General features: G+C 73.0%; 98 protein-coding genes, 1 tRNA gene and 3 pseudogenes (2 of these 102 only partly in view). 39 read left to right on the top strand and 63 right to left on the bottom strand.

Going from position 1 to position 112,505, the window contains the following annotated elements:
• The 3 genes in view from ACF1DX_RS29520 to ACF1DX_RS29510 are tightly spaced (at most 10 nt apart) and all read right to left on the bottom strand, a layout consistent with a single transcriptional unit that may run on beyond the window.
• Positions 1-540, bottom strand: the 5' portion of a protein-coding gene (locus ACF1DX_RS29520; RefSeq protein ID WP_391794174.1) for a carbohydrate ABC transporter permease. 288 nt of this gene lie to the left of the window's left edge; the window shows 540 of its 828 coding nt (coding positions 1-540); its start codon is at positions 538-540; its stop codon lies off the left edge, out of view.
• 5 nt (positions 541-545) lie between these two features.
• Entirely contained in the window at positions 546-1,499 is a 954-nt protein-coding gene (locus ACF1DX_RS29515) for a carbohydrate ABC transporter permease (RefSeq protein ID WP_391794173.1), read from the bottom strand.
• 10 nt (positions 1,500-1,509) lie between these two features.
• Positions 1,510-2,769, bottom strand: a complete 1,260-nt coding sequence (locus tag ACF1DX_RS29510) for an ABC transporter substrate-binding protein (protein ID WP_391794172.1) — start codon at positions 2,767-2,769, stop codon at positions 1,510-1,512.
• A gap of 294 nt (positions 2,770-3,063) precedes the next feature.
• Between ACF1DX_RS29510 and yicI the strand changes: the two genes are divergently transcribed.
• Positions 3,064-5,334, top strand: a complete 2,271-nt coding sequence (gene yicI, locus ACF1DX_RS29505; RefSeq protein ID WP_391794171.1) for an alpha-xylosidase — start codon at positions 3,064-3,066, stop codon at positions 5,332-5,334.
• 4 nt (positions 5,335-5,338) lie between these two features.
• Here yicI and ppk2 read toward each other — a convergent pair whose 3' ends face one another.
• Positions 5,339-6,331: a polyphosphate kinase 2 gene (ppk2, locus tag ACF1DX_RS29500; RefSeq protein ID WP_391794170.1), complete on the bottom strand. Its 993-nt coding sequence runs from the start codon at positions 6,329-6,331 to the stop codon at positions 5,339-5,341.
• Between the two features lie 185 nt (positions 6,332-6,516).
• Here ppk2 and ACF1DX_RS29495 point away from each other — a divergent pair, with 185 nt between their 5' ends.
• Positions 6,517-7,311, top strand: coding sequence for an SDR family NAD(P)-dependent oxidoreductase (locus ACF1DX_RS29495; protein WP_391794169.1), 795 nt, complete (start codon positions 6,517-6,519; stop codon positions 7,309-7,311).
• Between the two features lie 13 nt (positions 7,312-7,324).
• Here the strand turns inward: ACF1DX_RS29495 and ACF1DX_RS29490 are convergent, their stop codons facing one another.
• The 3 genes from ACF1DX_RS29490 to ACF1DX_RS29480 all read right to left on the bottom strand — a co-directional run bounded on the left by ACF1DX_RS29490 (position 7,325) and on the right by ACF1DX_RS29480 (position 10,186).
• On the bottom strand, positions 7,325-8,086 hold the full coding sequence (locus tag ACF1DX_RS29490) for a sulfite exporter TauE/SafE family protein (RefSeq protein ID WP_391794168.1): 762 nt from the start codon (positions 8,084-8,086) through the stop codon (positions 7,325-7,327).
• A 114-nt stretch (positions 8,087-8,200) separates the two neighbouring features.
• Positions 8,201-8,992: an SAM-dependent methyltransferase gene (locus tag ACF1DX_RS29485; RefSeq protein ID WP_391794167.1), complete on the bottom strand. Its 792-nt coding sequence runs from the start codon at positions 8,990-8,992 to the stop codon at positions 8,201-8,203.
• A gap of 75 nt (positions 8,993-9,067) precedes the next feature.
• Positions 9,068-10,186 carry a LacI family DNA-binding transcriptional regulator gene (locus ACF1DX_RS29480; protein ID WP_391794166.1) on the bottom strand — a complete coding sequence of 373 codons (1,119 nt, stop codon included), beginning with the start codon at positions 10,184-10,186 and terminating at the stop codon, positions 9,068-9,070.
• Between the two features lie 233 nt (positions 10,187-10,419).
• On the opposite strand from ACF1DX_RS29480, the gene ACF1DX_RS29475 reads away from it, so the two are divergent.
• The 5 genes from ACF1DX_RS29475 to ACF1DX_RS29455 all read left to right on the top strand — a co-directional run bounded on the left by ACF1DX_RS29475 (position 10,420) and on the right by ACF1DX_RS29455 (position 18,006).
• Positions 10,420-11,346, top strand: a complete 927-nt coding sequence (locus tag ACF1DX_RS29475) for a carbohydrate ABC transporter permease (RefSeq protein ID WP_030863488.1) — start codon at positions 10,420-10,422, stop codon at positions 11,344-11,346.
• A gap of 4 nt (positions 11,347-11,350) precedes the next feature.
• A complete protein-coding gene (locus tag ACF1DX_RS29470) occupies positions 11,351-12,298 on the top strand; it encodes a carbohydrate ABC transporter permease (protein ID WP_391794165.1) in 948 nt (315 codons plus the stop codon).
• An 84-nt stretch (positions 12,299-12,382) separates the two neighbouring features.
• Complete coding sequence (locus ACF1DX_RS29465) at positions 12,383-13,720, top strand: ABC transporter substrate-binding protein (RefSeq protein ID WP_391794164.1); 1,338 nt, start codon at positions 12,383-12,385, stop codon at positions 13,718-13,720.
• Between the two features lie 74 nt (positions 13,721-13,794).
• Positions 13,795-15,837 carry a beta-galactosidase gene (locus tag ACF1DX_RS29460; protein ID WP_391794163.1) on the top strand — a complete coding sequence of 681 codons (2,043 nt, stop codon included), beginning with the start codon at positions 13,795-13,797 and terminating at the stop codon, positions 15,835-15,837.
• A gap of 129 nt (positions 15,838-15,966) precedes the next feature.
• Positions 15,967-18,006, top strand: coding sequence for an RICIN domain-containing protein (locus ACF1DX_RS29455; protein ID WP_391794162.1), 2,040 nt, complete (start codon positions 15,967-15,969; stop codon positions 18,004-18,006).
• Between the two features lie 128 nt (positions 18,007-18,134).
• Here the strand turns inward: ACF1DX_RS29455 and ACF1DX_RS29450 are convergent.
• Positions 18,135-18,492, bottom strand: a pseudogene (locus ACF1DX_RS29450) (hypothetical protein); the annotation flags it as partial.
• A 231-nt stretch (positions 18,493-18,723) separates the two neighbouring features.
• On the opposite strand from ACF1DX_RS29450, the gene ACF1DX_RS29445 reads away from it, so the two are divergent.
• The gene (locus tag ACF1DX_RS29445; RefSeq protein ID WP_391794161.1) at positions 18,724-19,176 is read left to right on the top strand and encodes a phospholipase; all 453 of its coding nucleotides are present in this window, start codon (positions 18,724-18,726) and stop codon (positions 19,174-19,176) included.
• 80 nt (positions 19,177-19,256) lie between these two features.
• On the opposite strand, the gene ACF1DX_RS29440 is transcribed toward ACF1DX_RS29445, so the two are convergent.
• The 5 genes from ACF1DX_RS29440 to ACF1DX_RS29420 form a co-directional block, all read right to left on the bottom strand.
• Positions 19,257-21,323, bottom strand: coding sequence for an iron ABC transporter permease (locus ACF1DX_RS29440; RefSeq protein WP_391794160.1), 2,067 nt, complete (start codon positions 21,321-21,323; stop codon positions 19,257-19,259).
• A 4-nt stretch (positions 21,324-21,327) separates the two neighbouring features.
• The gene (locus tag ACF1DX_RS29435; RefSeq protein WP_391794159.1) at positions 21,328-22,314 is read right to left on the bottom strand and encodes an iron-siderophore ABC transporter substrate-binding protein; all 987 of its coding nucleotides are present in this window, start codon (positions 22,312-22,314) and stop codon (positions 21,328-21,330) included.
• Positions 22,311-23,165, bottom strand: coding sequence for an ABC transporter ATP-binding protein (locus tag ACF1DX_RS29430; protein ID WP_391794158.1), 855 nt, complete (start codon positions 23,163-23,165; stop codon positions 22,311-22,313). The genes ACF1DX_RS29435 and ACF1DX_RS29430 overlap by 4 nt, the downstream gene beginning before the upstream one ends.
• 79 nt (positions 23,166-23,244) lie before the next feature.
• On the bottom strand, positions 23,245-24,426 hold the full coding sequence (locus tag ACF1DX_RS29425) for a spore photoproduct lyase family protein (RefSeq protein WP_391794157.1): 1,182 nt from the start codon (positions 24,424-24,426) through the stop codon (positions 23,245-23,247).
• Between the two features lie 407 nt (positions 24,427-24,833).
• Complete coding sequence (locus ACF1DX_RS29420; protein ID WP_391794156.1) at positions 24,834-27,113, bottom strand: catalase; 2,280 nt, start codon at positions 27,111-27,113, stop codon at positions 24,834-24,836.
• 563 nt (positions 27,114-27,676) lie between these two features.
• Between ACF1DX_RS29420 and ACF1DX_RS29415 the strand changes: the two genes are divergently transcribed.
• Complete coding sequence (locus tag ACF1DX_RS29415) at positions 27,677-30,259, top strand: discoidin domain-containing protein (protein WP_391794155.1); 2,583 nt, start codon at positions 27,677-27,679, stop codon at positions 30,257-30,259.
• 24 nt (positions 30,260-30,283) lie between these two features.
• On the opposite strand, the gene ACF1DX_RS29410 is transcribed toward ACF1DX_RS29415, so the two are convergent.
• On the bottom strand, positions 30,284-30,508 hold the full coding sequence (locus ACF1DX_RS29410; RefSeq protein ID WP_030863527.1) for a hypothetical protein: 225 nt from the start codon (positions 30,506-30,508) through the stop codon (positions 30,284-30,286).
• Positions 30,509-30,673: 165 nt separating this feature from the next.
• Between ACF1DX_RS29410 and ACF1DX_RS29405 the strand changes: the two are divergent.
• A pseudogene (locus ACF1DX_RS29405) lies at positions 30,674-30,796 on the top strand (carboxymuconolactone decarboxylase family protein); the annotation flags it as partial.
• Positions 30,797-30,868: 72 nt separating this feature from the next.
• On the opposite strand, the gene msrA reads toward ACF1DX_RS29405, so the two are convergent.
• From msrA to ACF1DX_RS29390, 3 genes are all read right to left on the bottom strand, one after another.
• A complete protein-coding gene (gene msrA / locus ACF1DX_RS29400; protein ID WP_391794154.1) occupies positions 30,869-31,381 on the bottom strand; it encodes a peptide-methionine (S)-S-oxide reductase MsrA in 513 nt (170 codons plus the stop codon).
• Positions 31,382-31,619: 238 nt separating this feature from the next.
• The gene (locus ACF1DX_RS29395) at positions 31,620-32,063 is read right to left on the bottom strand and encodes an ATP-binding protein (RefSeq protein WP_391794153.1); all 444 of its coding nucleotides are present in this window, start codon (positions 32,061-32,063) and stop codon (positions 31,620-31,622) included.
• Positions 32,064-32,448: 385 nt separating this feature from the next.
• Positions 32,449-33,333 (bottom strand): NAD(P)-dependent oxidoreductase, encoded by an 885-nt coding sequence (locus ACF1DX_RS29390; RefSeq protein WP_391794152.1) that lies wholly within the window; start codon positions 33,331-33,333, stop codon positions 32,449-32,451.
• A 119-nt stretch (positions 33,334-33,452) separates the two neighbouring features.
• On the opposite strand from ACF1DX_RS29390, the gene ACF1DX_RS29385 reads away from it, so the two are divergent.
• Together ACF1DX_RS29385 and htpG are read left to right on the top strand one after the other, a co-directional pair.
• The gene (locus ACF1DX_RS29385) at positions 33,453-34,049 is read left to right on the top strand and encodes a TetR/AcrR family transcriptional regulator (protein ID WP_391794151.1); all 597 of its coding nucleotides are present in this window, start codon (positions 33,453-33,455) and stop codon (positions 34,047-34,049) included.
• Between the two features lie 69 nt (positions 34,050-34,118).
• Positions 34,119-36,017: a molecular chaperone HtpG gene (htpG, locus tag ACF1DX_RS29380; RefSeq protein ID WP_391794150.1), complete on the top strand. Its 1,899-nt coding sequence runs from the start codon at positions 34,119-34,121 to the stop codon at positions 36,015-36,017.
• A 12-nt stretch (positions 36,018-36,029) separates the two neighbouring features.
• On the opposite strand, the gene ACF1DX_RS29375 is transcribed toward htpG, so the two are convergent.
• The 3 genes from ACF1DX_RS29375 to ACF1DX_RS29365 all read right to left on the bottom strand — a co-directional run bounded on the left by ACF1DX_RS29375 (position 36,030) and on the right by ACF1DX_RS29365 (position 38,250).
• Positions 36,030-36,596, bottom strand: a complete 567-nt coding sequence (locus ACF1DX_RS29375; protein ID WP_391794149.1) for a DUF2269 family protein — start codon at positions 36,594-36,596, stop codon at positions 36,030-36,032.
• A 51-nt stretch (positions 36,597-36,647) separates the two neighbouring features.
• Positions 36,648-37,733 (bottom strand): GNAT family N-acetyltransferase, encoded by a 1,086-nt coding sequence (locus ACF1DX_RS29370; RefSeq protein WP_391794148.1) that lies wholly within the window; start codon positions 37,731-37,733, stop codon positions 36,648-36,650.
• Positions 37,734-37,863: 130 nt separating this feature from the next.
• Positions 37,864-38,250 (bottom strand): hypothetical protein, encoded by a 387-nt coding sequence (locus tag ACF1DX_RS29365; RefSeq protein ID WP_391794147.1) that lies wholly within the window; start codon positions 38,248-38,250, stop codon positions 37,864-37,866.
• Positions 38,251-38,575: 325 nt separating this feature from the next.
• Here ACF1DX_RS29365 and ACF1DX_RS29360 point away from each other — a divergent pair, with 325 nt between their 5' ends.
• From ACF1DX_RS29360 to ACF1DX_RS29350, 3 genes are all read left to right on the top strand, one after another.
• On the top strand, positions 38,576-39,883 hold the full coding sequence (locus tag ACF1DX_RS29360) for a cation:proton antiporter (RefSeq protein WP_391794146.1): 1,308 nt from the start codon (positions 38,576-38,578) through the stop codon (positions 39,881-39,883).
• A gap of 289 nt (positions 39,884-40,172) precedes the next feature.
• Complete coding sequence (locus tag ACF1DX_RS29355) at positions 40,173-41,348, top strand: S1 family peptidase (protein WP_391794145.1); 1,176 nt, start codon at positions 40,173-40,175, stop codon at positions 41,346-41,348.
• Positions 41,349-41,520: 172 nt separating this feature from the next.
• Positions 41,521-42,843 carry a lipase family protein gene (locus tag ACF1DX_RS29350; RefSeq protein ID WP_391794144.1) on the top strand — a complete coding sequence of 441 codons (1,323 nt, stop codon included), beginning with the start codon at positions 41,521-41,523 and terminating at the stop codon, positions 42,841-42,843.
• A gap of 52 nt (positions 42,844-42,895) precedes the next feature.
• On the opposite strand, the gene ACF1DX_RS29345 is transcribed toward ACF1DX_RS29350, so the two are convergent.
• Together ACF1DX_RS29345 and ACF1DX_RS29340 are read right to left on the bottom strand one after the other, a co-directional pair.
• A tRNA-Gly gene (locus ACF1DX_RS29345) sits at positions 42,896-42,968 on the bottom strand.
• 68 nt (positions 42,969-43,036) lie between these two features.
• Positions 43,037-43,585 carry a snapalysin family zinc-dependent metalloprotease gene (locus tag ACF1DX_RS29340; protein ID WP_391794143.1) on the bottom strand — a complete coding sequence of 183 codons (549 nt, stop codon included), beginning with the start codon at positions 43,583-43,585 and terminating at the stop codon, positions 43,037-43,039.
• Positions 43,586-43,812: 227 nt separating this feature from the next.
• Here ACF1DX_RS29340 and mgrA point away from each other — a divergent pair, with 227 nt between their 5' ends.
• Positions 43,813-44,856 carry an L-glyceraldehyde 3-phosphate reductase gene (gene mgrA, locus ACF1DX_RS29335; protein ID WP_391794142.1) on the top strand — a complete coding sequence of 348 codons (1,044 nt, stop codon included), beginning with the start codon at positions 43,813-43,815 and terminating at the stop codon, positions 44,854-44,856.
• A 90-nt stretch (positions 44,857-44,946) separates the two neighbouring features.
• Positions 44,947-45,429, top strand: coding sequence for an MSMEG_6728 family protein (locus ACF1DX_RS29330; RefSeq protein WP_391794141.1), 483 nt, complete (start codon positions 44,947-44,949; stop codon positions 45,427-45,429).
• Positions 45,430-45,609: 180 nt separating this feature from the next.
• Here the strand turns inward: ACF1DX_RS29330 and ACF1DX_RS29325 are convergent, their stop codons facing one another.
• From ACF1DX_RS29325 to ACF1DX_RS29280, 10 genes are all read right to left on the bottom strand, one after another.
• A complete protein-coding gene (locus tag ACF1DX_RS29325) occupies positions 45,610-46,896 on the bottom strand; it encodes an ABC transporter substrate-binding protein (protein ID WP_391794140.1) in 1,287 nt (428 codons plus the stop codon).
• The gene (locus tag ACF1DX_RS29320; RefSeq protein WP_391794139.1) at positions 46,893-48,032 is read right to left on the bottom strand and encodes a branched-chain amino acid ABC transporter permease; all 1,140 of its coding nucleotides are present in this window, start codon (positions 48,030-48,032) and stop codon (positions 46,893-46,895) included. Before ACF1DX_RS29320 ends, ACF1DX_RS29325 begins: the two co-directional genes overlap by 4 nt.
• A complete protein-coding gene (locus tag ACF1DX_RS29315) occupies positions 48,025-48,921 on the bottom strand; it encodes a branched-chain amino acid ABC transporter permease (protein ID WP_391794138.1) in 897 nt (298 codons plus the stop codon). The genes ACF1DX_RS29320 and ACF1DX_RS29315 overlap by 8 nt, the downstream gene beginning before the upstream one ends.
• On the bottom strand, positions 48,918-49,721 hold the full coding sequence (locus ACF1DX_RS29310) for an ABC transporter ATP-binding protein (RefSeq protein ID WP_391794137.1): 804 nt from the start codon (positions 49,719-49,721) through the stop codon (positions 48,918-48,920). The genes ACF1DX_RS29315 and ACF1DX_RS29310 overlap by 4 nt, the downstream gene beginning before the upstream one ends.
• Positions 49,718-50,500, bottom strand: a complete 783-nt coding sequence (locus tag ACF1DX_RS29305) for an ABC transporter ATP-binding protein (protein WP_391794136.1) — start codon at positions 50,498-50,500, stop codon at positions 49,718-49,720. Before ACF1DX_RS29305 ends, ACF1DX_RS29310 begins: the two co-directional genes overlap by 4 nt.
• Before the next feature lie 362 nt (positions 50,501-50,862).
• Positions 50,863-52,119 (bottom strand): helix-turn-helix domain-containing protein, encoded by a 1,257-nt coding sequence (locus tag ACF1DX_RS29300; RefSeq protein WP_391794135.1) that lies wholly within the window; start codon positions 52,117-52,119, stop codon positions 50,863-50,865.
• A 147-nt stretch (positions 52,120-52,266) separates the two neighbouring features.
• On the bottom strand, positions 52,267-55,284 hold the full coding sequence (locus ACF1DX_RS29295; protein ID WP_391794134.1) for a LuxR C-terminal-related transcriptional regulator: 3,018 nt from the start codon (positions 55,282-55,284) through the stop codon (positions 52,267-52,269).
• Positions 55,285-55,431: 147 nt separating this feature from the next.
• Complete coding sequence (locus ACF1DX_RS29290; RefSeq protein ID WP_391794133.1) at positions 55,432-56,334, bottom strand: alpha/beta hydrolase family protein; 903 nt, start codon at positions 56,332-56,334, stop codon at positions 55,432-55,434.
• Between the two features lie 951 nt (positions 56,335-57,285).
• Positions 57,286-58,947, bottom strand: coding sequence for a hypothetical protein (locus tag ACF1DX_RS29285; RefSeq protein ID WP_391794132.1), 1,662 nt, complete (start codon positions 58,945-58,947; stop codon positions 57,286-57,288).
• A 101-nt stretch (positions 58,948-59,048) separates the two neighbouring features.
• Positions 59,049-59,228, bottom strand: a complete 180-nt coding sequence (locus ACF1DX_RS29280) for a hypothetical protein (RefSeq protein ID WP_391794184.1) — start codon at positions 59,226-59,228, stop codon at positions 59,049-59,051.
• A gap of 193 nt (positions 59,229-59,421) precedes the next feature.
• On the opposite strand from ACF1DX_RS29280, the gene ACF1DX_RS29275 reads away from it, so the two are divergent.
• On the top strand, positions 59,422-60,243 hold the full coding sequence (locus ACF1DX_RS29275; RefSeq protein WP_391794131.1) for an SAM-dependent methyltransferase: 822 nt from the start codon (positions 59,422-59,424) through the stop codon (positions 60,241-60,243).
• Between the two features lie 71 nt (positions 60,244-60,314).
• Here ACF1DX_RS29275 and ACF1DX_RS29270 read toward each other — a convergent pair whose 3' ends face one another.
• Positions 60,315-61,235, bottom strand: a complete 921-nt coding sequence (locus ACF1DX_RS29270) for a helix-turn-helix domain-containing protein (protein WP_391794130.1) — start codon at positions 61,233-61,235, stop codon at positions 60,315-60,317.
• Positions 61,236-61,390: 155 nt separating this feature from the next.
• Positions 61,391-61,621 carry a DUF397 domain-containing protein gene (locus tag ACF1DX_RS29265; protein WP_030863603.1) on the bottom strand — a complete coding sequence of 77 codons (231 nt, stop codon included), beginning with the start codon at positions 61,619-61,621 and terminating at the stop codon, positions 61,391-61,393.
• 847 nt (positions 61,622-62,468) lie between these two features.
• Here ACF1DX_RS29265 and ACF1DX_RS29260 point away from each other — a divergent pair.
• The 3 genes from ACF1DX_RS29260 (at position 62,469) to ACF1DX_RS29250 (ending at position 67,450) form a co-directional block, all read left to right on the top strand.
• Positions 62,469-63,014 carry a hypothetical protein gene (locus ACF1DX_RS29260; protein ID WP_391794129.1) on the top strand — a complete coding sequence of 182 codons (546 nt, stop codon included), beginning with the start codon at positions 62,469-62,471 and terminating at the stop codon, positions 63,012-63,014.
• 198 nt (positions 63,015-63,212) lie between these two features.
• Positions 63,213-65,951 carry a SpoIIE family protein phosphatase gene (locus ACF1DX_RS29255; protein ID WP_391794128.1) on the top strand — a complete coding sequence of 913 codons (2,739 nt, stop codon included), beginning with the start codon at positions 63,213-63,215 and terminating at the stop codon, positions 65,949-65,951.
• A 134-nt stretch (positions 65,952-66,085) separates the two neighbouring features.
• The gene (locus tag ACF1DX_RS29250) at positions 66,086-67,450 is read left to right on the top strand and encodes an FAD-dependent oxidoreductase (RefSeq protein WP_391794127.1); all 1,365 of its coding nucleotides are present in this window, start codon (positions 66,086-66,088) and stop codon (positions 67,448-67,450) included.
• Positions 67,451-67,524: 74 nt separating this feature from the next.
• Here ACF1DX_RS29250 and ACF1DX_RS29245 read toward each other — a convergent pair whose 3' ends face one another.
• The gene (locus ACF1DX_RS29245) at positions 67,525-69,894 is read right to left on the bottom strand and encodes a glycoside hydrolase family 65 protein (RefSeq protein ID WP_391794126.1); all 2,370 of its coding nucleotides are present in this window, start codon (positions 69,892-69,894) and stop codon (positions 67,525-67,527) included.
• A 252-nt stretch (positions 69,895-70,146) separates the two neighbouring features.
• Positions 70,147-71,877, bottom strand: a complete 1,731-nt coding sequence (locus ACF1DX_RS29240) for a GAF domain-containing protein (RefSeq protein ID WP_391794125.1) — start codon at positions 71,875-71,877, stop codon at positions 70,147-70,149.
• Positions 71,878-72,219: 342 nt separating this feature from the next.
• Between ACF1DX_RS29240 and ACF1DX_RS29235 the strand changes: the two genes are divergently transcribed.
• Positions 72,220-73,422 (top strand): globin domain-containing protein, encoded by a 1,203-nt coding sequence (locus ACF1DX_RS29235; RefSeq protein WP_391794124.1) that lies wholly within the window; start codon positions 72,220-72,222, stop codon positions 73,420-73,422.
• Positions 73,423-73,475: 53 nt separating this feature from the next.
• On the opposite strand, the gene ACF1DX_RS29230 is transcribed toward ACF1DX_RS29235, so the two are convergent.
• The 4 genes from ACF1DX_RS29230 to ACF1DX_RS29215 all read right to left on the bottom strand — a co-directional run bounded on the left by ACF1DX_RS29230 (position 73,476) and on the right by ACF1DX_RS29215 (position 75,655).
• A complete protein-coding gene (locus tag ACF1DX_RS29230) occupies positions 73,476-73,850 on the bottom strand; it encodes a hypothetical protein (RefSeq protein ID WP_391794123.1) in 375 nt (124 codons plus the stop codon).
• Positions 73,851-73,935: 85 nt separating this feature from the next.
• Positions 73,936-74,454 (bottom strand): roadblock/LC7 domain-containing protein, encoded by a 519-nt coding sequence (locus ACF1DX_RS29225; protein WP_391794122.1) that lies wholly within the window; start codon positions 74,452-74,454, stop codon positions 73,936-73,938.
• 38 nt (positions 74,455-74,492) lie between these two features.
• Positions 74,493-75,269, bottom strand: a complete 777-nt coding sequence (locus ACF1DX_RS29220; protein ID WP_391794121.1) for a hypothetical protein — start codon at positions 75,267-75,269, stop codon at positions 74,493-74,495.
• Positions 75,266-75,655 carry a hypothetical protein gene (locus ACF1DX_RS29215; protein WP_391794120.1) on the bottom strand — a complete coding sequence of 130 codons (390 nt, stop codon included), beginning with the start codon at positions 75,653-75,655 and terminating at the stop codon, positions 75,266-75,268. The genes ACF1DX_RS29220 and ACF1DX_RS29215 overlap by 4 nt, the downstream gene beginning before the upstream one ends.
• 393 nt (positions 75,656-76,048) lie before the next feature.
• Between ACF1DX_RS29215 and ACF1DX_RS29210 the strand changes: the two genes are divergently transcribed.
• From ACF1DX_RS29210 to tgmB, 4 genes are all read left to right on the top strand, one after another.
• The gene (locus ACF1DX_RS29210) at positions 76,049-77,176 is read left to right on the top strand and encodes a hypothetical protein (RefSeq protein ID WP_391794119.1); all 1,128 of its coding nucleotides are present in this window, start codon (positions 76,049-76,051) and stop codon (positions 77,174-77,176) included.
• Between the two features lie 410 nt (positions 77,177-77,586).
• Positions 77,587-77,913: a hypothetical protein gene (locus tag ACF1DX_RS29205; RefSeq protein ID WP_391794118.1), complete on the top strand. Its 327-nt coding sequence runs from the start codon at positions 77,587-77,589 to the stop codon at positions 77,911-77,913.
• Between the two features lie 120 nt (positions 77,914-78,033).
• Positions 78,034-78,225, top strand: coding sequence for a putative ATP-grasp-modified RiPP (gene tgmA, locus ACF1DX_RS29200; protein ID WP_004935783.1), 192 nt, complete (start codon positions 78,034-78,036; stop codon positions 78,223-78,225).
• 16 nt (positions 78,226-78,241) lie between these two features.
• The gene (gene tgmB / locus ACF1DX_RS29195; protein WP_391794117.1) at positions 78,242-79,225 is read left to right on the top strand and encodes an ATP-grasp ribosomal peptide maturase; all 984 of its coding nucleotides are present in this window, start codon (positions 78,242-78,244) and stop codon (positions 79,223-79,225) included.
• A 22-nt stretch (positions 79,226-79,247) separates the two neighbouring features.
• On the opposite strand, the gene ACF1DX_RS29190 is transcribed toward tgmB, so the two are convergent.
• Both ACF1DX_RS29190 and ACF1DX_RS29185 read right to left on the bottom strand, forming a co-directional pair.
• Positions 79,248-79,463 (bottom strand): hypothetical protein, encoded by a 216-nt coding sequence (locus ACF1DX_RS29190; RefSeq protein ID WP_085573724.1) that lies wholly within the window; start codon positions 79,461-79,463, stop codon positions 79,248-79,250.
• Between the two features lie 151 nt (positions 79,464-79,614).
• The gene (locus tag ACF1DX_RS29185) at positions 79,615-80,088 is read right to left on the bottom strand and encodes a hypothetical protein (protein ID WP_391794116.1); all 474 of its coding nucleotides are present in this window, start codon (positions 80,086-80,088) and stop codon (positions 79,615-79,617) included.
• Between the two features lie 188 nt (positions 80,089-80,276).
• On the opposite strand from ACF1DX_RS29185, the gene ACF1DX_RS29180 reads away from it, so the two are divergent.
• The gene (locus ACF1DX_RS29180; protein ID WP_391794115.1) at positions 80,277-81,236 is read left to right on the top strand and encodes a GlxA family transcriptional regulator; all 960 of its coding nucleotides are present in this window, start codon (positions 80,277-80,279) and stop codon (positions 81,234-81,236) included.
• Positions 81,237-81,257: 21 nt separating this feature from the next.
• On the opposite strand, the gene ACF1DX_RS29175 is transcribed toward ACF1DX_RS29180, so the two are convergent.
• The 3 genes from ACF1DX_RS29175 to ACF1DX_RS29165 all read right to left on the bottom strand — a co-directional run bounded on the left by ACF1DX_RS29175 (position 81,258) and on the right by ACF1DX_RS29165 (position 84,603).
• On the bottom strand, positions 81,258-81,515 hold the full coding sequence (locus ACF1DX_RS29175; protein ID WP_391794114.1) for a DUF5133 domain-containing protein: 258 nt from the start codon (positions 81,513-81,515) through the stop codon (positions 81,258-81,260).
• Between the two features lie 335 nt (positions 81,516-81,850).
• Complete coding sequence (locus ACF1DX_RS29170) at positions 81,851-83,620, bottom strand: ABC transporter ATP-binding protein (RefSeq protein WP_391794113.1); 1,770 nt, start codon at positions 83,618-83,620, stop codon at positions 81,851-81,853.
• Positions 83,621-83,745: 125 nt separating this feature from the next.
• On the bottom strand, positions 83,746-84,603 hold the full coding sequence (locus ACF1DX_RS29165) for an aldo/keto reductase (RefSeq protein ID WP_391794112.1): 858 nt from the start codon (positions 84,601-84,603) through the stop codon (positions 83,746-83,748).
• 212 nt (positions 84,604-84,815) lie between these two features.
• Between ACF1DX_RS29165 and ACF1DX_RS29160 the strand changes: the two genes are divergently transcribed.
• The 4 genes from ACF1DX_RS29160 to ACF1DX_RS29145 all read left to right on the top strand — a co-directional run bounded on the left by ACF1DX_RS29160 (position 84,816) and on the right by ACF1DX_RS29145 (position 88,173).
• Entirely contained in the window at positions 84,816-85,229 is a 414-nt protein-coding gene (locus ACF1DX_RS29160) for a VOC family protein (RefSeq protein WP_391794111.1), read from the top strand.
• Between the two features lie 132 nt (positions 85,230-85,361).
• The gene (locus tag ACF1DX_RS29155) at positions 85,362-86,252 is read left to right on the top strand and encodes a Gfo/Idh/MocA family protein (RefSeq protein WP_391794110.1); all 891 of its coding nucleotides are present in this window, start codon (positions 85,362-85,364) and stop codon (positions 86,250-86,252) included.
• Between the two features lie 308 nt (positions 86,253-86,560).
• Entirely contained in the window at positions 86,561-87,766 is a 1,206-nt protein-coding gene (locus tag ACF1DX_RS29150) for a glycoside hydrolase family 64 protein (protein WP_391794109.1), read from the top strand.
• A gap of 185 nt (positions 87,767-87,951) precedes the next feature.
• Entirely contained in the window at positions 87,952-88,173 is a 222-nt protein-coding gene (locus ACF1DX_RS29145; protein WP_085575146.1) for a hypothetical protein, read from the top strand.
• Positions 88,174-88,252: 79 nt separating this feature from the next.
• Here the strand turns inward: ACF1DX_RS29145 and ACF1DX_RS29140 are convergent, their stop codons facing one another.
• From ACF1DX_RS29140 to ACF1DX_RS29120, 5 genes are all read right to left on the bottom strand, one after another.
• The gene (locus tag ACF1DX_RS29140; RefSeq protein WP_391794108.1) at positions 88,253-88,741 is read right to left on the bottom strand and encodes a DUF5709 domain-containing protein; all 489 of its coding nucleotides are present in this window, start codon (positions 88,739-88,741) and stop codon (positions 88,253-88,255) included.
• Positions 88,742-88,857: 116 nt separating this feature from the next.
• A complete protein-coding gene (prcB, locus tag ACF1DX_RS29135; protein ID WP_391794107.1) occupies positions 88,858-89,703 on the bottom strand; it encodes a proteasome subunit beta in 846 nt (281 codons plus the stop codon).
• Between the two features lie 79 nt (positions 89,704-89,782).
• Entirely contained in the window at positions 89,783-91,276 is a 1,494-nt protein-coding gene (locus ACF1DX_RS29130; RefSeq protein WP_391794106.1) for a hypothetical protein, read from the bottom strand.
• 167 nt (positions 91,277-91,443) lie between these two features.
• Positions 91,444-93,798 (bottom strand): glycoside hydrolase family 65 protein, encoded by a 2,355-nt coding sequence (locus ACF1DX_RS29125; protein ID WP_391794105.1) that lies wholly within the window; start codon positions 93,796-93,798, stop codon positions 91,444-91,446.
• Complete coding sequence (locus ACF1DX_RS29120) at positions 93,795-94,532, bottom strand: HAD family hydrolase (RefSeq protein WP_391794104.1); 738 nt, start codon at positions 94,530-94,532, stop codon at positions 93,795-93,797. Before ACF1DX_RS29120 ends, ACF1DX_RS29125 begins: the two co-directional genes overlap by 4 nt.
• A gap of 94 nt (positions 94,533-94,626) precedes the next feature.
• Here ACF1DX_RS29120 and ACF1DX_RS29115 point away from each other — a divergent pair, with 94 nt between their 5' ends.
• Both ACF1DX_RS29115 and ACF1DX_RS29110 read left to right on the top strand, forming a co-directional pair.
• A complete protein-coding gene (locus ACF1DX_RS29115; protein WP_391794103.1) occupies positions 94,627-95,289 on the top strand; it encodes a nucleoside/nucleotide kinase family protein in 663 nt (220 codons plus the stop codon).
• A 93-nt stretch (positions 95,290-95,382) separates the two neighbouring features.
• Positions 95,383-95,886: a GNAT family N-acetyltransferase gene (locus ACF1DX_RS29110; protein ID WP_391794102.1), complete on the top strand. Its 504-nt coding sequence runs from the start codon at positions 95,383-95,385 to the stop codon at positions 95,884-95,886.
• Between the two features lie 94 nt (positions 95,887-95,980).
• On the opposite strand, the gene ACF1DX_RS29105 is transcribed toward ACF1DX_RS29110, so the two are convergent.
• Positions 95,981-96,382, bottom strand: a complete 402-nt coding sequence (locus tag ACF1DX_RS29105; protein ID WP_391794101.1) for a DUF3662 domain-containing protein — start codon at positions 96,380-96,382, stop codon at positions 95,981-95,983.
• 49 nt (positions 96,383-96,431) lie between these two features.
• Positions 96,432-96,593 carry a hypothetical protein gene (locus ACF1DX_RS29100; RefSeq protein WP_391794100.1) on the bottom strand — a complete coding sequence of 54 codons (162 nt, stop codon included), beginning with the start codon at positions 96,591-96,593 and terminating at the stop codon, positions 96,432-96,434.
• A gap of 170 nt (positions 96,594-96,763) precedes the next feature.
• On the opposite strand from ACF1DX_RS29100, the gene ACF1DX_RS29095 reads away from it, so the two are divergent.
• The 3 genes from ACF1DX_RS29095 to ACF1DX_RS29085 all read left to right on the top strand — a co-directional run bounded on the left by ACF1DX_RS29095 (position 96,764) and on the right by ACF1DX_RS29085 (position 100,870).
• On the top strand, positions 96,764-97,681 hold the full coding sequence (locus ACF1DX_RS29095; protein ID WP_391794099.1) for a MurR/RpiR family transcriptional regulator: 918 nt from the start codon (positions 96,764-96,766) through the stop codon (positions 97,679-97,681).
• Between the two features lie 292 nt (positions 97,682-97,973).
• Positions 97,974-98,348, top strand: coding sequence for a hypothetical protein (locus ACF1DX_RS29090; protein ID WP_391794098.1), 375 nt, complete (start codon positions 97,974-97,976; stop codon positions 98,346-98,348).
• Positions 98,349-98,461: 113 nt separating this feature from the next.
• On the top strand, positions 98,462-100,870 hold the full coding sequence (locus ACF1DX_RS29085; protein ID WP_391794097.1) for a SpoIIE family protein phosphatase: 2,409 nt from the start codon (positions 98,462-98,464) through the stop codon (positions 100,868-100,870).
• Between the two features lie 8 nt (positions 100,871-100,878).
• Here the strand turns inward: ACF1DX_RS29085 and ACF1DX_RS29080 are convergent, their stop codons facing one another.
• Positions 100,879-101,484: a peptidoglycan-binding protein gene (locus ACF1DX_RS29080; RefSeq protein WP_391794096.1), complete on the bottom strand. Its 606-nt coding sequence runs from the start codon at positions 101,482-101,484 to the stop codon at positions 100,879-100,881.
• A 74-nt stretch (positions 101,485-101,558) separates the two neighbouring features.
• On the bottom strand, positions 101,559-102,389 hold the full coding sequence (locus ACF1DX_RS29075; RefSeq protein ID WP_391794095.1) for a hypothetical protein: 831 nt from the start codon (positions 102,387-102,389) through the stop codon (positions 101,559-101,561).
• Between the two features lie 99 nt (positions 102,390-102,488).
• Between ACF1DX_RS29075 and ACF1DX_RS29070 the strand changes: the two are divergent.
• Positions 102,489-102,978: pseudogene (locus ACF1DX_RS29070) on the top strand (TetR family transcriptional regulator); the annotation flags it as partial.
• 103 nt (positions 102,979-103,081) lie between these two features.
• Positions 103,082-103,498, top strand: a complete 417-nt coding sequence (locus ACF1DX_RS29065) for a Zn-ribbon domain-containing OB-fold protein (protein WP_391794094.1) — start codon at positions 103,082-103,084, stop codon at positions 103,496-103,498.
• Positions 103,499-103,517: 19 nt separating this feature from the next.
• On the opposite strand, the gene ACF1DX_RS29060 is transcribed toward ACF1DX_RS29065, so the two are convergent.
• The 3 genes from ACF1DX_RS29060 to ACF1DX_RS29050 form a co-directional block, all read right to left on the bottom strand.
• Positions 103,518-103,898 (bottom strand): PPOX class F420-dependent oxidoreductase, encoded by a 381-nt coding sequence (locus ACF1DX_RS29060; protein WP_391794093.1) that lies wholly within the window; start codon positions 103,896-103,898, stop codon positions 103,518-103,520.
• A gap of 162 nt (positions 103,899-104,060) precedes the next feature.
• A complete protein-coding gene (locus tag ACF1DX_RS29055) occupies positions 104,061-104,792 on the bottom strand; it encodes a class I SAM-dependent methyltransferase (protein ID WP_391794092.1) in 732 nt (243 codons plus the stop codon).
• Positions 104,785-105,984: a MalY/PatB family protein gene (locus ACF1DX_RS29050; protein ID WP_391794091.1), complete on the bottom strand. Its 1,200-nt coding sequence runs from the start codon at positions 105,982-105,984 to the stop codon at positions 104,785-104,787. The genes ACF1DX_RS29055 and ACF1DX_RS29050 overlap by 8 nt, the downstream gene beginning before the upstream one ends.
• Before the next feature lie 161 nt (positions 105,985-106,145).
• Here ACF1DX_RS29050 and ACF1DX_RS29045 point away from each other — a divergent pair, with 161 nt between their 5' ends.
• A complete protein-coding gene (locus tag ACF1DX_RS29045; RefSeq protein WP_391794090.1) occupies positions 106,146-107,522 on the top strand; it encodes a S1 family peptidase in 1,377 nt (458 codons plus the stop codon).
• A gap of 285 nt (positions 107,523-107,807) precedes the next feature.
• Here the strand turns inward: ACF1DX_RS29045 and ACF1DX_RS29040 are convergent, their stop codons facing one another.
• From ACF1DX_RS29040 to ACF1DX_RS29015, 6 genes are all read right to left on the bottom strand, one after another.
• Complete coding sequence (locus ACF1DX_RS29040) at positions 107,808-107,993, bottom strand: hypothetical protein (protein ID WP_030863721.1); 186 nt, start codon at positions 107,991-107,993, stop codon at positions 107,808-107,810.
• 166 nt (positions 107,994-108,159) lie between these two features.
• Positions 108,160-108,855, bottom strand: a complete 696-nt coding sequence (locus tag ACF1DX_RS29035) for a L,D-transpeptidase family protein (RefSeq protein WP_391794089.1) — start codon at positions 108,853-108,855, stop codon at positions 108,160-108,162.
• 143 nt (positions 108,856-108,998) lie between these two features.
• Positions 108,999-109,799, bottom strand: a complete 801-nt coding sequence (locus ACF1DX_RS29030; protein WP_391794088.1) for an SDR family NAD(P)-dependent oxidoreductase — start codon at positions 109,797-109,799, stop codon at positions 108,999-109,001.
• Between the two features lie 50 nt (positions 109,800-109,849).
• Positions 109,850-110,764: an SDR family oxidoreductase gene (locus ACF1DX_RS29025; RefSeq protein WP_391794087.1), complete on the bottom strand. Its 915-nt coding sequence runs from the start codon at positions 110,762-110,764 to the stop codon at positions 109,850-109,852.
• 102 nt (positions 110,765-110,866) lie between these two features.
• On the bottom strand, positions 110,867-111,496 hold the full coding sequence (locus tag ACF1DX_RS29020) for an MBL fold metallo-hydrolase (RefSeq protein WP_391794086.1): 630 nt from the start codon (positions 111,494-111,496) through the stop codon (positions 110,867-110,869).
• Positions 111,496-112,505, bottom strand: partial view of an S-(hydroxymethyl)mycothiol dehydrogenase gene (locus ACF1DX_RS29015; protein WP_391794085.1) — the 3' portion only. The gene runs 76 nt beyond the window's last position; 1,010 of the gene's 1,086 nt are visible here — the last part of the coding sequence; its start codon lies beyond the right edge, outside the window — the gene reads right to left on this strand; the stop codon is at positions 111,496-111,498. Before ACF1DX_RS29015 ends, ACF1DX_RS29020 begins: the two co-directional genes overlap by 1 nt.

The raw sequence follows: 112,505 nt of genomic DNA, 5'->3' as shown, positions 1-112,505 counted from the left end.
TACCGGTCCTGCGCCGTCGATCTCGGCGGCCTCGATGACCTCGCCCGGGATGGACACCATGAAGGAGCGCATGAGGACGATGGAGAACGGGATGCCGAGCGAGGCGTCCGCGAGCATCAGGCCGAAGTAGGAGTTCACCAGGCCCAGGTCGACGTACGAGTTGTAGAGGGCGTTGGCGATGACGATGCCCGGCACCATCTGGGTGATCAGGGTGCCGAACACGATGGTGCGCGAGCCGCGCAGGCCGAACCGGGCCAGGCCGTAGGCCGCCGGGGCGGAGACGACCAGGCAGATGGCGACGGCGCCGAACGAGACCAGCAGCGAGGTCAGCAGATGTCCGCCCTGGTCGGTGACGGCCTTGGAGAACCCGGAGAGGTCCAGGCTGCCCGGCACCGGGTCGACCTGGAGCAGGCCGGACTCGGGCTGGAGCGCCGTGTTGAGCATCCAGTACAGCGGGAAGAGCATCACGCCCAGGATCAGCACACCGGCGACGGTGGAGCCCCAGCGGCGCCGGGACGCGGCGGGAGTGTGAGCGGCCATGTCGGTCACTTCCCCTCGGTGCGGTTGGCCCGCAGGTAGAACACCGCGAACACCGCGGAGACGAGAATGAGGACGTTGCCGACGACCGCGCCGGCGCCGAAGTCCAGCTCCACGAAGGAGTTCTGGTAGGTGAGCGTGCCCAGGGTCTGGGTGGCGTCGGCGGGCCCGCCGTCGGTGAGGGCGAGGATCAGGTCGAGGATCTTGACCGTCGACATGAAGCCCAGCACCAGGACGACCGTGATCACCGGCTTGAGCATGGGCAGGGTGATGGAGCGGAAGGTCCGCCAGGCCGAGGCGCCGTCCAGGGCGGACGCCTCGTACAGCTCCTTGGGGATCTCCTGGAGGCCGCCGTAGAGGATGACCATGTTGAACGGGATGCCGATCCAGATGTTGACCAGGATCACCGAGAGCAGCGCCATGTCGGGGCTGGTCAGCCACGGGGTGCTGCCGCCCAGGCCCAGGGTGTCCAGGAAGGTGTTCAGTACGCCGGTGTCCTGGTCGAGGATGCGGCGCCACACGATGCCGGACACCACCATGGGCACCAGCCAGGGCAGCAGGATCAGCGACCGCAGGACACCGTTCAGGGGGAACCTGCGGTTGAAGAAGACGGCGAGGGCGAGGCCGATGCAGAACTGGCCGAGCAGGGAGCCGGCGGTGAAGACGAGGGTGTGCCACAGGGCCTTGCCGAACAGGACGTCCTGGAAGACGGACGACCAGTTGTCGGTGCCGTTGAAGGGGGCCTCGCCGGTGAAGAACGTCTTCGGCGTGTAGTGCTGGAAGCTCATCACGATGTTGCGGACGAGCGGGTAGCCGAAGAACAGCAGCATGAAGACGACGGCGGGGGCGACGAAGCCCCACTGGGCGAGTCTGCGGCGCAGGCGCTGCCGGGCCGGGTCCGGCGCGGCGGACTTCCCGGAGGTCTTCGCGGACACCGGGGCGGTGACGGTGGACGTGGTCATGGCGCGTACCTCAGTTCCCGCTCGTGGCGCGCTGCTGGGCGCGCTGCAGGGCGGTTTCGCTGGACTGGCCGGTCAGGGCGGACTGGAAGGCGCTCTGCAGGGCGAGCGAGACGCCCGACCAGCCGGCGCCGAGCTTGGCGGTGCGGGACCGGGCGGCGGCGACCTGGTCGGCCAGCGCGTCCAGCTCGGGCACCTCCTCGCGCCACTTCGCGGCGGCCTTCTCGTTGGCGGGGACCATCCAGCTGTTCAGGGCGTAGGTGAGCTGTTCCTTCTCGCTCGCCAGACAGTCGACGATCCGGCCGGCCGTCCTCTCACGCTCGGTGTCGCCGGTGTGGGGCACGGTGAGCACGGCGCCGCCGAGCGGTCCCACCGAGTCGGCGCCCGCCTCGGGGACGGGGATCTGCGCGATCTCCCAGTGCAGCGACTTCTTGGTGTTGAGGGTCTCGACCTGCCAGGGGCCGTTGATCATCATGGCGGCGTTGCCGGCCATGAACTGGTCGTTCACATCGGCCTGCGTCCAGTTGACCGTGGACTTGGACAGCGACCCGTCCTGGAGCAGCGCCTTCCAGTAGTCGAGCGCCTCGACGACCTGGGGGCTGTCGAGGTCCGTCTCGTCGCCGCCGTTGGACCACATGAAGGGCGTGAACTGGAAGACGCCGTCCTCGGCGCCGCCCGCGCTGAGCGCCACGCCGTACCGGTTGCCCCCGGTGAGCTTCTTCGCCGCCTGGCGCAGCTCGTCCCAGGTGGTGGGCACCCGCACGCCCGCCTCGTCCAGGATGTCCTTGTTGTAGAAGAGCGCGAGGGTGTTCACGGAGCGTGCCGCCCCGTAGTACGTGCCCTTGTACGAGCCGAAGTCGACGATGCCCTCGGGGACGTCGTCGGTGGCGAGGCCCAGGGTGCGCAGGTCGACGAGGCCGCCGGCGTCGGCGAAGGTCGGCATCTCGGAGGCGTCGAACTGCACGATGTCCGGCAGTGACTTCGACGAGGCCATGCGCAGGGCCTTCGTCATCACCTGCGCGGCGGGGACGCTCTGCTGCTCGATGCGCACGCCCAGCTGCTTGCCGCAGCGGGCCATCGCCTCGGCGTCCCAGCGGTGGTAGGTCTCGTCGGTCGAGGAGTTCATCACGGTGTACACGTCGCTGTCGCGCTGCTGTGCGCAGCCGGTCAGCGCCGCTCCGGCGATGAGGACGGAGACGGCGGCGATCGACGTGACGGCTCCGCGTGAACGTCCGCGCGCGCGGTGTGCGGCAACCGGAGGATGTGCTGTCACGGTGGGTGCCCTTGCGTGGGGACCGGCTCAGCCTGCGCTGAGCTGGTGACTCTTTCGGGAGGCTGGTGAAGCGCTTCGACTGGTGGCGGCTCTTGCCTGGGTGTTGCCTGGCGCTGCACCGGGTGTAATTTGTTTTGCCTGATTACTAATACGCCAGCGGAAGCCGGTCGCGCTAGACCCCCAGCGCTACGATCTGCTTGCGCCAAGGCGTGACAGGTCCTGCGTCTCCTGTCATAGTTCCTGGTCAGAAGCTTCCTTCCGAGCCTCTGCCGCCCTCCCCCTCCGAGGAAGACCATGAAATTCACCGACGGCTTCTGGCGCATCCGCGACGGCGTCCAGATCTCGTACGCCACCGAAGTGCGCGATGTGCGCCCGGAATCGAAGCGCTTCACCGGCTATGCCGCCGTGAAGAAAGTGACCCGCAGGGGCGACACCCTGAACGCGCCGCTGATCACGGTCGAGTGCTTCTCCCCCGCCGAGGGCGTGATCGGCGTCCGGGTCACCCATCACGCGGGCAAGTACCGGCCGGGCCCCGACTTCGCCCTCACCGGGGACGCGGACGGCGCGGGGACGGTACACCGGGACGGCACCGTCACCGAGCTGACCAGCGGGCCCCTGACCCTGCGCCTGGACGGGGACGGCCCCTTCGCGCTCACCTTCCACGACGCGGACGGACGCGAGCTGACCCGCGCCGGCGCCAAGAGCACCGCCTTCGCCACCACCGGCGAGGGAGCCCACCACGTGCTGAGCCGGCTCTCGCTCGGCGTCGGCGAGCAGGTCTACGGCCTGGGCGAGCGCTTCACCCCGTTCGTCAAGAACGGCCAGACCGTCGACGTCTGGCAGGCCGACGGCGGCACCAGCAGCGAGCAGGCCTACAAGAACATCCCGTTCTACCTCTCCTCCCGCGGCTACGGCGTCTTCGTCAACCACCCCGGCGCCGTCTCCTTCGAGATCGGCTCCGAGTCCGTCGGGCAGGTCCAGTTCAGCGTCGAGGACCAGGCGCTGGAGTACTACGTCGTCGCGGGACCCACCCCGAAGGAGGTCCTCGGCCGCTACACGGCCCTCACCGGACGCCCGGCCCTGCCCCCGGCCTGGTCGTTCGGCCTGTGGCTCAGCACCTCCTTCACCACGTCGTACGACGAGGCGACGGTGACCTCGTTCGTCGACGGCATGGCCGAGCGCGGCATCCCGCTGTCGGTGTTCCACTTCGACTGCTTCTGGATGCGCGAGTACCAGTGGTGCGACTTCCAGTGGGACCCGGACGTCTTCCCCGACCCGGAGGGCATGCTGGCCCGGCTCAAGGAGAAGGGCCTGCGGATCAGCGCCTGGATCAACCCGTACATCGCGCAGAAGTCCCCGCTCTTCGACGAGGCCGCGGCCCTCGGGCACCTGGTGCGCCGCCCGAACGGCGACGTGTGGCAGTGGGACCTGTGGCAGGCCGGCATGGGCCTGGTCGACTTCACCAGTCCCGAGGCCCGCGCCTGGTTCCAGTCGAAGCTCAAGCCGCTGCTCGACCAGGGGGTGGACAGCTTCAAGACGGACTTCGGCGAGCGCATCCCCACCGATGTCGTCTGGCACGACGGCTCCGCCCCCGAGCGGATGCACAACTACTACACGCACCTGTACAACCGGACGGTGTTCGAGCTCCTGGAGAAGGAGCGCGGGCAGGGTGAGGCGGTGGTCTTCGCCCGGTCCGCGACCGCCGGCGGGCAGCAGTACCCGGTGCACTGGGGCGGCGACTGCTGGTCGTCCTTCGAGGCGATGGCCGAGTCGCTGCGGGGCGGTCTGTCCCTGTCGCTGAGCGGGTTCGGCTTCTGGAGCCACGACATCGGCGGCTTCGAGGGCACGCCCGTCCCGGAGGTGTTCAAGCGCTGGCTCGCCTTCGGTCTGCTCTCCTCGCACAGCCGGCTGCACGGCTCCACGTCGTACCGGGTGCCGTGGGAGTTCGGCGACGAGGCGGTCGACGTCGCCCGGCGGTTCACCCTGCTCAAGCACCGCCTGATGCCGTACCTGTACGGCGCCGCCGCCGAGGCCCACCACACGGGCGTCCCGGTGATGCGGCCCATGCTGCTGGAGTTCCCGCGGGATCCGGCGTGCCGCCCGCTCGACCGCCAGTACATGCTGGGCCCCGACCTGCTGGTCGCGCCGGTGTTCAGCGAGGACGGCGAGGTGGAGGTCTATCTGCCCGAGGGCACCTGGACGCATCTGCTGAGCGGCGAGCGGGTCACCGGCCCGTGCTGGCGCACCGAACGGCACGGCTACGACAGCCTCCCGCTGTACGTCCGTGAGGGCGCCGTGCTGCCGCTGTCCGGCGACGACTCCCGGCCCGACGGCGACTGGCTGGACGCTCCGGTCCTGCTCGTGCACCCGTCGGCCGCGGCCGGCTACGCGGCCGAGGTCACCGTGCCGGACACGGCGGGGCTGCCGACCGCGACGTTCCGGGTCCGGCGGGACGGCGACGTCCTGCGGGTCACGGCGTCCGGGACCGACCGGCCGTTCACGGTGCGCGTGCCCGGTGGGCCGGAGGCACAGGGCTCGGGCGAGGTGACGCTGCCGCTGGGATGACCGGTCACGTGTCCGGGTGGCTGCCCGGGCCGACCCCGGGGCCCGCGAGGGGGGTCGGTGAGAGGGCCGCGGGTTCCTCACCGGCCTCCAGCAGGGTGTCCGCCGAGCCCACGATCAGCGGGTCCGGCTTGCCCAGGGCCCCGTGGTCCTTCGCCGGGTAGTCGCAGCGGTCGAGGAGGCTGCGCATGGCCTCCAGCCGGCCCCGGCGCTTGTCGTTGTTCTTCACGACCGTCCACGGCGCGTGGGGCGTGTCCGTCGCCCGGAACATCTCGATCTTGGCTTCGGTGTAGTCGTCCCAGCGGTCGAGCGAGGCGAGGTCCATCGGCGACAGCTTCCAGCGGCGCACCGGGTCGACCTGGCGGATCGCGAACCGGGTCCGCTGCTCGGCCCGGGACACGGAGAACCAGAACTTCACCAGCATGATGCCGTCGTCGGTGAGCAGCCGCTCGAACAGAGGAGCCTGCTCGAGGAACTGGCGGTACTCGGCGTCCGTGCAGAACCCCATGACCCGCTCGACGCCCGCGCGGTTGTACCAGGAGCGGTCGAAGAAGACGATCTCGCCGCGGGCCGGCAGGTGGGCCACGTAGCGCTGGAAGTACCACTGCCCCGCCTCCCGCTCGGTCGGCTTCTCCAGGGCGACCACGCGGGCTCCCCGGGGGTTGAGGCGTTCCATGAACCGCTGGATGGTGCCGCCCTTGCCGGCCGCGTCCCGCCCCTCGCAGAGCACCACGATCCGCTGGCCGGTGTCCTTGACCCACCGCTGCATCTTCAGCAGCTCGATCTGCAGGATGCGCTTGGTGCGGTCGTACTCCGCCCGGCGGATCCTGCGGTCGTAGGGGTGGTTCTCCCGCCAGGTCTCGATCGGGGTGCCGTCGGCGTCGAGCAGCACGGGCCGCTCCGGGCGCCGGTCGTCCACCTCCAGCCCGTGGAGCAGGTCGTCACCGTCGGCGCCGGCTTCCGTCCGGCCGTCCGTCGCGTTCGTGTGTTCGGCCGTCACGTCGCCTCCCGCGTCCGTACGAGTGCGTCACAAGAAGCGTATGCCCACCGGGCGTTTCGCGGTGATTCGGGCGCGGGTCCGGGGAAGGAGCAGGATCGGGCGGAGCACGTGCGCGAGCGGCGTCTTCCGTCCGTGTTCGGGCATCTCATGCGGGCACTGGTACCCAGGCGAAGGGAACGCACGACGTGCAGATCGATCTGAAGGGCCGTACGGCGCTGGTCACCGGCTCCACCCAGGGCATCGGCGCGGCGATCGCCACCGGGCTGGCGCGGGCGGGCGCCCGGGTCGCGGTCAACGGACGCTCCGCCGAGCGCGTACGGGACAGCGCCGCCGCCCTCGCACGGGAGGTGCCCGGCGCCGACGTCGTACCGGTCGCGGCGGACGTGACCACCGAGGCGGGCGCCGAACAGGTCGCCGAGGCCCTGCCGCAGGTGGACGTCCTCGTCAACAACCTCGGCGTCTTCGGCTCCGCGGACCCGCTGGAGATCACCGACGACGAGTGGCGGCGTTACTTCGAGGTGAACGTCCTGGCCGCCGTGCGGCTGACCCGGCTCTTCCTGCCGGGCATGACCGGGCGCGGCTGGGGGCGCGTCCAGTACATCGCCAGCGACTCGGCGATCGTCACCCCCGCCGAGATGATCCACTACGGCATGTCCAAGACGGCGCTGCTCGCGGTGAGCCGCGGCTTCGCCAAGAAGGCGGCGGGCACGGGCGTCACGGTGAACTCGGTCATCGCCGGGCCCACCCACACCGGCGGGGTGGAGGACTTCGTGTACGAGCTGGTGGACCGCGACCTTCCGTGGGACGAGGCGCAGCGCGCCTTCATGCGCGAGCACCGGCCGCAGTCTCTGTTGCAACGGCTGATCGAGCCGGAGGAGATCGCCCACATGGTCGTCTACCTCAGCTCGGAGCAGGCCTCCGCGACGACCGGCGGGGCGCTGCGTGTCGACGGCGGCTACGTCGACGCGATCCTGCCCTGAGAGCGGGCGGTGGTCAGCGCAGCAACTGGACGAGGGCGAGGGTGCCGATCGTGACGATGAGGGCGCGCAGCACCGCGGGGCTGAACCTGCGGCCGGTCCTGGCGCCGAGCTGGCCACCGAGGGCGGATCCGGCCGCGATGAGCGCGACGGCCGTCCAGTCGAAGTCGGCGACGAAGACGAAGAAGGCCGCCGCGACCGTGTTGACGATCGCGGCGAGCACGTTCTTGACGGCGTTGAGGCGTTGCAGCGGCTCGTCGATGAGCAGGCCCATCAGGGAGATGTAGATGATGCCCTGCGCGGCGGAGAAGTAGCCGCCGTAGACGCTGGCCAGGGCCAGGCCGGCGGAGAGCGGCCATCCGCCGTCGCGGCGGGAGGGGTGTCCCTTCGCGCGGCGGCCGCGCACCTTCTTGGCGATCAGGGGCTGGAACGCGACGAGGACGAGGGCGAGCCCCACCAGGGTCGGCACGATGGTCTCGAACGCCTCGGCGGGCAGGGCCAGCAGGAGCGCCGCGCCGCAGAGCCCGCCCAGCGCGGCGCCGACGCCGAATTTCCGCACGCGCCGGCCCTGTCCCGCGAGTTCCCTGCGGTAGCCGATGGCGCCGCTGACGGAGCCGGGGATCAGTCCGAGCGCGTTGGAGACCGTGGCGGTGACGGGGGACAGCCCGGTGGCGAGCAGTACGGGAAAGGTCACCAGCGTTCCCGAGCCGACGACCGCGTTCATGGCGCCGGCGCCGACGCCCGCCGCGAAGACGCCGGCCATCTCCAGCGGCGTCACGCCGTGGCTCCGGTCGCGTCGTCGCCGTCCGAGGGTGCCCGGTGCCGGCCCAGGTCCGAGGAAACGTTCATGTGAGGACGCTAGCCCGCGGACTCTTCGGTGATCACCGAAGGGTCAGGAGAGCCTCGCCACACCCGCGTAGATGCCGCTGTCCTCGGGAGGCGGCGGCGGGGTCGTCCGGAACCACTCCGGTGCGGTCACCAGACCGGGATCGACCAGCTCCAGGCCGTCGAAGAAGCGGGCGACCTCGGCGCGGGTGCGGAAGCCCAGGCGGATGCCGGCGCGGGCGTACTCGGCCGTGACCTGCTCGGCCAGCTCGGAGTGGAGGTCGGAGGCGGCGTGCGACAGCACGAGGTAGCTGCCCGGCGGCAGCGCGGCCCGCAGCTCGCCGACGATGCCGAGGGGGTCCTGGTCGTCGGGGAGGAAGTGCAGGAGGGCGATCAGGGACAGCGCGATCGGACGCTCGAAGTCGAGCACGCCGCGGGCGTGCCGGAGGATGCCGCCCGGGTCGCGCACATCGGCCTGGATGTAGTCCGTGGTGCCCTCGGGGCTGCTGATCAGCAGGGCTTCGGCGTGCCGCAGCACGATCGGGTCGTTGTCGGTGTAGACGACCTTCGCGGCCGGGACCACGCCCTGCACGATCTGGTGCAGGTTCGGCTCCGTGGGGATGCCGGTGCCTATGTCGAGGAACTGGTCGACGCCCTGCCCGGCGAGCCAGGCGGCCGCCCGGTGCATGAACCGGCGGTTCTGCCGGGCGGCGTCGCGCGCCTGGGGCGGCAGCTTCTCCCCCACGGCCTCGTCGACCGGGTAGTTGTCCTTGCCGCCGAGGAGCCAGTCGTAGACCCGAGCGGGGTGCGCCCTGCCGGTGTCGATCCGCGGAGGGGTGGGGGATGTGCCCGTCGACATGGCGGAGTCCGTCCCTGAAGTGGCTCGGGAGTGCCTGACGATCACCAAGTCTCGCACACAACTGGTGGGTGAAGGTCAGGAGTTCGATCGTCGGGCGGGCTCCGGCGGCGGTGCTGTGCTGGCCCTCGGCACCAGCCGGGTCGGGACGAGCGTGGTGCCCCGTTCCGGGCCGCCCTGCCGCATCTTGCTCAGCACCGCCTGGACGCAGAGCCGGCCCACCTCGGCGAAGTCCTGGTGGACGGTGGTCAGCGGGGGCAGGAAGGAGGACGCCTCGGGGATGTCGTCGAAGCCGATGACGCTGACGTCCTCGGGGACGCGCCGGCCGTGTTCGTGCAGGGCGCGCAGCAGGCCCAGCGCCATCTGGTCGTTGGCGGCGAAGACGGCCGTGCACTCGTCCCGGGCCGCGAGTTCGAGGCCGGCCCGGTAGCCCGAGTCCGCCGACCAGTCGCCCCGGACGAGGGGCGGCGGCACCCGTCCGGCCTCGGTGAGGGCGGCGCGCCAGGCGTCCGTGCGGCGCTGTGCGGCGAACGAGTCCTCGGGTCCGCCCAGGTGCCACACCGTGCGGTGGCCGAGGCCGAGCAGGTGCTGGACGGCGGCGCGGGTGCCGCCCGCCTGGTCGGTGTCGACGACCGTGTAGTGGTCGCCGGCGTCGGAGTCGACCACCACGACCTGGACGTGCGGGGGCAGGGTGACCGTCGCCGCGTCCAGGAGGTGGACCTCCATGATGACGATCACGGCGTCGACGGCGAGTTCCTCCAGCCGGGAGAACGCCCCGCGCACCTCGTCCTGGGTGGGCACGGCGACCGGCAGCAGCGTCACCGCGTAGCCCTCGTGCGCGGCGGAGGTGGCGATCGCCTCCAGGGTGCGGACGTTGCCGGTGGTGGAGAGCGTGAAGGTGATGACGCCGATGGTGCGGAACTCGCCGCGTTTGAGGGCGCGGGCCGCGCTGTTGGGCCGGTAGCCGAGTTCCTTCATCGCGGCCAGCACCTGACGGCGGGTCTCCTCGGTGACCCCGGCGTAGCCGTTGGAGACGCGGGAGACGGTCTGGGACGAGACCCCCGCCAGGCGGGCCACGTCGGCCATGGAGGCCGTGGTCCGGGCGCCGTCCCGGGTACGGCGCGCGCCGCCGGCCGCGGTGGCCGCCCCGGTGCCGGGGCCGGGTGCGTTCGCCGGCGTTCTCTCGGCCGTGTCCACTCGCCGTCAGCCGCCTTCCTGTCACTGCTCGCGTCACGGTTTCCCAAGGGACCCTTGACCGTCCTCAGGAGGGCAGTGTAAACATGCCGCCATCCGATGTTTACGTAAACATAACAGCTCGCCGGCACTTCGCGGCAGCCGATGTTTACGCAAACATCACGTGCAGGGGGCATGCCGTCCGGCTCACGCGCCGGGCGGCCGCCGGTCCGGAACGGTGACGAGCGAGGAACGACATGACGACGCTGCAACCGCCGGTGGACGCCGAGCCGAGGCCGGCGCCTCCCCCGGCGAGACGGGACCGCCGTTCCTGGACGGGATGGGGCTTCATCGGTCCCTTCGTGGCCGTGTTCGCCCTGGTCTTCCTGGCACCGATCGCGTACTCGGTCCATCTGAGCCTCTTCCGCGACCGGCTCATCGGCGGGACCACCTTCGTCGGCCTCGACAACTACCAGCAGGCGCTCCAGGACGACCGGTTCTGGGCGGCCCTCGGCCGGGTCTCGCTCTTCCTGTGCGTCCAGGTGCCGATCATGCTCGGGATCGCGCTGCTGGTGGCACTGGCCCTGGACAGCGGCCGGCTCTACGGCAAGAGCTTCTTCCGCATCACGATCTTCCTGCCGTACGCGGTGCCCGCCGTGGTCGCCACCCTCATGTGGGGCTTCATGTACGGCACGAAGTACGGCCTGGTCGGTGACATCAACGGGGCGTTCGGCGTCACGCTGCCCGACCCGCTCTCCCCCGACCTGGTGCTGGCCTCCATCGGCAACATCGTCACCTGGGAGTTCGTCGGCTACAACATGCTGATCTTCTACTCGGCGCTGCGCGTCATCCCGAACTCCCTGTACGAGGCGGCGGAGATCGACGGCGCCGGACAGATCCGCGTGATCACCGCGATCAAGCTGCCCGCGATCCGGGGCGCCCTGGTCATCGCGACGATCTTCTCCATCATCGGCAGCTTCCAGCTGTTCAACGAGCCGAACATCCTGCGTCCGCTCGCCCGCAACGCCCTCACCACCGACTACACGCCGAACTTCTACACGTACTCGCTGTCCTTCAACGGCCAGCAGCACAACTACTCCGCGACGGTGGCCATCATCATGGGCCTGATCACGATGGTGATCGCCTACGTCGTGCAGCTGCGCGGCATGCGCAAGGGAGCGTGACCCGATGAGCAGCCCTCTCACCACCGCCGCCCCGGCCGCACCCGCCAAGGCCTCCGGCTCCGGCCGCGGCGCGCCACGGCTGCGCGGGACGCGCGGGCACTCCGCCGACAAGCCCAGGCGCAGCGTGCTGCTGACCGTGCTGACCTCCCTGGTTGTCGTCTACACCCTCGTGCCGCTGATCTGGCTGGTCGTCAACGCCACCAAGACGCAGGCGGGTCTGGCCGACTCGTCCGGGATGTGGTTCGCCGACGACTTCGCGCTGTGGGACAACCTCCGCGACACGTTCACCTACCACGACGGCGTGTTCACGCGCTGGCTGCTGAACACCCTGCTGTACGTGGTGCTGGGCGCCGGCGGGGCCACCCTCCTCGCGGTCCTCGGCGGCTACGCGCTGGCGAAGTTCGACTTCCCCGGCAAGCGCGGCGTCTTCGCCACGGTCATCGGCGCGGTGGCGGTCCCCGGCACCGCCCTCGCGGTGCCCACCTTCCTGATGTTCAGCGAGATGGGCCTGACCGACACCCCGTGGGCGGTGATCATCCCCTCGCTGGTCTCGCCGTTCGGCCTGTACCTGATGTGGGTGTTCGCCACCGAGGCCATCCCCACCGAACTCCTCGAGGCCGCCCGCATCGACGGGGCCGGCGAGGCGCGCACCTTCTTCACCGTCGCCCTCCCGCTGCTCGCCCCCGGCATCGTGACGGTGCTGCTGTTCACCACGGTCGCCACCTGGAACAACTACTTCCTGCCGCTGATCATGCTCAAGGACCCGGACTGGTACCCGCTGACGCTCGGCCTGAGCGCGTGGAACTCCCAGGCCGAGACCGTCGGCGGCGAGGTCGTCTTCAACCTGGTGATCACCGGTTCGCTGATCACCATCCTGCCGCTCATCGCCGCGTTCCTGCTGCTCCAGAAGTACTGGCAGTCGGGTCTCGCCGCGGGCAGCGTCAAGGAGTGACCGCGCGGCTCCCGGCCGCCCCTCAGCCCCGCCCCCCGCACCACCCCCGCCACGTCCCGCCCACGAAGAAGTGGAAGCACCCTCATGCGCAGAAACACCGGCCGCCTGCTGCGCGGCATCGCCCTGCTGTCCGCCGTGGCCCTGGGCGCCACCGCCTGCGGCGGCTCCGACGACGGCTCCACCGACGAGGCGGTCTCCGCCTCGGACGTCCAGGCGGCCCTGAAGAAGGGCGGCACGGTGACGGTGTGGGCCTGGGAGCCCACGCTGAAGACGGTCGCCGCCGACTTCGAGAAGAAGTATCCGAAGGTCAAGATCAACCTCGTCGGCGAGCGGTCGGGCGACAAGCACTACACCGCGCTGTCGAACGCGATATCGGCCGAGAAGGGCGTCCCGGACGTCGCGCAGGTCGAGTACTTCGCGGTGAACCAGTACGCCCTCGGCAAGGGCCTCACCGACCTGGCCCCCTTCGGCGCCGGCAAGCTGGCGTCCCGGTACACGCCCGGTCCGTGGAACGCCGTGAGCGAGGACGAGGCGGTCTATGGCCTGCCGATGGACTCCGGCCCGATGGCGATGTTCTACAACAAGAAGGTCTTCGACAAGTACGAGATCGCCGTCCCGGCCACCTGGGACGAGTACGTCGACGCCGCGCGCAAGCTGCACAAGGCCGACCCCAAGGTCTACATCGCCAACGACGCCGGCGACGCCGGCTTCACCACCAGCATGCTGTGGCAGGCCGGTGCCCGTCCCTACAAGGTCGACGGCACCGATGTGAAGATCGACTTCGGTGGCGCGGAGGCCAAGAGGTACACGGACACCTGGCAGCAGCTCATCGACGAGAAGCTCCTCGCCCCGGTCAACGGCTGGACCGACGAGTGGTACAAGGGCCTGGGCGACGGCACCATCGCCACCCTGACCACCGGCGCCTGGATGCCCGCCAACTTCGTCAGCGGCGTGCCGAACGCGGCCGGCGACTGGCGCGCGGCCCCGATGCCGGCCTGGACCGAGGGCGACAAGGCCAGCGCGGAGAACGGCGGCAGCTCGCTGACCCTGCCCTCGCTCGGCAGGAACAAGGAACTCGCCTACGCCTTCGTGGAGTACGCGAACTCCGGTGACGGCGTCCAAACCCGCGTCGAGCAGGGCGCCTTCCCCGCCACCAAGGCGGAACTGCAGTCCGCCGACTTCCAGAGCACCAAGTTCGACTACCTCGGCGGTCAGGAGGCGAACAAGATCTTCGCCGAGTCCGCCGCGAACGTCGCCAGCGACTGGTCGTACCTGCCGTTCCAGCAGTACGCCAACTCGGTCTTCCACGACACGGTCGGCAAGGCCTACGTCTCGGGCACCACGCTCGCGGACGGCCTGAAGGCCTGGCAGGACGCCTCGGTGAAGTACGCCGAGGAACAGGGCTTCACCGTCGAGAAGTAGGACGGCACCAGGCACAGGGCGGCGCGGGCGGACTCCGCGCCGCCCCCGCGCACCACACCCCCGGAAGGACCGCCATGATCTCCACCCTCCTGTCCCGCACCGGCGGGGCGGACGGTGACCCCGCCCCCCGTCTCGTCTACGGCGCCGACTACAACCCCGAGCAGTGGCCCCGCACCGTGTGGGAGGAGGACGTCCGGCTGATGCGCGAGGCCGGCGTGAACCTCGTGTCCGTGGGGATCTTCTCCTGGGCCCGGCTGCAACCGGCCGAGGACACCTGGGACTTCGCCTGGCTCGACGAGGTGATGGACCTGCTGCACGCCGGCGGCGTCGGCGTCGACCTCGCCACCGCCACCGCCTCCCCGCCGCCCTGGCTCACCACCGCCCACCCGGAGATCCTCCCGGTCACGGCCACCGGCGAGACCCTCTGGCCGGGGGCGCGCCAGCACTGGCGCCCCACCTCGCCCGTCTTCCGCCGGTACGCGCTGCGCCTGGTCCGGGAGCTGGCCGCCCGGTACGCCGGTCATCCGGCGCTCGTCGCCTGGCACGTCAACAACGAGCTGGGCTGCCACAACGTCTACGACTACTCCGACGACGCGGCCCGTGCCTTCCGCGACTGGCTGCGCGCCCGCTACACCACGCTGGACGCGCTCAACACCGCCTGGGGCACGGCCTTCTGGTCACAGCGGTACACCGACTGGGAGCAGATCCTGCCGCCGCGGCTGGCCGCCTCCCACCCCAACCCCACACAGCAGCTCGACTTCAAGCGGTTCTCCTCGGACGCCCTGAAGGACCATCTGCGCGCCGAGCGGGAGATTCTGCGGGAGCTCACCCCGGACGTCCCCGTCACCACCAACTTCATGGTGACGGGCGGCACCAAGGGCATGAACTACCCCGACTGGGCCGACGAGATCGACTTCGTCTCCAACGACCACTACGTCCACCCCGGCCCGCAGGACCGCGACGAGCTGTCCTTCTCCGCCAACCTCACCAGCGGCATCTCCGGCGGGCGGCCCTGGTTCCTGATGGAGCACTCCACCAGCGCCGTCAACTGGCAGCCCGTCAACGTGGCCAAGCGCCCCGGTGACCTGGCCCGCGACTCGCTGCTGCACGTCGCCCACGGCGCCGACGCGGTCTGCTTCTTCCAGTGGCGGCAGTCGGCGGCGGGCGCCGAGAAGTACCACTCGGCGATGGTCCCGCACGCCGGCGCGGACAGCGAGCTGTTCCGCGCGGTGGCCGCGCTCGGCGCCACCCTCAAGACCCTCGCCCCGGTCACCGGGTCCGAGCGGGAGCCCGCCCGGGTCGGCATCCTCTACGACTGGGAGTCGTGGTGGGCGAGCGAACAGGACTCCCACCCCACCTCCCTGCTCGACTACCGGCAGGAGGCGCTCGACTGGTACTCGGCGCTCCTCGCCCTCGGCGTCCGCGCCGACCTCGTCACCACCCGGGCCGACCTGCACCGCCACCAGGTGCTGATCGCCCCCGTGCTGCACATGGTCCCCGCCGGCCTGGCGAAGACCCTCACCCGGTACGCCGAACAGGGCGGCCATCTGATCACCACGTACTTCTCCGGTGTCGTCGACGAGCACGACCACGTCTGGCTCGGCGGCTATCCCGGCGCCCTGCGGGACCTGCTCGGCATCCGCATCGAGGAGTTCGGCCCGCTGCTCGCCGGTGACCGTGTGGAGCTCGACGACGGCACGACCGGCACCCTGTGGACCGACCGGATCACCGTGACCGGTGCCGGGACCGAGGTCCTGGCCCGCTACCGCACCGGCGAGCAGTCGGGCAGGCCCGCCGTCACCCGGCGGCCGGCGGGCGGGGGTTCCGCCGCGTACGTGTCCACCCGGCTCGGTGTCGAGGGGCTCACCGCGCTGCTGCCCCGGCTGCTGGAGCCGGCCGGCGTGGAGAGCGAACTGCCCGCCGAGGTACGGGGGCTGGTCGAGCCGGTCGTACGCCGGGGCGACGGGGGCCGGTTCCTGTTCCTGGTGAACCGCACCGACGGCACCGTCCCGGTGCGCGGTCTCGACGGGGAGGTGCTCGTCGGCACCACCGGCGCCGACGGCGTCCTCACGCTCGGGCCCCGCGCGGTCGCCGTACTGCGGCAGCCGGCCGCCTGACACCCGCCCCCGCCACTCCCCCGGAACGGCACGCACCCGTTCCGGGGGCCGTCCCCTCCCGCCGCGGCAGCCGGTGCGGCGGGAGGGCCCGCCGAAGCACGACCACACCTCCATGTCGGGAGCACACCGATGGCACGCCGCACCCGCAACAGACGGCTCCTCACGGCGGCCGGGCTCACCGCCGCCCTGGCCACCGGGGCCGCCCTGGTCCCCGGACCGACGTCCGCCGCCCAGGCCGCGGACCTCCCCTCCGTCACCGTCCGGCCCGACCCCTCCTACCAGCAGGAGGAGTTCGAGGGCTGGGGCACCAGCCTCGTCTGGTTCGCCAACGCCACCGGCGACTACCCACCGGAGATCCGCGAGAAGCTCGCACGGCTCCTGTTCGGCGACGACGGCCTCGCCCTGAACATCGCCCGGTACAACGTCGGCGGCGGCAACGCCCCCGACGTGAAGGACTACCTGCGGGCCGGCGGCGCGGTCGAGGGCTGGTGGAAGGCGCCCGCGGGCACCACCCGCGAGGACACCGACTGGTGGGACGCCGAGGACCCCGCCGACTGGAACGAGAACGCCGACGCCACCCAGCGGTGGTGGGTGGACCGCGTCAAGAAGGACATCACCCACTGGGAGACCTTCAGCAACTCCCCGCCCTGGTTCATGACCGTCAGCGGCTACGTGTCCGGCGGGTTCGACGCCACCGCCGACCAGTTGAAGACCGAGTCGGTCGACGACTTCGCCGCCTACCTGGCGGGCGCCACCAAGCGGCTGGAGAAGGCGCACGGCATCGAGGTCGACACCGTCGACCCCTTCAACGAACCCAACACCGATTACTGGAGCACCCGCCTCGGTGCGGACGGCGAACCCGTCGGCGGACGCCAGGAGGGCGCCCACATCGGTCCCGGACTCCAGGAGAAGGTGCTCCACGCGCTCGCCCCGGCGCTGAAGAAGGCGAAGACCATGGCGGAGATCTCCGCCATGGACGAGACCAACCCGTCCCTCTTCGCCCAGAACTGGAACTCCTACTCGCCAGGGGCGCGTGACCTCGTCGGCCAGATGAACGTCCACACCTACGGCACCGGTCAGCGCACCACCGTGCGCGACATCGCCAAGGCCGAGGACAAACGGCTGTGGATGAGCGAGGTCGAGGGCGACTGGGGCGACGGACAGAACTTCACGGACATGCGTCCCGGTCTCGGCCTCGCCCAGCGCATCGTCGACGACCTGCGCGAACTGGAGCCGCGTGCCTGGGTGTTCTGGCAGCCCGTCGAGGACCACGACAACATGAGGCCCGGCGGCGAGTCCGCCGAGGGCGGCAACTGGGGCGAGATCCAGCTCCCCTTCAGCTGCACCTCGAAGGACACCCTCGAAACCTGCCCCATATACACGAACACCAAGTTCGACACCGCCCGCAACTTCACCCACTACATCAAGCCCGGTGACCGGCTGATCAAGGTGGACGACACCTCCAGCGCGGCGGCGGTGACGAAGAACGGCAAGGGCGCCTCGCTCGTCCACGTCAACGGCACCACCGGGGCGCGCGACGTCACCCTCGACCTGTCCAAGTTCCGCACCGTCAGCCGGAACGCGACCGTCACGCCCGTGGTGACCAGCGCCGACGGCAAGCTGGAGCGACACCGGGCGATCAAGGTCACCGACCGCGCGGCCACCTTCACCGTGCCCGCCCAGTCGGTGACGTCCTTCGTCGTCCAGGGCGTCTCCGGGGTCGCGAAGGACGCCCCGCTGCTGCGCGAGGGCCACACGTACACCCTGACCGGCGTGCAGAGCGGCAAGGCGGTCACCGTGGCCGACGACGGCACGAAGCTCGTCATCGGTACCGGCGACGGCTCCGCCTCCCAGCAGTGGCGGCTGAGCGCGGTGCGCCCCGACGACGGCGTGCGTGAGCGCTACGAGTTCACCAGCCCGGTGGACGGCGAGCGGCTGGCCGTGCGCGACGACGTCCCGGTGACCGAACCGCACACCGGCGAGCGGGACCCGGCCGCCGAATGGATCATGTCCACGACGGGTGACGGCACCTGGACCCTGGTCAACGCGGCCACCGGCCGCCTCCTGGAGGTCGGCGGGCAGGCCGCGCACGAGGGTGCCGCGGTCACGACGTGGCAGCCCAACTCCGGTTCCAACCAGCGCTGGACGGTCACGGACGTCACGGACTGACCGATCCGCCCGCGTCCGGCCGCACCACCGCCCGGCGGTGCGGCCGGACCGCTTCCGCGATCCCCGTGGACCGGTGCCGGCGCGGTGGTCCTGCCCGGGGTGACCGGCGGGCGGGGCTCGGTCGTCGGCGCGGGCGGTGCGGTGACCGCCGAGCGGAGCGCCGCGCCCAGCAGCTCCCGCCAGGGCTGCGGCGGATGGAACGCCTCCTCCGCCCACCGCCGCCAGCCCTTCGGCGCGTCGCCCGGCCGGGCGTTGATGCCCTGCGCCACGCGGAAGCGCACGGCGTTCGCGTTCCTGCTCGCTGAGCCCGTGGGCGCCGTCCGGGCCGAGGTCCCAGTCCCGTTCGAGTCCGTCGGCGCCGCTGCCGCAGTCCAGCCGGACCAGGCCCTGGGTGTACGGGCCGAGCGTGAACTGGCGCAGGTAGTCCTCCATCAGTTCTCCGGAGGTGAGCCCCAGGGTGCTCGGCAGCACCACGTCCTCGGGGCGTGCCGATCGTCACCACCTGCGTACGCGTCCTTTCACCGTGTGCGGCTCTCACCCTGTCCTGCCGCTGAAAAGGATTTCATCCCTCAATTCCGCGACCTCCGAGCGGGGTCCCGCAACCGGTTGTTCATCATGCGTCGGCCGACGCGCGCATGACAGGACAGACACCATGGGCATCGTCTTGGCATGAACCTGCGGTCCGATGGCCGGACCGCAGTCTCATGGAGGTGTGGGATGCACCGAAGGCTCGCCACCGCACTCGCCGCCCCGGCCCTGGCCCTGGCCGGTGTCCTCGGCACCGCCACCGGCGCCGAGGCCGTACCCGCCGACAAGCCCCAGGTTCTCGCGAGCTGGACGCAGACCAGCGCGTCGAGCTACAGCTCCTGGACCGCCGCCCGCGCGAACCAATCCGCCTGGTCCGCCTACCAGTTCGACTGGTCCACCGACTACTGCTCCTCCTCCCCGGACAACCCCTTCGGCTTCCCGTTCTCGACCGCCTGCGCCCGCCACGACTTCGGCTACCGCAACTACAAGGCCGCGGGCACGTTCAGCGCCAACAAGACGCGGCTCGACAGCGCCTTCTACGAGGACCTCAAGCGCGTCTGCAACGGCTACGGCGGTGCCACGAAGACCGCGTGCGACAGCACCGCGTGGACGTACTACCAGGCCGTCAAGGCATTCGGCTGAGCCGGGCGTTCCGCCGGCCCGGGACCGCCGCCGCCGGCCGCCTGACGGGCCGGCGGCGGTGCGCCGCCGGCCCGCGCGGACTACCGGCGGCCGCGCACCAGCACGTACAGGAAGTACGGCGTTCCGATCACGGCCGTCATCAGGCCGGCGCCCAGCTGGGCGGGGGCGATCACGGTGCGGCCCAGCAGGTCGGCCGTGCACACCAGTACGGCGCCGAGCAGCAGCGCGACCGGCAGGACACGGGTGTGCCGCCGCCCGACGAGGGCGCGTGCCGCGTGCGGGGCGACCAGGCCGACGAAGCCGATGGTGCCCGCGGCGGCGACGGCGGCGGCGCTGAGCAGCACGCTCAGCACGAGGAAGCCGAGCCTCCCGCGCCCCAGGTCGAGTCCGAGCAGCCGGGGGGTGTCCTCGTCGAGGGAGACCAGGTCGAGTTCCCTGTGCCGTACGCAGGCCACCGCGACGCCGACGGCGAGGACGGCCGCGAGGGGGAGGACGTCGGGCATGGTCCGGCCGTACGTGGAGCCCGACAGCCAGGTGAGGGCCTTGGTCGCGTTGAACGGGTCGGTGAGCACGATCAACAGGCTGATCAGGGCCGTCGTCGCGGTCGCGGTACCGATGCCGACGAGCACCAGCCGGTTCTGCTGGTAACCCCCGCGCGCGGCGAGGCCGAACACGACGACCGCGGCGACCGCGGATCCCGCGAAGGCCGCCCCGGCGACGTCCCACCCCCCGACGACGGGGACCGTCGTCACCAGGATCACCGCGCCGAGCGCGCCACCGCCGGAGACGCCCAGGACGGCGGGTTCCGCCAGCGGGTTGCGGGTGACGGCCTGCACCAGGGTTCCGGCCAGCGCGAGCGCCGCCCCGGCGAGGAGCGCGGCGGTCACCCGGGGCATACGGGTGTCCAGCACGAAGGAGACGGTCCTGCCCGCCCTGCCCTGCGCCCAGTTGACCACGTCGCCCAGCAGCAGCTTGCTGTCGCCCAGCAGGACGGCGGCGATCGTGACGCCGGCCAGGACGACCGTCAGCACGGTGAGCGTGGTGAGGAAGACGGCGCGGCTGCGGATGCGCAGTGTGTCCGGCGCGGCGGCGCCGGCGGTGTCGCGGAGCCGGGCCGCCATCACCACCAGGAAGGCCGCGCCGACGAGGCTGGTGACCACGCCGGTGGGCACGGCGACCGCGGTGTCCGCGTCGACGAACGTGCGCAGCAGTACGTCCGCCCCGAGCACCAGGGCGGCGCCGACGAGGCCCGCGACCGGCACGCCCGCACGCAGCAGCCGCAGCCCCCGGACGCGGCGGGCGAGCGGGCGGGCGAGGGCCGGGGCGCACAGGCCGACGAAGCCGATCGGGCCGGCCAGGGTGACGGCCGCCGCGGAGAGCAGGGTCGCCAGGACGACCGCCGTGACGCGGGTGGCCCGCACCGGGACGCCGAGTCCGCGGGCCGCGTCGTCGCCGAGGGCCAGGGCGTCGACCCGGCGGGCGATGAGCAGCAGACCGGCGAGGCCGACGACGGCGACGGGCAGCATCTGCAGGACACCGTCGAAGCCGTTCTGGCCGATGTTGCCCTGGTTCCACTGGTAGAGGCCCTCGGTCTGCTGCGGGAACAGCAGGAGCAGCCCCTCGGTGACGGCGGTGAGCCCGAGGGCGAGCGCGGTACCGGCGAGCACCAGCCGTACGGTGCCGGCGCCGAGCCCCGACAGTCCGAGGACGACGGCCGCCGCCGCGAGCCCGCCGGCGAAGGCGATGCCCGAGGAGGCGAGCAGCGGCAGGGAGACGCCGGTGACGGCGGCGATGCCGAGGGCGAAGTAGGAGCCCGCGTTGACGGCGAGGGTGTCCGGGGAGGCCAGGACGTTGCGGCTGACGGCCTGCAGGGCGACGCCGGCCATGCCGAGGGCCGCGCCCACGAGGAGCCCGGCGGTCATGCGGGGCAGCCGTGAGGCGATGACGACGGACGCGTCGGCCGGGTCGGCCCGTCCGGTGAGGGCCTTGAGGACCTCGGCCGGGCCGACCGCGGCGGTGCCCTGGGTGATGTCGACGACGGCGAGGGCCGCGACCAGGAGCACGAGCGCGGTCGTCACCGCGGCCGCGCCCGTCCGGGACGACACCGTCGCCGGACGGGCGGTGGGAGTGGTGGCGGTGACGGCCATCGCGCTACTTCGTCAGCGCCGCGACGACGGAGTCGGTGTACGCCTCCATCGAGCCGGTGCCGCCGAACATCCAGATGCCGTCGTCGATGCGGTGGACGTCACCGGACTTCACGAACGGCAGCGACTTCCAGGCGGAGTTGTCCGCGAGCTCCTTGCCGTAGGGGTCGCTGCTGGGGTCCTGGTCGTTGCCGATGTAGACGAACTGGACCTTCCCCAGGTCGGTCAGTCCCTCGACGTCGGTGGCGGCCAGGCCGTACGCCTCGTCGCCCTTCTGCTTCCAGGCGTTCTTCAGGCCGAGCCGCTCGTTGACGGCGCCGATGAGCGAACCGGAGGTGTAGGGGCGCACGGAGACCTGGTTGGAGGCGACGTAGCCGTCGGCGAAGGCGATCTCCGCGCCGCCCAGGCCGGCGTCGGCGAGGGCCTTCTGTCCTTCGGCGAGCTTGGTGTCGAAGTCCTTCTTCAGCGTGGCGGCGCGCTCGGTGGTGCCGGTGGCCTCGGCGATGAGGTCGACGTTCTTCAGCATCTGCCCGATCGGGTCGGCGGCGTCGGCGGACTTCACCTCCAGGACCGGGGCGACCTTGCGCAACTGCTTGACCGCGTCGGGCTTCAGGTCGGTGGTGGCGACGATGAGGTCGGGCTTGAGCGAGGCGATGGTGTCCATGCTGGGCTCGCCGCGGGTGCCGATGTCCTTGGGCTCGTTCTTGAGCGGGACGGCGGTGTCCCAGGTCCTGTAGCCCTTGACGTCGGCGACGCCCACCGGGTCGACGCCGAGGGAGACCAGGTGCTCGACGACGTTCCACTCGGTGCCGACGACCTTCTTGGCGGGGCCGTCGAGTTCCACCTTCGCGCCGGTGGCGTCGGTGAGGGTGATGGCCTGCGCGGACTCCTTGGCGGCCGCGGCGTCGTCGGCGGCGGGTTCGGTGGTGCCGCAGGCCGCCAGCAGGAGGGTGGCGGCGGTGGCCAGGGGCGCGGTGAGCAGGAGGCGTCTCATGAGGTGGTGCCGAGCCTTTCGCTTCGGGTGTGGTGACGGCCGATGGCGCGGGTGCGCAGCCGGCCGGTGAGGGGGTCGGTGTCGACCTCGATCCGGATGCCGTAGACCTCGGTCAGGCGCTCCGGGGTGAGGACGTCCTCGGGCGGGCCCTCGGCGACGACGCGTCCGGCCGCGAGGAGCACGATCCGGTCGGCGACGGCCGCCGCCTGGTCGAGGTCGTGCAGGACGACGCCGACGGCGATGCCGTGTTCGTCGGCCAGATCGCGCATGAGGTCGAGGAGTTCGACCTGGTAGCGCAGGTCGAGGTAGGTGGTGGGTTCGTCGAGGAGGAGGACGCCGGTCTCCTGGGCGAGACAGCCGGCCAGCCACACGCGCTGGAGCTGTCCTCCGGAGAGGTGTTCGGCTCCGCGGTCGGCGAGCTCGGCGACGCCGGTGAGGGCGAGGGCGCGGTCCACGGCGGCACGGCCGCCGGGGTCCGTGCCGCCCCATCGGCCGCGGTGCGGGTAGCGGCCGAACTCGACGACGTCCCGCACGCTGAGCCCGCTGGGGGTGGGGCGTCCCTGGAGCAGCAGGGCGACGCGGCGGGAGAACTCCCGGGGGCCGAGGGCCAGCGCGTCGGTGCCGGCGTCGATCGTGAGCGTGGCGGTCCGCGGCCGTTGCAGCCGGGCGACGGTGCGCAGCAGGGTCGACTTGCCGCTGCCGTTCGGGCCCACCAGGGCGGTCACTTCGCCGGGGCGCAGGGTCAGCGCCGCGTCGTGCACGACGTCGGCTCCGTCGTACGCCACGGTCACATCGGTGGCCGACAGTTGATGGCCGCGCGGGCCCGGGGCCGCCTCTTCAGCAGGAATCACTTGGCAAGGTTAGCCTACCCTTAATTCCCGTTATCGGGGGGTGACCTGGGAGAAAGCCGGAACGGGTGGGTGCCGTCCTTCAGAAGGCGTAGCGGATATCGAGCCACGGTGTGTGCCGGGTGGCCAGTTCACGCAGATCCGCGAGGGCGCGGCGCTTGATGTCGGCGCGGTAGCGGAGGTTGAGGGCGCCGTTCTGGGAGCGCTTGGTCTCCTGCGCGGCGGGCTGCCACAGCACGTCCTCGCCGCGCGGATGCCAGCGGAGGTTGACCTCGTGCAGCTCCGCGTTGTGGGTGAGCATGATGACTTCGGCGCGGGCCTGCCGCTTCACGCGCTCGGGCAGTACGTCGTCCATGTGCCGCAGCAGTCCGGCCCAGGCGTCCTGCCAGCCGGGGCGGACGACGACGGGTGAGAGGTTGAAGTGCACCTCGTACCCGGCGTCGAGGAAGTCCGCGGCGGCGGCGATCCGCCGGTCGACCGGGCTGGTGCGCAGGTCCAGCAGGCGCGAGTCGTCGGCCGGCATCACCGAGAAGCGGATACGGGTGCGGCCGCGCGGGTCGAGCTCCAGCAGGTCGGGGTTGACGAACTTGGTCGCGAAGGACGCCTTCGCGGTGGGCCAGTCGCGGAAGGCGCGCACCAGGTCGGCGGTGTTGTCGCAGACGAGGGCGTCGACGGAGCAGTCGCCGTTCTCGCCGATGTCGTACACCCATGCCCCGGGGTCGCACTGGTTGGGCTCCGGTTTGGGGCCCTGGGCGGCGACGTGGCGGCCGAGGTGGGCGATGATCCGGTCGATGTTGGTGAAGAGGGTGATCGGGTTGGCGAAGCCCTTGCGGCGGGGGACGTAGCAGTACACGCAGGACAGGGCGCAGCCGTTGGACGGGCCGGGGGCGATCCAGTCGGCGGAGCGGCCGTTGGGGCGGGTGGTGAGCGTCTTCTTCACACCCAGGACGAGGGTCTCGCGCTTGATCCGCATCCAGCGGTCGGCGCTGCCCTCGTTGCCGTGGAGTTCGGGGATGCGCCAGTGGGAGTCCGTCTCGATCAGCCGGGCCTCGGGGAACCGGGCGATGATCTGCCGCCCGCGGGGCGAGGCGGCGGCGGCCGGTTCGGCGTGGATCTCCCGGATCGCGAGAAGCCGGCGTGCCTGCGCGGAGTCCCGGAAGGCGGAGGCGGACGCCGCCGTCCCGGCCACCGGTGCCGCCGGCAGTTCGTCGAGACCGAAGAGCGGCTCCTGGGAGCCGGGGAACGCGGACGGATGGTGGTGCATGTACGGACCGGCTTCTCGGGAGCGGGGGCGATACGGAGCGCCCGCCGGCCGGATTCCACGGAACCCGGCAGGTGAGGGCCGTCCTCCCCACTGTACGGCGACGGGGCCGGCACCCCGCCACCGAGCAGGCTGTGGGAACGCCGGCGTCCGGCCGTGACCACCGCGGCAGCCGCCCCGCGGGCCGGTGGGAGTCCCCCTCCCCCGCGCGAGCGAACCCGAAAGCGGGGAAGGACGGGCACGGCCTCCGGCACCCCACGCCCGGCCGCGACCACCGCGGGCCTCCCACCCGGGCAGCCGCCCCGCAGGGCGATGGAGGGCCCGCTCGAGCGAAGCCGAGGGTGGGCGCGGCCTGTGGCGCCGGTGCGCCTCCGGACCGGGTCGGCGGGGCGTCCCGTCGTGGCCGGGTGTCAGGCCCGGGTCGTGAAGCGTTCCCAGACGCGGTGCGAGGCCAGCAGTTCGCGGACCTGGCCGAGAACGGCGGGGCCGGAGCCGGCGACCACGATGCCGGGGGCGTCGGTGGGGACGCCGGACGCTTCGAGGGCGGCTTCGCCGCCCGCCCACGCGCCGATCGCCTTGCCGTGCCGGAACGCCTCGGTCAGCAGCAGCCCGATCCGCGGATCGACCGCCGTCCGCTGTGCGGCGGAGGCCGCACCCTTGCCGTCGCGCGCGCCGACCGTGTCGTCGCCCATGGCCGGCACCCCGGCCAGCAGTACGGCGTCGAACTCGACGGACCGCGCGGTGACGTAGCTGCGCTGGACCGTCAGGGCCGGGTCGCCCGAGCCGAGCGTGCCGCCGGTCGGCGCCACGACCAGTGGGACCATGCCCGCCTCGAGCACCGCGTCGCGTACCGCGTGGACGCCGTCGAGGTCGCCGTCCGGGCCGGCGACGATGCCGATGACGCGCCCGTCCACCGGCCAGGTGCCCCCGATCTGCGAGAGGGCCGGGCTCGGCTCGACGTCGGCGAGCGGGACGGTGGGCTCGGGCGCGGGCAGACCGAGGCCCTCGGCGACACCGGCGCACAGTTCGGGGTCGATGTTGGCCAGGACCTGGAGGGTCCGCACCCTGATGGCCTCCTCGTAGCACTTGCCCAGCTCGAAGGTGTACGCGCCGATGATGTGCTCGCGCTCCACCGGGCTCATGCTCAGCCAGAACCGGCGGGGCTGGCTGAAGTGGTCCGCGAACGACTCCGGCGCCTCGCGCACCTTCCGCCCCTCCGGAACGGTCACCGGCGTCTCGATGAACGCGCTCGTGTCCGCGCCCGCGGTGAACGGGCAGCCGCCGTCGAGGGAGTTGGGCCGGTAGGGGGCCACGCCGCGGTGCACGGCCGTCTGGTGCATGCCGTCGCGCAGCATGTCGTTGACCGGTGCCTGCGGCCGGTTGATGGGCAGTTGCGGGAAGTTGGGGCCGCCCAGGCGCGTGATCTGTGTGTCCAGGTACGAGAACAGCCGTCCCGCGAGCAGCGGGTCGTCGGTGACGTCGATCCCGGGCACGAGGTGACCGACGTGGAAGGCGACCTGCTCCGTCTCGGCGAAGAAGTTGGACGGGTTCCGGTTGAGGGTCATCAGTCCGACCGGCTGCACCGGGGCGAGCTCCTCGGGCACGATGTTCGTCGGGTCCAGCAGGTCGATGCCCTCGAAGGTCTGCTCCGGGGTGTCGGGGAAGGTCTGGATGCCCAGCTCCCACTGCGGGTAGGCGCCCGCCTCGATGGCGTCGGCGAGGTCCCTCCGGTGGAAGTCCGGGTCGACGCCGTTGATCGTCTGCGCCTCGTCCCACACCAGGGAGTGCACGCCCAGCTTGGGCTTCCAGTGGAACTTCACCAGTGTCGTGGCGCCCTCCGCGTTGACCAGCCGGAAGGTGTGGACGCCGAAGCCCTCCATCATGCGGTAGGAGCGCGGGATGCCGCGGTCGCCCATGAAGAAGAGGGTGTGGTGGGTCGCCTCGGTGTGCAGGGAGACGAAGTCCCAGAAGGTGTCGTGCGCGCTCTGCGCCTGCGGGATCTCCCTGTCGGGGTGCGGCTTCGCCGCGTGGACGACGTCGGGGAACTTGATGGCGTCCTGGATGAAGAAGACCGGGATGTTGTTGCCGACCAGGTCGAAGACGCCCTCGCTGGTGTAGAACTTCGTGGCGAAACCGCGGGTGTCGCGCACGGTGTCGGCGGACCCGCGTGATCCGACCACGGTGGAGAACCGTACGAACACCGGCGTCTCGACCTCCGGGGCGAGGAACCCCGCCTTGGTCACGGAGGCCGCCGTGCCGTAGCTCTGGAAGACCCCGTGCGCGCCCGCGCCGCGGGCGTGGACCACGCGCTCCGGGATGCGCTCGTGGTCGAAGTGCATGATCTTCTCGCGCAGGTGGTGGTCCTGGAGCAGGACGGGGCCGCGCGGACCCGCCTTGAGCGAGTGGTCGGTGTCGTACAGCCGGGTGCCCTGCGCGTTGGTCAGGTAGCTCCCGGACTGCGCCATCCTGGCCTGGTCGGCGCCGGTGGGCTGACCGGTGGGCGACACGGTGGCCGGGCCGCTCTGGTCCGGCTTCGGCGGCAGCGGCTCGCGGGCCTCGGTCGGTTCGGCCACGGACGGCGGCCGGGAGCCCGGCCGTCCGGGAATGCCGTCGGCCGGGGCCGATCCGTCGTCCTGCAGCTTCTCGGCGATCTTCTTCGCCGCCCGCTTGACGGGGTTGGCCTCGCTCATGGGGTGATACTCCTCCGCTTCAGACCGGCCACGGACGGGGTGGCCGTGCGTTCCCTTGCCGACTGCGGGCGAACCGGGAGAACAAAACACTCGAAAAGGGCACCGGATGCCGCCAACGTCTCACGGCGGGCACACCCTCGCAGCGGGCACCCGCCGTTGGGGTGAACTCCCCGCCCCGGGGCGCCGCGCCCCGTACCTCGGCACACCCGCACTCCCCTCTCCGCCCTCCCCACCGGATCCGACCGCTCCGCCCGCGTACCCCCGGCCCGGCGGTCAAGGCATGCGGATTCACCCCGGCACACCGCTCCACCGGCGGGCCCTCGCTCACCAATTCATGTCCGAGGGCTTGCCCACCTGATGTCTCACCACTTAAATCAAAGCCTGAACTAAGCGGTCGCGGGGCCGTGTTCAGTCCTCCGGCATGCCCTCACGCACAGAAAAGCGCAGCACGCGCAGACCCCACGGAGAGCCGCCTCACCGCACCATCCGCCGTCCGGACGGCCCGGCCCACCCGCACGCGGGCCCGCCCGCATCCCCACATCGCACCAGCAGAAGGCTGACGCATGAGACACATGAAGCACCTGAGCCGCCTCAGACGCGGAGCCCTGGGTACGGCGCTCGCCGCCACGGCGGCACTCGTCACCCTGCCCGCCACCCAGGCCCCGGCCGCCGCGGCCGAGACCCCGTTGTCCCAGGGCAAGGCGGCCACCGCCTCCTCGACCGAGAACGCCGGCACACCCGCGAGCGGCGCCGTGGACGGCGACACGGGCACCCGGTGGTCGTCGGCCGCGAGCGACGACCAGTGGCTTCAGGTCGACCTCGGCGCCACGGCGTCGGTCTCCCAGGTCGTCCTGAACTGGGAGGCCGCCTACGGCAAGGACTACAAGATCCAGTTCTCGCAGGACGGCAGCGGCTGGACCGACGCCCGGACGGTCACCGGGAGCGACGGCGGCGTCGACACCGTGGACGTGTCGGGGCAGGCCCGCTACGTCCGTGTGCAGGGCCTGGACCGGGCCACCGCCTGGGGCTACTCGCTGTGGGAGTTCCAGGTCTTCGGCACCACCGGCGGCGGCAATCCGCCCGCCTCCTGCGGCACGGCCAACGCCGCCCAGGGCAAACCCGCCTCCGCCTCCTCCACGGAGAACGCGGGCACCCCCGCCTCCGCCGCCTTCGACGGTGACGCCGGCACCCGCTGGTCCAGCCAGGCCTCCGACCCGCAGTGGGTACGGGTCGACCTGGGCGCCGTACGCGACCTGTGCGGGGTGGACCTGAACTGGGAGGCCGCCTACGCCAAGGACTTCCGGATCGAGGCCTCCGCCGACGGACAGAACTGGACCACGCTCACGTCCGTCACCGGCGCCACCGGCGGCCGGGCCTCCTACGAGGTGAGCGGCTCCGGCCGCTACGTACGCGTCCTCGGCACGGCCCGCGGCACCGGCTACGGCTACTCCCTGTGGGAGGTCGCCGTGCACACCGCGTCGGACGACGGCGGCGGCGGTCCGATCGAGGGCGGCGGCGACCTCGGCCCGAACGTCATCGTCGTGGACCCGTCCACGCCGAACCTCCAGCAGAAGTTCGACCAGGTCTTCGCCCAGCAGGAGAGCAACCAGTTCGGCAGCGAGCGCTACCAGTTCCTGCTGAAGCCGGGCACGTACAACAACATCAACGCCCAACTCGGCTTCTACACCTCGGTCTCGGGTCTCGGCCTCAACCCCGACGACGTCCAGATCAACGGCGACATCACCGTGGACGCCGGCTGGTTCAACGGCAACGCCACGCAGAACTTCTGGCGTTCGGCGGAGAACCTCGCCATCAGCCCCGTCAACGGCACCGACCGCTGGGCGGTCGCGCAGGCGGCTCCGTTCCGCCGGATCCACGTCAAGGGCGGCCTCAACCTCGCCCCGAACGGCTACGGCTGGGCCTCCGGCGGCTACATCGCCGACTCGAAGATCGACGGCACCGTCGGCCCGTACTCCCAGCAGCAGTGGTACACGCGGGACAGCTCCGTCGGCGGCTGGACCAACGGCGTGTGGAACATGACGTTCACCGGTGTCCAGGGCGCTCCGGCGAGCAACTTCGAGACCGGTCCGTACACCACGTTCGACACCACGCCGATCTCCCGCGAGAAGCCGTTCCTCTACCTGGACGGCAACCAGTACAGGGTGTTCGTGCCCGCCAAGCGCACCAACGCGCGCGGTGTCTCCTGGCCGGCCAACGCCGGCGGTACGTCCCTTCCGCTCGACCGGTTCTACGTGGTGAAGCCCGGCGCGACGGCCGCGACCATCAACGCCGCGCTCGACCAGGGCCTCAACCTGCTGTTCACGCCCGGCGTCTACCACCTCGACCGGACGATCGAGGTCGACCGCGCCGACACGGTCGTGCTCGGTCTCGGCCTGGCGACGATCATCCCGGACAACGGGGTCGACGCCATGCACGTCGCGGACGTCGACGGCGTCCGGCTGGCCGGCTTCCTGATCGACGCGGGCCCGGTCAACTCGGCCACCCTGCTGCGGATCGGCCAGCCGGGCTCCTCCGCGGACCACGCCGCCAACCCGACCACCATGCAGGACGTGTTCATCCGCGTCGGCGGCGCCGGTCCTGGCCGCGCCACCGACTCCGTGGTCGTCAACAGCGACGACGTGATCATCGACCACACCTGGATCTGGCGCGCCGACCACGGCGAGGGCGTCGGCTGGGAGACCAACCGCGCCGACTACGGACTGCGCGTCAACGGCGACGACGTCCTCACCACGGGTCTGTTCGTCGAACACTTCAACAAGTACGACGTGTTCTGGAGCGGCGAACGCGGCCGCACGATCTTCTTCCAGAACGAGAAGGCGTACGACGCCCCCGACGAGGCCGCCATCACCCATGACGGCATCGTCGGCTACGCGGCCTACAAGGTCGCCGACTCGGTGAACGAACACGAGGCCTGGGCGCTCGGCAGCTACTGCAACTACACGTCCGACGACACCATCGTGCAGCACCACGGATTCCAGGTACCGGTGAAGCCCGGCATCAGGATGCGGCACCTGCAGGTGATCTCGCTCGGCGGCAAGGGGCAGTACCGCCACGTCATCAACGACACGGGCGCCCCGACGTCCGGGACGGACACCGTCCCGTCCAAGGTCGTCCAGTTCCCCTGAGCGTGACAGTGCCCCGCGCCGGATTCAGAACAACTGCCCCTGCTCGTCGGGGGCGGTCCGGCGCGGGGTACGGCGCGGGCCCGGCCGCCGTACCGGGGTCTCCTCCCCGAACAGCGGGGCCGTGCCGTACTCGTCCGGCTCGGCCGGCACCACGACGGGGCCGGTTCCCACGTTGAGGCACAGCGGGGCGTCGAGGTCGAAGTCCCCGGGCGTCATGTCCGTCCAGTCGCGTTCCCGACGCTCACTCACCGACGCTCCGCTCCCCGTTCATCCCGCCAGGTTATCGGTCGTCCGGCACCCCGGGAACGGCGCGCCGCCCGGCGTCACCCGACGGTGAGACGCGGGTCACGTTCCCCTTCCGGTCACACACGGGGGAGCTCGCCCGTCAGTGCTGTGTCACCACGGAAAACGACCGGAAAGACCTCGGTCCGCCTCGACCTGGTCGCCGCCTGGCGGGAGGCCACGGTCTTCACCGAGGCGGAGCGCGCCGCGCTGGAACTGGCGGAGCAGGGCACCCGGCTCGCCGACGCGGCCGGCGCCTACCGGCCCGGCCGGTTCGGCCGATCCGACCGGACGCCCGCCCCGGCCCACGACGGGCCGGGCGTCCGGTCAGGCCTCCGCGCGCTTCGGCAGCCGCCAGCCGGGCCGCGGGAAGTGGCAGGTGTAGCCGTCCGGGTAGCGCTGGAGGTAGTCCTGGTGCTCCGGCTCGGCCTCCCAGAACGGGCCGGCCGGTACGACCTCGGTCACCACGGTGCCCGGCCACAGCCCCGAGGCGTTCACATCGGCGATCGTCTCCTCGGCGACGCGCTTCTGCTCGTCGTCGAAGTAGAAGATGGCGGAGCGGTAGCTCGTCCCGATGTCGTTGCCCTGCCGGTTCTTCGTGCTCGGGTCGTGGATCTGGAAGAAGTACTCCAGGATCGTGCGGTAGTCGGTGACGGCGGGGTCGTAGGTGATCTCGATCGACTCGGCGTGGGTGCCGTGGTCGCGGTACGTCGCGTTCGGCACGTCGCCACCGCTGTAGCCCACCCGGGTGGTCAGCACACCCGGGAACGTGCGGATCAGCTCCTGCATGCCCCAGAAGCAGCCGCCCGCGAGCAGCGCCTTCTCCTCGTTCGTCGTCATCTTCGTCTCGCCTTTCTCCCACGTGTCCTGCGGCGTTCATCGGTGAGAACCGCACCGGCGACCCCATTGTTCCGGCCGTGCCGGCACCGCCGGACAGCGGGCCGGGCGGCACGGGCTGTTCCTCGTCGCCGGGTCCGCCGGACGCCGGGGCACGCGGTACGCGGCGGACGGCGAGGTCATCCGGACGGAGCGGCCGCTGCCGGCCGGGGAGGGCGGGTGATTCCCGGGGGCCGGCGGTTCAGGCGAGGAGTGAGATGCGGGCCATGATGCTCTTGCCGGCCGGCTCCTGCCGTACGTCCAGGGCCTGGGCGACTGCCATCACGATCTCCAGCCCGTGCTGGCCCACCCGGCCGGGGTCCGCGCTCCGGGCCACCGGTGGCGCGGGGTTGCCGTCCCGGACGATCACCTCGACGGCGTCGCCGGCGACCCGCAGGTCGAGGCCGACGGGGCCCGGGGCGTACTTGCGGGCGTTGGTGACCAGCTCGCTGACCACGAGCTGGGTGACCTCCACCACGCGGGTCGGCACCGGCAGGCCGTCCTCCGCCCGCGCCCGGGTCAGGAACGCGGCGGCGTGGTGGCGTGCCTGGGCTATCCAGGCGCCGTCGTCGTCCAGGGCGTACGAAGCCCGCAGCCGCGGTGCGCCTGGCACCGTGTCCCCCTCGTCGACTGGAACTGGTTCCATCCGGCCCGCCTTCACTCACCGATCACACCGCGCGACTACCCGCATCGCTCCCCCGCACGCCACTGAAGTGTGACAGGTGCCTCCGACATCGGGTCGCCGTGGTCGGCGGGAAGCCCGCCCCACGGCGGTGACCTGCGGGTTCTGCCTGGTCAGCACGGTGGGCGGGTCCGGTGGCGAGGCGCCGGGGCGGTCGCGGGTGCGGTGGCGCCCTCGCTCCGCACGACGAACCGCAGCGGTGCGAGCCGCCCCTCGAGTGGCTCGGGGTGCGGGCAGACACGCCGCGAGGCCAAAGGCCGTGCGGTCGGTGTCCCGGCCGGGGACGCTGGAGGAGCCGGTCCCCCGGTGAGGGCGGATATGGCCTGACAGGTGTGCCGAAAGAGGTGACTCAGCCGGCCGGGGTGCCGTCGGTCCTGGTCTCCAGCGCGCGCAGGACGGCCACCATGTCCTCGCCGCCGTGGCCGCCGGCCACGGTCTCGTCGAAGAGGGCGTGGCAGACGTCGAGGAGCGGGGAGGCCAGTCCGGCCTTGCGGGCGGCCCGGGCGATCAGGCGGTTGTTCTTCAGTACGTCCGTGGCGGCGGCCTGGACCGCGAAGTCACGGGCGAGCAGCTTGGGCGCCTTCATCCGGGAGACGGCGCTGGCCATCGGGCCGGCGTCCAGGACGTCGAGGAAACGACGGCGGTCGAGCCCGTGCCGGTCGGCGAAGTGGAACGCCTCGGCCAGTCCGGTGACCTGGGTGATCAGGAACAGGTTCACCGAGAGCTTCATCAGCAGCGCGCCCGGCACCGCGCCGCAGTCGAACGCCTCACGGCACACCGGGGCGAGCAGGGGCCGTACGGCCGCCACGGCGGAGGCGTCGCCCGCCAGCATCCCGACCAGCCGCCCCTGTTCCGCCGGGACCCGGGAGCCGGAGACCGGGGCCTCGACGTAGGCGCCGCCCGCCTCGCGGACGGCGTCCTCCAGGGCGGCCGAGTACTCCGGCGAGGTCGTGCCCATGTGGACGACGGTGCGTCCGGCGACGCGGGCGGCGAAGTCCGGGGTGCCGCGCCCCAGCACCGTGTCGACGGCCGTCTCGTCGGCCAGCATGAGAAGCACGGTGCCGGCCCGGTCGAACACCTCGCCGGCGCTCCCGGCGACCTCGGCCCCGGCGTCGCGCAGCGGTGCGCAGCGGGCGGCGGTGCGGTTCCAGACGACGAGGGGTGTTCCGGCACGGGCGAGGTTGAGTGCCATGGGCCGGCCCATGACTCCGAGTCCGATGAAACCCACGCGCACGACGCACCGCCGTTCCCGGGCCGCGCCCACGCGGCACCTCTTCCATGACCGCTGTCATAGTAGCCGCCGTCATGACAGTCGTCATAGGGTGGGGGAAAGGACATCGCGGGAGGTCGGGAATGGCGGGGTCCGGACGGGGACCGCGGGAGCGGATGGTCTTCAGCGCGGCCCAGCTCATCCGGCGCGACGGGGTCGCCTCGACGGGGATGCGCGAGGTCGCCGCGCACGCAAAGGCGCCGCGCGGATCGCTCCAGCACTACTTCCCGGGCGGCAAGGAGCAGCTCGTCAACGAGGCGGTGGGGTGGGCGGGGCGGTACGCGGCCGGGCGTGTCGCCCGGTTCCTCGCCGCGCTGCCCGAGCCGACGCCCGGCGGGCTGTTCGCACAGATGGTCCGGCAGTGGACCGACGAGTACGAGAGCGAGGGCTTCGGCGGCGGCTGTCCGGTCGCCGCCGCCACGGTGGACCGCGCCGGGTCCACCGCGTCGACCCGCCAGGCCGTGTCGGCCGCCCTCGCCGAGTGGACCGGTGCGGTGGCCCTGGCACTGGCGGACATGGGCGTCCCCGCCGGACGCGCCCGGCCCCTCGCCACCCTGATGATCAGCTCTCTGGAGGGGGCGATCCTGATGGCCCGCGCCGAGCGGGACGTCCGCCCCCTGACGACGGTGTCCCGCGAACTCGGCCCCCTCCTGGACTCGGCGGTGAACGCGACCGACTGACGTCCTCTTTTATTAAAGTGATCGTGCCAGTATCCGGTGATCCGTGGATCAGTGAGGTAGTCACGCATCATGCCGACCGAAACGTTTGAGTTCCAGGTAGAGGCCCGTCAGCTGCTCCAGCTGATGATCCACTCGGTCTACTCGAACAAGGACGTCTTCCTCCGTGAGATCGTCTCCAACGCCTCCGACGCGCTCGACAAGCTGCGTCTGGCCAAGCTGCGGGACGACTCCCTCGACGCCGACGTCTCCGACCTGCACATCGAGCTCGAGATCGACAAGGACGCCCGTACCCTCACCGTGCGGGACAACGGCGTCGGCATGTCGTACGACGAGGTCGGGCAGCTCATCGGCACGATCGCCAACTCGGGCACCGCCCAGTTCCTGCGGGAGCTGCGGGAAGCGCAGGACGGGGCCGGGACGGAGGGGCTGATCGGCCAGTTCGGCGTCGGCTTCTACTCGGGCTTCATGGTCGCGGACGAGGTCACCCTGCTCACCCGGCGCGCGGGTGAGGGGCAGGGCACCCGGTGGACGTCGCGCGGCGAGGGCACGTACACCCTGGAGCGGGTCGACGACGCGCCGCAGGGCACCTCGGTCACGCTGCACCTCAAGCCGGCCGACCCCGACAACCAGCTGCACGACTACACCTCGGTGTGGAAGATCAAGGAGATCGTCAAGCGCTACTCGGACTTCATCACCTGGCCGATCAGGCTCGTCGGGGAGGCGGGCGGGGACGGCGAGGCGGCCGGGCCCGAGACGCTGAACTCGATGAAGGCGCTGTGGGCGCGCTCGCGCGAGGAGGTGTCCGAGGAGGAGTACCACGAGCTGTACAAGCACATCGGCCACGACTGGCGCGAACCGCTCGAGACCATCCAGCTGCAGGCCGAGGGCACCTTCGAGTACCAAGCCCTGCTGTTCGTCCCGTCGCACGCCCCGCACGACCTGTTCACCCAGAACTTCCGGCACGGGCTGCAGCTGTACGTGAAGCGCGTCTTCATCATGGACGACTGCGAGGAGCTGCTGCCGCCGTACCTGCGGTTCGTCAAGGGTGTGGTCGACGCGCAGGACCTCTCGCTGAACGTGTCCCGCGAGATCCTCCAGCAGGACCGGCACATCCGGATGATGCAGCGCCGGCTCACCAAGAAGGTGCTGGCGTCGGTCAAGAGCATGATGACCGGTGACGCCGAGCGGTACGCCACGTTCTGGCGGGAGTTCGGCGCGGTGCTGAAGGAGGGCCTGGTCACCGACCCCGACAACCGTGACGCCCTCCTGGCGGTGACCTCGTTCGCGACCACGCGCGGGGACGACGGCACGGTCACGCTGAAGCAGTACGTGGAGCGGATGCCGGACGGGCAGGACGACATCTGGTTCATCACCGGCGAGTCCCGGGAGAGCATCGACAACTCCCCGCACATGGAGGCGTTCCGGGAGCGCGGCATCGAGGTGCTGCTGCTCACCGATCCCGTCGACGAGATGTGGGTCGACGCCGTGGGCGAGTACGAGGGCAAGCGGCTGCGGTCGATCGCCAAGGGCGAGGTCGACCTCGGCGCGCGGGAGGACGACAGGAGCGAGGGCGAACGGCAGCAGCAGGCCGAGGAGTACGCGGGTCTGCTCGACTGGATGCGGGAGCGGCTGGACGAGGACGTCAAGGAGGTGCGGCTGTCCACGCGGCTGACGGTGTCCCCGGCCTGTCTCGTCGCCGACGCGAACGATCTCACGCCGGCGCTGGAGAACATGTACCGGGCCATGGGCCAGGAGGTGCCGCGCACCAAGCGCATCCTCGAACTCAACCCGGACCACGCGCTGGTGAAGGGCCTGAACGAGGCGTACGGGGAGCGCGAGGACCGCTCGGACCTCACCGACACCGCCGAACTCCTCTACTCCCTGGCCGTGTTGGCGGAGGGCGGCCGGCCGAAGGACCCGGCGCGTTTCGTACGGCTGATGGCGGACCGGCTGGAGCGCACCCTGTGACGTGCCCGTAGGTCACAGGCGTGCCGGTTCGGCCGTCCCCGGCCTCCGGGCGGCCGCCCGGAGGCGCCGGCCGCGGCGGGTCGGTCCCCACGGCTTGAGGACCGAGATCACCGTCATGAAGACGTAGGCGGTCAGGGAGACGACCGGCCCCATGAGGACGTCGCCCCCGTCGGGCAGGGTCTGCCCGGCGGACACGGCCGCCGCGGCCGCGTTCACGCCCGGCCGCAGCGCGAAGGCCGTGGCGGTGGTCGTGGCCAGGGTCAGCCAGAACTTCGTCCACACCCAGCGGTGCCTCGCCAGTCCCCAGGGCGTGCCCAGGGACAGGACGAGGCCGCTGAACAGGGTCAGGAGGGCGACCGGCAGCAGGAGCCAGTCCGCGAAGAGCTTCATGGCCCGGACGGACGCCTCCACCACGGCCGCGGACCCGGTGGTGTTCGCGGTGACACCGAGCGCGAGCAGCCCGGCGGTGAGTCCGAGCCAGCCGGCGGAGGCGAGGACATGGATGACGAGGTGGGCCCGGCGTGCGGGTCGGCTGAGTTTCACCCGACCCACGGTGCCGGGCCCGGGCGGCGCGGACATCTGACGGCGGGAGTAATCCCGCTTACTGACGTCGGCGTACGCCGGACGCGGTCAGCGCTCGCGCAGCCGGCCCAGCCCCGTCAGGGTGCGCCGGGCCGCGTCGGCCAGCCGGGGGTGGCCGCGCACAAGGCGGCGGGTGGCCCGCGCCGGCTCCCGGCCCAGCCGGTACGCGGCCCCGCCCGGCCCCGGACGCACCACGGCACCCTCGTAGACGAGGAGTTCGCGGGTCTTGAGGGAGTCCTTGTAGCGGGCGGGGCCGCTGCCCAGGTCGACCATGCGGATGCCGTCCGCGGCGGCCGCTTGGAGCATCCGCAGATGCAGCACCAGTCCGGGTGAGTACCGGCCGTGGTCACGGTCGTACGCGGGGAACCACCAGGACAGCACCGTGGCCGAGCGCAGGCCGAAGTGGGCGGCCACGGGGCGGTCACCGGCGTACAGCACGGAGAGCAGTCCGCGGCACCCGGGGTCGTCGCCGTGCGCCAGCAGCTCCACCAGCCGGGTGATCCACCGCTGGGCGAACCGGTCCCGGCGGCCCGTCCGCCGGTACTGGGCGGATTTCCAGCGCATCAGCGCCCGTAAGGCCTCCGGGTCCCGGCTGTCGTACACGAACCGCACCTCGCCGGCCTGCCGGGCGAGCCTGCGTTCCTTGGCCAGGGTCTGCTTGAGGAAACCGGGGGAACGGGCGCGCAGCCCGTCGGTGTAGTACTCGTATCCCCGGTCGAGGTCGACGACCGGACTCGCGAGTTCCTCGACGGCGTGCGGTACGAAGAGGTGCTGACCGGCCTCCAGGTTGTCGAACTCCCACGAGGAGAGCGCGCAGGCCGCGAGCAGGGCGCGCGGGTCGAGCCGGAGGCCGGGGCGCAGGACGGCGCCCTGGCTGTCCGACACCCCGAGGCCGATGGCCCGGCCCTGGCCCAGCGGCCCCCTCTCGTACGGGAGGAATCCGACGGGTGTCCCGTCGTCCTGCAGCACGGCCACCCTGGCGCCGGGCCTGACCTGTCCGACGGCCGTGGTGAACGCCGGGTCGAGAAACGGGTTCTCCGGTGCGCCGGATTCGGCGCGCAGGTCTCTCCACGTCTTGTGCTCGCTCGGCCCGAGTTCGTCGGGCCGCACCACGAGAACGCGCTTTCCATGCATGTGTGCCTCCTGTGTCGTCACGGTTTCCGGGACACGAGAAGGCCTGCTCGTCACCGTGGACCGGCTCGGGGAGCACGCGGCGGGCGGCACCCGGCCGCACGGCGCAGGCCTCGGGCGGTACCGCGGTCGCTCAGCAGCGGAATGTCTGCAGGCCGGCGGCGCTGGGGGCCGGACCGGCCGGGCCCCGGTCCGGTGGCGGTTCCACCGGGTACGGCCGGGGAGCGGATTGTCGCCGCACGCCGGCCGTCGGGTGGGCGGGGCCGGCCGCTCCGGCCGCCGCCGAGGCCCTCGGCGGGCGGGCGAGGGGCCGGTGGAGGGAGGTGTCGTCCTCGCCGGGCAAGGGTTTGCCGACCGCCTCGGGCGTGTCGGCGACCACGGGAACCGCCTCGGCCGGACCGTGCTGCTGTGCGGCGGGGTGCGCCGGGGCGGGCCGGTCCGCCGCCGGTGCCGGGGAGCACAGGGTCCAGAGCAGCATCGAGGCCAGCAGTACGACCGCTGCCGCCCATCGAGACCGCACCGGTCACCCCTTCGGCATGCGTCCGGCGGGGGGTGGGTACACCGGGTCGGCGCCGGGCGGGCCCCCACGCATGTGCGCCCGGCACGTCTTCCAGTAGCGCCGAGCACGCCCCGCTCCGTCAAGTCCCCCGCGTCGCGAGGCGGCGCACTGGGCGCGCACCGGCCGCGGCGCCTTTCGCGGGCCCCGCCCTTCGCACCGGAGCGGGCGTCCCGGCGGGCGGTGAGGGCCGCACCCGTCCGCCCGTTCGGGCAGGATCCCGCCGCCGGGATGATGTTCAGGACGAAGCCGCGGCGTACCCCCGGCCTGCTCCGGGCACCTGTGATCGGTGACTTCCCCTGACTACCTCTTCACCCTGCTCGGGGCCGGTGCCCTCGGCGCGGCCGTGCTGCCCCGGCTGGTGGCCCGTAGACCGCTGTCGTTGCCGCTGGTGTTCCTCGTCTGCGGAGTCGCCCTCCAGTGGCTGCCCCTGCCCATGCCCGAGATCGACCCGGTGGCGGACCGGACGTGGGTGGAGCACGTCACCGAGATCTGTGTGATCGTCTCCCTCATGGGCGCCGGTCTCGCCCTGAACCGGCCGTTCGGCCGCCGGCACTGGCAGGGCACCTGGCGGCAACTGGGCGTCACCATGCCGTTGACCATCGCGGCCGTGGGCCTCCTGGCCTGGGGCCTGCTCGACTGGCCGCCGGTCGCCGCGCTGCTGCTGGCGGCCGTACTGGCGCCGACCGATCCGGTGCTCGCCTCGGAGGTGCGGGTGGGCGCGCCCACCGACTCGGAGCACGACGAGGACGAGGTGCGTTTCACGCTGACCAGCGAGGCCGGGCTGAACGACGGTCTCGCCTTCCCCTTCGTCATGGCGGCCGTCGCGCTCGCCGCCGCGGGCGGACGTCCCACCGGTGAGGGGATCGCCCACTGGGCACTGGTCGAGGTGCTGTACAAGTGCGTGGTGGGCGTGTCCGCGGGGCTCGCCGTCGGCACGCTGCTCGGGTGGCTGTTCTTCCGGGCGGGGCGGCGGGCGATGCGGCTGTCCGAGCACCGGGAGGGGTTCGTCGCCATCGGCGCCACGTTCCTCGCCTACGGGGTGACGGAACTGCTGCACGGCTACGGCTTCCTGGCCGTGTTCGTCACCGCCTGCCGGATCCGCGGGGCGGAGCGTGCCCACGGCTATCACAGGGTGCTGCACGATTTCGTGGAGCAGGTGGAGCGGCTGCTGACCGCCGCACTGCTGTTCCTGCTCGGTGTGTTCGTCGCGCAGGGCGGCCTGGCGTCGCTGACCTGGCAGGGGGCGGCCGTGGGTCTGCTGCTGCTGTCGGCGGTCCGGCCGCTGACGGCGTGGGCCGCCCAGTTCGGTACGTCCGCCGGGCCGCGGGAGCGGGTGGTGATCGCCGTCTTCGGGATCCGCGGCATCGGCTCGCTGTTCTACCTGGCCCACGCGCTCGGCACCCCCGGTTTCGGCGTCCCTGCCGAGCGGTTGTGGGCGGTGGTGACCTTCACCGTGCTGGCGTCCGTCGTGCTGCACGGGGTGAGTGCCACCCCCGTCATCTCACGCCTCGACCGGCTGCGGGCCCACCGGGCCCGGGCGGGCGGTGGGGGACCGGATCCGGACGAGGACGAGGTGGCGGGCGAACGCCTCTGACCGCCCCTCTCCCGGGAGGAAGGGGACTCCCGTCCCGGGCCGTCTTCCGGAGCAGCCCTCCGGAAGACCTCACGCCCCCGGCGTCGGCCGGGCCCCGGCACCCGGCGAAGCCCGTGCGGTGACCCGCGTGCACCGGCCGTCACACCCAGGGCGGACGGGAATTGGGCCTTGCATTGGCATAGACCTGACAGCATGCGGCCCGCTACGCTCTGCTCGACTCAGGCTGAGAGCGCTCTCACACTGCGATTGTTCCACCCCCACCTTGCTGGAACGACGAAGGGCACCTTCCATGAGACGCACCCGACTCACGCATGCCGGCGTGGCCGCTCTGCTCATGATCGGCAGCTGGACCGCGGCCGGTACCCTGCCGGCCGCGGCGCAGGACTCCCCCGGCTCCCCCACCGCCCGCGCCGCCGGCTCCGCGCCCGCCTCCGACGGCCTGCTCCAGGCGATGCAGCGGGACTTCGGGCTGACCCGCACCGAGGCGGAGGACCGGCTGGCCGCCGAACGCGAGGCCACCGAGCTCGCGCCCGAGGCCCGCACAACCGCCGGACCTGCGTACGGCGGCGCCTGGTTCGACGCGAAGAGCGAGAAACTGACCGTGGCCGTCACCACGGACGCCGACGCCTCGACGGTACGGTCCCTGCGCGCGTCCGGTGCGGCCGTCCGCACCGTCGAGCACAGCGCCCGGCAGCTCGACGCGGCCAAGTCCCGCATCGACCGCCTCGACGCGCCCTCGGGCGTCAGCAGCTGGGCCGTCGACCCGGCCGCCAACACGGTCGTCGTGAACGTCGTCGCCGACAAACGTGCTGACAACGATGTCCGCTCCTTCGTGGACGAGGCCCGCGAGGCCGGTCCGGTCACCGTGCGGACCGTGGAGGCCGCGGCGGAGACCTTCGCCGCCGGGACGGTGGGCGGCGACCCGTACTACACCGGCAACGTCCGCTGCTCCATAGGCTTCTCGGTGCACGGCGGCTTCATCACCGCCGGGCACTGCGGCGGGGCCGGGCAGCAGGTCCGAGGCTGGGACGGCTCGTACATCGGCAACTTCCAGGGCTCCTCGTTCCCGGAGAACGACTACGCCTGGGTGAACGTGGGCAGCGGCTGGTGGACGGTGCCGGTGGTGCTCGGCTGGGGCACGGTGTCGGACCAGTTGGTGCGCGGCTCGGCGGAGGCACCGGTCGGCGCCTCGATCTGCCGCTCCGGCTCCACGACCCACTGGCACTGCGGCACCGTGCTGGCCAAGAACGAGACGGTCAACTACAGCCAGGGCGCGGTCCGTCAGATGACGAAGACCAGCGTCTGCGCCGAACCGGGCGACTCGGGCGGCTCGTTCATCAGCGGTGACCAGGCGCAGGGTGTCACCTCCGGCGGCTGGGGCAACTGCTCCGGCGGGGGCGAGACCTGGTTCCAGCCGGTCAACGAGATCCTCAACCGCTACGGGCTGACCCTGCACACGGCCTGACCGGTCACGACCGGGAGCGGGCCCCGCCGGGCGACCGGCGGGGCCCGCTCCTGTGTGCGCCCGGCACTTCCCGCAAGAGTTACCGTGCCGTAACTTACTTGCGGGTTACCGGCGGTAAGTAAGCGCTGCTAGTTTCCGGTTCACCTTCCTGGAGCAGAGCGAGGAGTGAGCCGTGAGCCGTATCAGCAGCGTGCTGACCACCGTGGTCGCCACGACCGCCTGTGTCTGCGTGTCCGCGCCGCCCGCCGCCGCGAGCGCCCCCGTGGTGTCGCGGGGCGTCACCATCCCCGCCTTCTACACCCCGCCTGCCGAACTGCCCGCGGGCGAGGGCGTACTGGTCCGCCACGAGCCACTGCGTCTCGGGCTGAGCCTGCCCGGCCTGGACGGCCGCACCCTGCCCGGCACCGCGACCCGTCTGATGTACACCTCCACCGACTCCGGCGGGCAGCCGGTGGCCGTCACCGGGGCCTACATCGAGCCGTCCGCCGGCTGGAAGGGCGACGGCCCCCGTCCCCTGGTGGTCGTCGGCTCCGGAACCATGGGCCAGGGCGACCAGTGCGCGCCCTCGCTGGCCCTGCAGAACCCGCTGACCCTGACCGGGGAGACGCTGTCCGTCGGATACGACAACCTGGCCGTCTACCGGCTCCTGGCCACCGGCGCCGCCGTCGTGGTGACCGACTACGTCGGGCTCGGGGCGACCGACCGGCTGCACACCTACGTCAACCGGCTCGACCAGGGGCACGCCATGCTGGACGCGGCCCGCGCGGCCCGCTCCGTGCCGGGCGCGTCGGTCACCGCCGACTCGCGCGTGGGCCTGTACGGCTACAGCCAGGGCGGCGGGGCCAGCGCGTCCGCCGCCGAACTGCACTCCGCCTACGCGCCCGAGGTGAATCTCGTCGGCACCTACGCCGGCGCGCCGCCCGCCGATCTGACGGCGGTCATGAAGGGCATCGACGGCAGCGCCCTGGCGGCCGCGCTGGGCTGGTCGATCAACGGTTTCGCCCAGGCGGAGCCCGCGTTGAAGGAGGTCGTCGACCAGCACGTCAATGCCACCGGCCGAAGCGCCCTCGACGACATCGGCACCAGCTGCGTCGGGGACGCGATCCTCGGTTACGGCTTCACCAAGAGCACCAAGTGGACGAAGGACGGCAGCTCGCTCGCCGACGTCATCGCCGACGAGCCGGACGCCCGGGCCGTTCTCGACGAGCAGCGCATCGGCAGGCTGGAGCCCACCGGCCCGGTCCGCCTGGTCACCGGCGTCCGGGACGACATCGTGCCGCACGCGCAGGCCCGCCAACTGGCTCTGGACTGGTGCCGCAAGGGCGCCGACGTCACCTACGAGGCCGTCGTGCTGCCCAACCTCGGCGACAAGCTCCTCACCAACCACCTCGCGCCGCTGCTCACCGACCAGGGCGACGCGGTGGAGTGGCTGACCGACCGGCTCGAGGGCGAGCCGGTGCGCTCCAACTGCTGGACCATGCCGGTCCAGCCCTGAACCGCCGGCAACGCGACGAGCCCCGTCCCGAAGTTTCGGGACGGGGCTCGGATGGAGCGCCGGGCAGGCCTTGCACCTGCATCTCCCCGCAGGAAGCGGGGCGTCTTTCCTTGGACCACCAACGCACGGGGCGGGCTCCGGAGGTTTCCGTCGCCGTGACCTGGAACGACTATAGCGGTGATCGACCCACACGTCACATCCGCCCCAGGAGTGCCCCGGCGGGGGCTCCCTCGAAGTTCCGCTCGACCTGCGCCTTCTCCGCCGCGCTCGGGTAGGGGTCGGTGCACGAGGTTCCGGCGCTGGCGCCCGACATCAGGCTGGAGCAGGGGCCGGGCTTGCGGTCCGGCAGGCCCAGCATGTGGCCGAGTTCGTGGGCCGCGATACGGATCGTGGAGTAGCCCTGGTCCACGGCCTGGCGCCCGATGTAGACGGTGCCGTTGCCCATCGAGACGGGGACGGAGCGGGGCCAGCCGTCGTCCGCCACGATCCGCACGTCGGCGCGCTGTCCGGACGCGGCCGGACGCAGCTCGACGGTCTCGACGCTCTCGTTCCAGATCGCCGCTCCCCTCTCGACCGCGGCCTTGAACTCCGCGGCGCCGCTCGCGTCGTAGGTGACCACGTCGTCGGCCACCTGACGCTGGGCCGTGCCGACGGTCGGGACGGCCGCGGCCGGACCGTTCAGCAGCGGGCCGGACAACACGAATATCGCGGCCAGGCCGCCGGTCAGCGTACGGACCCTCATGGTCGACCTCCTGGTGGGGCGGGCGGTCGTGCTCATGCCGCTTCCGCTTTCGTCTGCCCGTCGGCACGGACTCCAATCCGGCGTCACGGCCGGCCGCCGATTCAGAAGCCGCACTGCTGAATTCCATGGAAGGGACCGGTTGGACTTCCCGACCGGGCGGGGGCACTGTGGCGAGGATCAACACCATCCCACGGGACACCCCCACTCGCATCACCGGAGAACCGCCGATGAACCACATCGCCCGCCCCGAGCGTTACGACGGCACCATGCGCTACCGGCGCACCGGCCGCTCGGGACTCGACCTCCCCCTGCTGTCCCTGGGCTACTGGCACAACTTCGGCGACGACAAGCCGTTCGAGACGCAGCGCGAGATCGCCCTGCGCGCCTTCGACCTGGGCATCACCCACCACGACCTGGCGAACAACTACGGCCCTCCCTACGGTTCCGCCGAGATCAACTTCGGCCGGCTGATGAAGCGGGACCTCGCGCCGTACCGGGACGAGCTGGTGGTCTCCACCAAGGCCGGCTGGGACATGTGGCCCGGTCCGTACGGCCAGGGCGGCGGCTCCCGCAAGTACCTGCTGGCCTCGCTGGACCAGTCGCTGAAGCGCATGGGCCTGGAGTACGTGGACATCTTCTACTCGCACCGGCTGGACGCCACCACTCCGCTCGAGGAGACGATGGGCGCCCTCGACACGGCGGTCCGCCAGGGCAAGGCGCTCTACGTCGGCATCTCCTCGTACGACGCCGAGCGCACCCGCGAGGCCGCGGCGATCCTCCGGGACCTCGGGACCCCGCTGCTGATCCACCAGCCGTCGTACAACATGCTGAACCGCTGGATCGAGACGGACGGCCTGCTGGACGTGGCCCAGGAGGAGGGCTTCGGGGTCATCGGCTTCACGGCGCTCGCGCAGGGGATGCTGACCGGGCGCTATCTGGACGGCGTCCCGCGGGACTCGCGGGCGGCGGCCGGCACGTCGTTCGACGCCGGGTGGCTGACCGACGACATGCTGCACCGGCTGCGCGCCCTGAACGACATCGCGGCCCGGCGCGGGCAGACCCTCGCGCAGATGGCGCTGGCCTGGGCGCTGCGGGACCCGCGGGTCACCTCGCTGGTCATCGGCGCGTCCCGCACCGAGCAACTGGAGCAGAACGTCGCCGCGCTGGAGAACCTCGACTTCGGCGCCGAGGAGCTGGCCGAGATCGACGAGTACGCCACCGAGGGCGGCGTCGACCTGTGGCGCGAGGCCCGGCTGGGCACGCTGGGCTGAGCCCGGGGCGGCGCCGTGAGGTGTGCGCCGTCGTGAAAGGGGAACTGCGGTGCGGTGAGCCGCTTGGCCCCTCATCGTTCGGACGGCCGTATGCAGACCTTTCTGCCGTACCCCGACTTCTGTGAGTCGGCGCTGGTGCTCGACCGGCGCCGGCTCGGCAAACAGCGGGTGGAGGCGATCCAGGTGCTGCGCGGTCTGATCGTGCCGGGCTACGGGTGGCGCCGCCATCCCGCGGTCCGCATGTGGACCGGCTACGAGGAGGCGCTGGTGCGGTACGGCCTGGAGATCTGCCGGGTCTGGCGCGACCGGGGCCACCAGGACAGCTGCGCCGCCACCCTCGTCGCCGACCTGGCCAAGGTGCGGCCCGGAGCGCCGGTGCGCGGTCAGCGGGAGCTGGCCGGGGCCGGTGAGCTGCCGCCCTGGCTGGGGGACGACGCCGTGCACCGCAGCCACCGCTCGGCGCTGGTCCGCAAGGACCCGGCCGTCTACGCGGACCTCTTCCCCGGGGAGCCGGACGACCTGCCGTACGTCTGGCCGTCGTCCGACCGTGATCCGGAGGCGGCCGCCGGCTGACCCGCCCGCGTCGGGCGGGGGCCTCGCTTTCCCGTCGCCTTCCGGACGGGCCGCGACCGCACCGTGTACGCGGAGGGTCCGAGCGGCGCACGGGCCGCCCGTACGGACCGCGGGCCCGGGCGCACGGTGCCCCGGCGCCCCCTTCCGGGGTCCGCCGGGGCATCCGGGCGGTGCGGGCCGTCAGTGCGCGGACAGGTACTCCTCGACTCCCGGCGCCGCGTGCGCGTCCTCCGCGTTCACCACGCCGCCGACCGCCTCGGCGTCGGGCTTGAGCACGTACGTCTCGACGCTCGCGGGGCGGTCCACGTCGGAGAAGTTCTGCGGGGTGCCGAGGCCGGTGTCGGCGTTCGTCTGCGCGCGGTGCGCCTTGACGACGTCCTCCCGCGTGAGGCCGCCCGCCTCGCAGGCCTTCTTCAGATCGGCGCCCATGAGCTGGGCGGCGTTGTACCCGGACAGCACCCCGGAGTCGACCGGCGAGTCCGGGTACTTCTTCTGGTACGACGCCACCATGTTCTTCACGCCGGGCAGGTCGGAGCTGACCGCGGGCGCGGCGCTCACGATGCTGAGCATCGCCGCCAGGGCGGGCGCGGCGGGGGTCTTCATGAGCTGGGGCGCGAAGCCGGGGGCGCTGCTGACGACGGGGACCTTCAGGCCGCGGGAGGCCGCGACGCCGACGAGGGAGGCCGTCTGCGCGGGTCCGGCGCTGATCAGGACGGCCTTCACGCCCTCCTTGCGCAGGGCCGACACCTGGGCCGACAGGTCGGTGTCCGTGGCCTTGATCTTCTGCCCGGCCACCTTCAGTCCGGCCTTCTCCGCCGCCCAGGTGGACCCTTCCAGCGCGTTGGCGCCGTAGTCGCCCTCGAAGTAGACGTGGCCGATGGTGTCGCCCTTCTTCAGGCCCTTGGTACGGGTGAGGAACTCGACGGCGGCGATCATGTCGACGTCGTAGGTGGTGCCGAGGACCTGGATGGCGTCCTTGCCGAGCAGGGAGGCCGCCCAGGCCTGCGGGAAGGTGAGCATCTCGTCCCGCTCGATGTCGTCGAGCAGCGCGGCGACCACCGGGGAGCCGATGACCTGGGGCAGCGCCACGACGTCCGGGGCGATGTCGGCGTAGGCGGTGACCGCCTTCTGCACGTCGTAGCCGTGGTCCTTGACGACGATCTCCACCTTGCGGTCGCAGATGCCGCCCTTGGCGTTGGTCTCGTCGGCCCACATCTGCTGGGCCTGCACGATGCTCTTGCCGAGGGTGGCGTAGGGACCGGTCAGGTCGGTGAGGGCGCCCAGCCTGATGGTGTCGGCGCCGACGCCGGGTCCGGTGCGGACGCCGTCGGCGGCCTCGCCGCCCTTGTCGCCGTCGTCCGCCTTGGAGCTGCATCCGGTGGCCGCGAGCAGCAGGGCGAGGGCGCCGGCGAGGACGGTCCCGGCGGTGCGGTGCCGGTTGCGGCGGGTGCGGTGCGTGGTGTTCACGGAGTGTGCTCCTTGGGTCGTGCGGCCGGTTGCGGAGGCGAGGGGACGACGGTTTCCGGGGCGGGGGTACGGGATCGGTGGCGCCGTACGCGGCCTTGGACCCGGCGTGCCAGGCCGTGCAGACCGTCGGGGGCGTACAGCAGGACCAGGACGATCGCCGCGCCGTAGAGGTAGCGGGCGGCCTCGGTGGGGCCCACGGCGCCCTCGGTGGAGCCCGGGGCGGTCACCAGCGGGAGCTGGTCGGCGTAGCGGGTCATCAGCAGCGGCAGGGCGGTGACGAAGACGGCGCCGGCGGTGGCTCCTGCGACGGACCCGAGACCGCCGATGACGATCATGGCGAGGTAGTCGACGGAGAGCGCGAGGGAGAAGTAGTCCGGGACGACGCGGCGGAAGGCGAGCGCCAGGAGCACTCCCGCGAGGCCCGCGTACATCGACGACACCACGAAGGCCGCCGAGCGGTGCCGGGCGACGTCGACGCCCATCACGGCGGCCGCGGTCTCGCTGTCGCGCAGGGCGGCCAGCGCCCGGCCTGGGCGTGAGCGCAGCAGGCCGCGGGCGGTGAACCAGGTGAACGCGAACAGGGCCAGACCGAGGAACCACAGCCGTTCCTCCGCGCCGAACGGCACGCCGAGGACGGTCAGTTCGGGGTCGCTCTCGGCGAAGGTGAACCCGCCGAGGGTGAGCGGGGGCACGGAGCGGCCGTTGAAGCCGCCGGTGACGGAGTCGGCGGTCAGCAGGACGTGGTGGCCGAGGAAGACCAGCGCGAGGGTGGCGATGCCCAGGTAGATGCCCTTGACCCGGGCGGCGACGGGGCTGAACAGCCCGCCGGCCGCTCCCGCGAGCAGGACCGCGAGGAGCGCGGCGAGGGCCGGGGGCAGTCCGGGTCCGGGTTCGCCGGCCAGCCAGGTGTAGCCGTAGGCGCCGACGGCGAGGAAGAAGGCGTGGCCGAGGGAGAGCTGCCCGGCGGTGCCGCTGAGCAGGGCGAGGCCGGTGGCGCCGATGGCGGCCGCCAGGGAGAACAGGCCGATGCGCAGCCAGAAGGCGTCCAGGTAGAACGGCGGCAGGCACAGCACCACGGCGAGCAGCAGGAGCGAGGCCCGCCGACGGGTCAGGGCCCCGAGGAGTCGGTCAGACACGGGCCGTCCCCTTCGCGCCGAACAGCCCGGTGGGCCGTACGAGAAGGACGAGCAGCATCACCGCGTACGGGGCGACGTCGCCGAACCCCTCGCCGAGGACGTGCAGGTCGGACTGGTAACCGACGACGAGCGCCTCGGTCAGGCCGATGATCAGGCTGCCCGCGAGGGCGCCGGCCGGGGAGGCGAGGCCGCCGAGGATCGCGGCCGGGAAGGCGTTGAGGGCGATCTGGCCGGTGGTGCGCTCCAGTCCGGGCGCGGGGAACGCGGCGAGGAACACGGCGGCCAGCGCGGCGAGCGCGCCCGCCAGGCACCAGGCGCCCGCGCGCACCCGGCCGAGCCGTACGCCCATGAGCGCGGCGGCCTCCAGGTCCTCGGCCGCCGCCCGCAGGGACAGTCCCCAGGGGGTGAACCGGAAGAGGGCGAACACCCCGCCGATGACCACGGCCGACACCACGATCGCGGCGAGCCGGCTGTCGGCGACGGTCACCGGGCCCAGTTCGGTCACCGCGTCGCCCCAGGGGTCCCCCAGGGACAGCAGGTCGCCGCCGATGCGCCGGGAGAGGTCGGTGAGCAGGACGATGTCGATGCCGATGGTGACGATGGTCTGCACATGGGCGGAGTGGGCGTCCTGGCCGCCGCGTTGCAGCAGGAACCGGTCGAGCGCGCCGGCGAGGGCGGCCGTGGTGAGGACCGCCAGGGCGAGCGCTCCGGCGAAGCCGAGGTCGTCGTGGAGGACGGCGGTGAGGTAGCCGCCGAGCAGGAGCAGGGAGCCGTGGGCGAAGTTGAGGACGCCGGAGGCCTTGAAGATGACGACGAAGCCGAGGGCGACCAGCGCGTAGACCGCGCCGAGCGCCAGTCCGCCGAGGATGTTGTCGAGGAATGCCGTCATGCCGCGTCCTCCCCGGTCGCGTCGGTGCCGAGGTAGGCGCGCAGCACCTCGGGGTCCCGGCGGACCTCGTCGGGGGTGCCGTGGGCGATGGGCCTGCCGAAGTCGAGCACCGTGACGTCGTCGGCGAGGCGCATGACGAGGCCCATGTCGTGCTCGACGAGGACGACGGACAGGCCGAGTTCGGCGCGGAGTTCGCCCACCACCTCGGCGGTGCGGGCGCGTTCGGCGGCGTTCATGCCGGCCACGGGTTCGTCGAGGAGCAGCACACGGGGCTCCAGACAGAGGGCGCGGGCGAGTTCGACGCGCTTGCGGTCGCCGTACGACAGCAGGGCGACGGGACTGTCGAAGTGGTCGCCCAGGCCGGTGAGTTCGGCGATCTCGCGTGCTCTGGCGAGGTGTTCGCGCTGTTCCCGTACGGCGCCCGGCAGGCGCAGCGCGCTCGCGGCGAACCCGGCGCGGGACAGGGCGTGGCGACCGAGCATCAGGTTGTCGGCGACGGTGCCGTGGGTGGTGACGATGTTCTGGAAGGTGCGGGCCACGCCGAGCGCGGCGATGCGGTGCGGGGCGAGGCGGGTCAGCTCGGTGTCGCCGAGCGTCACCGAGCCGGCGGCCGGGCGGCACAGGCCGGACAGCACGTTGAAGCAGGTCGACTTGCCGGCGCCGTTGGGTCCGATGAGCGCGTGCACCGAGCCCGGGGTGACGGTGAAGGAGACGCCGTCGAGGGCGGTGAGTCCGGCGAAGCGCACGGTGACGTCCCGTACGTCGAGCACGGGCGGTGCGGCGGTGGTGCGGTCGGTCACGCCGCCCCCTGGTCCTCGGCCGACTCGCCCAGGTAGAGGCGGCGTACGGCGTCGGTGCGGGCGAGTTCGTCGGCGGGGCCGGACAGGCGGGTCTCGCCGACCTCCAGGACGTGCGCGTGGTCGGCGAGGGAGAGCGCCATGCCGGCGTTCTGCTCGACGAGGAGGACGGCGGTGCCCTGGGCGTTGATCTCGCGGATCACCTCGGCGATGCGGTACACCATCCGCGGGGCGAGGCCGAGGGAGGGCTCGTCGAGGAGCAGCAGGCGCGGGGCGGCCATCAGGGCGCGGCCGATGGCGAGCATCTGCTGCTCGCCGCCGGAGAGCAGGCCGGCGGCCTGGTGGGTGCGCTCGGCCAGGCGGGGGAAGAGGGTGAAGACCCGGTCGCGGGCCTCCTGGACCTGGGCGCGCCCGCGCCGGCCGAGGCCGAGGCCGCCGGAGCGCAGGTTCTCGTCGACGGAGAGTCCGGCGAAGACCCGTCGCCCCTCGGGGACCTGGACGACTCCGGCGCGTACCGCCGCGACGGGGTCCTTGCCGTCGAGCACCGTGTCGCCGTAGCGGATGCGGCCGGCCGTGATCGCGCCGCGGTGCAGGCGCAGCGTGCCGGAGACGGCGCGCAGCAGGGTCGTCTTGCCGGCGCCGTTGGCACCGAGCAGGGCGACGACGGTGCCGTGCGGCACGGTCAGGGACACGGAGCGGAGGGCGGACAGGGCGCGGCCGTAGGTCACGTCGACGTTCTCGACGTGCAGGGCGGGCGGGCTGTCCGGTGGTGCTTCGGGCATCACGGCTCCTCGGGGCCGGGCCGCGGGGGCGCGGCTGCGGCTTCGGGGGAAGGGGTGCTCACGACAGCACGGGGGCGGAGGAGCGGTACAGCTTTTGGCGCCCGTACGCTGCGGCGTACCAACGCGGGTGGGCGGGGGTTGTGCGGGTGCCCAGGCCGGGGCCGGGGCCCGTGGCACCGGAGCCGCGGCGCCGGGCCGGGGTGTCGCTTGCCGCCTCCGGCCGTCGTGCCGCCGCGCCCACCCGTGCCGCCCTGGGGGTACCTCCCAGGCCCTTAAAGGCACTGGGGGAGGCACGACTGCCCGCGGCTGGGTGGGGGCTGCGCGGCTGGCCACGGCTGGGTGGGCGGTGTGGCTGGTTGTTGTCAGGTGAGGAGGGTGCGGGCCGTCAGGGCCAGGCTGACCTCGATCAGGTCGGTGGGGCGGGAGAGGGAGCGGCCGGTGAGTTGTTCGTAGCGGCGGAGGCGGTTGAGGACCGTGTTGCGGTGGCAGTAGAGGCGGCGGCTCGCCCGCTGGGCCGAACCGTCGCAGGCCAGCCAGGTGGCCAGGGTGTCCAGCAGGACCTCCGCGTCGGCGGGTTCGAGGTGGGCCAGCGGGCCGAGCAGCCGCTCGGCCAGCGCGGCGCCGAGTTCGGGAGCCGACACCACCAGCGCCGCCGGCAGGTGCTCGGTCAGGTGGACCGTGCCGCCCTGCCCGGGGCACAGGCTCAGCGCGGTGTCCGCCAGCCGCCGCGCCTCCCCCACCGCGGACAGCCCCTCGACCACGCTGCTGACGCCCACCCGCGCACCGGCCGCCCGCTCCTCCGGCACGACGGGCTCCGCGCCGTCCTCGACCAGGACGATGCCGTAGTCGGCGTCCACGCCCGTGTGCCAGTGCGCGCGCACACCCGGAGCGAGGGCCGCTTGGGCAGCGGAACAACCGGAGGACCGGTCGCCGGCGACCGCGACGACCACGTACCGCCCGTGCTCGGGCAGCTCCAGCGCCTGCGCGGTCTCGGGCAGGTCGGCGATCCTGCTCGTGCCGTCCAGCAGGGCCGCGGCCAGCAGACGCACCCTGTTCTCCCTCCGCCACGCGAGCTGTCGCTCGGTCTGCCGGTAGGCGTCCGCGACGAGGGTGCAGTGCTCGTCGACGAAGTTCCACACGTCGGACGCCACGTGCACCAGCAGCCGTACGTCCTCGGGCGCCGTCCGGGAGGTCTCGTCGACCAGGCCCTGCCACACCAGCGAGCCGCCCAGCCGGAAGGCGTGCAGCAGGGCGTCCAGCGGCAGCCCCTGCTCGGCGCGCGCGGCGCCGATCTTCCAGGTGCAGCGCCGCGCCGCGTCCCGGGCGCCCCGTGGATCGATCAGGGAGGAGATGCTGTGCCGCAGCGAGCGGTGCACCTCCTGCCAGGTGGTGGTGGCGTCCCCCTCCACCGCGGCCCGGTACGCGGGCTCCTGCTCCTGCAGTACGGCGACCAGCCCGTCGGTGAGCTGGGGCAGGTCGTCCAGCAGGACGCGGGCGGCCCGGTGCAGCACGCGCAGCGCGTCGGCGTCGATCAGCGACCGTACGCGCGGTGTCCGGGGCCGCGCGGCGGGCGCGGGTCCGGAACGCGGCAGGGTACGTGGCCGTACGGCGTGTTGCATCGCGCATCTCCCCCAGGGTCGGCTTCCCGGCGGCGCCCGTGCGGCGGCGGTCCCCGTATCGGCGCCCGGCCGGTACGGGGGAGCCCGTGGGCCGGCCGCCGTCGGACTCGTCCTGCCCCGAAGGATGACATACCGTCCGGTCGGTCCCTAGGGTTGTGCACCGGTCTTTTCCGCCTGGCCGACGAGGCGGACCAGCTCGACCCGGGAACGGACCCCCAGGGTGGCGAAGATGTTCCGCAGGTGGTAGTCGACGGTGCGGGTGCTGACGGACAGGCTCAGGGCCACCTCCCGGTTGGTGGCGCCCTCGGCGACGCGCCGCGCGATACGCAGTTGCTGCGGGGTCAGCCGGGACAGCTCCCCGGCCCTGGGCAGGCCGGGGGCCGCGCCGCCCGCCCGCGACTCGGCGGCGGCCTGCTGCGCCCACAGGTGCGCGCCGCAGCGCTCGAAGCCCATCAGCGCCTCCCCGAGACGGCTGCGCGCCTCGCGCAGCCGGCGTCTGCGCCGCAGCCACTTGCCGTAGAGCAGTTCCGTGCGGGCCCGTTCGAAGTCCCCTGTCGTCTCCTCATGGCGGTCCAGGGCACTCAGGTACAGGGTGTCGGCCGCGTCCGGGGCGGCCAGCAGGGCACGGCAGCGCAGGAGTTGGGCGGGGGCCTGCGGGTCGGCCCCGCAGGCGGCCCACAGGGCGAAGTCCTCGACGGCCGCGGCCGCGTGCTCGGGGCGACCGGCGAGTACGGTGGCCTCCACGAAGCAGGGGACGGCGAGCATCCACACGGCGAAGTGGCCGCGGCGGGCACCGGGGCGGACCAGGGGGCCCAGCCGGTCCGCGGCCTCACGGGGGCGACCGGCTCCGAGGTCGGCGCGGGCCGCGGCCCACTGGGCGAGCGTCGCGGCCTGCGCGAGTCCGTGCCGGCGGGCGGTGCGCAGGGCCGCGGCGACGTGCTCGGCGACGATCTCCCGCTCCCCCTCGATGGACGCGGCGAGCGCCAGGACCGCGTGGTGGTGGGCGGCCGTGTTCCGCTGTCCGGTCCGCGACGCGGTGCGCAGCCCCTCCTCGGCATGGGTCCGGGCGAGCTGGTGGCGTCCGGCCCGCAGTTCGGCGTAGGCCAGGTATTCCAGCGCCCTCGGTTCGAGGGCGGCACTGCCGAGGGTGCGGGCCGCGGCGAGTGCCCGTGCGCCGGCGCGGCGGGCGGCGGTCACGTCACCGAGCATGAGCGCGGCGGAGGCGGACCGCAGGAGCGGTTCGGGGGCGTCGCCGGACAGCCCGTGCTCGACCACCCGCCGCAGCGGGCCGGCGGCACGGTCGAACCGTCCCAGCAGCACGGCCCGCATCCCGTCCCGGTGGTCCCGGAGCGGCCCGGAACCCGCGGGGACGGCACCGGGCGCGTCACCACCGACAGCCCACCCGTCACCCGGCACCCCCGCCCCGGAGCCGCCCCGGCCGCCACCCGGCCCGGACACCCCCGTGCCACCGACGGTCCGCCCCGGCGCCCCGCCACCCGGCGAGCCGCTTCCCGGCACCCCCCTCCCGGAACCGCCCGAACCCGGCACCGCCACCCCGCCGAGGACGTCCCCGGCGCCCGCCCGGCCCCCGGCCCCGGGGTCGGCACAAGCGGAGGGTCCGGTCGCGGGTGCGGCGTCGATGGCGACGGCGTGGACCGGGGGCCCGGCGGACGGTGTCTCCGCAGGGGTGGCGGCCGGCGACTTCGAGGCCGGTACGGGGACGGTGAGGGCGTGGAGGCAGGAGACGGGGTCGCCGGCGGCCCAGGCCGCGTCCGCCGCCGCCAGGGTCGCCGTACCGGCGGCCTCGTGGCCGGCCCCGGCGAGCAGGCCCGCGGCCAGCAGGAAGGACTCGCGGGCGTCGTCCACCGGACCGTCGGCGAGGAGCACCGTGCCCCGCAGGAATTCCGCGCCGCCGCGTACGGAGGCGGGGACCGGGCGGCTCCGGGCGGCGTCGAGCAGGCGCAGCGCCTCGGGCGAGTGCCCGGCGAGCAGGGCCTGTGCCGCGGCGGCGGTGTAGCGGTGTGCCCGCTCCGCCCCGTCCGCCGTCAGTTCGGCGGCCCGGGTGAGCGCCCTGCGGCGCAGGTCCGGCAGCGGCGCGGAGGCCGCCGCCGTCGCGAGTTCGGCCGCGAGGCCGGGGGCGGGGCCCGTGACGGTCCAGGAGCGGTGCAGCAACGCGAGGACACCGTCCGCACCGGTGCCCGCCAGGCACGCGGCCAGTGCGCGGTGCGCGGCACGGCGTCGTTCGGGCGGCGCACCGGCGTACACCGCCCTCCCCAGCAGCGCGCTGCGGAACCGCAGGCGGCCCTCGGCCAGGGCCAGCACCTCGGGCAACGGCCATGCCGCGCCGGCCCCGGCCGCCCGCCGTACGAGGCCGGCGTCGGCGTCCGGTTCCCCCGTCGCGCGCACGGCGGCCGCCGTCGTCAGCAGCAGGCCGGCCCGGTCCGGCGGTACGCCGGTCAGGCAGCCGCCGGTCACCCCGCCGAGAGTCTCCCCGTCGGCCAGCGGCCGGGGCAGCGCCCGGTGCCCGCCGAGCTGGGCGGGCGACAGCCGGCGGATCAGCGCCAGCAGCAGCGCGGGGTTGCCCTCCGCCGCCGTCACCAGTTCCTCGCGCACGCCGGGGTCGACGGCACCGCCGGTCATGTCGTCGACCACACGGGCCGCGTCCCCGGGGGCCAGCGGATCCAGCCGCAGCACGGGCAGTGCCGCCAGCTCCCGGTCCACGGGCCGGTGCCCGGGAACCGTGAGGAGCAGTCCCGCCCGGACCCCCGCCGCCCGCACCCGCGCGGCGGCGTGCCCCAGCGCGGCGCGCGACGCGGCGTCCCACAGGTGCGCGTCGTCCACGCACACCAGGAGCGGTGACGCGCCGGACGCCGCGCGCAGGACGTCGAACAGCGCCTCCCCCGCCGTACCGTCCCCCGCGGCCCGCACGGTGCGGCCGGCGGCACGCAGCAAGGTGTGCAGGCCGCTGAGCGGGGGTGCGCCGCCGCCGGGGTCGGCGCGTACGTGCCACACCGGTCCGGCGCGGAAGGAACGGGCGGCGTGGTCCAGGAACGCCGTACGGCCGCAACCGGGTTCACCGGTCACGACGTGGACGCCGCCGTCGGTGCGCAGCCTGTCCAGCAGCCGGTCCGTCGCCTGCCGTCGCGGGGTCGTCTGTACGGTCATTCACTCGACGTTACTCATGCGTAAGGTCGGGCGGAGGGGGTGCGTCCACGAGTGTGCGGGCGCCCAGAGAGGCCGGCGCCCGACGGTGCGCGCACACAACGCCGGTGGCGGCCCGCGTCGTACGCGGGCCGCCACCGGATCGGAACGTCAGGAGGTGTGCGGGCAGTTGCCCCGGGACTCCTCGACGGTCAGGCTCGGCCGGGGCAGCGGGCACAGGAACTGCTCGTAGCGGGTGTCGTTGTCGATGAACCGCTTCAGCCAGGAGACGCTGTACTTGGCGATCGTCGTGTTCGACGAGTTGGGCGTGAAGTGGGTGGCGCCGTTCAGCTCGATGTAGGCCCGGTCCAGGGAGGACGGCAGGCCGCTGTACAAGGGCTCGGCGTGGCTGGAGACGGGGGCGACGGTGTCGCCGTCGGCCCCGAAGAGGAGGGTGGGGGTCCTGACCTCGGACCAGGTCTTGTCGAGGTTCCAGGGCGTCAGCGGGATCGCCGCCTGGAGCGAGGGCCGGTCCTTGGCGGCTTCGAGGGTGCCGCCGCCGCCCATCGAGTGGCCCATGACGCCGAGCCGGCTGCTGTCGATGCGGCCGCGGACCGCGCTGCGCTGGGTGAGGTAGTCCAGTGCGGCGAGCAGCTGGTCGCCGCGGGAGGCGGGCTGGTCCAGGGTGGTGTTGGTGTCGATGGTGAACACCACGAATCCCTGGGAGGCCAGGCGCGGGCCCAGCCAGGCGATGGAGGACTGGTAGGCGGTGAAGCCGGGCGAGATCGCGATCGCCCCGAAGGTGCCGTCGGCGGTGCTGGTCGGGTAGTAGATGGTGCCTCCGCCGAAGCCGGTGACGGACAGCGAGGAGACGGAGATGTCCGACACGGCGTAGGGGCCGCGCAGCGCCTCGATGCTCGATTCGGTCGGTGCCGGGCCGCGCTCGTAGGGGTTGTCGGCCGCCTGGGCGCCGGGGCCGTTGAGGGTGGTGAGGCCGACGACGGCGGCGACCGCCGCGGTCAGTGCGGCGAATCTGCCGGTTCCGCGCCTGCTGGTGTGGGGGTGCTGCTGCACGGCGAGTGGTCCTCTCTGTCGCGGCGGGCCGTCCGTCCGTCCGGTGCACGGGGATCACGGTGCGGCTGGGGCCGTGCCCCGGCCGGGGGCGCCGCCGATTGACTGGCGGTGCCACTGTCGGAGAGGAGGGGGCCGGTGCGGACCGGCAATCTCACCGGTCTCGTGCGCCGCGCCGGGCGTCCCGGGTGCCGGTTCGCGGGGCTTCGTGACGGGCCCGGGCGCCCGGAGGCAGCCGTGTCCGCGCGCACGGCATGACGGTGTGACGTGGGGGTGCACGGGCAGGCACGGCCACCGTCGGAGTCGGCGCCGACGGTGACCGCGGTGCGTGGGGAGCACCCCGCGGCGGTCGCGCGGAGTCCCTTGCGCCGCGTCGTGGACGTGGACGTGGACCCGGTCGCCGGCCTCCTTGGCCCGGGCGGGACCGGCCGGCAGCCGTTCGCCCTCCGGCGGCCCCGCGCCGCGGGAACTCCGCCACACCCCGGCCGGAGTGCGCGGGGCCGGTGATCTCACCGGGCGTGGTCACCCGCCGTCCGCCCGGCCCGCGCGACGGACGCACCACGGCCGGCGCCTCCGTCGTCCTTCCGGGATCCGGCCGGCACCGCCGGTATGCGTCCCGGCCCCGCACATCACCCGACTGCCCCGCCGGACGAGCCGTCCGGGCCCGGGCCGTGCTCGTATGGAAGCGGCCTCCATGCCTACCCGGAGGGAGCTGGGAATGCACGAGATGTGGTGCGGTGCAGACACTTCGGGGGAGCTGGTGTGGCATGTCCTCACGTCGGACAAGTCATCCACGCTCTGCGGAGTGGAGAAGCAGGACGAGTCGACTCGTCGGCACATGACGGACCGGCACTGCTTCTCCTGCATGAAGACGTTCCAGGACGTCGTCGAGGCGAGCTGAGGCCGGACGGCGTCCGGCTCACCGAACCGGCCCGGGCACCCGCCCGGGCCGGTTCAGTGGCAGGGGTGGTGGGTCTCCAGCCGGCAGAAGCAGGACGACTCGACGGGTACGTCCGCCAGCGCGGTCGCCCGCTTGAGCTGCTGGGCGACGATCGCCGCCTCCCCGGTCCTGCCGGTGCGCAGCAGGCACTCGTGGAACCCGTGCAGCGCCCAGACGTTGCCCGGGTGCTGCAGGGGCCGGGGCAGGGTGGCGTCGAGGCCGAGGTCGGCCCGGTACACGGCTTCGGCCTCCTCGATACGGCCCCGCTCCAGCAGCAGCGCCCCGTAGGCGTGCCGGGTGGGCTGCATCCAGCCCCAGGGCTCGTCGTAGGGCAGGGCGTCGTCCAGCTCGACCGAGCGTTCCAGCGCGGCGAAGGCGGTGTCGTACTCGCCCTTGCGGTAGGCGAGTTCGCCGTCCAGCATCGCCGACGCGATGGCGAGGATGTCGTGGCAGGTGTTGTTGAACAGCATCCGGGTCCCGGGGACGCGGCGCACGGCCGCCCGGAAGGCGGCCCGCTCCGCCTCGGCCCCGTCGGTGGCGCCGGTCGCGGAGAGGGCGACTCCCCGCGCGTAGTGGAGCATGGCGGCGGTCACGCGGTACAGCTCCGGGTCGGCGGGGAACGGCAGCGCCAGGATGTCGTCCCAGCGGCCGAAGCGGATCAGGACGTGGACGCGCATCGCCAGGAACCCCTCCAGCCAGTCGGCCATGGGCGGGCTCTGCACCCGGAGGAGTTCCTCGGGGACGGCGGCCTCGAGCCGCGCGGCGGCGTCCAGGGCGACCTGCGACTGGCCGGCGAACATGGCGCCGTAGATCCGGAAGTGGTGGTTGTGGGCGCGGTAGAGCGTGTAGAAGTTCATGGCGCCGGCCCGCTCGAGGTACTTCTCGTCGGCGGCGACGGCGGCCGTGTTGTCCGAGACGACCCGGCGGTAGTCGCCGCACAGCACTTCCAGGTGCGAGGGCATGTGGAGCAGGTGCCCGGCGTCGGGCACGGCGCCGCGCAGCCGGTCGGCGACGGTGAGGGCCGCTTCCGGCGTGGGGGACATCTCCATCAGGTGGACGTACAGGTGGAGGACGCCGGGGTGCCGGGCGCCCGCGGCGGTGGCGAGGGCTCCGTCGAGGACGGCCTTGGCCTCCAGGGTACGGGCGCCCTCGGCCGGGCGGCCGGTCCTGAGGTCCCACAGCTGCCAGGGGGTGAGGTTCATCAGGGCGTCGGCGCAGAGCGCGGCCACGTCCGGGTCGCCGGGGGCGTTCTCGTACACGGCGAGCATCCGGTCCGCGTAGGGCTCGTTCCACACGGAGCAGTCCTCGGCGGCCTCCGCCTGCGGGTAGCGGGCGCGCAGGGCCTCGATGAGGGCCCGCTCGACGGGGGTGGCGCGGGCGGCCTTCTCGTGCGCCCGCTCCACCGCCCGGTGGGTGCGCGCGACGGTGCCGGCGAGTTCGTCGCCGTCGAAGGCCTCCCAGGGTTTGTTGTAGTTGGGGCCGAGGGCGTAGGCGATGCCCCAGTGGGCCATGGCGCAGTCCGGGTCGGCCTCGGCCGCCTTCTCGAAACAGCTGACCGCCTCCTCGTGGTTGAACGCGTACGTCCACACCAGCCCGCGGTCGAACCAGAGTTGGGCGTCGGGGGAGGAGGTCGTCACGGGCCGGCGGTGGTCGCCGAGGTCGTAGTAGTCGTCCATGCGTGCCTCCCGGGGCAGCGGGCGTCCGGTAGGGACGAAACCGACGATAGCGGGGCACGCACGCCGGCGCAGGCCTCTCCGGGGGCCGCCACCCGTGCCGGTTACGCGCTGACGAGGAGCTGCGGCGACAGCACCTCGATCATCGTGTTGGTCCAGCGCATCTGGCGGAGGGTCCGCGGATGACAGGAGGAGGCCGGCTCCAGCAGCTCCCGGTCCCAGGGGTCGGTGATCCGGTCCGTCGCGCTGTCCAGGGTCCGGCCTCCACGGGGAAACGGCGGCACTCCGCGAGTACCCCGTCTCCGGAGCGCAAGCGCTCACCCTAGGTATCCATCAGGGCACCCAGGGTCATTCCGGGCGGGCGGCGCCTCATCCCCTCCGGCGACGTTCGCCGACGGGCTGGCACCGCCCCTCCGCGGCTCCCTAGGATGTACTCCCTGTCCAGCCAGTCCAGTTGGCGCGCCCGCAGGGGGAACGATGCACACCGGTAAGCAGCTGTCCACCGAGATCGACGCGACCGTGCCGACGGCAGCGCGCATGTACGACTACTACCTGGGCGGCAAGGACAACTACGCGGCGGACCGCGCCGCGGTCGAGGAACTCGACAAGGTGGTGCCCAGCACCCGCCGCCTGGCGCTGAACAACCGGCGCTTCCTCCAGCGGGTGGTCCGCATCCTCACCCAGGAGTACGGGATACGGCAGTACATCGACCACGGTTCCGGCCTGCCCACCCAGGACAACGTCCACCAGGTCGCGCAGCGCGTCGACCCGACCACCCACGTGGTGTACACCGACAACGACCCGATGGTCCTGGTGCACGGCCGTGCCCTGCTGGAGCAGGACGAGCGCACCGTGGTCATCCAGGCCGACATGCGCGACACCGACGGGATATTCGGTCACCCGGAGACCCGGCGGCTGATCGACTTCTCGGAGCCGGTGTGCGTGCTGTTCAACTCGGTCTTCCACTGCATCCCGGACAGTGACACCGACGGTCCGCTCGCCCTGGCCCGCCGGGTGCGCGAACGGCTGGCGCCGGGCAGCTTCATGGTGATGTGCCAGCTCGTCAGTGAGGACCCGGAGGTCCGCGCGTCCGTCACCGACTTCATGGACCGGGCGACCCACGGGAACTGGGGCCGGGTGCGCGAGGAGAAGGACGTCGAGTCGTACTTCGAGGGCCTGGAGGTCCTGGAGCCGGGCCTGGTGGAGGTGTCCACCTGGCGCCCGGACACCGAGGTGGCGCCCCGTCAGCTCACCCAGGAGTGGATCGAGTTCGGCGGTGTGGGCCGGATCCCGCTGTAACCCCCGACGCCGCGACGCCCCCGCCGGACCGCTCGGGTCCCACGGGGGCGTCGGCGTGTCCGGGCCCGCCGCTACACCGCGGCGTAGCGCTCCCCGATCGTCCTGCGGAGCAGTTCCACCGAGTCACGCGGTTTGAGCGCCTCGTCGGCGAGGCGGTCCAGCGCGATCCGGTACTCCTCCGTCTCGTCGCGGTCCTCCAGGAAGTTGGCGCTCCTGATGTGCTCCAGATAGACCACGTCGGGCAGGTCGAGCCCGCCGAAGCGCAGATAGGTCACGGGGATGGCGGGCGCCGACGCGTTCGTCACGTCCAGCGGCACGATCTGCACCGTCACGTTGGGCCGCTCGGCCATCGCCACCAGGTGCTCGAGCTGCTCGCGCATCACCGCGGGGCTGCCCAGGACGCGCAGCAGGACCGACTCGTCGATGACGGCCCAGAGCTGCGGCGCGGCCTCGCGCATCAGCAGTTCGGCGCGGCGCATGCGCAGTTCGACCCGGCGCCGCACCTCGCCGGCCGGGGCGTTCGGCAGCCCGCGCTCGACCACCGCGCGGGTGTAGGCGGCGGTCTGCAGCAGTCCGGGGACGTACTGGATCTCGAAGGTGCGGATGGTGGCGGCGGCCTCCTGGAGCCCGACCAGACGGTCGAACCACTCGGGCATCAGCCGCTTGTCGTACCGCTGCCACCAGCCCGGCTCCCCGGCCCGCAGGAGCAGCTTGAGCAGCACCGAGGCCTCGTACTCGTCGGTGCCGTACAGCGTCAGCAGGGCCCGGACGTCGCCCTCGGTCGGCGGGCGGCGGCCCTTGCCGGACTCGATGCGGGACAGCTTCGCCGGGCTGAAGCCGACGGAGCGCGCCGCCTGGTCCTGGGACAGTCCGGCATCTTCACGGAAGCCCGCGAGCTGCACGCCGACCAGCATCTTCAGCAGGGTCGGGGCGGGCTCGGACCTGTCCAGGTAGGGTTCCAGACGGGAGATTCGAGGCGACGCGGCGGACATCCTGACTCCCAGCAGACCGGCACAAGGGCGCTTTACACTATCGCATCTGACTTCCCCTCACCGCATCCGCGTGCGAAAGCCCCGGGGAAGTGGCGAGTCGGGCTCCGCTTCACCGGCACCGGTCCGGGCGGCCGGCGCCGGTGCGTCGCGGGTGTTCAGACCAGGTGGTCGAACTCGCCGTCCTTCGCGCCGGCCAGGAACGCCGCCAGCTCCGCGGCCGTGTAGACGAGGGCGGGACCGTCGGGGTCACGGGAGTTGCGCATCGCGATCCCCCCGTCGGCCAGCGGGGCCACCTCGACGCAGTTGCCCTCGGCGTTGCTGTGCCGGCTCTTGATCCAGCGGGCGTCCAACTGGCTGGCCCGCACTCCGTTGCGCACTCCTGGCACCGCTGTCTCCTCGCTGTTCCCGTGTCTCCCGGTGCGCGGTTCCGGGTGCCGGACCGCGCGCCGGGAAAAATATCGCGCAATTTCTCGTGCAATTGCACGCGAGCGCCGTCAGCGTGGATAATAGCTGCGGCGTCAACCCCTGTACTGACGCCCTGTCCTGACGTCGCATCGGGGAGATGCCGTGTCATCACCTGCGCATCCGTTACGCCGGCCGCCGGCCGCCACCCTGTTACCGACGAGTGGCCGCGGCACGGTGACGGCAGGTCCGCACCGGCCGCTCCCGGCGGCGCCGTACGGACAGCCGCTCCCGGCACCGGAGACGGCCCGCCCCGCGTCCGCCTCGGGCGCGCCGCGCCTCACGCGCGGCCGGAAGGGGCTCGCGCGGACACGGTCCTCCACCCGGGACTCCCCGCACACCCGGCAGCCCGGCCACCACCGCCGCGACGCCGTCCTCGTGGACACCGGGCCGGGGAGCGCCGTACGGAGCACGCCGCGGACCCGGGGCCCGGCACGCACTTCCCCGGCCGCGTCACCGCCGGCCGCCGACGCTCCGCGTCGGCACCCTCCTCCGCCTCAGGGCCGCACACACCGGGCCCCGCCCACCGGCGCCCATGAGGCGCCCCGGATTCCCCACGACCCGGTCCGCACGACCCACCCGGCCACCACCGCCGTGACGCACGCGGCACCGCGGCGCGCGGGTGCGCCGGACGTCCGGCCCGGGTCCCGCGCACCCGCCGCTCACCGTCTCCGGCGCCGCCCCCGCCCCTCCGGCGGGCAGAGCGGCACGGGCCCGGTCGCCGGCCCGACCCCCCATCCGACACGACTGCCGCGGAGAGGCACCCACGCCATGCGCAGCGCTTCCACGGAACAGCCGAGCAGCGAGCGCCCTGTGCGCCACACGTCCCCCACCAAAGTGGCACGGACCACGCCCCTCACGGCACTGTCCCGCGTGCCGTGGGCCGACATGCAGGACTCCACCGGCTCGGCGGCGGCCATCCCCCTGCTGCTGAACGGCATCGCCTGGGGAGACGCCGGCACCGCCCGCGCCGCCCTGGAGGATCTGCGGAAACGGATCTGCCAGTACGGCTTCGTCACGGAGCAGGCGACCGCCGCCGCGGTCCCCTTCCTCTGGGAGCTGGCCCAGCTTCCGCACGTCACCTGCCGGGCCGGGATCATCCAGCTGCTCAAGGCCATCGCCGACGCCCGGCAGTGGGAGAGCACCGCCGCCGCGTATCCCAAGCTGCTCAGCCGCCGGGAGAACCCGGTGGTGTGGGAGCGGGCCGCCCGGCAGGCGGTGCGCGCCCGGCGCGGTGACCTGAACCGGCTGCTGGCCGAGCCGGACACCGAGATCGCCCGTGCCACCACGGAACTGGCCCGCGCCCTGGCCGACTGAGCCGGCGCGGCCGGGTGGCCCGGTCGAAGAACGCGCGCGACCTTCGGGGGACGAGTCGCGCGCCGGGGGAGGGTCGCGCGCGGTCACCGGGGGACGGCCGCGCGCGACCCGGGGAGGCCGTGACGGAAAGGTGACGACCCGCCGGTCGGGCGGGTGCCGCCCCTCGCCTCGCGTGGCGCGGCAGTGTAGACATGGCACATGGTCCGACTCATGGGTCGATCCCGGCCCCGGTCGTCCCTGCGGCCCGGTGCCGCGGCGTCCGTCCGGCGCCGGCGGGACGCAGACGGCCGCTCCCGGTGGCATCCGGCGGCGGGACTGCGGTCGGTGCTGAGCGGGCGCAGTGTCGCCGGACAGGTGTTCGTGCTGTACCTGGTGATCGTGCTGCTGCTGGTGGTGGCCGCCGTCGTGGCGCTGGTGCTCCAGGTGCGGCGGGACAGCACGCAGGAGGCCCGCAACCGCTCGCTCGCCGTCGCGGAGACCTTCGCGAACGCGCCGGGCATGACCGAGGCGCTGGACTCCCCCGACCCCACGGCCGTGCTCCAGCCGCGTGCCGAGGCGGCCCGCGAGCAGGCGAACGTCGACTTCGTCGTCGTCATGAACACCGACGGCATCCGCTACACGCATCCCAGACCGGACCGCATCGGCAAGAAGTTCGTCGGCACCATCGGGCCCGCGCTGGCCGGCGAGCCGGTGGTGGAGGAGATCGAGGGCACCATCGGACAGCTGGTGCAGGCGGTGGTGCCGGTGGAGGACGCCGACGGCGAGGTGGTGGGCCTGGTGTCGGCCGGCATCACGACCGAGCACGTCGGCGGGGCGGCGGAGGACCAGTTTCCCCTCGTCCTGAGCGCGGCGCTCGCCGCGCTCGCCCTGGCGACCGGCGGCGCGGCCCTGGTGAGCAGACGGCTGCTGCGCCAGACCCATGGCCTGGGCCCGCGCGAGATGACCCGGATGTACGAACACCACGACGCGGTGCTGCACGCGGTGCGCGAAGGGGTGATCATCGTCGACGGGGACGGGACGCTCATGCTCGCCAACGACGAGGCGCGCCGGCTGCTCGGCCTGCCCGAGGACGCCGAGGGCCGGCCCGTGCCGGACATCGGCCTGGACCCCGGCACCGCCGAGCTGCTGTCCTCGGGCCGTGTCGCCACGGACGAGGTGCACCTGGTGGCCGACCGGCTGCTGGCGGTCAACCAGCGGCCCACCGACCGGGCGGGCGGCCCGCCCGGCAGCGTGGCCACGGTCCGCGACTCCACCGAGCTGCGCGCCCTGTCCGGCCGGGCGGAGGAGTCACGCGAGCGGCTCAACATGCTGTACGACGCGGGAGTGGGCATCGGGACGAGCCTGGACGTCACCCGCACGGCCGAGGAGCTCGCCGAGCTGGCCGTGCCGCGGTTCGCCGACTTCGTCACGGTGGACCTGTTCGAGTCGGTGCTGGCCGGCGGCCACCCCGACGCGGCCGGCGTACTGCGCCGCGCGGCGTCGGCGGGAATCGGCGCGGACGCCCCGCTCTACTCCAAGGGCGCGCAGATCCGTTTCGTCGCGTCGTCCCCGCAGGGCGTCAGCCTCGCCACCGGCCGGCCGGTCCTGGAGCCCCGGCTCGTCGAGGCACCCGGCTGGCACGCACAGGACGTGGAGCGCTCCGGGCAGGTCATGGAGTACGGCATCCATTCGCTGATCACCGTGCCGCTGCGGGCCGGGACGCTGGTGCTCGGGGTGGTCAGCTTCTGGCGTTCGCGGAAGGCGGAGCCGTTCGACACCGAGGAGCTGGCGCTCGCGGAGGAGCTGGTCGCGCGGGCCGCGGTCTCCATCGACAACGCCCGCCGTTACACGCGCGAGCACAGCATGGCGGTGACGCTCCAGCGGAGCCTGCTGCCGCGCACCCTGCCCGAGCAGAACACCCTGGAGATCGCCTACCGCTACCTTCCCGCGCAGGCCGGGGTGGGCGGGGACTGGTTCGACGTGCTGCCGCTGTCCGGTGCCCGGGTGGCGCTCGTGGTCGGCGACGTCGTCGGCCACGGCCTGCACGCGGCGGCCACGATGGGGCGGCTGCGCACGGCGGTGCACAACTTCTCCGCCCTCGACCTCCCGCCCGACGAGCTCCTGGCCCTGCTCGACGAGCTGGTCGGGCGCATCGACCAGGACGAGGCGCAGGACGAGCAGAGCGCGCCGGTGACGGGGGCGACCTGTCTGTACGCGGTCTACGACCCGGTCTCCCGGCGCTGCACCGTGGCCCGGGCGGGCCATCCGCCGCCGGCCGTGGTCCGCCCGGACGGCGGGGTGGAGTTCTGGGACGTGCCCGCCGGTCCCCCGCTGGGGCTGGGCGGTCTGCCGTTCGAGTCGGCCGAGCTGGAGCTGCCGGAGGGCAGCCGGCTCGTCCTGTACACCGACGGGCTGGTCGAGGACCGCGGGCACGACATCGACGTCGGCCTGGAGCGGCTGCGCGAGGCGCTGTCCCGGTCCGGCGGCTCCCCCGAGGACACCTGCAGGGTCGTACTGGAGTCCCGGCGTCCGGCGCGGGCCGGTGACGACATCGCGCTGCTCGTGGCGCGGACGCGGGCGCTGCCCGCCGGCCGCATCGCCCAGTGGCCGGTGCCGCCGGACCCGGCGGCCGTCGGCGAGGTGCGGGCGGCGGTCACCCGGAAGCTGGCCGAGTGGGGGCTGGACGAGCTGACGTTCGGCACGGAGCTGATCCTGAGCGAGCTGGTCACCAACGCGCTCCGCTACGGCGGCACCCCCATCCAGGTGCGGATGCTGTACGACCGCAACCTGATCTGCGAGGTGTACGACAGCAGCAGCACCTCGCCCCATCTGCGGTACGCGACCATGACGGACGAGGGCGGGCGCGGCCTGTTCCTGGTGGCCCAGCTCGCCGAACGCTGGGGCACCCGCTATCTTCCGGCCGGCAAGGTCATCTGGGCGGAACAGCCCGTCCCGTGAGCCATAAGGGCAAGCGGGGAAACCTCATAAGAGAGGCTTATGAGCCCATAGACCGGACCCGCGTACCAGGTAAGGCATGCCTCAGTCTAGGCTTCCGACCGAGTCGCCTGTCATCGCTCGAAGGGAACCTGACCATGCCCCGCCCCCTGCGGGTAGCCATCGTCGGATCCGGCCCCGCCGGGATCTACGCCGCCGACGCCCTGCTCAAGTCCGACGTGGCCGCCGAACCGGGCGTGTCCATCGACATCTTCGAGCGGATGCCCGCGCCGTTCGGACTGATCCGGTACGGCGTCGCCCCCGACCACCCGCGGATCAAGGGCATCATCACGGCCCTGCACCAGGTGCTCGACAAGCCGCAGATCCGTCTGTTCGGCAACGTCGACTACGGCACCGACCTCCACCTCGACGATCTGCGCGCGTTCTACGACGGTGTGATCTTCGCCACCGGTGCCACGGCCGACCGCGCGCTGGACGTGCCGGGCATCGACCTCGACGGCTCCTACGGCGCCGCGGACTTCGTCTCCTGGTACGACGGCCACCCGGACGTGCCGCGCACCTGGCCCCTCGACGCCGAGAAGGTCGCCGTGCTCGGCGTCGGCAACGTCGCCCTCGACGTGGCCCGCATCCTGGCCAAGACGGCCGACGAGCTGCTGCCCACCGAGATCCCGGCGAACGTGTACGAGGGCCTGAAGGCCAACAAGGCGCTGGAGGTCCACGTCTTCGGCCGCCGCGGCCCGGCGCAGGCGAAGTTCAGCCCGATGGAGCTGCGGGAGCTGGACCACTCCCCCACCATCGAGGTGATCGTCGACCCCGAGGACATCGACTACGACGAGGGCTCGATCGCGACCCGGCGCGGCAACAAGCAGGCCGACATGGTCGCCAAGACCCTGGAGAACTGGGCGATCCGCGATGTCGGCGACCGTCCGCACAAACTGTTCCTGCACTTCTTCGAGTCGCCCACCGAGATTCTCGGTGAGGACGGCAAGGTCGTCGGCCTGCGCACCGAGCGCACCGAACTCGACGGGACCGGCAACGTCAGGGGGACCGGCGAGTTCAAGGACTGGGACGTCAGCGCGGTCTACCGGGCCGTGGGCTACCTCTCCGACAAGCTCCCCAAGCTGCCGTGGGACCTCGGCTCCGGCACGGTCCCGGACGAGGGCGGGCGCGTCGTCCAGGAGACCGGCGAGCACCTGGACTCCACGTACGTCACCGGTTGGATCCGGCGCGGTCCGGTGGGCCTGATCGGCCACACCAAGGGCGACGCCAACGAGACGGTGGGCAATCTGCTGGCGGACTACGCGGCCGGCCGGCTCCAGACCCCCGGCTCACCCGCCCCGGAGGCCGTGGACGCGTTCCTCGCCGAGCGCGGCATCCGCTTCACCACCTGGGACGGCTGGTACCGCCTGGACGCCGCGGAGAAGGCGCTGGGCGAGCCGCAGGGCCGTGAGCGCGTGAAGATCGTGGAGCGCGAGGACATGCTCCGCGAGAGCGGCGCCTGACTCCCTGCCCCGCGAGGGCTCACCCCACGTGCGCCCGTCCGGTCCGTTCCCCGGACCGGACGGGCGCACGTGTGTCAGTCCGGAAGGGTCAGGCGCTCCGTCTCGCCGGGCTGGAGGCGGACCGTGCGGTCCGGGAGGTGGACCTCGATCGGGGAGCGGCCGGAGGAGGGCACGGCGATCTCCAGCAGGCCGTGCTCCAGCCGCAGCCGGACACCCCAGTGGCCGTGGTAGCGCAGGGTGAAGCCGTAGGAGGAGAGTTCGGGCAGGGGCACCGGGTCGAGCCACAGGGCTCCGCCGCGGGTCTCCAGACCGGTCAGTCCGCGCTGCACCAGGTCGAGGGTGCCGGCCATGGCGCCGAGGTGGATGCCCTCCCCGGTGGTGCCGCCCTGGATGTCGGCGATGTCCGCCTGGAGGGCCTCCTGGCAGAACTTCCAGGCGTCCGCGCGCCGGGCGCGGGCCAGCACCCAGCCGTGGACCAGGCCGCTGAGGGTGGAGCCGTGGCTGGTGCGGTGCAGGTAGTGGTCGACCGTGCGCCGCCAGGTCCGTTCGTCCAGGATCGTCCCCAGCCTGCGGAAGATCCCCTGGAGTTCGGCGGGCGAGAAGAGGTAGCCCAGCATCAGGACGTCCGCCTGCTTGGAGGCCTGGTACCGGTTGACGGTGTCGCCCTCGGCCTCCAGCAGCCGGTCCAGGCGCCGGATGTCGCCGTAGCGGCGCCGGTAGCCCCGCCAGTCGAGTTCGGCGAGTTCCCCGTAGCCCTCGAACTGGCTGATGACGCCGTGGTGGAGGGGGACGTGGAGGGTGCGGGAGACCTCCTCCCACTTCTCCAGTTCCCTCGCGTCCAGTCCGGTCCGCTCGGCGAGTTCACGGCGGCGCGGCTCGGGCAGGCCGCGCAGCACGTCCAGGGTGCGGGCGAGCACCCAGGCGGCCGTGACATTGGTGTACGCGTTGTCGTCGAGGCCCGGTTCGGCGGCGTCCGGGTAGGCGTCGTGGTACTCGTCGGGGCCGACCACGCCCTTGATGCGGTAGCGGCCCAGCCGGTCGTCGAAGGTGGCGGAGTCCGCCCAGAAGCGGGAGATGTTCAGCAGCATCTCGGCGCCCTTGGTGTGCAGGAACTCCTGGTCGCCGCTGGCCTCGCAGTACTGCCAGACGTTGTACGCGATCGCCGACCCCACGTGGTGCTGGAGGCGGGAGTGGTCGGGCAGCCAGCGGCCGGAGCGGGGGTTGAGGTGCAGCTGCTGGGTCTCCTCCCGGCCGTCGCTGCCGCTCTGCCAGGGGTACATCGCGCCGTGGCGCCCGGCGTCCCGGGCGGCGGTGCGGGCGCGCTCCAGACGCCGGTGACGGTGGTGCAGCAGCGCGCGGGAGATCTCGGGGAAGTGCAGGTTGAGGTACGGCAGGACGAACAGCTCGTCCCAGAAGACGTGCCCCCGGTACGCCTCGCCGTGCAGTCCCCGCGCGGGGACCCCCACGTCCAGGTCCGCGGTGTGCGGGGAGAGGGTCTGCAGGACGTGGAAGAGGTGCAGCCGCAGGATGCGGCCCGCCTCACCGGGTACGTCCAGTTCGGCCCGGCGCCAGAGCTGGGCCCAGGCCGTCAGGTGCGGCGGGAGCAGTTCGTCGAAGCCGCCCGCCCGGACCACCCGGTCGACGGCGGCGTGCAGCGGGTCGCTGATCGCGGGGTCGCGGGAGGTGTGCAGGGCGACGATCTTGTCGACGGTGACGGTGTCCCCGGCGGCCAGGTCCAGCCGGGTGCTCTGCAGGGCGCGCGGGCGGTCGTGCCGGTTCGTGACGGGCGCGGGTGCCGTCAGCCGGGCGGCGAGCGCGATCCGGATGTCCGAGGTGCGGGTGCGGCAGCGCAGCCACACCGTGTCCGCGGAGGTCGTGCCGGTGAGCACATGGGTCAGATGACGGCCGTCCAGGTCCCGGTAGCGCGGCACCCCGGCGTTGGTGACGTCGCCGTCGAGCGCCGCCTCGGTCTCCAGCGGCCCGGAGAAGCCCTCGGCGGTGAACTCGGTGCGCAGGCCCGCCAGATGAGGGTCGGCCATGTGGACGAAACGGTGCTGGCGCACCAGGAGCGTCCGTCCGGCCCCCAGGCCGTACCGTGTCCTGCGCTCCAGGAGTCCGGAGGACAGGTGCAGGGTCTCGCCGTGGTCGAGCACGGGGGCGGTGTCGGGGGTGAGCCAGGGCTCGCCGGGGAGCCGGAAGCGCAGCGGCAGCCAGTTGGGCAGGTTGACCATGTCCTCGTTCTCGACGTGCCGTCCGGCGACCTCGGAGACGAGCCGGTTGTAGACGCCGGCCGCGTACGTGCCTGGGTAGTGCACCTCGTCCGCGGAACACTCCGGCAGCGCGCCCCGGGTGGCGAAGTACCCGTTGCCGAGGGTGCACAGCGACTCCCGCAGGCGCGCGTCGGCGGGATCGTAGCCCTCGTGCTCCCAGGTCCAGCCCGTCACTGCGACGCTCCTCCCGCCGGCGGCTGCCGCCGCGGTGCCGCGCCGCGGCGGCCCGTCCCGGAGTCGTCACCGACGGTGAGACCCGCACCGGTCGTGGACGGACGGCCACCACGGCCGGCGACCGACCACCGGAGTACCCGCGGCGGACGCCCGGCACACCCGGACGGCCGTCGGCGGGAGGAGCGTCGCGGTGACGGGCCGGGGAACATCACCCCCGGAGCGGGCCCGGTCCGGAGGGCGGACCCGAGCCGTCTACCGCTCCCCCACCGGCACGCGCCACAGCAGTGTGGTGCCCCCGTCGGCGGAGCCGGTGATGCCGAACGTGCCGCCCAGTTGTTCCGCGCGTTCGGCCATGTTGCGCAGGCCGCTGCGGCGGCCCCCGGCCGGGACGCCCACGCCGTTGTCCGCGACCGTCAGCCGTACCTCGCGGCCGTCGGTCTCGAGCACCACCTCGGCGCGGTCGGCGCGGGCGTGCCGGGCGATGTTGGTCAGTGCCTCGGAGAGCACGGCCACCAGGTGGTCGGCGGCCTCCTTGGAGACGTGGGTGTCGATCAGGCCCTCCATCCGCACGCTCGGGGGGAAGCCCAGCACGGGCGCGGCCTCGCCGACCACCCGTACGGCGCGGGCCCGCAGGCCGGCTCCGCCCGCGCCCTCGTCGGCGGGCGAGCGCAGGCCGAAGATGGTCGACCGGATGATCTTGATGGTCTCGTCCAGGTCGTCCACGGCCCGCAGCACCCGCTCCGAGGCCTCCTTGTGCTCGATGAACCGGCCGGCGCTCTGCAGCGTCATGCCGGTGGCGAACAGCCGCTGGATCGCCAGGTCGTGCAGGTCGCGGGCGATCCGGTCGCGGTCCTCGAGCACGGCGATCTGCTCGGCGTCCTGGCGGCGTTCCGCCAGCTCCATCGCCACGGCCGCCTGGGCGGCGAACCCCCGCAGCGGTTCGATCTCCTTGTCCGTGAACGCGTTGCGGCCCGCGGCCCGCACCAGCAGGACGATGCCCCGCACCCCCTCGCCCGACCCGATGGGCACGGCGACCGCCGGACCGAGGTCCGGGTAGCGCTGGGGGCCCGGGAAGGCCCGGTCGTCGTGCGCGATGTCCGCGCTGGTGACGGGGGCGGCACGGGTGAAGGCGCGGCCGAGCAGACTGTCGTCGACGGGCAGGACGAGCCCGCGGTGGGTGTCCGCGCCCTGCCCGATGGCCAGTTCCACGGTCAGCGAGTCGGTGCCGGCCACGGGCACCGCGACCACGGCGAGGGCGGCCCCGGTGATCTCCCGGGCGCGTTCCGCGATGAGCGCGAGCGCCGAGCCGCGTTCGCTGCCGGACATCAGTCCGTGGGTGATCTCGGCGTTGGCCCGCAGCCAGCGTTCGCGCAGCCGGGACTCCTCGTACAGGCGGGCGTTGTCGATGGCGACGCCGGCGGCGACGGCGAGGGTGGACAGGACCGACTCGTCCTCCTCGTCGAAGTGCGCCCCGCCCCGCTTCTCGGTCAGGTACAGGTTGCCGAAGACCTGGTCGCGGACCCGGATGGGGACCCCGAGGAAGGTGTTCATCGGCGGGTGGTGGGCCGGGAACCCGTACGAGGCGGGGTGGTCGGAGAGTTTCGCCACCCGCAGCGGCTCCGGACGGCGGATCAGCTCGCCGAGGATGCCGTGGCCCTCGGGGTAGGGGCCGATGCGGGCGATCTCCTCCTCGCTGACCCCGACGGTGTGGAAGGCGGACAGCCGCCTGCCGTCCGGGCCGATCACGCCCAGCGCGGCGTACCGCGCGTCCACCAGCGCCGCCGCGGCCTCCACGATGCTGTGCAGCACCTGCTCCAGGTCGAGTTCCCGGCCGACCGAGAGGACGGCCTCCAGCAGGCTGCGCACCCGGTCGCGGGTGCCGCGGGCCGCGTCGATCCGCGCCTGGAGCTCCTCCAGCAGCTCGTCCAGCCTCAGCTGCGGTAGCCGTACGCGGGCGTCCTCGTCCCGCCCGGAGCCTGCCACCCGTGTGCCTCCCGTCCCTTCGTCCGACGCCGTTGCCGGCGCACCCGGCCGGCGCCCCGGTAACGGTCCAGTAAAGGCGACGGTACGGCATGGGCCGGGCGGCCGGACCGGCGGGGACCACAGGCGGGCGGGCGGCCCGCCGCGCCGGGCGGGCCGGTCGGCCCCGTCCCCCGGTCGTCCTCCGGGGCCGGAGGTCCCCTTCCGGTGGGACGACGGTCCCGCGTCGCCCCCGGCGGCCCCGTTGCCCCAGGAAACAGGCATGCCGGGTTGCTATACAGGTGCTGCCGCCGGTCCGGATCCGCGGCCCGACCCGCTTTCCCCGTCCCGCCTCTGGGAGACTTCATGCTGTCCGAAGAGTCCGCCGCAGTACTGCGGGCCACCCTGCCCGCCGTGGCCGGGGCCCTCGACGAGATCACCACGCGTTTCTACGGCTCGATGTTCCGTGACCGGCCCGAACTGCTGGACGGCCTGTTCAACCGGGGCAACCAGGCCAGCGGCGCCCAGCGCCGGGCGCTCGCCGGGTCCATAGCCGGTTTCGCCCAGGCGCTGCTCGCCGACCCGCACACCCGCCCGGACGCCCTGCTGTCCCGGATCGCCCACAAGCACGTGGCGGTCGGGATCACCGACGACCAGTACACGATCGTGCACAAGTACCTGTTCGGCGCGATCGCCGAGGTGCTGGGCGACGCGGTGACGCCCGAGGTCGCCGCCGCCTGGGACGAGGTGTACTGGCTGATGGCCGGCGCCCTCATCGCGCAGGAGGCGCGCCTGTACCACGAGGCCGGTGTCGAGGCGGGCGGCATCTGGCGCCCGTGGACGGTGGTGGAGCGCCACGAGGAGACGGACGACGTGGTGTCGTTCCTGCTGCGCCCCGCCGACGGCGAGCCCGCCCCGCCGGCCCGCGCGGGCCAGTACGTCAGCGTGAAGGTGCTCATGCCCGACGGGGTGCACCAGCTCCGCCAGTACAGCCTGTCCTCGGACCCCGGGGACGAGCTGCGCCGCATCACCGTCAAGCGGGTCGCCGGAGCGGACGGCGCACCGGACGGCGAGGTCTCCGGCCTGCTGCACGAGCGGACCGGCACCGGGGACGAGCTGATGCTGTCCGTGCCCGCCGGCGACGTGGCGCTCGACGAGGCCGACACCCCGCTGGTCCTGGTCTCGGCCGGCATCGGCTGCACCCCGATGCTGGGCATGCTCGCCCGGCTGGCCGCCACCGGCTCCACCCGGCGGGTGCTCGTCCTGCACGCCGACGGCTCGCCCGCCGAGCACGCGCTGCGCGCCGAGACCCGCGAGATCGTGAACGCGCTGACCGACGCGGAGGCGGTCTTCTGGTACGAGCGTCCCGGCCCGGAGGAGCTCGACGCCCGCGACGGCCTGATGGACCTCGCGGGGATCGACGTCCCGGCGGACGCGACGGTGTACCTGTGCGGCCCGCTGCCGTTCATGCGTGCCGTGCGCGGCGGGCTGCTCGACGCCGGGGTGCCCGCCCGCTCCATCCACTACGAGGTCTTCGGCCCCGACCTGTGGCTGCCGGGGGCGGCCTGACCGTCCCGGGGCCCTTCGCGCCGCCGGCGGCGCGAAGGGCCCCGGGCGGCGGATCAGACCTCGAGCTCGGACTCGATCCGGCGCAACTGGTGCCGCGCCATGGCCAGGTTGGCCCGGCCGGCGTCGAGCACCAGGTACAGGAAGAGGCCGTTCCCGCCCCGCCCCTTGAGCAGGCGGATGAGGTGGTACTGGCTGTTCAGGGTGATCAGGATGTCCTCGATCTCCTCGTTCAGCCCCAGGTGTTCCATGGTGCGCAGCTTGGACCGCACGACGTCGGTGTTGCCGGCGGCGGCGACCTCCAGGTTGAAGTCCTTGCCGCCGCCCAGCGTGCCGAGGGCCATGCCGCTGGTGTAGTCGACGAGCGCGACGGCCGTCGCGCCGTCGATGGAGCTGAGGCATTCCTTGAGCGAGGTCTCGGTGTTGGCCATGGGACGTGTCCTTTCGGTCGTGACAGGTGATTCGGGCCGGCCGCCGGGTCGTACGGAGGCGTCCGGCCGGGGGGAAAGCCGGGAGTCAGCCGCCGGGCTGGGGCCGGGGCCGGTGCACGGGCCGCTGCGGGGTCCGTACCGGGAGGGTGCCGATGGGCCGGGCCGGGTCCGGCGCCGGCACGGGGGTCTCCCGGGTCGTGAGCCGGTCGGCGTGCCGTCCCCCGCCCGGGCCGCTGTGGGTGTCCACCAGCTCCGCGATCCGGGCACCGCTGCGCCGGCCCTCCAGGTGCAGCCGGCCCACGTTGACCCGGTCGTCGGCGAGGAGGGTGAGGACGGCGGTGGTGCCGGCCGCGTAGGTGGCGATGTAGCCCTGGCTGCCGCGCACCAGGAGCTCGCGGAACTCGCCGCGGGCGGCGGCGTCCGCCATCCGGTACGCGACGCCGAGCGCGGCGGCGGTGAGCGCGGCCAGCCCCTCCGGTTCGGTCTCGGGGACGTCGTGGGCGAGGACGAGTCCGTCGACGGTGGCCGCGAGGGAGCCCGCCAGCTTGGGTATGCGGGTGCGGAGCCGACGCAGTTCGTCCAGCACGTCGGTCTCGACGGCCATGAGCAGTCTCCTTTCGGCACGCTGTCGGCGCGCGCGGATCACAGTGCCTCCAAGGCGTCCAGGAGCCGTCTCAGCAGCGCTGTGTCGGGCTCGTCCCACGCCGCGCCGTCCGCGTCGGGGACGGCGTGGACGGGCGTGGCGGGCGGGGGTGGCGCGGGGGTGACCAGTCCGCCGGCGGCCAGGCGGCGCAGTTCGACGAGGGTGTGGAAGGTGCGGTGGGCGAGGGCCGCGGCGATCTGTGCGGCGGTGCGGGCGCCGTCGACCTGGGTGAGGGTGCGGGCGCGGCGGGGTGGCAGTCCGGCGGGGCCGGTACCGGGCACGCGGGTGAGCGGGGCGGTGTCGACGGCCGGGTCGGGCCAGATGCGGTGCAGCAGGTCGCGGCGGCGCCGTGACTCGCCGAGCACGGCCGCCACGGGTACGGGGCGGACCGCGCCGAGCCAGTGCGCGGCTCCGGGACGGAAGCGGAGCGGGGCGCAGTCGTGGGCGAGCGCGAAGTACGCCGCGTCGAACAGGGCGCCCAGATGGCACAGTTCCAGCGCACCGGTGGTGAGGCGCCCGCTGTCGACGAGCTGGCGGCCGACGCGGTGCCGGGCCCCGGCCCGTTCGACGGCGTCCCACCAGCCGGCCGGGGCGACCGCGCCGCTGCGGGTGAGCAGGTCGCCGAGGTCGGGGCTGTACGCGGACTCGACGTGGACGACGTGTCCGGCCGAGAGGTAGAAGATCCCGGACTCCGTGGAGAGTGCCCCGGTGGCGTGGTCGGCCGCGAGGGTGCCGAGCAGTTCCGGCGCGGTTTCGCCGGTGCACGCCGCGGTCATCCGAGCACCAGCCGGTCCGCCATGTCGGCCAGCCGGAGCCGGGCCAGGGCGAGGTTGCCGTCGGCGCGGTCGAGCCAGAGGTACAGGAACACCGTGCTGTCGAAGGTCGTGACGACGAAGCGCAGGAGGTGGTACGCGTCGGCGGTGGTGAGGATCAGGTCGTCGACGGGTGGTTCCCCGCCCGTCCCGTCGGTGGACGCGAGGGTGCCGCTCTCCATGGCCAGGCGGGCCAGTTCGGCGGTCTCCGCGGCCGTGGCCTCCACGTCCTCCCCGGGTGCCTCGCCCACCGCCCCCAGGGCGAGCCCGCTGATCCAGTCGACCACCAGGGCACCGCGCACCCCCGGCAGGCGCATGGCTTCCAGCAGGCTCTCGTCGATTCCGGGCACGCCGGATCCCCCTTCTCGCACGGCTGTACCGCGAACGTGACGTCGACGCTACGGTGTGTGCTCGACCGAGGTGAGAGCTTTGGCGTTTTCCTGAGGAATATGCGACAGGGGTGGTGCGCCGCTGGTAGGGTCCGGGCTTTTGCCGCCGGACCACCGCCGGGGCAGGGCGCGGGCGGGGCCGGCCCCGGCGCGGATGGCGGGCCGGCCCCGCCCGCGGCACCCATGGTGGCCACGGCTCCGCCGCCGGGACCACGGGTGAACCGCTGTCACCAGGTGCGCGCCGCGCACACCCCGCGCGCGACACGCCGACCGGCGGAGCCCCGGCTCAGCTCTCCGGCCGGCCACGACGATACTGGCAGGAGCACGTGCCCCCCCCCGCTCACGACTGGACCCATGCCGACCTCCTCCTCAGCCCGCCCCGCCCTCCCTCCCACCGTCTGGCTGGCCCGTGGCCGCCACGCCGGTGCCACACCCGATACGGCGATCCGGCACACCCTGCACTGGCTCAAGGCCGGCCGGGACATCGACGACTTCCTGGAACTCCCCGCGCCGGACACCGCTCCCGATCTGGTGTTCGAAGCCCGGACGCGCGTCGCGGGTGAGGTCACCGTGCGCGCCCGGCTGCGCCTCGCGCCCGGCACGGACGCGGGCCGGGACTGGATCCTGGTCGCCGAGGCGGAGCAGCCCTGGGACCCCTCCTGGCCGTCCCCGGCCGCCATGTTCTGGCCGTCGGAGCCGGACGCCGAGTGGAACGCCGACCCGGTGACGGGAGCGCGACCGGGCGTGATCAGTCCGCTGCCCGAGGACGACAAGGACGTACGGCGGCTGCTGCGCGCCTGTGTGCGCGACCCGTGGCACGTCCATGTCGTCGTCCATGAGGCGATGACCACGGACGAGCGCGGCCGGGTACCGCTCGCGCGCTGGCTGCCGCCGGGGCTGCGGGACCGGGTGGTGGAGCACCGGGCCGCTCCCCAGCAGTTGCGGGTGGCGAACTGGGCGCTGCGGGAGTTCGGCGTGGAGGTTCCGCGCGGGGGCGCGGTGGTGCTGCCCCGCAGCCCGGCGCCCGAGGGCTACGACGCCGGTGCCTTCGCCGTACGCGCGGTGTTCCTGGACGGTACGGAACCGGTCGACCTCGTGGAGGCCGTGACCCGGTACGACGCGCTGCCGCGCGTACTGCCGGAAGGGGCGGAGGAGGCGCTGACGGCGCTGCGGGAGGAGTGGCGTCTGCTGACGACGGAGGAGGAACTCGTCCGGGAGCGGGCGCTGGTGGCGATGTACGCCGAGGCGCTGGAGGCGATGACGAAGTCCCGGGATCTGTACCGGGAGGCGGCGGAGCGTGCGCATGAGGCGCTGGCCGTGTACCGGGAATCCGCCGGGGTCCTGGGCACGGGGGAGGCTCCCGCGCCTCGGGGGGCGTCTCCTCTGATCCGTACTCTGGAGCGCTTCAAGGTCGGCGGCAGGGCGCGTCGTCCCGCCCCCGCCTCCGGAGAGCCGGCGCCGGAGCACGCGCCGGACAACTAGGCGCTTCCGGTACGGCGTTCGTGGGGTGCGCCACGTCGGTGCGGGACGCGGGGATCACTCGGCCGTGCTGCGGGAGGCGGGAAGGAGGGCGACGTCCTCCACCGGCCGGCCCCGGCGGCGCACGGCGCCTCGTCCACGGCCCGCGGGTGTTCCGGCGGGCGCTCCAGCGCGGTGACGTCCTCCGGTGACCGTTTCCAGGCGCCCCGCCGTTCACCACCACCCGGTTGAGCCACCGGGGTGACCTGCGGCGACCCGGTGTTTCGCACGGGGCTCGCGGGGCATCGGACGCGTGCGCGCATGGCCGGTCCCGGCCGCCATACCGGCGTCGCGAGCGGGAATCCGCTCAGTGCGGGCCGTGTCGCCGGCGAGACCGCGGCACGGGTCACCGGTCCCAGGAGGAGGGCGGTTCGTTGGAGAAGACCACTGTGGTGCTCGTCGTCGCCGCGGCCCTCACGGCCGCGGCACTGGCCGGCACCGTCGCCGTCCTGGTCCGCCTGGTGCGCACACGGCGTGAGTTGCGTCACGCCGGTCTGCCCACGGGGCCCCGCTGGGTGTTCTGGGGCGCGGTCCTCTACCTGGTGCTGCCGGCCGATCTGCTGCCCGATCCGGTCTGTCTGGACGACATGGGCGTTCTCCTGCTGGCCCTGCGCACCATGCGGGGTTCCTCCGGCGCCCGGGCCCCCGGAGCACCCCTCCGGCGGGGCCGCGGGCAACCCGCCGACGATTACGCTCCGTGAGGAAACCAACCACCCGTTCGATTCGTATAAGTCTCTGGAAGCCAAAAGAAGTCGGCGGACCAAGCGACGGCGCACAGCGGGCCGTTGCCTGCTCGGCGCAGCACCGACGAGGGAGAGACGATGCAACCGTTCGCGCTCAACTACGCACGTCCGGCAGTGGAGTTGGCCGTTGCCACTCCGTACGCGTATGACTCCGGACTGCAGTTGAACGTACTCGGCGACGGGCGGATCGCGGCCTGTGATCACGCGCTGTTGCGCGAGGTGGGGACGACGACGTCCACCGCGGGCTCCAAGACCCACTTCGACGACTGAACGCGGACCGTAGACGATGACCGTGCTGATCCTCACCGGTGAGGAGGACGTGACCGCCGACATGGTGGTCGTCCATCTGAACGGCTCCGGTGTGCCGGTGGTGCGCCTCGACCCCGCCGACCTGACGGAGGGCGTCTCGCTGTCCGGCGAGTACGTCCACGGCCGCTTCCGTGGTCACCTGTCCGCCGGCGGGCGACTGGTGAGCATCGGCGGGCTGCGGTCCGTGTGGGTGCGCCGGCCCGGCACGCCGGCCGGGCGTGCGCCGCAGCCGTCCGCGTGGCTGACCGAGGAGGCCTCGCAGGCGCTCTACGGCATGCTGCGCGGCTGTGACGCGCGCTGGATGAACCATCCGGACGCCGCCCGGCAGGCCCGCCACAAGCCGTGGCAGTTGCGGCTGGCCCAGCGCTGCGGCCTGCCCGTGCCGGCCACGGTGATCACCACGTTCCCGCGCGCCGCGCGGGAGTTCGCCGAGCGCTTCCCGGATCTGGTGGTCAAGCCGGTGTCGGGGGCACATCCGCAGGACCCGCCACGGGCGGTGCCGACCAGCAGGGTGGCGCCGGACACGGACTTCTCCGCGGTCGCGTTCGGGCCGACGCTGCTGCAGCGGCGGATCGCCAAGCGGGCCGACATCCGGCTCACCGCGGTGGGTGAGCGGCTGCTGGCGGCCCGCAAGACGACGCGGCCGGACGCGGATCCGGAGGAGGTGGACGTGCGTTTCGCCGCCCCCGGGTCGCCCTGGGAGCCGGTCGAGGTCCCGGCGCGCACCGCCGACGCCGTACGCGCGTATCTACGCCGGTCCGAACTGGCGTACGGCGCTTTCGACTTCGTCGAGGATGCCGACGGGACCTGGTGGTTCCTGGAGTGCAACCAGTCGGGGCAGTTCGGGTTCGTGGAGGTGGAGACGGGGCAGCCGATCGCCCGGACCATCGCCGAGTGGCTGTCCCGTCCCCTTCCCGATGAACCCGCCGAGCTCGACGAGGCGGGCAGCACGGTGCGGTGAGGGGCCCGTCGCCGCGCGGGGCTCAGTGCGACCGCGGCCCCGGCAGCAGGGCGGTGCGCTGCCAGCCGTTGCCCGGGGAGTGCGGCCGGTCGAGGCCGGGGGCGTAACCGGGGGACTGCAGGGGCCGCATGACCAGCTCCAGCTCCCTGCTCACGCGTTCGGCCTCGCGGCGTACCTGTGCGGGCACATCGCCGCACTCCGCGATGAGTCGGTCGTAGATGGGGGAATCCTGGAACACCCGTCAACGTGCCTTTCTGCTCGTCGGCCCCGATGCGGGACGCGAGTGCAGAGTCTAGGCGGCCGACCATCCCCAAGGGGGAATTCCCCGGTACGACGGACCACGGAACGGGGATTACGGAAGTACGTCACGCTTCGGGCATACGGGGCGGTCAGGCACCCGTCGTGGAGCCGGGGCGGACGATCATCAGAACGGTGACGGTCGCCCACAGCAGGTTGAACACCCCGGTGAACATGGCGAGTCGCACCGTACCCTGCCGGTCGACGGGCCGGCCCTCGCCCAGCCGTTCGACGATCTCCTCCTGCCGGGGCAGCACGAAGGCGAGCAGGATCCCGGCCGCGGCCGCGGTGAGGCCGATCGAGGTGACGAGCCAGCCGTCGTCCAGGACGCCCATCGCCAGGGCGGTGGCGAGGCCGAGGACGGGCACCGCGATCCCCAGGCGGGCGTAGACCCCGCAGATGCGGTGGAGCAGCGTGACGGTGGTCACGTCCGCCGCGACGGGTCCGTCGGCCTCCGCCGGGACGGCGCGGTGCGCGGCCGGCGGGAACATGCTGGCCGCGACGGTGACGGGACCGACGGCGACGATGGCGGCCAGGACGTGGAGGGACAGCAGGAGCTTGGTCACCGGGACTCTTTCCATGTGTGATCGGCGGTGCCGGGCTCACGTTAGGAGCCCGCCGGGTGATCACCCAGAGGCCGAAACGACAGGTCCCAACGGGTTCCCGCCAACACCGCTCAGCTCGGCTCATGCTCCGCCGCCTCCCCGTCACCCCGGTTCCGGCGGGTGGCGGGAATCCGCCTATCGTGGCGGTCATGCACTCCGTGGCGATCCTGGTTCTCGATGGGGTGGTGCCGTTCGACATGGCGGCGCCCCTGCAGGTCTTCGACTGGACGCGGCTGCCCGACGGCCGCCGCCCCTACCGGGTCCGGCTGTGCGCCGAGCGGCCGGAGGTGCTCGCGGACGGCGGTTTCACCCTGCGCGTCGACCGCGGGCTCCAGGCACTGGCGGACGCCGACACGATCATCGTCCCGGGCCGTGCCGAGGGCGCGCCCCCGCCCTCCCCCGCCGTGCTCGCGGCGCTGCGCGAGGCGGCCGCGGCGGGCACCCGGATCGCCTCGGTGTGCGTGGGCGCGTTCGTGCTGGCGGAGGCCGGGCTGCTGGACGGGCTGCGCGCCACCACGCACTGGGTGGCCGCCGGACAACTGGCCCGCGCCTTCCCGGACGTCGACGTGCAGCCGGACGTGCTCTATGTCGACAACGGGCAGATCCTCACCTCGGCCGGCGCCGCCGCGGCGCTGGACATGTGCCTGCACATGATCCGCCGGGACCTGGGGTCGGCCGTGGCCGCGGACGCCGCCCGGATGTCGGTGATGCCGCTGGAACGGGAGGGCGGCCAGGCCCAGTTCATCGTGCACGAGCACCCGCCCGTGCCCCGTGGGTCGGATCTGGAACCGCTGCTGGACTGGATCGAGGACAACCTGACGCACGAGGTCACCCTCGGGGCGATGGCGGCGCGCGCCGGCATGAGCGAGCGCACCTTCAGCCGCCGGTTCCGTGAGCAGACGGGCACCACGCCGTTGCAGTGGCTGCTGCGGGCGCGGGTGCGGCGCGCCCAGTACCTGTTGGAGAACAGCGACCACACGGTCGAGCGGATCGCCCAGCAGGCCGGGTTCGGTTCGCCCACGGCGTTCCGCGAGCGGTTCCGCAAGGTCGTGGGCACGACGCCGTACGCGTACCGCTCGTCGTTCAACGGGCGGCGGGTGAAAGGGTGAAAGGGTGAGCGGTCCGGTGGCTCAGACGGCCAGGGGCAGGCCGCTCTCCCCGTCCGCCTCCGGGGTCCGGCCGGCCGCGGGCCGCGCCCGGTCGAGCAGGTCGTCCGCCAGCGCGATGGCGTCGCGGACGCAGGACGCCCCTGTCATCCCGCGGAGCGCGGAACCGACCTCCTCCAGTTCGCGCGCCGCCGCCGGCGAATACCGTTCCGCCTGGGCTATCCGCAGTGTCGCGTACCGCGTCAGCAGCCGTCTGACGGCCTTCGGGTCCGGTCCGAGCACGAAGCGCCCCCTCTCTGGTTTTCGCTGCGTATGCCCGGACCAGGCGGAAGCACTCATCCCCTGGGCCCATGTGGGCACAATTGACCGAAACCACTCGCATCTTGACCGCGACGACACGAAGCCAAGCGTGTTCCGCCCCCGCCGCTCCTTCCCCTCCCGTCCCCGGGGCCACGCCCCGGCCCCCTTCCGGCCCTGACCGGATCTTGCCCACACCGCCCGAGCGGGCTCGGACACGGCGGGACACCCGTCCCCGAGGCCGCACCCCGGACCCCGTCCCGGGCCCGCACGGGCCCGGTCGTGGCGGAGCCCGTCGGCTGTCGGTGGGTTCGGGGTGGTCAGGCCGCCTGACCGCTGTGCAGCGCCGTGTACGCCCCTCCCCGGCGCAGCAGGTCCTCGTGGGTGCCGATCTCCTGGATGCGGCCGTCCGCCATCACCACGATCCGGTCGGCGCCGCGCACGGTGGAGAGGCGGTGCGCCACGACGAACGTGGTGCGTCCGCGCAGCAGCCGGGCGAGGGCCTCCTGCACCAGCGCCTCCGAGCGGGTGTCGAGCGCCGAGGTCGCCTCGTCCAGGACCAGCACCTTCGGGTCCCGGATCAGCGCGCGGGCGATGGCGAGCCGCTGGCGCTGCCCGCCGGACAGCCGGGCGCCGCGCTCCCCGACGAGGGTGTCGAGGCCCTGGGGCAGCCGGTCGACGAACTCCAGCGCGTTGGCGTCGCGCAGCGCGGCCCGTACCGTCTCCTCGTCGGCGTCGTCCATGCCGTAGGCGACGTTCTCCCGGACGGTGCCGTCGAACAGGATCGACTCCTGGGGCACCACGGACAGGAAGCGCCGGTAGGTGCGCAGGTCGAGGCCGTTCATGTCGGTGCCGTCGAGCAGCAGCCGGCCGGAGGTCGGGCGGATGAAGCCGATGACCAGGTTGAGCACGGTGGACTTGCCCGCCCCGGAGGCGCCGACGAGCGCGATGGTCTCGCCCGGGGCGACGTCGAGGGTGAAGTCGCGCACGGCGGGGCGCCCGTCGGTGTCGTACGCGTGGCCGACGCCCTCGAAGGTGATCGCGCCGCGCACTCCGCCGACCTCCGCCTTGCCCTCGTTGTCCTCCAGTTCGGGGGCCTGGAGGACCTCGCCGACCGAGCGGACGGACTCCAGGCCCTTGGTGATGACCGGGGCCAGTCCCGCGAGCGTGGTGGTGGAGTTGGTGAGCGTGGTCAGGAAGGCGCTGAGCATCACCACGTCGCCGGCGGTGACGCCCCAGACGTCGTAGTACGAGATGAGGGCCGCGCCGGCCAGCACCATCACGCCGACGACGTTGAGGACGACCCAGGCCAGCGAGCCGAACCGGCCGTTGACCAGGTCCAGCCGGTTCCCGGAGGTGAGCAGCCGGTTCAGGGTGCCGTCCATCCGGCGCAGCGCCTTGCCCTCCAGGCCGTGGGCGCGGGTGACGGGGATGAGCCGGGTCATCTCCGTGACCCGGGAGGAGAGCGTCTCCACCTCGTGGCGGAAGTGCTCGTTGTGCGTGCGCAGTCTGGCCCGCAGCCTGGCGACGAGCAGGGCGGCGGCGGGCACGACGATCAGGAAGACGGGGAGGAACTCGGGGGTGCGGATCGCGATGATGACGAGCCCGCCGGTGAGGACCGTGAGCGCGCCGAGCCCGTTCTCCGCGGTCTGCTGCACCATCTGCTCGACGGTCTCCACGTCCCGGACGACCTTGGCCTGGAGCACGCCGGCGCTGACGCGGGAGTGGTAGCCGATGGAGAGCTGCTGCATGCGGGTGCACAGCGCGGAGCGCAGGGCGGTGCCCATGCGGCGGACGCTGCCGTACAGCAGCCGGACGTACAGCACGTGCAGCGGGTAGTTGACCAGCAGGATGAACATGATGACGCCGGTGCTGGTCCACAGCCGGGATACCGGCTGGTGCTGCACGACGGTGTCGATGATGGACGCGGTGATCAGCGGCAGCAGCCAGACCGGGCTGTGCTTGACCGTGAAGACGCCGACGGCGGCGGCGAGCCGGCCGCGGTCGGCGCGGAAGAGATAGGCGAGGGTGCGGACCGGGTGCTCGCCGCGGTAGCGGTGGTCGAGCGGTCTTTCCAGCGACGACGCCATGGGTGGTGGTCCTCCCCTGTGACTTTCTTCAGCAAGCGCTTTCTACACCCGTGCGCCAGGAGTGCACCAGGGCGCGCGGGTGCCCGCCCGCGGCGTCCAGCGCCCGGGACAGGCGGGGGGCGGACTCAGACGGCGTCCAGCTCCGCGATCTCCTCGGCCGTCAGGACGAGGTCGGCGGCGCCCGCCGAGTCACGGACCGACTCGGGCCGGCTCGCGCCCGGAATGGGGACGACGACCGGCGACCTGGCGAGCATCCACGCCAGGCACACCTGGTACGCGCTCACCCCGCGCACCCGGGCGATCCGTGCGAACGGGGCGTGGGCCGAAGCGAGTTCACCGGCCCGGGCGATGCCGCCGAAGGGACTGTAGGGCAGGAACGCGATGCCGAGCTCGTCGCACAGGCGCAGCTCCGGCTCACTGGAGCGGAAGGCCGGGGAGAACTTGTTCTGCACCGAGACCAGCCGGCCGCCGAGGATCTCGTGGGCCTGCCGGATCTGCTCCGGATCGGTGTTGGAGACCCCGGCCATGCGGATCTTGCCCTCGTCCAGCAGCTCGCGCAGCGCGCCGACGGACTCGGCGTAGGGGACGCGGGGGTCGGGCCGGTGGAACTGGTAGAGCCCGATGGCCTCCACGCCGAGCCGGCGCAGGGACGCCTCGCATGCCCGCTTCAGGTGCCCGGGGCTGCCGTCCTGGGTCCAGCTGCCGTCACCGGGGCGCAGATGACCGCCCTTGGTGGCGACCAGGACGTCACCGCCCCGCTCGTGGGAGGCGAGGGCCTTGGCGATCAGGGTCTCGTTGTGGCCGGCCTCGCCGGCGTGCAGGTGGTAGGAGTCCGCGGTGTCGATCAGGGTGACGCCGGCGTCCAGCGCGGCGTGCAGGGTGGCCAGGGAGCGGGTCTCGTCCGGGCGCCCCTCGATCGACATGGGCATGGCGCCCAGGCCGACGGCGCCGACCTCGACATCACCGATACGGCGGGTGTGCATGTGACCTCTTCCGGCTGTCGTCTCACGGTCTCGGAAAGCGCGTACCAGCCTGGTCCCCGCACGGTCCGAAATCCAATAGAAGAAAGCGAACGCATTCAGCGGCCGGGGCACTGAATCGGGGCCCCGCCCGCGACACCGCCGCCGCGCGGGTGCCGGTGCCCGGCGTTACGCTGCGCGCAGCCGGCTCTTCGCGGACGTTCCGGGAGGTAATCATGGCCTCGCTCCTCAACCCGTATCTCAGTTTCGACGGGAACGCGCGGCACGCGCTGGAGTTCTACCAGGAGGTCTTCGGCGGCCGGCTGCGGCTCAACACGTACGGTGACTTCGGCCGGCCCGGAACCGACAACGCCGACAAGATCATGCACGGCATGCTGACGAGCGCGGCCGGCTTCACCCTCATGGGCGCCGACATGCCGCCGGGCATGACGTACGTCCCGGGGAACAACTTCGCCGTGAGCGTCAGCGGTGAGGACGGGCCCGAACTGCGCGGTTACTGGGAGAAGCTGTCCGACGGCGGCTCGGTGGACGTACCGCTGGAGCGGCAGATGTGGGGGGACGTGTTCGGGATGTGCACGGACCGCTTCGGCATCCCCTGGATGGTCAACATCAACCAGCCCGCGGACTGAGCTCCGCGCCTCCCGGCGAGCGGCCGTTGACAGGACGTTCCGGCGGGGACCACCGTACTGACCGGAGCGCGCCGGCGGAGCGCGCCGGGACACCGGCCGGGCGGCGGTCGCCGCACCGGGAGAGGCGGCGGGATGCGGATCGGACTGCTCGGCACCGGACCCTGGGCGCGGGCGGCCCACGCCCCCGCGCTGAGCGGGCACCCGGACCTCGAACTCGCCGGCGTGTGGGGCCGCCGGCCCGATGCCGCCGAGGAGCTGGCCGCTCTGCACGGCACCCGGGCGTACGACGACGTCGACGCGCTCTTCGCCGACGTGGACGCCGTCGCCGTCGCGCTGCCGCCCGCGGTGCAGGCGGAGCTGGCGGTGCGCGCGGCGCGGGCCGGGTGCCATCTGCTGCTCGACAAGCCGCTCGCGCCGACCGTCGCGCAGGGGCGCGCGGTGGTCGGGGCGGCCGAGGAGGCGGGGGTCGCGTCCGTGGTCTTCTTCACCACCCGCTTCCAGCCGGGACCGGAGGCGTGGATCACCGAACAGGCACGCGTGGGCGGCTGGTTCACCGGGCGCGCGCAGTGGCTCGGGGCGGTGTTCACCTCCGACGGCAATCCCTTCGCCGCCTCCGCGTGGCGACGGGAGAAGGGCGCCCTGTGGGACGTCGGCCCGCACGCCCTGTCCGTCCTGCTCCCGGTGCTCGGCGCACCGCGGCGGGTGACGGCGGCGGCGTACGGTCCCGGCGACACCGTCCATCTCGTCCTCGACCACGCGGGCGGCGCGTCGAGCAGCCTCACCCTGAGCCTGACCGCTCCCCCGGCGGCGGCCGGCGCCGTGGTCGAGCTCCGCGGCACGGCGGGCGTCACCTCCCTCCCGGAGGCCTCCGAGGGCGCGGTGCCGGCGCTCACCCGGGCCGCGGACGCTCTCCTCACCGCGGCCGGTACCGGTACCCCCCACCCCTGCGACGCGGCGTTCGCGCTCCGGGTGACGGAGATCCTGGCCGCGGCGGAGGCACGGCTGGACGGCCGGGCGCGCTGACGGCCCCACCGGGCGACTGCGGAACGAAGCACTCCCGACGCGCTGCGTGGTCGCCGGGCCGGACCGGCTTAAGCGGCCCTTAAAGCCCGGTTAAACGATCGCCGGATCTTCGCCCCCTCTTTAAAAAATCGCAGGTCAGCGCGGGGTTGCGGACAAGTCGGACCGTTGGCGGGGGCCACGGCCGCACCTAGCATCGATGTCGCGCGCCGGTCCCGACGTACCGCTTTGAGAGCGCTCTCCGCTGCTCTCCTCCCCCGGTCGGCCGGCGTGGTCAGGAATCCGCACGCATACTCCTGGAGATCCCCCACATGACCCCCCGTCATCAGCGCAACCTCGGCCGCCGCAAAGTCCTCTTCGCCCTCGGCGGAGCCGCCGTGGCCATCCCCGCGGCGGCGGCGATCGCCCCGCACGCCCTCGCGGACCAGTCCGGCGAGCGGAAGGCCGGTACGGCGGCGGCGGGGGCCCTGCCGCTGACGGTCGTCAACAACAGCGGTTCCTTCGGCAACGCGAACGTGCACCTCTACATCGTGGGCAACGTGGACGGCCGTCAGGTCCGGGTCACCCCGGAGGGCACCGTCGCCCCGGTCGCCGCCTCCGACAACGGCCCCGACGGCTTCACCGACTACGCGATCGACCTGGCCGGCAGCGGCGAGACCGAACTGTCCCTGCCGTACATGTCCGGCCGGATCTACGTCTCCCTCGGCGCGAAGCTCAAGTTCAAGGTCGTCACGGACGGCAACGGCAACGCGGCGCTGCAGTACCCGGCCGGCTGGGTCACCTCCGACCCCAACTACGGCGTGCTGCACGACTGCGCCGAGTTCACGTACAACTCCTCGGGCATGTTCTGCAACACGACCATGGTCGACATGTTCAGCGTGCCGATGGGCATCCGGCTCACCGGCGCCAAGGACCAGACGACGGGCACCGTGCGCGAGGGCGGGCGCGCGGCGGCGTTCGCCGCCGTCAAGCGGGTGGAGGCGTTCTCCCGGCTCGTCGTGGACGACACCCGGATCATCGCCCCCGGCCACGGTCTGGACGCCGGGCTGTTCGCCAAGGACTACTTCGCCCCGTACATCGACGAGGTGTGGAGCACCTACACCGGCCGGGACCTCAAGGTCACCACCAACGCCGGCACCTTCACCGGCCGGGTGCGCGGCGAGCGGTTCACCTTCGACGGGCCCGCCCAGGTCTCCTTCGGCAAGCCCTCCACGCGGGACGTCCTCTTCTGCGACGGCGCCCTCGCCGCCCCCAACGACGGCACGACCGGCCCGGTCGCCGCCGTGCTGGGCGCCGGCTTCAACCGCTCGACGCTGCTCAGCCACCCCGACCAGCCGACGGCCGACGCCTCGGTCTTCTACCGGACCGAGCTCACCAACCACTACTCCAAGGCGATCCACACGGCCACCGAGGACGGCAAGGCGTACGGCTTCGCCTTCGACGACGTGGCCGACTTCGCCTCGTACATCCAGGACACGGCGCCCACGGGCCTGCGGCTGACGCTCTCACCCTTCTAGGCGGCTCGCGGAGCAGGTTTCCACCGGGCCGGGGAAGGTACCCCGGCAGCCAGGAGGAGCGGCCCTTCACCGCGGTGCCGCGGGCGTTCCGGATGCACGGCGGGCTCCCGCGTTGAATGGTGGGGCATAGGACCCGATGACAGCACCGGGGCCGCTCCAGCGATCCGGACCCGAGGAGCCAGAAGATGTCGACGTCCCAGCCCGACGCGTCCCAGCCCGAAGCGTCCCGGCGGTCCGCGGACCGCGCCACCCCGGACAGCCTGCTCCACGCCCGCACCGGCACCGATGTGTCGCCGGAGGACATCGTCCTTGCCTCGGGCAAGGACCTCACCCCGCACAACCTCGAGTGGGCCAGGCGGAAGCTGGACGAGGAGGGACCCGCCGCCCTGGACAAGATGCTGCCCTGAACCCGCGTACACCCGTGCGCGGACAGGACCGCGCCGCCGGCCCGGTACGCTCGCGCACCGGGCCGGCGGCGTGCCGGGGTCAGGTTCTGTCCCGGTCCTCCGGGAGCGCCGTCCCGTCCTCCACGACGTGCATCGCGGCCTCCTCCGCCCCGGCCGCCCCCGCGTCGATGCCGACGTCCTCGGCGACGGACTCCTTGGTGGTGTCCGTGTGGGCGCCCTCGTCCGGGGCGACCAGGCGTCCGGCACGGCCGGTGCCCGCCTCCGGGTCGACCGGCTCGCCCTCGCCGCCGGGGAGGTCGCCCACCGCGTCCCCGGCGGGCGCGGACGCGTCCGGCACCTCCTGGGCCAGCCGCTGGTCGAGGCTCTCCCCGTCGTGCTGCTCCGCGGCCGTGGTGCCGTACTTGGTCACGCCGAGCGGTTTCTCCGGCGGGGAGTAGCCCTCGTCGAGGGTGTCGTCGTAGGTCCGTTCGTCGAGGGCGTCCTGCATGTCGAGCGGCGCGGCGTCCTCCTGCTCCTCGTTGCTCCCGGTGGGCTGGTAGGCGTCGTCCCCCATCGGCTCGGTGCCCATGGCTTCCTCCCTGTCGTGCTGCGTCGGCTCGTTCGCCTCGGTGTCAGATCCGCGTTTCCCGTGACGCGATCTCTAACCTCGGTGCGTGTGATGACAGGGAGGGTCCCCGCGAGGAATCAGAGAGGCGCGTTCGGGCCGTCCGGGCGGGAGCGACGCCGGCCGGCCATGTCGAGGCTCAGCCGTCGGATCCCGGTCTCGCCGAGCCGTTCGTAGCCGTCCTCGGTGATGACCGACACGACCGGGAAGATACGGCGGGAGAGATCGGGGCCGCCGGTCGCCGAGTCGTCCTCGGCGGCGTCGTAGAGGGCCTCCAGGGCGGCCAGGGCGGCCTCGTCGCGGGACATGCCGGGCCGGTGGAGCTTCTTGAGGGCGCCCCTGGCGTACGGGGATCCGGAGCCCTCCGCGTGGAAGCCGTACTTCTCGTAGCGGCCGCCGGCGGCGTCGTAGGAGAAGATCCGGCCCCGCCCTCCCCCGGGTGCGGTGGTGTCGTAGCCGGCGAGCAGCGGGACGACGGCGAGGCCCCGCATGGCCTGGGCGAGGTTCTGGCGGATCATGGCGGCGAGCCGGGCCGCCTTGGCGCCGAGGGTCATCGGGACGCCCTCGATCTTCTCGAAGTGGGCGAGTTCGACCTGGTAGAGCCGCACCATGTCGAGGGCGGTCCCCACGGAGCCGGCGATCGCGACGGCGGTGTGGTCGTCGGCGGGCAGCACCTTCTCCAGGTCGCGCTGGGCGATCAGGTTGCCCATGGTGGCCCTGCGGTCACCGGCGATCAGTACGCCGTCAGCGTAGGTGAGGGCGAGGATCGTGGTGCCGTGCGGGACCTCCGCGGCACGGACCCCCTCGGGCAGGGTGCGGGTGCCGAGCAGTTCGGGGCGGTGGGCCGCCAGGAACTCGGTGAAGGACGAGCCGCCCGGGGTGAAGAACTCCTCCCCCAGCCGCCCTTCGTGATCGCTCCGCGTCATGCCGCCTCCCCCTCGTCGCCTCTTCGCGCACCGACAGCCGACTCCTACCTGGACCGGGTGCGCGGGAAACCCGTCGCCGTCAGCCGGGACCGGGAGGGCCGGGCGCCGGGCCGATACGGGCCTGAAGGTCGCCGATCCGGTGGACGGGCCAGGAGCGGGCGTACCCGGGCGGTGTGCCGCCGGGCCCGGTGAGGGCGGCGACCGGGACACGGCCGGCGGTGCGCAGGATCTCGGCGGCCGTGGTGTTCTCGTTGTTCCCGGCGGTCGCGCCGGAGGAGCAGCCGGTGTAGTAGCCGATGGGGATCGCCTCGTGGCCGGTGATCAGACAGGGCGGGCGGACACCGAGCCGGTGCAGGTCGTCGGCCGCACGGGCCCAGTCCCGGCGGCTGTCGACGTTGCGGTCCACGGTGTGCGCGAGAACGGTCAGCTGCACCGTGAGATGACCGGCCAGCCCGAGCGCGACCAGGACCGCGGCGGCCGGCCGCCACTTTCCGCGCGGTGCCGTGACCAGGTACCACAGCGCGTCGGCGACCGGGATCGCGAGCAGGGCGTAGGCGGGCTGGAGGAAGCGGGGCGCCGCGTACTCGATCATGAACAGGTAGGGCAGGGCGGCGGTCGTGGCGCAGGCCAGCGGCACCACGGTCCGCAGGGTGCGGCGGGCCCGCACGGCGACGACCAGTCCGAGGACGGCGAGCAGCGGCAGCACGAACCACCACAGGGTGATCACCGGGTGGGGCATCGAGCCCGTGCACGGACGGCACAGGGCGCGCCCGCCCAGGCTGCGCAGCTGGTCGTCGACGGCGATGTCCAGGCCGAGCCCGCCCTGGATGCGGGAGGCCTCGGCGAGCCGCTCCCGCAGGCCGCCGAACGCGGTGTACGCCTCGACCACCCACGGGACCCCTCCCGCCAGCAGACCGCCGGCGAGGGCGAGCAGGAACCGCCCGTGCCGGCCGGCCAGGGCGAGGACGAGGAGCGGGAGCGTCGCCCAGACGGCGTCGGTGGGCCGCATCCAGGCCATGAGCGCGGCCCCCGCAGCCACTCCCCACAGGGGGCCGCCGGACGAGGGGTCCGCGCGGTGGCGCAGGAAGCAGCCGACGGCGGTCAGCGCGCCGACGGCGACCCAGTAGTTGGGCATGGCCTGGGAACCGTAGAAGAGCGTGATCCACAGGGAGGCGAAGAAGGCGCCGGCGGTGACCAGGACCCGGACGGGGAACAGGCCGCGCCAGGAGCGCAGGGCCAGGAAGAGGGCGAGGCCGGAGAGCAGCGCGAGGTAGACGCGCAGCAGGGCGGTGGACTCGGACCAGGACGCGACGGGCGCCACCAGCAGGGACACCCCTCGGGAGCGGGGGGCGCTGAAGAAGGCGGCCGGGTGGTGGGAGGTGACCTGGCTGGTGTAGACGATCTCGTCCCAGCCGAGGCCCAGCACGGGGCGGACCAGGGCGAGTTGGGCAAGGGTGAAGACGGCGGCGAGCACCGCGAGCGGGCGGGTGCCGCCGCGCGGTGACGGGCCCGGTCCGGCCCGCCGCTCGCGCTTGCGTATGCCGGTGAGAAGGGCACCGGTGCCGTCGCTCATCGTCCGTCCCTCATTCCCGCGCGTCATCGGGTCCCGGGTTCCACGGGCCCTGCGCTCTGAAGGACGGGTTCCGGGAAACCGGCGTTCCGGAGATCACCGACAAACTAACCCGCGTGCGACGGGCCCGCAGGACGGGATACGGCCATCCGCTCCGGGCCCGCCGCCGGTCAGCGCGGGTGCGGGACCCGGTGCGGGGGCTGCTCGGGCGCCGGGCGGGACCTGGGCGGCGGGACGGGACACCCGGCGGGGGCGCCCTCGCGCACGGTCAGCTCGGTGCCGTGGTGACGGATGGTCAGCGGCGCTCCGGAGCGGAGCGTGTACGTCGCCCGGTCCCCGGTGACCTCCACGTGCAGGCACCGGCCGAGGAAGCGCAGGGTGAACGCCAGGCGGCGCAGCCTCGACGGCAGCCGGGGCGCGAACCGGAGGCTGCCGTCGTCCCAGCGCATGCCGCCGAACCCGGCGACCAGGGCGGTCCAGGTGCCGGCCAGGGAGGCGATGTGCAGTCCGTCACGGGTGTTGTGCTCCAGGTCCGCGAGGTCCATCAGGGCGGCCTCGGCGGTGTAGGCGTGAGCCAGGTCCAGGTGGCCGGTGCGGGCGGCGAGGACGGCCTGGACGCAGGCCGACAGCGAGGAGTCCCGTACGGTCAGCGGCTCGTAGTAGGCGAAGTCGCGGGCGATCTGCTCCTCGTCGAAGACCTCCTCGAAGTAGCCGGCGCAGGTGTACATCGCCAGCACCAGGTCCGCCTGCTTGATCACCTGTTTGCGGTAGAGGTCGAAGTAGGGGAAGTGCAGCATCAGCGGGTACTGGTCGGCGCGGGTGCCGGCGAAGTCCCAGCGCTGGTAGCGGGTGAAGCCCGCGTGCTGTTCGTGCACGCCGAGTTCGTCGTTGTAGGGGACGTGCACGGCTTCGGCGGCGGACCGCCAGCCGGTGCTCTCCTCCTCGTCGACGCCGAGGGCCGCCGCGGCGTCGGGGTGGCGTTTGCAGGCGTCGGCGGCGGCCAGCAGGTTCGCGCGGGCCATGAGGTTGGTGTACGTGTTGTCGTCGGCGACGGCGCTGTACTCGTCCGGTCCGGTGACCCCGTCGATGTGGAAGACGCCCCGGTCGTCGTGGTGGCCGAGGGAGCGCCAGAGGCGGGCGGTCTCCACCAGCAGCTCCACGCCGGTGTCGCGTTCGAAGCGTTCGTCGCCGGTGGCCTGGACGTAGCGCACCACGGCGTCGGCGATGTCGGCGTTGACGTGAAAGGCGGCGGTGCCGGCCGGCCAGTAGGCGGAGCCCTCCGAGCCCTCGATGGTGCGCCAGGGGAACGCGGCCCCGCGCAGGCCGAGTTGGGCGGCGCGTTCGCGTGCGACGGGCAGGGTGGTCTGCCGCCAGCGCAGCGCCTCGGCGGCGGCGTCCGGCACGGTGCAGATCAGCAGGGGCAGCACGAACACCTCGGTGTCCCAGAAGGCGTGACCGTCGTAGCCGGAGCCGGTCAGCCCCTTGGCGGGTATCGCACGCCGCTCGGCGCGGGCCCCGGCCTGCAGGACGTGGAACAGGGCGAAGCGTACGGCCTGCTGGATCTCCTCGTCGCCGTCGACCTCGACGTCGGCGCGGGCCCAGAAGTCGTCGAGGTAGGCGCGCTGTTCGTCGAGGAGTCCCTGCCAGCCGCTGTGCGCGGCGGCCGCCAGCGCCGCCTCCACCTGGTCGCTCATCGCGGGCCGGGAACGGGCGCCGGACCAGCCGTGGGCGACGAGCTTCTCCACCCGCAGCCGCTGTCCCGGCTCCAGGACGGAGGTCACGGTCAGCCGGGCCACGTCCTCGTTGCTCTCACAGCCGGTGGTGGTGCGTTCGGGGCCCTCGACGACGTGGTCGGCGGCCACGGCGACGCGCAGGCCACTGCGCCGGGTGCGGTGCACCAGGCGGAGCCGGTGGTCCTCGGCGAAGTCCTCCTCGGGTTCCAGCGGGGACTTCAGGGCGCGGGCGGCACGCGGGTCGCCGTCCGGTCCGGGCAGGCTCTCGTTGGCGACCAGTTCGGACTGCAGCACCACGCGGGTGCGGCTGTCGACGGGCTCGACCTCGTAGGCGACGGCGGCGACGGCCCGCTGGGTGAGGGAGACCAGCCGGGTGGAGCGCACCCGGACCGTGGAGCCGGCCGGGGAGGTCCATTCGCAGACCCGCTCGAGGACGCCCCGGCGCAGGTCCAGGGTCCGCTCGTGGCTGACGAGGCGCCCGTAGCGCAGGTCGAACGGTTCGTCGTCGACCAGCAGCCGGATCACCTTGCCGTTGGTGACGTCGATGACCGTCTGGCCGGACTCCGGGTAGCCGTAGCCGGCTTCGGCGTAGGGCAGCGGGTGCAGTTCGTGGACGCCGTTGAGGTAGGAGCCGGGCAGGCCGTGCGGTTCGCCCTCGTCGAGGTTGCCGCGCCAGCCGACGTGGCCGTTGGACAGCGCGAACACGGACTCGCTCTGTGCCAGGACGTCGAGGTCCAGGCTGCGTTCGCGCACGGTCCACGGTTCGACGGCGTACGCCCGCTGTGTGATCACTTGTCACCCCCGAGTTCGGCGAGGTCCGTCACGACCCGGTCGGCGCCGTGCGCGTACAGCGCGTCGGCCTGGCCCACCCGGTCCACGCCGACGACGTATCCGAAGTGCCCGGCGCGGCCCGCGTCCATGCCGGCCAGCGCGTCCTCGAACACGGCGGCCCGGGACGGCTCGACGCCGAGGTCCGCCGCGGCGGCGAGGAAGGTGTCGGGCTCCGGCTTTCCCGGCAGGCCGCGTTCGGCGGCGACCACGCCGTCGATCCGGACGTCGAAGAGGTGCTCGGCGCCGATCGACCGCAGGACGTCACGGCAGTTGGCGCTGGAGGAGACGATCGCGGTGCGCAGTCCGCGGGCGCGGACCGCGGCGAGGTAGTTCAGAGTGCCGTCGTAGGCCTCCACGCCGTCGGTGCGGATCCTCTCCAGCAGCAGTTCGTTCTTGCGGTTGCCGAGGCCGTGCACGGTGCGGGCGTCGGGCGGGTCGCCGGGGTCGCCGTCGGGGAGTTCGATGCCGCGGGAGGCGAGGAAGGTGCGGACGCCGTCGGCGCGCGGGCGGCCGTCGACGTACTCGTCGTAGTCGGCGTCGCTGAAGGACCGGAAGGCGTCGCCGTCCCGTTCGCGGAGGAAGGCGTCGAACATCTCCTTCCAGGCGGCCTTGTGGACGACGGCCGTCCTGGTGACGACGCCGTCGAGGTCGAAGAGGCAGGCGAGGATGTCATCGGGCAGACCTGGATCCGTCATACAGGACACCGTTCCCCGGTACGGTGCCGGACAGTGGGTGGCGCGGGCCACATGGCGGCGGATCGCCCGCTTCCCGGGTGACACACTCTCCCGTGTGACGCTGACCTTCGACGACCTCCTCCGCCGTGCCCGTGCCCTTCCGCGGGGCGGCCGGCGCGCGATCCTCGGCATCGCCGGCAGTCCCGGCGCGGGCAAGTCCACGCTCGCGGAGCGGCTGGTGCGGGAGCTGAACGGCACCGGGGAGCCGTGGGTCGCGCACGTCCCGATGGACGGCTTCCACCTCGCCGACGCCGAACTCGACCGCCTCGGCCGCCGCGACCGCAAGGGCGCCCCGGACACCTTCGACGCGGCCGGGTACGCGGCACTGCTGCGGCGGCTGCGCGAGGAGACGTACGACGACGTCGTGTACGCCCCGGGCTTCGAGCGGACGCTGGAGCAGCCGCTCGCGGGCGCGCTCCCGGTACCGCCGGCGGCCCGGCTGGTGGTGACGGAGGGCAACTACCTGCTGCTGGACACCGGCGCCTGGGCGCGGGTGCGGCCGCTCCTCGACGAGGTGTGGTTCTGCGATCCGGACGGGGAGGAGCGGGTGCGGCGACTGGTGGCCCGGCACGAGGAGTTCGGCAAGAGCCACGAGGAGGCGGTGGCGTGGGTGCTGCGCACGGACGAGCGCAACGCCGCGCTGGTGGCCGCGACACGGGACCTGGCCGACCTCGTGGTGCCGGGGTCCGCCCTGCCGGGCGCGGGCACCGGGGCGTAGCACGGCCGGTGGGTGAAGGTCCGGTGCCCGGGGCCGTCCCGGTCCCCGAAACCGGCTGGACGCGATCCGGAACGGTGCCGCAGGCTCTGGGACATGATCAGAACAGCCACCGTGGACGACATTCCCGACATCCGCGCGATGATCCGCGAACTCGCCGCCTACGAGAAGGCCGCCGAGCAGGCACGCGCCACCGAGGAACAGCTGCACCGGGCGCTGTTCGGGGAGCACCCCGCCGCGTCCGTCCTGATCGCGGAGGACGACGGCACCGGCGAGATCGCCGGGTTCGCGCTGTGGTTCCCGCGCTTCTCGACCTGGACCGGCACGCGCGGCCTCCATCTGGAGGACCTCTACGTCCGTCCGCACGCCCGGGGTTCCGGACACGGCAAGGCGCTGCTCGCCGCCCTCGCGGCGATCTGCCGGGAGAACGGCTTCGAGCGCTTCGAGTGGACGGTGCTGGACTGGAACGAGCCGGCCATCGGGTTCTACAAGTCGCTCGGGGCGGAGCTGCTGGACGAGTGGACGGGGTGCCGGCTGACCGGCGCCCCGCTCGAGGAGCTCGCCGCGCACGCCCCGGCCGTCGTGCACCGGGCGCCCTGACACCCGAAGGGCGACGTGCCGGACGACGGCCGTCCGGGGCACTGTGCGACGGTCGGCCGGGCCCGGCGCGCAGTCGGCCGGGACAGGCCGAGGACTAGTCTCCCGCCCGCTGGAAACCCGCGGCGCTCACGTGCGGCATGACGCTGCTCGCCACGCGGAAGCGGCCGTTGGGGACCTCGGAGGACCGGCGGACGTGCACGGCGAGCGGGCCCGCCCACTCGTAGCCGTGGCGCGCGGCGTGCCGGGCCAGCCGGTCGGTGAGCGCCTGGCCCACGCGGCTGCCGCGCCGGGTCAGTTCCTCGTGCACGGGTTCGGCCAGTTCCACGTCGTAGGCGTTGGGGACCATCACCCGGCCCGCCCGGCACACCACGGCGTGGCTGTCGCACTCACGCCGCAGGGCGTCGACGAGTTCGACCGGTTCCCGGCCGGACAGTCGCGCCCACAGCGCTTCCCATCGGTTCTCCAGGGCGTCTTCCAGCGCGCTCAGGGCGCTCATGCTCTCACCTGCTCGGAATGTGGTCGGGGCGGGGAAGGACGGGTGTGCTCTAGCGCTCCTGGAAGTCGTCGGGCTTGATCTCGGCCTCCTCCAGTGCCTCGCGCATCGTGCGGCCGGTGCCGCCCTGATCGCGTGTCTCCTTGTCCTGCCGCTGTTCGAGGGTGTCGTCGGTGTCCCGGGTCTTCGGCCGGTTCTCCTCGGGGACGGTCATGTCCGGTGGCTCCTGGTGTGTCGGGGGTTTCCGCTTCGCTGTGCCGTCGGGTTCCCCCGGGAGGCGCGGATATCCCCGGTGGAGCGGTCCGGTGTGCCCCGGTGAGCGGCCTGGTCACCACGGTGGGTGGGCTATGTTGAACTCCCGTGGGAGACGAAGGAGGCGCACCGGTGCGATCGCCGCAGCAGGCACGCGCACAGGCATCCGCGATCACCTCGGGGAAGGCGGGCCAGGACCCGGAGGTGTCCCCGACGGCCCAGCTCCGCGCGCTGTTCGACCGGCCCCGGCTCTCCCCCGGCCAGCGGCGCATCGCCCAGTACCTGATCGAGCACATCGCCGAGGCGGCGTTCCTGTCGATCACGGATCTCGCGGAGCGGGCAGGGGTGAGCCAGCCCTCGGTGACCCGGTTCGCCTCGGCGGTCGGCTTCAGCGGTTACCCCGCGCTGCGGGAGAGGCTCCAGTCGATCACGCTCGGTACCCGCTCCGGCGGCCTTGCCGAGGAGGTCCGGGGCAACGAGCTGCAGGCGGCGGTGGACGCCGAGATCGAGAACCTGGAGAACCTGCGGCGGGACTTCGCCGACGCCGACCGGTTCATCGAGGTCGGCCGCCGGCTGTCCGCGTCCGTTCCGCTCACCGTGCTCGGGCTGCGCATCTCCGTCTCCCTGGCCGAGTACTTCGCCTACGCCGCCCGCCGCATCCACCCGGACGTCCGGCTCGTGACGCTGGGCGGCAGCGTCGCCTACGACGCGCTGCTGCAGTCGCGGGAAGCGGGCGGCAGCTGGGTGCTGGCGTTCTCCATGCCGCGGCACGCCCAGGAGACCCTGACCGCGGTGCGGGTCGCCCGCAGCGCCGGGCTGAAGGTCGCGCTGATCACCGATCTGGCGCTGGGCCCGATCGTGGACGAGGCCGACGTCACCTTCGCCACCGGCACCGGATCCCGGCTGGTGTTCGACTCCTACGCCGCTCCGGTCGTGATGTGCGCGGCGCTGCTGCAGGCCATGACGGACGCGGATCCGGAGCGGACGCAGGCCCGGCTCGACGAGTACGAACACGTCGCCGACGAACACCAGTTCTTCCTCAAGGACTGACCCCGCCGGGGTCACCTGGTGGAGAACGGCTCCATCAAAGCGCGCATGAATGTTTTCATACGCCTTGCAAACCGGATTGCATATATAAATACTGCTCACGGATCACGGCCCGGCCGCTCAGCACCGGGCGCCCGCACGGACACCTCACGCCGCCGGCACCTACCCGCTCCGGCGGCCGGGGTGTTCGGCCGGGCATCCCCTGCCCGGCCACTCGGGGCGGCCCCGGTCATCCCCTGGGCCGGGGCCGCCCCACTCCGTCGTCCACCCACACGACGCCGTACACCCGGAAGCGATGACCATGCCCCTGACGACCACGCGACTCGGTCCCGACTGGCCCTGCCAGGTCAAGGCCCCCGGCAGCTACGACTGGGAACGCTCGGCGGCCAAGTGGCTGCGTGAACTGGTGCCCGCACGCTACGCGAGCTACCCGGTGTTCGTCCGGCACCCCGTCCTGCTGGCCCGGCACGCCCAGATCCAGGTCGAGCACGAGATCCGGGTGGTCCGCACCGCCCTGCGGACCGCCCGGTCCGACCTGCCCCGGGCCGGACTGCACGAGGGGGTCATCGAGCACACGATCAAGCTCTACGCCGCCGAGATCACGCAGCTCCAGCACATCGCCCGCAGCATACGGGCGGTCACCCGGGCCCTGACCGAGTCCGGCCGCTGACCGCGGTTCCCCGTCCGGCGCGCACGTCATGCCCCCTGGTCAGGGCCCTGCTCGCTTTCCGGGCGAACAAGCCGGTCAACGAACCGGGAGACGTGTGCGATGCTCATCGCGTGATGAGGGAGCCCATTGTCCCGGTGGGGCCCGGAGCCGCGCCGGACCTGGCGGAACTGGCCAGGGTCGTCGCCCGGCAACGTGCCGAGATGGACCGGCTGCGCGAGCAGGCCGCGACATCGGCCGTCGTGGAGCGGGCCAAGGGCGTCGTGATGGCGCTGAGCGGATGCTCCGCCGACGCCGCCGGCGAGACGCTGCTCCAGCGTGCCAAGGCGGCCCGCCGCACCCTGCTGGAGGAGTGCTGGATCACCCTGGGGGAACTGGCGCCCGCCCGGTCCGGTGAGCCGTCCGCCGAGCCGCCCGCACGGCCGGCCGGGGAGGCCGGGGACACGACGGCCGGCCTCCCTGAGACCGGCCCGCCGGCGGCGGACTCGGCCCCCGACGACGTCGCCGCCGCCCTGAGCCGCCTCGCCCGGGTCCTCGTGCGCACCGGCACCCCCCAGGAGCTGGCCCGGTGCCTGCTGGAACACCTCGGGCAGGACCTGGCCGCGGACTCGGTCATGATCTACGCCCGCCGCACCGACGGCGGCCTCGAACTGCTCGGGCACGCCGGGATCGACGAACGGCTGGCCGCCCGGTGGCGTCAGGTGCCCCCCTTCGACGGGGTCGCCGCGCTGGTCGCCCTCGAGTCCGGTGAACCCCTCTGGCTGGAGGACTTCGCCCAGGACAGCACGCGGTACCTGCTGATCGGCGACCCGCCCGGACGGTGGCGCTCGCGCGCCTGGCTGCCGCTGCCCGGCGGGGAGGGCCCGGGGATCTGCGTCGGTGTGCTGCGCGAGCGCTCCGGTCCCTTCACTCCGCGCGACCGCGCCCACCTGCGCGGAGTGGTCCGGCTCTGCACCGGCCGGCTGCGTATGTTCACCGCCCCGTCCGAGCCCGCGGCCGGCCCCCTCCCGGACGCCGTACGGGCGCTGTTCGCGACGCTGCCGGTTCCGGCGATGCTGCTGACCCCGCTGCGCGGCCCGTCCGGCGGGACCGAGGACTTCCGGGTGGACGCCGTGACGGCGCAGGCGGCCGACGTCCTGGGCGGCACCGGGGGCGATCCGGCCGGGCGGCGGCTGCGGGAGGTGCGGCCCGACCTGGTCGGCACACCGGTGTGGCGGGGCTGTCTGGACACCCTGGCCGGCAAGGGGACGTACGAGAGCGAGCCGTTCGCCCACCAGGAGGTCGTGAACGGCGCCACCGAGCTGACCACATACTCCGTACGGGTGACTCGGCTGGAGGACGCGCTGGTCGTCACCTGGGGCCGGCGCGCCTCCTCCGACCGGCAGGAGCAGCGGCTCGCCGACCTTCAGCGGCTGGGCAACCTCGGCTGGGCCAACTGGAACCTGACCACGTCCGAGGCGTCCTGGTCGTCGCAGGTCTTCGCGATCCTCGGCCGGGACCCCGCGGACGGGCCCGTCCGGCTCGCCGACCTCCCCGCGATGGCGGTGCCCGAGGACCGGTCCGCGCTGAGCCACGCCGTCGACGCCCTGATCCACGAGGGGCTGCCGCTGGACGCCCCGTTCCGGGTCCGCGGCACGCGCGGTGTCCGGCATCTGCGGCTCGCCGCCGAGGCGGTGGCCGATCTGCACGGCACGCCCGTCGAGGTGCACGGCTTCGTGCAGGACCTGACCGCGCGGCGGCGGGCCGAGCTCGCCCTGGTGGAGACCGAGCGGGCCATCGTCACCCAGCACGACGTGCTCCAGGCCGAGCGGTCCCTGGTCGCCCGGCTGCAGAACGCCCTGCTGCCGCTGCCCGAGCGGGTGGTCGACCTGGCCGGACTGCGCGTCGAGGTCGCCTACCTTCCCGCCCAGGCCGGTATACACGTCGGCGGCGACTGGTTCAGCGCCATCGAACTGCCCGACGGCGACGCCCTGTTCGTCGTCGGGGATGTCGCCGGGCACGGGATCGGCGCCGTCGCCACCATGGCGCAACTGCGGTTCACCGCCAAGGGCATGGTCATCACCGGATCCTCGCTGACCGGCGCGCTCGCCCGGCTCAACACCCTGCTGCTGCACTCCCGGGACAGCCACGGCACCGCGACCATGGTGCTGGCCCGCTACCGGCCGGCGGAACGGCGTTTGGTCTGGGCGCAGGCGGGGCATACCCCGCCCCTGCTGCTGCGGGACGGCGAGGCGACGTATCTGCGCAGGCCCAGCGGCATACTCCTCGGCGGCACCACCACGCCCCGCTTCGAGGAGGCCGAGTGCCGTCTCGAACCGGGTGACCGGATCCTGCTGTACACCGACGGTCTGGTGGAGCGGCCCCCGGAGAACATCGACGTGGGTCTCGGGCGGCTGGCCGAGGCTGCGGCGGCGCATCCCGGCGACGCGGCCGGGTCCCTGGGCGTGCTGCTGGAGGCGATGCTGGAGGACGAGCGCCGCGACGACGTGTGCGTGCTGGACATCCGGGTGCCGAAGGAACGGTAGCCACCTGGTCAGCCGGTGCGGGACTCCAGCGCGAGGCGGGTGTCGTCGCCGTAGACGCCGGTCTCGTCGCCCCGGACGCCGTACCAGAGCTGGAAGCGGGCGACGGCGGCGGAGAGGGCGGCGTCGTAGCGGCCGTCGGTGGCGCCGGACCGGTAGACGTCCGGGACGCGCAGCAGCCGCTCCTGGAGTTCGGTCACCTCGGGGCCCGAGTCGCCCTCGCGGAGGAATCCCTGCCCGGCGGGGGCGGGCGGGGCCGGGGTGACGGGGGCGGTCGTGGGCGGACGCGGGCCGGGTGCCGCGCGGTCGTCGGCGTCGCGTTCCACGAGCAGGAGCGCGCCGCCGAAGCCCGCCACCGCGGCGGCGGCCACGGCGAGCGCCGACGCGGTGCGGCGGATCCCGGAGGTGTGCCGGGCCGCGGGGACGGGCGGGAGTTCCTGTGTCCGGTCCTCGGAGCCGTGCGGCGGCAGGGGCACCGACTCGTACCCGCCCCGCCCCGCCTCCTCGCACTCCCGGAACAGCTCCGCGAGTGCGTCGGTGCGGCGCGGGCGCAGGACGCGGACGGGTTCGAGGGGCGGTCCGCCGTGCGGCCGTCCCGGTCCGGACGGTGTCGTCACGTCGCTCTCCTTCCGTGCCGCGCGGGGAGTCGGTCCGCTTGCGCACAGAGGTACGTGACGGAGGTCCCGCGGGTTCAGGCGGCGTGCAGGAAGCGGCGCAGGGACGCCGTCATGGCGGACACGAACGCCTCCCGTCCGGTGTCGTCGAGGGCGTCGAGGGACAGGTAGGGGTTGAGGTCCTCCAGTTCGACCAGCAGCAGTCCGCCGTCCGGCGCGCGGCAGGCGTCGACGCGCTGGATGCCGTGGGCGAGGGTGTTCCAGTCGATGAAGCCCCGGGCGAAGTCCAGGTCGTCCCCGCTGGGTTCGTACGGCTCCAGCTCCCAGCGGCGCTCGGGGAGCGGGGCGTAGAGGGCGTACTGGAAGTCGTGGTCGACGAAGTAGAAGGAGATCTCGTGGACGAAGTCGATGTGCGGCTGCACCAGGACGTCGCCGTCGACGAGCCCGCGCACCTCGTCGGCGGGGACGACGCGCAGGCCCATGGAGTCGGCGCCGAGCCGGGGCTTGACCACGTACCGCTTCGCCGCGGGCAGCCGGTGCAGGTCCTCCGGCCGGTCGACGGTGGGGATCACCGGACGGCCGGCGGCGGTCAGGTCGAGCAGGTATTGCTTGCCGGCCATGTCGCCCCTGCCGGTGAGCGGGTTGTAGACCGGGGTGCCGGTCGCGGTGGCGCGCTCGCGGAAGGCGTCGTAGGCGTCCCGGTACGCCAGTACGGGACCGCTGTTGCGGACCACGACGGCGTCGAAGCCGTCCATCAGGGCGACGGCGTCCCGCGGGTGGCACAGGGCGAGGCCGACATGCTCGCGCAGCCGGGAGGTGAGGAAGACGTCCTCGTCGCCGTAGCGGCGTCCGCGGGCCGGGTAGGCCAGGTCGGTGACGTACAGGACGCGGGGACGGGCGGACGGCATACGGGCTCCTCGGGGACGGCGGTGGCCCGATCATAGGAACGACCTGGGCTCACCGCCTCGGCGGCACCGGGTTCCGCCCGGTGCGCACCGGGTGCCGCCGACGACGTCGTGGCGCTCGCCGGGGTGGGCCGGCGGTCCTTCTTCCGCTCCTTCCCGCCCGAGGGGGACGTGGTCCTCCCCGGCCACGAGCGGTGCCCGGCCGGCATGACGGCCTTCCTGGCGGCGGGCGCGGGCGTACGGGCCGTCCGTGGCCCGGCGGTGCGAGCGGGCGCCGGCCGGATACCCGCGGGCGCGCTTCGCCGGTCCGCGGGACGGCGTCCTCCGCGCCGGGGCGATCACGGCGGCGGTGGTCGCCACGTACGACAACGCGCCGCGCCCCGGTCCGCGTCCGGACGGGGGCGGACGCGGAGGCCGCGGTGGACCACGTGCGGGCCTCGCCCGGTGCCGGGCCCGTCGCCGCGGCGGGTGAGGGGCCCGGGACGTGGTGGTGGTCGTCTCGCGGCGGGTGGTGCGGGAGCCGGAGACCGCGCTCGGGTGTGGACGCCCGCCCGAACGCGAGGGTACGGAGTGCCTTTACGGGTGGCACTGAGTGCCATACTCTGTGGCTGTGCACGGTGGCAGGGCGCACCGGCACGCGCGTGCCGGGTGACCGCGCACGCGGGGTTCCGGCCGAGTGCAGGGAGTTGACCAGCGTGTACCACCACTCAGGAAGCGTCGCTCAGCAGGCAGCCGGCTCCACGACGGGTGTCCTCGATCCCCAGGGCGAGGCCCATGCGGAGGCCATGCTCTTCCAGCGCTGCACCTGGTGCGGCACCGCCATGTACCACCGGCTGCTCTGCCCGGTCTGCCAGGGCAGCGACCTGCGCACGGAGCGCAGCGAGGGCGTCGGGACGGTTCGCCATTCCACGGTGCTGCACCGCAACACCCCGGCGGCCCGCAATGTGTCCCTGATCGAGATGGCCGAGGGGTTCGTGGTGCGCGGCCGGGTCATGGGACCACCCATCGGCATCCACGGCGGCGACCGGGTGCGGCTGTCGACGGCCAAGGACCCGGTACGCGGCGAGCCGGTCTTCCAGTTGGTGGACGAGCCGTTCCGGGCCTGGACCTGACGGTCCGCCGGCCCGCGCCTCAGAGGGTGATACGGATGCCGACCGTACCGCTCGGGCCCCGGCGAAGGCGGCTGCCCAGCAGGGTCAGCCGGCCGATGAGGCCGTACTTGCGGGCGAGCAGCCTCCGGTAACGGGCCGTGGTCTCCGGGTCGCAGATCTCCGCCGTGGCGGGGACCTGGTCACCGGTCGGGTTGCCGCGTACGTCGCAGGGGCCGACCAGGACGTCGGCGCGGGCGCGGATCCGCTTCACCTTCCACGAGTCGGCGACGGTCCACACGCCGAGCGCGTCACCGTCCCGCACCACCCACACCGGAGTGGCGACGGGTGTGCCGTTCCTGCGGTAGCTGGTGACCAACAGGTACTTCCCCGCACCGAGCAGGTCCCGCAACGCGTCGTCCATGCGGGGAAGTCTAAGCAGGTCCGGCGAAGTCCGCCGCGGTCCGGCAGGGTTCCGAAGGTGCGCGGGACCGTACCGACGTGCGGCCACCGTCGCGTGGGCGCGACCGGCCACGACGGCGCCGCGGACGATCGACGGCACATCGCCGTACCGCCGGCGGAGCGCTCAGGCGTCCGGGCGCCGCGCGACGAAGACGAACTCCCGGCCCGGGCGGTCGGGGGCGTCCCGTACCTCCTCCACCGCGAAGCCGTGTCCGGCGAGGTCCGCCTCGACCTCCTCCCGCTCGCGGAAACGCAGCGTCGAGTCGGAGGTCAGCACCGCTTTGTCCGCGGCGAACACGTAGGTGGTGCGGAACGTCACCAGCGGGCCGTCCACCTCGGTCACCCGGTGCCAGTGCTCGACCGTCCCGACGCCGGGCACGTCCGTCCTGCGGTACGACTCCTCCCGGGTCCACCGCTCCCAGGCCCGCCGGGCCGGATCGCGGGTCTCGAACACCAGGCGTCCCCCGGGCCGCAGTGCCGCGTGGGCTCCGTGCAGGGTGCCGTGCCAGGCGCCGGGATCGGCGACGGCCTGGGCGACGTTCGCCGTCATGGTCGCCAGGTCGACCCGCAGCGGCGGCAGCGCCGTCGCGTCACCCTCGATCCAGCGGACCCGTGCGCCGCCCGGCTTGCCCCGCGCCACGTCGAGGGACGCCCCGGCGGGCTCGACACCGACGACCTCGATCCCCCGGCCGGCCAGGAGCAGCGCGAACACCCCTGTTCCGCAGCCGATGTCCAGCACCCGCCGGGCACCGAACTCCTCCACCATGCCGAGGTACGTGTCGAGATCGCTCCGGTCGGGGTCGAGCGGATCGTAGACCGCGGCGAGCCGCGGGTGGCCGTAGCACTCGTCAGCCACGGGCGCCGCCCGCGCGCTCCACGGCGTCCGCCATCCGCCGCACCGCCTCCTCGAGCACCTCGGGCGAGGCGGCGAGGTTCAGCCGGGCGTGACCGGCTCCTCCCGTGCCGAAGGGCAGGCCGGAGTTGAGGGCCACGCGGCCGTGCCGGAGGAAGGTGTCGGCGGGGTCGTCGCCGAGGCCGAGGGCGCGGCAGTCCAGCCAGGCGAGGTAGGTGGCGTCGCCCGGCCGGTAGCGGATCGCCGGCAGCCGCTCGGCCAGGAGGTCCGCGAGCAGCCGGCGGTTGGTGTCGAGGCCGGCGAGCAGGGCGTCCAGCCACGCGGTGCCGTCGCGCAGGGCGGCGGTGTGGGCGAGGACGCCGACGTGGCTCGGGCCGTGGCCGACCTCCTCGGGCATCCGCGCCAGGTCGTCCGCCGCCCCGGGTCCCGCGACGGCGAGGGCGGCCTTGAGCCCGGCCAGGTTCCACGCCTTCGACGCCGACATCAGCGACAGGCCGCGCTCGCCGCCCGGCACGCTCAGGTACGGCACGAAGCGGGTGCCGCCGAGGGTCAGCGGGGCGTGGATCTCGTCGGCGACGACGCGTACGCCGTACCGTTCGGCGAGGGCGGCGACGGCGGACAGTTCGCCGGCGGTGTGCACGGTGCCGGTGGGGTTGTGCGGGCTGCACAGCAGGTAGGCGGCGCGCCGCCGGCCGGCCGTCACCCGCCGGAAGGTGTCCTCCAGGACGTCGAGGTCGATCCGCGCGTCGGCGCCGAGCGGGGCCTCGGCCACCTCCCGGTCCAGGTGCCGGACGAAGTCGTAGAAGGGTGGGTAGACCGGTGAATTCACCACCACCGCGTCCCCGTACCCGGTGACCAGTTTCAGCATCTCGACCACGCCGAGCATGACGTCGGGCACGATCGCGGTGCGCTCCACGGCGAGCCCGCCCCAGTCCCACCGCTTGTCCGCGAAGGCGGCCAGCGCCTGGGCATAGGCGGTGCCGGCGGGGTAGCCGGTGTCGCCGAGCTCCATCGCCCCGGTGACGGCGCGGACGACCGGTCCGGCCAGGGGGACGTCCATCTCGGCCACCCACAGGGGCAGGACGTCCTCGGGGTAGGTGCGCCATTTCATGCTGGTGCGGCGGCGCAGGCGGTCCAGGTCGAGGGCGTGCAGCGGATTCGGTTCACCGGACGTCTCGTGCGGGATCCTGGTCATGAACACACGATAGGGGCCGTGGTGTGAACGGACATCGGGACGACGGCCCGCGCCCGTTCTGAACGCGCCGGGTTCCGGGCCCGTATGGGAAGAGGGCCTCCGACTCAGGGGAGGCCCTCGCGGTGCGCGCGCACCGCGCTGCCGAGGTTCGGGAGCCACGCATGAGGCACGCACGACGACGGGTGGTCCGGCGAGTGACACGGCTGGCGGCCGTCGGCGGACTCCTCCTGGGGGCCACGATGGTCACCCACGCCGTCGCCAGTGAGCCCCGCGCGCCCGACGCGGTCCCGTTCGCCACCGCCGGGGAGGCGGCGGCCGGGCCGGGCGCCGCCCTGGTGTCGAAGCTCGGCACGTCCCGTACGGCGGGCAGCTGGATCGCCGACGACGGCAGGACGGTGGTCGCGGTCACCGACGAGGAGGCGGCGGCCGAGGTGCGCGCGGCCGGCGCCGAGCCGAAGATGGTGCGGCACAGCATGGACGACTTCAAGTCCGCGACCGGGACACTGCGTTCGGCGCCGCGCGTGCCCGGGACGGCGTGGGCCATGGACTACCGGACCAACGAGGTGGTGGTCCGGGGCGACAGCACGGTGTCGGCGGACGACTGGTCCGAGCTGACCGAAGTGGCGGACGGCATCGGCGGTTTCGTCCGCATGGAGCGGAGCGAGGGCACCTTCACCACCCGGCTCAACGGGGCGCTGCCCATCCTGTCGACGGCCGGCCGCTGTTCGGCGGGCTTCAACGTGACCGACGGGGAACGGGACTTCATCCTCACGGCCGGGCACTGCGGGCCCGACGGGTCGGTGTGGTTCGCCGACAACCAGGGCAGGCAGGAGGTCGGGACGACGGTCGGGGGCAGCTTCCCCGGGGACGACTACTCGCTGATCGAGTACGCCGGCGGCCGGGTCGGCGAGGGCGCCGGTGTGGTGGCCGTCGGCGGCGGCAAGGGCGTACGGATCACGGGGGTGGCGGATCCGACGGTGGGCCAGCGGGTGTTCCGCAGCGGCAGCACCAGCGGGCTGCGGGACGGTGAGGTGACCGCGCTCAACGCGACGGTGAACTATCCCGAGGGCACGGTCAGCGGTCTCATCGAGTCGAATGTGTGCGCCGAACCCGGTGACAGTGGTGGTCCGATGTTCTCCGAGGGCGTCGCGCTCGGTGTCACGTCGGGCGGCAGCGGTGACTGCCGGACGGGCGGTACGACGTACTTCCAGCCGGTGACGAAGGCGCTGGCGCGGCTCGGCGTACGGCTCATCGTGGCGCCCGGGGCCGACGGGGGTGCGGCGGCGCCCTCCCCCGCCCCGTCGGACGCGCGGGGCGCGGCGGCTCCGGACGCGGCCTCGCCGGGCTCGTCGGCTCCGGTGCGGGGCATCCTCCCGGACCCGTCGACCCTGCTGTCCCGGCTGGCCGACCCCCGCAGCGTCGGTCCCGGGCTGCTGGTGATCGGGGGCAGCCTGGTCGCCCTGGTGGCGTCGCGCTGGATACGGGCGGAGCAGGACCGCAAGGAGTACCGGCGCCACTACTCGGCGTCATGGGGCTGAGCGGACGGCGGGGGCGGCCCTTCGGCCGATGACGAGCGGCACGGTCGCCGGGGCGGCTCCGTGGCGGGCAGGGGAAGGTGACGGCGGCACGAGGGACGCGGTGGGACAGCGGTTCGCCGGCAGCGGGGGCGCCTCCCCGCTCGAGCGAAGCCGAAAGCTCGCGAGGGATGCCGTAGCAGAGTGCTGAGGTCAGTGAGGGCTGAGGTCAGTGAGAGAAGGGCACCCGTTCACTCACGGGTGCCCCGTCGGCGGGGTCACGATCCGAGGGGATCGGCCGGCAGCCGCTCAGGCTGCCCTGGCCGGCTGCGGGAGGGCCGAGGCCCACTCCTGGACCAGGCGCTGGTACTCCTCGCGCTGTTCGACGCTGAGTGTCCCGCCCGACCGGAGCCACAGGGCCCGGATCTCCTCGTTGACCTCGGCAGCCGATCGCTCGGAGGAGGGTTCAACAGTGGTGGACATGCCGTGAAGCATACGGCGCCGGACGTGAAGACGCTGTGAGTAATCGCACGTACATCGGACATTTCGGGCAGTGGTACTGATCACGTCCATCTGCCAAGGAACGTGGGCGAGTTCACATCCGGACCTTGAGGAAGCGCCCGGACGCGGGGCGCCCGGCGGGCCGGGCGCCCCGCGGCGATCAGGTGCCCTGCTTGCGGCCGTACACGTAGACGTCGTCGCCGTTCTTCAACAGCGACCAGTACTTCTTGGCGGCGGTCTTCGTCATGTTGACGCAGCCGTGGGAGCCCGGCGGGTTCCACATGCTGACGCCGACCGAGTGGAAGGCCTGGCCGCCGTCGAAGAACTGGCTGTAGGGCATCGGCACGTCGTAGATGGTCGAGACGTGGTCGATGTTGCGCCAGTAGATCTTCTTCAGGCCGGTGCGGGTCTCGTACCCGTCGCGTCCCGTGCGGACCGGGACGGGGCCGTAGACGAGCTTCTTGCCGTCCTGGATCCAGCTGAGCTGGAGCGTGAGGTCCACGCAGGCGATACGGCCCTTGTTGGTGGGGCATTTGCCCGACTTGTTAGGGTTCTTCCCGACGGCCTTCTGCTTGTTCATCAGGTCCATCACGCCCCAGGTCACGGGACCGGCGTACCCGATGTTCGGCGTGATGCCGTGCTTGGTCTGGAAGGAGCGGATGGCCTTGCAGTCGGCGGAGGACTGCTTTCCGTCGACCGGGCGGCCGAGGAACTTCTCCACCTTCTTCTGGTACGGGCCCGCCGAGGTGGTGCAGCTCGCGGCCTGGGCCGGTGTCGCGCCCAGCGCGAGTGTGAGCGGAGCCACCAGCGAGGTGACCCCGAGGATGACGGCACTCCGTCTACGTGTGTCCCCCATAGTCCGTTTTGCCTTTCCGCAGAAGTGGGCGCATGGCCTGCGCACTCTGCCAGGTAGACGGCCCAACCGGAAAATCGGTTGTGCGGACGAACCGGGGTGCGACCGAACGGTGACATTCGGTCAGCGGTGCCCAAAATGATCGACTATCGCGGTGGGATCCCGCCCAGTGCCTGCCGGAACCCGGTGTTGACCGCCGTGATGCCGCCGTCGACGGTGAGGGTGGTGCCGGTGATCCACGCCGCGTCGCGGGAGGCGAGGAAGGCGACGGCGGCCGCGATGTCCTCGGGCTCGCCGACGCGGCCCAGGGGGTAGAGGTGCCGGGCCGCTTCGAGCTCCGCGTCCCGGCCCGCCCAGGCGCGGGTGCGGACGGTCCCCGGTGCGACGAGGTTGACCCGGACCCCGCGGGGCGCCGCGTGCCCGGCGAGGGTGCGGGTGAGGGAGATCAGGCCCGCCTTGGCCGCGCTGTAGGCGTGGCCGCCGAAGTCCTGGAGGCCGTTGACGGAGCCGACGCTCACGATCGCGCCCCGGCCGGAGGCGGCGAGGTGCGGGAGTGCGGCGCGGCAGCAGCGGTACGCGCCGGTGAGGGTGACGTCGAGGTCCGTGGCCCACTCGTCGTCGGGTTCGTCCTCGAAGCGGGGCGCGTCCGGGGTGCAGTGGGCGGCGTTGTTCACCAGGACGTCGAGCGAGCCGAAGGCGTGCACGGCGTGCGCCACGGCCGCATCGACGGAGGCCCGGTCGGTCACGTCGCAGGCGAAAGGCTCCGCCGCGAGCCCACGGTCCCCCAGCGCCATCGCCGTCCGCTCCGCCGCGTCGGGGTCGGCGTCGGTCACCAGGACGCGGGCCCCCTCCTCGGCGAACCGGGCGGCGGTGGCCGCGCCGATGCCGCGTGCCGCCCCGGTGATGAGAACCCCGTACCCGGCGAAGCGCCTCGTGTCCGTCGTCATGGGGTGAAGGTAGCCGCCGGGGCGATCACCGCGGCAGAGGGCGGAGGCGGTCAGCGGTAACCGGTGACGTCCGCCGGCTTGCCCGCGTCCTGCACCTCGACCATGTAGCGCCAGGCGTCCGGGCGGCTGCCGTCGAGGTCGGTGAAGCCGTACTCCCGGGCGACGCCGCCGCTGGAGAGGGAGGTGCCGTTGAAGCGGGCCACGTCCGGGTCGGCGGCGAGGGCGGCGACGGCCCGTCCGACGTAGCGCGGGGTCTCGGAGATGGCGAAGTGGGGGACGTCGTCGAGGGCGTCGCGCCAGGTGTCCTCACGTACGCCGAAATAGTCGAGCATGATCTCCGAGCGCATCCAGCCCGGGGTGAGGGCGAGCGCCGTGGCGCCGCGCGGGCCGAGTTCGTGGCCGAGGGCGAACGCCATGCGCAGGACGGAGGACTTGGCGAGGTCGTAGAAGAAGGAGAGGCGGTAGTGGTCGCGGTTGTAGTCGGCGGTGCCGTCGGTGACCTCGACGACCAGTCCGCCGGGGTGGCGCAGCAGCAGCGGCAGCGCGTGGTGGCTGGTGATCGCGTGGGTCTCGACGGCGAGGCGGAGCAGGCGCAGGCCCTTGTCCAGGTCGTGCTCCCAGACGGGCGCGTCCCACTCGAAGAGCGTCTCGCCACCCCAGATGTCGTTGACCAGGACGTCCAGGCGGCCCTGTTCGGCGGCGATCCGGTCGACGAGTGCCTTCACCTGCCCCGGTTCGAGATGGTCGGTGGGCACCGCGATGCCCTGGCCGCCCGCCTCGGTGACCAGGTCGGCGGTGTCCTCGATGGTCTCGGGGCGGTCGTACTCGGAGCGGCGCTCGCGGGTGGTGCGGCCCGTGACGTACACGGTCGCGCCCGCCGCCCCGAGTTCCACGGCGATGCCCCGTCCGGCACCCCGGGTCGCCCCGGCCACCAGCGCGACCCTGCCCTTCAACTGCTCCGACATGTACGGCCTCCCGTCAACGGCTCTCTGCTGTCGCTCCGAGCGTGACGGGTAAGCCGGACATCTTCTGTCGCCTTTTTCGTGCCGGTCACCCGGGCGGACCGTTCAGTGGCCCCGCGCGATCCATTCCTCCAGGTGCGGGGCCTCCGCGCCGATGGTGGTCGGATCGCCGTGGCCGGTGAGGACCTTCGTCTCCGGCGGGAGGGTCAGCAGCCGGTCCCGGATCGAGTCGATGATCGTCGGGAAGTGGGAGAAGGAGCGGCCGGTGGCGCCCGGACCGCCCTGGAAGAGGGTGTCGCCGGTGAACACGGTCGCAAGTCCCGGGTCGTACAGGCAGACCGCGCCGGGCGCGTGCCCCGGGGTGTGCAGCACGGTGAGGTCGGCGCCGGCGGCCTCGATCACCTGTCCGTCGACGAGCCAGGAGTCGGGGTCGCGGTCGGGGTGGGTCTGCTGCCACAGCGGCAGGTCGTCGGGGTGCAGCCAGATGGTGGCGCCGGTGCGCTCGGCGAGGGCGGGCGCGGCGTCGATGTGGTCGTTGTGGGCGTGGGTGCACACGATGGCGGTGAGGCGCCGGTCCCCCACCGCCCCGGCGATGGCGTCGGCGTCGTGGGCGGCGTCGATGACGATCGCCTCGTGGTCGTCGCCGACGATCCACACGTTGTTGTCGACGTCCCAGGTGCCGCCGTCGAGGCTGAACTGCCCGGAGGTGACGAGCCGTTCGATGCGGGCGGTCATCAGAGCACCACCACCGAACGCAGCACGTCGCCGCGGTGCATCCGCTCGAAGGCCTTCTCCACCTCGTCGAGCCGGATGGTCTCGGTGACGAACGCCGCCAGGTCCAGGCGGCCCTGGAGATGGAGGTCGATCAGCATCGGGAAGTCCCGGGAGGGCAGGCAGTCGCCGTACCAGGAGGACTTCAGGGAGCCGCCGCGGCCGAAGACGTCGAGGAGCGGCAGTTCGAGCTTCATCTCCGGGGTGGGCACGCCGACCAGGACGACCGTGCCGGCCAGGTCACGGGCGTAGAAGGCCTGCCGGTAGGTCTCGGGGCGGCCGACGGCCTCGATGACGACGTCGGCGCCGAAGCCGCCGGTGAGCTCGCGGATCGCCTCGACGGGGTCGGTGTCGCGGGAGTTGACGGTGTGGGTGGCGCCCATGGAGCGCGCGGTGTCGAGCTTGCGGTCGTCGATGTCGACAGCGATGATCTTCGCCGCTCCGGCGAGCCGGGACCCGGCGATCGCCGCGTCACCGACGCCTCCGCAGCCGATGACGGCGACGGAGTCGCCCCGGCCGACGTCGCCGGTGTTGATCGCGGCGCCGATGCCGGCCATCACGCCGCAGCCGAGCAGCCCGGCGACCTGCGCGGAGACGGCGGGGTCGACCTTGGTGCACTGTCCGGCGGCGACGAGGGTCTTCTCGGCGAAGGCGCCGATGCCCAGGGCCGGGGAGAGTTCGGTGCCGTCCGTCAGGGTCATCTTCTGCTTCGCGTTGTGGGTGTCGAAGCAGTACCAGGGGCGTCCGCGCAGACAGGCGCGGCACTTCCCGCACACCGCACGCCAGTTGAGGATCACGAAGTCACCGGGCGCGACGTCGGTGACGCCGTCGCCGACCGACTCGACCACGCCCGCGGCCTCGTGGCCGAGCAGGAAGGGGAAGTCGTCGCTGATCCCGCCCTGCTTGTAGTGCAGATCGGTGTGGCACACCCCGCAGGCCTGGACCCGGACGACCGCCTCGCCGGGGCCGGGGT

The organism is Streptomyces sp. NPDC014676, from assembly GCF_043084105.1.
Classification (GTDB): domain Bacteria; phylum Actinomycetota; class Actinomycetes; order Streptomycetales; family Streptomycetaceae; genus Streptomyces.
Note: the sequence above shows the minus strand (reverse complement) of the source record. Positions and strands in the feature narration are given on the sequence as shown.

Excerpts from the sequence above, each read along its gene's own strand:
- ACF1DX_RS29515 (WP_391794173.1), bottom strand. The coding sequence starts at position 1,499 with ATGACCACGTCCACCGTCACCGCCCCGGTGTCCGCGAAGACCTCCGGG.
- yicI (WP_391794171.1), top strand. The coding sequence starts at position 3,064 with ATGAAATTCACCGACGGCTTCTGGCGCATCCGCGACGGCGTCCAGATC.
- ACF1DX_RS29485 (WP_391794167.1), bottom strand. The coding sequence starts at position 8,992 with ATGTCGACGGGCACATCCCCCACCCCTCCGCGGATCGACACCGGCAGG.
- ACF1DX_RS29475 (WP_030863488.1), top strand. The coding sequence starts at position 10,420 with ATGACGACGCTGCAACCGCCGGTGGACGCCGAGCCGAGGCCGGCGCCT.
- ACF1DX_RS29470 (WP_391794165.1), top strand. The coding sequence starts at position 11,351 with ATGAGCAGCCCTCTCACCACCGCCGCCCCGGCCGCACCCGCCAAGGCC.
- ACF1DX_RS29465 (WP_391794164.1), top strand. The coding sequence starts at position 12,383 with ATGCGCAGAAACACCGGCCGCCTGCTGCGCGGCATCGCCCTGCTGTCC.
- ACF1DX_RS29460 (WP_391794163.1), top strand. The coding sequence starts at position 13,795 with ATGATCTCCACCCTCCTGTCCCGCACCGGCGGGGCGGACGGTGACCCC.
- ACF1DX_RS29455 (WP_391794162.1), top strand. The coding sequence starts at position 15,967 with ATGGCACGCCGCACCCGCAACAGACGGCTCCTCACGGCGGCCGGGCTC.
- ACF1DX_RS29445 (WP_391794161.1), top strand. The coding sequence starts at position 18,724 with ATGCACCGAAGGCTCGCCACCGCACTCGCCGCCCCGGCCCTGGCCCTG.
- ACF1DX_RS29440 (WP_391794160.1), bottom strand. The coding sequence starts at position 21,323 with ATGGCCGTCACCGCCACCACTCCCACCGCCCGTCCGGCGACGGTGTCG.
- ACF1DX_RS29435 (WP_391794159.1), bottom strand. The coding sequence starts at position 22,314 with ATGAGACGCCTCCTGCTCACCGCGCCCCTGGCCACCGCCGCCACCCTC.
- ACF1DX_RS29425 (WP_391794157.1), bottom strand. The coding sequence starts at position 24,426 with ATGCACCACCATCCGTCCGCGTTCCCCGGCTCCCAGGAGCCGCTCTTC.
- ACF1DX_RS29420 (WP_391794156.1), bottom strand. The coding sequence starts at position 27,113 with ATGAGCGAGGCCAACCCCGTCAAGCGGGCGGCGAAGAAGATCGCCGAG.
- ACF1DX_RS29415 (WP_391794155.1), top strand. The coding sequence starts at position 27,677 with ATGAGACACATGAAGCACCTGAGCCGCCTCAGACGCGGAGCCCTGGGT.
- msrA (WP_391794154.1), bottom strand. The coding sequence starts at position 31,381 with ATGACGACGAACGAGGAGAAGGCGCTGCTCGCGGGCGGCTGCTTCTGG.
- ACF1DX_RS29395 (WP_391794153.1), bottom strand. The coding sequence starts at position 32,063 with ATGGAACCAGTTCCAGTCGACGAGGGGGACACGGTGCCAGGCGCACCG.
- ACF1DX_RS29385 (WP_391794151.1), top strand. The coding sequence starts at position 33,453 with ATGGCGGGGTCCGGACGGGGACCGCGGGAGCGGATGGTCTTCAGCGCG.
- htpG (WP_391794150.1), top strand. The coding sequence starts at position 34,119 with ATGCCGACCGAAACGTTTGAGTTCCAGGTAGAGGCCCGTCAGCTGCTC.
- ACF1DX_RS29375 (WP_391794149.1), bottom strand. The coding sequence starts at position 36,596 with ATGTCCGCGCCGCCCGGGCCCGGCACCGTGGGTCGGGTGAAACTCAGC.
- ACF1DX_RS29370 (WP_391794148.1), bottom strand. The coding sequence starts at position 37,733 with ATGCATGGAAAGCGCGTTCTCGTGGTGCGGCCCGACGAACTCGGGCCG.
- ACF1DX_RS29355 (WP_391794145.1), top strand. The coding sequence starts at position 40,173 with ATGAGACGCACCCGACTCACGCATGCCGGCGTGGCCGCTCTGCTCATG.
- ACF1DX_RS29340 (WP_391794143.1), bottom strand. The coding sequence starts at position 43,585 with ATGAGGGTCCGTACGCTGACCGGCGGCCTGGCCGCGATATTCGTGTTG.
- mgrA (WP_391794142.1), top strand. The coding sequence starts at position 43,813 with ATGAACCACATCGCCCGCCCCGAGCGTTACGACGGCACCATGCGCTAC.
- ACF1DX_RS29330 (WP_391794141.1), top strand. The coding sequence starts at position 44,947 with ATGCAGACCTTTCTGCCGTACCCCGACTTCTGTGAGTCGGCGCTGGTG.
- ACF1DX_RS29315 (WP_391794138.1), bottom strand. The coding sequence starts at position 48,921 with ATGACGGCATTCCTCGACAACATCCTCGGCGGACTGGCGCTCGGCGCG.
- ACF1DX_RS29305 (WP_391794136.1), bottom strand. The coding sequence starts at position 50,500 with ATGCCCGAAGCACCACCGGACAGCCCGCCCGCCCTGCACGTCGAGAAC.
- ACF1DX_RS29300 (WP_391794135.1), bottom strand. The coding sequence starts at position 52,119 with ATGCAACACGCCGTACGGCCACGTACCCTGCCGCGTTCCGGACCCGCG.
- ACF1DX_RS29295 (WP_391794134.1), bottom strand. The coding sequence starts at position 55,284 with ATGACCGTACAGACGACCCCGCGACGGCAGGCGACGGACCGGCTGCTG.
- ACF1DX_RS29285 (WP_391794132.1), bottom strand. The coding sequence starts at position 58,947 with ATGGACGACTACTACGACCTCGGCGACCACCGCCGGCCCGTGACGACC.
- ACF1DX_RS29275 (WP_391794131.1), top strand. The coding sequence starts at position 59,422 with ATGCACACCGGTAAGCAGCTGTCCACCGAGATCGACGCGACCGTGCCG.
- ACF1DX_RS29270 (WP_391794130.1), bottom strand. The coding sequence starts at position 61,235 with ATGTCCGCCGCGTCGCCTCGAATCTCCCGTCTGGAACCCTACCTGGAC.
- ACF1DX_RS29260 (WP_391794129.1), top strand. The coding sequence starts at position 62,469 with ATGCGCAGCGCTTCCACGGAACAGCCGAGCAGCGAGCGCCCTGTGCGC.
- ACF1DX_RS29255 (WP_391794128.1), top strand. The coding sequence starts at position 63,213 with ATGGTCCGACTCATGGGTCGATCCCGGCCCCGGTCGTCCCTGCGGCCC.
- ACF1DX_RS29250 (WP_391794127.1), top strand. The coding sequence starts at position 66,086 with ATGCCCCGCCCCCTGCGGGTAGCCATCGTCGGATCCGGCCCCGCCGGG.
- ACF1DX_RS29235 (WP_391794124.1), top strand. The coding sequence starts at position 72,220 with ATGCTGTCCGAAGAGTCCGCCGCAGTACTGCGGGCCACCCTGCCCGCC.
- ACF1DX_RS29230 (WP_391794123.1), bottom strand. The coding sequence starts at position 73,850 with ATGGCCAACACCGAGACCTCGCTCAAGGAATGCCTCAGCTCCATCGAC.
- ACF1DX_RS29225 (WP_391794122.1), bottom strand. The coding sequence starts at position 74,454 with ATGGCCGTCGAGACCGACGTGCTGGACGAACTGCGTCGGCTCCGCACC.
- ACF1DX_RS29220 (WP_391794121.1), bottom strand. The coding sequence starts at position 75,269 with ATGACCGCGGCGTGCACCGGCGAAACCGCGCCGGAACTGCTCGGCACC.
- ACF1DX_RS29210 (WP_391794119.1), top strand. The coding sequence starts at position 76,049 with ATGCCGACCTCCTCCTCAGCCCGCCCCGCCCTCCCTCCCACCGTCTGG.
- tgmA (WP_004935783.1), top strand. The coding sequence starts at position 78,034 with ATGCAACCGTTCGCGCTCAACTACGCACGTCCGGCAGTGGAGTTGGCC.
- tgmB (WP_391794117.1), top strand. The coding sequence starts at position 78,242 with ATGACCGTGCTGATCCTCACCGGTGAGGAGGACGTGACCGCCGACATG.
- ACF1DX_RS29180 (WP_391794115.1), top strand. The coding sequence starts at position 80,277 with ATGCACTCCGTGGCGATCCTGGTTCTCGATGGGGTGGTGCCGTTCGAC.
- ACF1DX_RS29170 (WP_391794113.1), bottom strand. The coding sequence starts at position 83,620 with ATGGCGTCGTCGCTGGAAAGACCGCTCGACCACCGCTACCGCGGCGAG.
- ACF1DX_RS29165 (WP_391794112.1), bottom strand. The coding sequence starts at position 84,603 with ATGCACACCCGCCGTATCGGTGATGTCGAGGTCGGCGCCGTCGGCCTG.
- ACF1DX_RS29160 (WP_391794111.1), top strand. The coding sequence starts at position 84,816 with ATGGCCTCGCTCCTCAACCCGTATCTCAGTTTCGACGGGAACGCGCGG.
- ACF1DX_RS29155 (WP_391794110.1), top strand. The coding sequence starts at position 85,362 with ATGCGGATCGGACTGCTCGGCACCGGACCCTGGGCGCGGGCGGCCCAC.
- ACF1DX_RS29150 (WP_391794109.1), top strand. The coding sequence starts at position 86,561 with ATGACCCCCCGTCATCAGCGCAACCTCGGCCGCCGCAAAGTCCTCTTC.
- ACF1DX_RS29145 (WP_085575146.1), top strand. The coding sequence starts at position 87,952 with ATGTCGACGTCCCAGCCCGACGCGTCCCAGCCCGAAGCGTCCCGGCGG.
- ACF1DX_RS29140 (WP_391794108.1), bottom strand. The coding sequence starts at position 88,741 with ATGGGCACCGAGCCGATGGGGGACGACGCCTACCAGCCCACCGGGAGC.
- prcB (WP_391794107.1), bottom strand. The coding sequence starts at position 89,703 with ATGACGCGGAGCGATCACGAAGGGCGGCTGGGGGAGGAGTTCTTCACC.
- ACF1DX_RS29130 (WP_391794106.1), bottom strand. The coding sequence starts at position 91,276 with ATGAGCGACGGCACCGGTGCCCTTCTCACCGGCATACGCAAGCGCGAG.
- ACF1DX_RS29120 (WP_391794104.1), bottom strand. The coding sequence starts at position 94,532 with ATGACGGATCCAGGTCTGCCCGATGACATCCTCGCCTGCCTCTTCGAC.
- ACF1DX_RS29110 (WP_391794102.1), top strand. The coding sequence starts at position 95,383 with ATGATCAGAACAGCCACCGTGGACGACATTCCCGACATCCGCGCGATG.
- ACF1DX_RS29105 (WP_391794101.1), bottom strand. The coding sequence starts at position 96,382 with ATGAGCGCCCTGAGCGCGCTGGAAGACGCCCTGGAGAACCGATGGGAA.
- ACF1DX_RS29100 (WP_391794100.1), bottom strand. The coding sequence starts at position 96,593 with ATGACCGTCCCCGAGGAGAACCGGCCGAAGACCCGGGACACCGACGAC.
- ACF1DX_RS29090 (WP_391794098.1), top strand. The coding sequence starts at position 97,974 with ATGACCATGCCCCTGACGACCACGCGACTCGGTCCCGACTGGCCCTGC.
- ACF1DX_RS29085 (WP_391794097.1), top strand. The coding sequence starts at position 98,462 with ATGAGGGAGCCCATTGTCCCGGTGGGGCCCGGAGCCGCGCCGGACCTG.
- ACF1DX_RS29075 (WP_391794095.1), bottom strand. The coding sequence starts at position 102,389 with ATGCCGTCCGCCCGTCCCCGCGTCCTGTACGTCACCGACCTGGCCTAC.
- ACF1DX_RS29060 (WP_391794093.1), bottom strand. The coding sequence starts at position 103,898 with ATGGACGACGCGTTGCGGGACCTGCTCGGTGCGGGGAAGTACCTGTTG.
- ACF1DX_RS29050 (WP_391794091.1), bottom strand. The coding sequence starts at position 105,984 with ATGACCAGGATCCCGCACGAGACGTCCGGTGAACCGAATCCGCTGCAC.
- ACF1DX_RS29045 (WP_391794090.1), top strand. The coding sequence starts at position 106,146 with ATGAGGCACGCACGACGACGGGTGGTCCGGCGAGTGACACGGCTGGCG.
- ACF1DX_RS29040 (WP_030863721.1), bottom strand. The coding sequence starts at position 107,993 with ATGCTTCACGGCATGTCCACCACTGTTGAACCCTCCTCCGAGCGATCG.
- ACF1DX_RS29035 (WP_391794089.1), bottom strand. The coding sequence starts at position 108,855 with ATGGGGGACACACGTAGACGGAGTGCCGTCATCCTCGGGGTCACCTCG.
- ACF1DX_RS29030 (WP_391794088.1), bottom strand. The coding sequence starts at position 109,799 with ATGACGACGGACACGAGGCGCTTCGCCGGGTACGGGGTTCTCATCACC.
- ACF1DX_RS29025 (WP_391794087.1), bottom strand. The coding sequence starts at position 110,764 with ATGTCGGAGCAGTTGAAGGGCAGGGTCGCGCTGGTGGCCGGGGCGACC.
- ACF1DX_RS29020 (WP_391794086.1), bottom strand. The coding sequence starts at position 111,496 with ATGACCGCCCGCATCGAACGGCTCGTCACCTCCGGGCAGTTCAGCCTC.